Origin of the sequence: Streptomyces niveiscabiei (assembly GCF_033794345.1) — a bacterium.
Classification (GTDB): Bacteria; Actinomycetota; Actinomycetes; order Streptomycetales; family Streptomycetaceae; genus Streptomyces; species Streptomyces niveiscabiei.
In genome coordinates this window covers 1-92,016 of record NZ_JARAYJ010000037.1, presented here as the reverse complement: position 1 = coordinate 92,016, position 92,016 = coordinate 1, and the positions used below count along the sequence as shown (strand labels likewise).

At 70.7% G+C, this 92,016-nt stretch carries 77 protein-coding genes, 1 tRNA gene and 3 pseudogenes; 48 read left to right on the top strand and 33 right to left on the bottom strand.

Going from position 1 to position 92,016, the window contains the following annotated elements; translation table 11 throughout:
- Positions 1-95 precede the first annotated feature (95 nt).
- The 5 genes from PV682_RS35685 to PV682_RS35665 form a co-directional block, all read right to left on the bottom strand.
- Positions 96-1,127 carry a C40 family peptidase gene (locus PV682_RS35685; RefSeq protein ID WP_319735903.1) on the bottom strand — a complete coding sequence of 344 codons (1,032 nt, stop codon included), beginning with the start codon at positions 1,125-1,127 and terminating at the stop codon, positions 96-98.
- Between the two features lie 187 nt (positions 1,128-1,314).
- The gene (locus PV682_RS35680) at positions 1,315-1,749 is read right to left on the bottom strand and encodes a VOC family protein (RefSeq protein WP_319735902.1); all 435 of its coding nucleotides are present in this window, start codon (positions 1,747-1,749) and stop codon (positions 1,315-1,317) included.
- Between the two features lie 60 nt (positions 1,750-1,809).
- Complete coding sequence (locus tag PV682_RS35675; protein WP_109363181.1) at positions 1,810-2,115, bottom strand: hypothetical protein; 306 nt, start codon at positions 2,113-2,115, stop codon at positions 1,810-1,812.
- A 49-nt stretch (positions 2,116-2,164) separates the two neighbouring features.
- The gene (locus PV682_RS35670; RefSeq protein WP_319735901.1) at positions 2,165-2,815 is read right to left on the bottom strand and encodes a TetR/AcrR family transcriptional regulator; all 651 of its coding nucleotides are present in this window, start codon (positions 2,813-2,815) and stop codon (positions 2,165-2,167) included.
- Between the two features lie 69 nt (positions 2,816-2,884).
- Positions 2,885-3,823 carry an AurF N-oxygenase family protein gene (locus PV682_RS35665; protein WP_319735900.1) on the bottom strand — a complete coding sequence of 313 codons (939 nt, stop codon included), beginning with the start codon at positions 3,821-3,823 and terminating at the stop codon, positions 2,885-2,887.
- Between the two features lie 135 nt (positions 3,824-3,958).
- Between PV682_RS35665 and PV682_RS35660 the strand changes: the two genes are divergently transcribed.
- Complete coding sequence (locus tag PV682_RS35660) at positions 3,959-4,834, top strand: hypothetical protein (RefSeq protein ID WP_319735899.1); 876 nt, start codon at positions 3,959-3,961, stop codon at positions 4,832-4,834.
- Between the two features lie 65 nt (positions 4,835-4,899).
- Here PV682_RS35660 and PV682_RS35655 read toward each other — a convergent pair whose 3' ends face one another.
- The 7 genes from PV682_RS35655 to PV682_RS35625 all read right to left on the bottom strand — a co-directional run bounded on the left by PV682_RS35655 (position 4,900) and on the right by PV682_RS35625 (position 11,630).
- Positions 4,900-5,397, bottom strand: coding sequence for a DUF3291 domain-containing protein (locus tag PV682_RS35655; RefSeq protein ID WP_319735898.1), 498 nt, complete (start codon positions 5,395-5,397; stop codon positions 4,900-4,902).
- Between the two features lie 45 nt (positions 5,398-5,442).
- Complete coding sequence (locus PV682_RS35650; RefSeq protein ID WP_319735905.1) at positions 5,443-6,900, bottom strand: peptidoglycan D,D-transpeptidase FtsI family protein; 1,458 nt, start codon at positions 6,898-6,900, stop codon at positions 5,443-5,445.
- 14 nt (positions 6,901-6,914) lie between these two features.
- Positions 6,915-8,264, bottom strand: coding sequence for an FtsW/RodA/SpoVE family cell cycle protein (locus tag PV682_RS35645; protein WP_319735897.1), 1,350 nt, complete (start codon positions 8,262-8,264; stop codon positions 6,915-6,917).
- Between the two features lie 41 nt (positions 8,265-8,305).
- Entirely contained in the window at positions 8,306-8,671 is a 366-nt protein-coding gene (locus PV682_RS35640) for an SH3 domain-containing protein (RefSeq protein WP_319735896.1), read from the bottom strand.
- A 92-nt stretch (positions 8,672-8,763) separates the two neighbouring features.
- Complete coding sequence (locus tag PV682_RS35635; RefSeq protein WP_319735895.1) at positions 8,764-10,050, bottom strand: HAMP domain-containing sensor histidine kinase; 1,287 nt, start codon at positions 10,048-10,050, stop codon at positions 8,764-8,766.
- Complete coding sequence (locus PV682_RS35630) at positions 10,047-10,925, bottom strand: hypothetical protein (RefSeq protein ID WP_319735894.1); 879 nt, start codon at positions 10,923-10,925, stop codon at positions 10,047-10,049. The genes PV682_RS35635 and PV682_RS35630 overlap by 4 nt, the downstream gene beginning before the upstream one ends.
- 198 nt (positions 10,926-11,123) lie before the next feature.
- Positions 11,124-11,630, bottom strand: coding sequence for a protein-tyrosine phosphatase family protein (locus PV682_RS35625; protein ID WP_055719135.1), 507 nt, complete (start codon positions 11,628-11,630; stop codon positions 11,124-11,126).
- 161 nt (positions 11,631-11,791) lie between these two features.
- On the opposite strand from PV682_RS35625, the gene PV682_RS35620 reads away from it, so the two are divergent.
- A complete protein-coding gene (locus tag PV682_RS35620; RefSeq protein ID WP_319735893.1) occupies positions 11,792-12,595 on the top strand; it encodes a nuclease-related domain-containing protein in 804 nt (267 codons plus the stop codon).
- 123 nt (positions 12,596-12,718) lie between these two features.
- Here the strand turns inward: PV682_RS35620 and ligD are convergent, their stop codons facing one another.
- The gene (gene ligD, locus PV682_RS35615) at positions 12,719-13,600 is read right to left on the bottom strand and encodes a non-homologous end-joining DNA ligase (protein WP_319735892.1); all 882 of its coding nucleotides are present in this window, start codon (positions 13,598-13,600) and stop codon (positions 12,719-12,721) included.
- A gap of 52 nt (positions 13,601-13,652) precedes the next feature.
- Between ligD and ku the strand changes: the two genes are divergently transcribed.
- Positions 13,653-14,543 (top strand): non-homologous end joining protein Ku, encoded by an 891-nt coding sequence (gene ku / locus PV682_RS35610; protein WP_456154982.1) that lies wholly within the window; start codon positions 13,653-13,655, stop codon positions 14,541-14,543.
- A 5-nt stretch (positions 14,544-14,548) separates the two neighbouring features.
- On the opposite strand, the gene PV682_RS35605 is transcribed toward ku, so the two are convergent.
- Both PV682_RS35605 and PV682_RS35600 read right to left on the bottom strand, forming a co-directional pair.
- On the bottom strand, positions 14,549-14,770 hold the full coding sequence (locus PV682_RS35605; RefSeq protein WP_319735890.1) for a hypothetical protein: 222 nt from the start codon (positions 14,768-14,770) through the stop codon (positions 14,549-14,551).
- A gap of 340 nt (positions 14,771-15,110) precedes the next feature.
- A complete protein-coding gene (locus PV682_RS35600; protein WP_319735889.1) occupies positions 15,111-18,218 on the bottom strand; it encodes a DNRLRE domain-containing protein in 3,108 nt (1,035 codons plus the stop codon).
- Positions 18,219-18,557: 339 nt separating this feature from the next.
- On the opposite strand from PV682_RS35600, the gene PV682_RS35595 reads away from it, so the two are divergent.
- The 5 genes and pseudogenes from PV682_RS35595 (at position 18,558) to PV682_RS35575 (ending at position 28,422) form a co-directional block, all read left to right on the top strand.
- On the top strand, positions 18,558-26,606 hold the full coding sequence (locus PV682_RS35595) for a polymorphic toxin-type HINT domain-containing protein (protein WP_319735888.1): 8,049 nt from the start codon (positions 18,558-18,560) through the stop codon (positions 26,604-26,606).
- Positions 26,607-26,685: 79 nt separating this feature from the next.
- Positions 26,686-27,249 carry a hypothetical protein gene (locus PV682_RS35590; protein WP_319735887.1) on the top strand — a complete coding sequence of 188 codons (564 nt, stop codon included), beginning with the start codon at positions 26,686-26,688 and terminating at the stop codon, positions 27,247-27,249.
- Positions 27,250-27,451: 202 nt separating this feature from the next.
- Positions 27,452-27,836 (top strand): annotated as a pseudogene (locus PV682_RS35585) (type II toxin-antitoxin system RelE/ParE family toxin).
- Entirely contained in the window at positions 27,833-28,171 is a 339-nt protein-coding gene (locus PV682_RS35580) for a helix-turn-helix domain-containing protein (protein WP_319735885.1), read from the top strand. The pseudogene PV682_RS35585 and the gene PV682_RS35580 overlap by 4 nt, the downstream one beginning before the upstream one ends.
- Positions 28,172-28,185: 14 nt before the next feature.
- Positions 28,186-28,422 (top strand): helix-turn-helix domain-containing protein, encoded by a 237-nt coding sequence (locus PV682_RS35575; protein WP_407705797.1) that lies wholly within the window; start codon positions 28,186-28,188, stop codon positions 28,420-28,422.
- Between the two features lie 122 nt (positions 28,423-28,544).
- On the opposite strand, the gene PV682_RS35570 is transcribed toward PV682_RS35575, so the two are convergent.
- The 3 genes from PV682_RS35570 to PV682_RS35560 form a co-directional block, all read right to left on the bottom strand.
- Positions 28,545-29,108: a Uma2 family endonuclease gene (locus PV682_RS35570; RefSeq protein WP_319735884.1), complete on the bottom strand. Its 564-nt coding sequence runs from the start codon at positions 29,106-29,108 to the stop codon at positions 28,545-28,547.
- 67 nt (positions 29,109-29,175) lie between these two features.
- Positions 29,176-29,382: a DUF397 domain-containing protein gene (locus PV682_RS35565; protein ID WP_319735882.1), complete on the bottom strand. Its 207-nt coding sequence runs from the start codon at positions 29,380-29,382 to the stop codon at positions 29,176-29,178.
- Entirely contained in the window at positions 29,379-30,251 is an 873-nt protein-coding gene (locus PV682_RS35560; RefSeq protein WP_319735881.1) for a helix-turn-helix domain-containing protein, read from the bottom strand. Before PV682_RS35560 ends, PV682_RS35565 begins: the two co-directional genes overlap by 4 nt.
- A 242-nt stretch (positions 30,252-30,493) precedes the next feature.
- Between PV682_RS35560 and PV682_RS35555 the strand changes: the two genes are divergently transcribed.
- The 7 genes from PV682_RS35555 (at position 30,494) to PV682_RS35525 (ending at position 38,268) form a co-directional block, all read left to right on the top strand.
- Entirely contained in the window at positions 30,494-30,910 is a 417-nt protein-coding gene (locus PV682_RS35555; RefSeq protein WP_319735880.1) for an ATP-binding protein, read from the top strand.
- The gene (locus tag PV682_RS35550) at positions 30,907-31,551 is read left to right on the top strand and encodes a hypothetical protein (protein ID WP_319735879.1); all 645 of its coding nucleotides are present in this window, start codon (positions 30,907-30,909) and stop codon (positions 31,549-31,551) included. Before PV682_RS35555 ends, PV682_RS35550 begins: the two co-directional genes overlap by 4 nt.
- A 299-nt stretch (positions 31,552-31,850) precedes the next feature.
- The gene (locus PV682_RS35545; protein WP_319735878.1) at positions 31,851-33,614 is read left to right on the top strand and encodes a beta-galactosidase; all 1,764 of its coding nucleotides are present in this window, start codon (positions 31,851-31,853) and stop codon (positions 33,612-33,614) included.
- Positions 33,615-33,657: 43 nt separating this feature from the next.
- Positions 33,658-35,982 (top strand): beta-galactosidase, encoded by a 2,325-nt coding sequence (locus PV682_RS35540; protein ID WP_319735877.1) that lies wholly within the window; start codon positions 33,658-33,660, stop codon positions 35,980-35,982.
- Between the two features lie 307 nt (positions 35,983-36,289).
- Entirely contained in the window at positions 36,290-37,360 is a 1,071-nt protein-coding gene (locus tag PV682_RS35535) for a LacI family DNA-binding transcriptional regulator (protein ID WP_407705796.1), read from the top strand.
- A 126-nt stretch (positions 37,361-37,486) separates the two neighbouring features.
- Positions 37,487-37,978 (top strand): DUF4430 domain-containing protein, encoded by a 492-nt coding sequence (locus tag PV682_RS35530; RefSeq protein ID WP_319735876.1) that lies wholly within the window; start codon positions 37,487-37,489, stop codon positions 37,976-37,978.
- A gap of 104 nt (positions 37,979-38,082) precedes the next feature.
- Positions 38,083-38,268, top strand: a complete 186-nt coding sequence (locus PV682_RS35525; protein WP_319735875.1) for a hypothetical protein — start codon at positions 38,083-38,085, stop codon at positions 38,266-38,268.
- 94 nt (positions 38,269-38,362) lie between these two features.
- Here the strand turns inward: PV682_RS35525 and PV682_RS35520 are convergent, their stop codons facing one another.
- From PV682_RS35520 to PV682_RS35480, 9 genes are all read right to left on the bottom strand, one after another.
- Entirely contained in the window at positions 38,363-41,455 is a 3,093-nt protein-coding gene (locus tag PV682_RS35520) for an AfsR/SARP family transcriptional regulator (protein ID WP_319735874.1), read from the bottom strand.
- Positions 41,456-41,700: 245 nt separating this feature from the next.
- A complete protein-coding gene (locus PV682_RS35515; RefSeq protein ID WP_319735872.1) occupies positions 41,701-42,657 on the bottom strand; it encodes a formylglycine-generating enzyme family protein in 957 nt (318 codons plus the stop codon).
- The gene (locus PV682_RS35510) at positions 42,654-44,342 is read right to left on the bottom strand and encodes a WD40 repeat domain-containing protein (protein WP_319735871.1); all 1,689 of its coding nucleotides are present in this window, start codon (positions 44,340-44,342) and stop codon (positions 42,654-42,656) included. The genes PV682_RS35515 and PV682_RS35510 overlap by 4 nt, the downstream gene beginning before the upstream one ends.
- The gene (locus PV682_RS35505; RefSeq protein WP_319735870.1) at positions 44,339-45,010 is read right to left on the bottom strand and encodes a GTP cyclohydrolase II; all 672 of its coding nucleotides are present in this window, start codon (positions 45,008-45,010) and stop codon (positions 44,339-44,341) included. The genes PV682_RS35510 and PV682_RS35505 overlap by 4 nt, the downstream gene beginning before the upstream one ends.
- The gene (locus PV682_RS35500) at positions 45,007-46,371 is read right to left on the bottom strand and encodes an MFS transporter (RefSeq protein ID WP_319735869.1); all 1,365 of its coding nucleotides are present in this window, start codon (positions 46,369-46,371) and stop codon (positions 45,007-45,009) included. The genes PV682_RS35505 and PV682_RS35500 overlap by 4 nt, the downstream gene beginning before the upstream one ends.
- Before the next feature lie 28 nt (positions 46,372-46,399).
- Positions 46,400-48,289 carry a WD40 repeat domain-containing protein gene (locus PV682_RS35495; RefSeq protein WP_319735868.1) on the bottom strand — a complete coding sequence of 630 codons (1,890 nt, stop codon included), beginning with the start codon at positions 48,287-48,289 and terminating at the stop codon, positions 46,400-46,402.
- Positions 48,290-48,897: 608 nt separating this feature from the next.
- On the bottom strand, positions 48,898-49,680 hold the full coding sequence (locus PV682_RS35490; protein ID WP_319735867.1) for a hypothetical protein: 783 nt from the start codon (positions 49,678-49,680) through the stop codon (positions 48,898-48,900).
- Between the two features lie 160 nt (positions 49,681-49,840).
- Complete coding sequence (locus PV682_RS35485) at positions 49,841-50,413, bottom strand: NADPH-dependent FMN reductase (RefSeq protein ID WP_319735866.1); 573 nt, start codon at positions 50,411-50,413, stop codon at positions 49,841-49,843.
- A gap of 193 nt (positions 50,414-50,606) precedes the next feature.
- Positions 50,607-50,678 (bottom strand) — tRNA-Arg (locus PV682_RS35480).
- Between the two features lie 151 nt (positions 50,679-50,829).
- On the opposite strand from PV682_RS35480, the pseudogene PV682_RS35475 reads away from it, so the two are divergent.
- The 25 genes and pseudogenes from PV682_RS35475 to PV682_RS35355 form a co-directional block, all read left to right on the top strand.
- Positions 50,830-51,279: pseudogene (locus tag PV682_RS35475) on the top strand (response regulator); the annotation flags it as partial.
- Positions 51,280-52,117: 838 nt separating this feature from the next.
- Positions 52,118-53,326 carry an ArgS-related anticodon-binding protein NrtL gene (gene nrtL, locus PV682_RS35470; protein WP_319735865.1) on the top strand — a complete coding sequence of 403 codons (1,209 nt, stop codon included), beginning with the start codon at positions 52,118-52,120 and terminating at the stop codon, positions 53,324-53,326.
- Between the two features lie 58 nt (positions 53,327-53,384).
- On the top strand, positions 53,385-54,776 hold the full coding sequence (gene lysA, locus PV682_RS35465; protein WP_319735864.1) for a diaminopimelate decarboxylase: 1,392 nt from the start codon (positions 53,385-53,387) through the stop codon (positions 54,774-54,776).
- 136 nt (positions 54,777-54,912) lie between these two features.
- A complete protein-coding gene (locus PV682_RS35460; protein WP_319735863.1) occupies positions 54,913-56,205 on the top strand; it encodes a homoserine dehydrogenase in 1,293 nt (430 codons plus the stop codon).
- Positions 56,206-56,211: 6 nt separating this feature from the next.
- Positions 56,212-57,270 (top strand): threonine synthase, encoded by a 1,059-nt coding sequence (gene thrC / locus PV682_RS35455; RefSeq protein WP_055720578.1) that lies wholly within the window; start codon positions 56,212-56,214, stop codon positions 57,268-57,270.
- Between the two features lie 247 nt (positions 57,271-57,517).
- The gene (gene thrB, locus PV682_RS35450) at positions 57,518-58,453 is read left to right on the top strand and encodes a homoserine kinase (RefSeq protein ID WP_319735862.1); all 936 of its coding nucleotides are present in this window, start codon (positions 57,518-57,520) and stop codon (positions 58,451-58,453) included.
- Positions 58,454-58,846: 393 nt separating this feature from the next.
- Positions 58,847-60,859 (top strand): transcription termination factor Rho, encoded by a 2,013-nt coding sequence (gene rho / locus PV682_RS35445; RefSeq protein WP_319735861.1) that lies wholly within the window; start codon positions 58,847-58,849, stop codon positions 60,857-60,859.
- Between the two features lie 168 nt (positions 60,860-61,027).
- Positions 61,028-62,119, top strand: coding sequence for an LCP family protein (locus PV682_RS35440; protein WP_319735860.1), 1,092 nt, complete (start codon positions 61,028-61,030; stop codon positions 62,117-62,119).
- A 368-nt stretch (positions 62,120-62,487) separates the two neighbouring features.
- Positions 62,488-62,712, top strand: coding sequence for a 50S ribosomal protein L31 (gene rpmE / locus PV682_RS35435; RefSeq protein ID WP_055720582.1), 225 nt, complete (start codon positions 62,488-62,490; stop codon positions 62,710-62,712).
- A 110-nt stretch (positions 62,713-62,822) separates the two neighbouring features.
- Positions 62,823-63,899 (top strand): peptide chain release factor 1, encoded by a 1,077-nt coding sequence (gene prfA, locus PV682_RS35430; RefSeq protein ID WP_055720583.1) that lies wholly within the window; start codon positions 62,823-62,825, stop codon positions 63,897-63,899.
- Positions 63,900-63,926: 27 nt separating this feature from the next.
- Positions 63,927-64,772, top strand: coding sequence for a peptide chain release factor N(5)-glutamine methyltransferase (prmC, locus tag PV682_RS35425; protein ID WP_055720584.1), 846 nt, complete (start codon positions 63,927-63,929; stop codon positions 64,770-64,772).
- Between the two features lie 40 nt (positions 64,773-64,812).
- Positions 64,813-65,460, top strand: a complete 648-nt coding sequence (locus PV682_RS35420) for an L-threonylcarbamoyladenylate synthase (protein ID WP_319735859.1) — start codon at positions 64,813-64,815, stop codon at positions 65,458-65,460.
- A gap of 46 nt (positions 65,461-65,506) precedes the next feature.
- Positions 65,507-66,166 carry an arsenate reductase/protein-tyrosine-phosphatase family protein gene (locus PV682_RS35415; protein ID WP_319735858.1) on the top strand — a complete coding sequence of 220 codons (660 nt, stop codon included), beginning with the start codon at positions 65,507-65,509 and terminating at the stop codon, positions 66,164-66,166.
- A gap of 57 nt (positions 66,167-66,223) precedes the next feature.
- Positions 66,224-67,465 (top strand): serine hydroxymethyltransferase, encoded by a 1,242-nt coding sequence (locus PV682_RS35410; RefSeq protein WP_319735857.1) that lies wholly within the window; start codon positions 66,224-66,226, stop codon positions 67,463-67,465.
- A 314-nt stretch (positions 67,466-67,779) separates the two neighbouring features.
- Positions 67,780-69,066 carry an MraY family glycosyltransferase gene (locus PV682_RS35405; RefSeq protein ID WP_319735856.1) on the top strand — a complete coding sequence of 429 codons (1,287 nt, stop codon included), beginning with the start codon at positions 67,780-67,782 and terminating at the stop codon, positions 69,064-69,066.
- A gap of 334 nt (positions 69,067-69,400) precedes the next feature.
- Positions 69,401-69,814: a hypothetical protein gene (locus tag PV682_RS35400; RefSeq protein ID WP_319735855.1), complete on the top strand. Its 414-nt coding sequence runs from the start codon at positions 69,401-69,403 to the stop codon at positions 69,812-69,814.
- A 225-nt stretch (positions 69,815-70,039) separates the two neighbouring features.
- Positions 70,040-70,867, top strand: a complete 828-nt coding sequence (atpB, locus tag PV682_RS35395; protein ID WP_055720590.1) for a F0F1 ATP synthase subunit A — start codon at positions 70,040-70,042, stop codon at positions 70,865-70,867.
- Between the two features lie 78 nt (positions 70,868-70,945).
- Positions 70,946-71,191 (top strand): ATP synthase subunit c family protein, encoded by a 246-nt coding sequence (locus tag PV682_RS35390; protein ID WP_055720591.1) that lies wholly within the window; start codon positions 70,946-70,948, stop codon positions 71,189-71,191.
- A gap of 41 nt (positions 71,192-71,232) precedes the next feature.
- Complete coding sequence (locus PV682_RS35385) at positions 71,233-71,778, top strand: F0F1 ATP synthase subunit B (protein ID WP_319735854.1); 546 nt, start codon at positions 71,233-71,235, stop codon at positions 71,776-71,778.
- Positions 71,775-72,590, top strand: coding sequence for a F0F1 ATP synthase subunit delta (locus PV682_RS35380; protein WP_319735853.1), 816 nt, complete (start codon positions 71,775-71,777; stop codon positions 72,588-72,590). The genes PV682_RS35385 and PV682_RS35380 overlap by 4 nt, the downstream gene beginning before the upstream one ends.
- Positions 72,591-72,723: 133 nt before the next feature.
- Positions 72,724-74,307, top strand: coding sequence for a F0F1 ATP synthase subunit alpha (gene atpA, locus PV682_RS35375; protein WP_319735852.1), 1,584 nt, complete (start codon positions 72,724-72,726; stop codon positions 74,305-74,307).
- A gap of 21 nt (positions 74,308-74,328) precedes the next feature.
- Positions 74,329-75,249 (top strand): F0F1 ATP synthase subunit gamma, encoded by a 921-nt coding sequence (locus tag PV682_RS35370; protein ID WP_319735851.1) that lies wholly within the window; start codon positions 74,329-74,331, stop codon positions 75,247-75,249.
- Positions 75,249-76,685 carry a F0F1 ATP synthase subunit beta gene (gene atpD / locus PV682_RS35365; protein WP_319735850.1) on the top strand — a complete coding sequence of 479 codons (1,437 nt, stop codon included), beginning with the start codon at positions 75,249-75,251 and terminating at the stop codon, positions 76,683-76,685. The genes PV682_RS35370 and atpD overlap by 1 nt, the downstream gene beginning before the upstream one ends.
- 116 nt (positions 76,686-76,801) lie before the next feature.
- The gene (locus tag PV682_RS35360; protein WP_055720597.1) at positions 76,802-77,176 is read left to right on the top strand and encodes a F0F1 ATP synthase subunit epsilon; all 375 of its coding nucleotides are present in this window, start codon (positions 76,802-76,804) and stop codon (positions 77,174-77,176) included.
- 154 nt (positions 77,177-77,330) lie between these two features.
- A complete protein-coding gene (locus PV682_RS35355) occupies positions 77,331-77,777 on the top strand; it encodes a DUF2550 domain-containing protein (RefSeq protein WP_319735849.1) in 447 nt (148 codons plus the stop codon).
- Positions 77,778-77,780: 3 nt separating this feature from the next.
- On the opposite strand, the gene PV682_RS35350 is transcribed toward PV682_RS35355, so the two are convergent.
- The 4 genes and pseudogenes from PV682_RS35350 to PV682_RS35335 form a co-directional block, all read right to left on the bottom strand.
- A complete protein-coding gene (locus PV682_RS35350) occupies positions 77,781-77,975 on the bottom strand; it encodes a hypothetical protein (RefSeq protein ID WP_319735848.1) in 195 nt (64 codons plus the stop codon).
- A gap of 119 nt (positions 77,976-78,094) precedes the next feature.
- Positions 78,095-79,204, bottom strand: a pseudogene (locus tag PV682_RS35345) (glycoside hydrolase family 18 protein); the annotation flags it as partial.
- Between the two features lie 254 nt (positions 79,205-79,458).
- The gene (locus PV682_RS35340) at positions 79,459-80,100 is read right to left on the bottom strand and encodes a response regulator transcription factor (protein WP_319735847.1); all 642 of its coding nucleotides are present in this window, start codon (positions 80,098-80,100) and stop codon (positions 79,459-79,461) included.
- Entirely contained in the window at positions 80,097-81,260 is a 1,164-nt protein-coding gene (locus tag PV682_RS35335) for a sensor histidine kinase (protein ID WP_319735846.1), read from the bottom strand. The genes PV682_RS35340 and PV682_RS35335 overlap by 4 nt, the downstream gene beginning before the upstream one ends.
- Before the next feature lie 159 nt (positions 81,261-81,419).
- Here PV682_RS35335 and PV682_RS35330 point away from each other — a divergent pair, with 159 nt between their 5' ends.
- Complete coding sequence (locus tag PV682_RS35330; RefSeq protein ID WP_319735845.1) at positions 81,420-81,995, top strand: hypothetical protein; 576 nt, start codon at positions 81,420-81,422, stop codon at positions 81,993-81,995.
- Between the two features lie 36 nt (positions 81,996-82,031).
- Here the strand turns inward: PV682_RS35330 and PV682_RS35325 are convergent, their stop codons facing one another.
- Complete coding sequence (locus PV682_RS35325; RefSeq protein WP_319735844.1) at positions 82,032-82,604, bottom strand: cob(I)yrinic acid a,c-diamide adenosyltransferase; 573 nt, start codon at positions 82,602-82,604, stop codon at positions 82,032-82,034.
- Positions 82,605-82,964: 360 nt separating this feature from the next.
- Here PV682_RS35325 and PV682_RS35320 point away from each other — a divergent pair, with 360 nt between their 5' ends.
- The 6 genes from PV682_RS35320 (at position 82,965) to PV682_RS35295 (ending at position 90,222) form a co-directional block, all read left to right on the top strand.
- Positions 82,965-83,288 (top strand): STAS domain-containing protein, encoded by a 324-nt coding sequence (locus tag PV682_RS35320; RefSeq protein WP_319735843.1) that lies wholly within the window; start codon positions 82,965-82,967, stop codon positions 83,286-83,288.
- A 210-nt stretch (positions 83,289-83,498) separates the two neighbouring features.
- Entirely contained in the window at positions 83,499-86,066 is a 2,568-nt protein-coding gene (locus PV682_RS35315; protein ID WP_319735842.1) for a P-loop NTPase family protein, read from the top strand.
- A gap of 150 nt (positions 86,067-86,216) precedes the next feature.
- Positions 86,217-87,167, top strand: coding sequence for an ABC transporter ATP-binding protein (locus tag PV682_RS35310; RefSeq protein WP_319735841.1), 951 nt, complete (start codon positions 86,217-86,219; stop codon positions 87,165-87,167).
- 1 nt (position 87,168) lies between these two features.
- Positions 87,169-87,948 (top strand): ABC transporter permease, encoded by a 780-nt coding sequence (locus PV682_RS35305; protein ID WP_319735840.1) that lies wholly within the window; start codon positions 87,169-87,171, stop codon positions 87,946-87,948.
- 103 nt (positions 87,949-88,051) lie between these two features.
- Positions 88,052-89,380: an ABC transporter ATP-binding protein gene (locus PV682_RS35300; RefSeq protein WP_319735839.1), complete on the top strand. Its 1,329-nt coding sequence runs from the start codon at positions 88,052-88,054 to the stop codon at positions 89,378-89,380.
- On the top strand, positions 89,377-90,222 hold the full coding sequence (locus PV682_RS35295; RefSeq protein ID WP_319735838.1) for an ABC transporter permease: 846 nt from the start codon (positions 89,377-89,379) through the stop codon (positions 90,220-90,222). The genes PV682_RS35300 and PV682_RS35295 overlap by 4 nt, the downstream gene beginning before the upstream one ends.
- Here PV682_RS35295 and PV682_RS35290 read toward each other — a convergent pair whose 3' ends face one another.
- Positions 90,223-90,555, bottom strand: coding sequence for a hypothetical protein (locus tag PV682_RS35290; RefSeq protein WP_055724751.1), 333 nt, complete (start codon positions 90,553-90,555; stop codon positions 90,223-90,225).
- Between the two features lie 244 nt (positions 90,556-90,799).
- Here PV682_RS35290 and PV682_RS35285 point away from each other — a divergent pair, with 244 nt between their 5' ends.
- Complete coding sequence (locus PV682_RS35285; RefSeq protein ID WP_319735837.1) at positions 90,800-91,825, top strand: LLM class flavin-dependent oxidoreductase; 1,026 nt, start codon at positions 90,800-90,802, stop codon at positions 91,823-91,825.
- Positions 91,826-92,016 lie beyond the last annotated feature (191 nt).

Genomic DNA, 92,016 nt, shown 5'->3' with positions numbered 1-92,016 from the left:
CGCCGCGATCTGGCACAACGACCACACCGGCCAGCCCGTCCTTCGCTCACTGACCGCTTACGACCACTGATCACAGACCCCTTGGAATCGATCATCTAGACCGGCCGTACCGCTCCCAGCACGGGAGCCGTGGCGATGGGGGTGACCTTCACCTCTCCGCCCGGGCCGGGTGCCTGGACGACCTTGCCCTTCCCCACGTACACCGCCACGTGCGTCGCCTCCGGGTGGTACAACACCAGGTCCCCCGGGCGGAGTTGCTTCAGCGGGACCCTCGGCAGCCGCGCCCACTGCTCCTTCGCCGTACGGGGGATCCGTGCGCCCGCGTGGCCCCAGGAGGTCGCCGCCAGGCCCGAGTTGTCGTACGCGGCCGGGCCCGCCGCGCCGGTCTCGTACGGCTTGCCCACCTGGTCCATCGCGTAGCGCACCGCCTGTTCGCCCTCCGGCGAGGTGGGGGAGTCGGGACCGGCGAGGTCGTTGTCCGCCAGGAACTTCCGCTGGCGGTCGTCGACTTGGGCGCGTTCGAGGCGGGCGAGGCGGGTGAGCTGGTCCGGGGTGAGGGTCGCGAGGAGTCTCTGGACGGCGTCGAGGCGGCTGCGGACGTCGTCCCTGGCCTTCTTCTTGCGCGCGGTGAGGGCGAGTTGGGCGTCCAGGGCGGTGCGGGCGGTGCGGGTCACGGTGTCCCGGCGGTGCTCGTCCTGGGCCAGCCGGGTCGTCGCGGACGCGCGGTCGCGGGCCAGCTGGCCGATGATGTGGCCCTCGTCCAGGGCGCGTTGGGGGTCCTTGGCGAGCAACAGCCGTACGTACGGGGAGATGTCGCTGCGGGACTGGTACTGCTGCCGGGCCAGCCGGCCCGCGAGGTCCCGGCTGCCGTCGAGGGCGAGGCGCGCGCGGACGAGTTCCGCGTCCAGCTTCGCGACCTCCGCCCTCTTCTTCTTGAGCCGTTCCTCGGTCGCGTTGTACGCCTCGGTCGCCGACTCGGCCTCGCGGTACACCCGCTGAAGCTCCGTCAGCAGCTCGGCGACCGTGCGCTCGGGGGGCTCGGGCGCGCCCACGGCGACGGCCGGCACCAGCGCGACCTGCGCCACGAGTGCCGCCGTACAGGCCAACCGCAGCAACCGCCCTGACATACCGTCACCTCCAGCGGGCCGGCATCTCCGCCCCGCAGGGCGAGCATGGGTGCCGGGGCCCGGCGGCGCGCGCTGGAGGTGAGCGGTTCGGCGCAATGGCGTCACCCGTGGGCGTCATGGGGGAGCGGGGGCGGCGTGGCGGGTGGGCGCGTGCGGGTCCGTCGTGGCCGGTCGTGCCCGTGGCGTCTCAGTCCAGGCAGAACTCGTTGCCCTCGATGTCCTGCATCCCGATGCAGGACTCGTTGAACTCGTCGGCGAGCAGGACGCGTTCGCAGACCGCGCCGAGGGCGATCAGGCGGTCGCGTTCGGCCTCCAGCGCCGCCAGGCGTTCCGCGCCGACCAGGCCCGTGCCCACGCGGACGTCCAGGTGGACGCGGTTCTTGACGACCTTGCCCTCGGGGACGCGCTGGAAGTACAGGCGGGGCCCGGCGCCCGCGGGGTCCATGGCGACGAAGCTCGCGCCCCGGCGCTCGGGCGGGAGGGTGTGCTCGTAGTCGGCCCAGGTGGCGTAACCCTCAGGTGGGGGCGGTACGACATACCCCAGTACCTCGCACCAGAAGCGGGCGACCCGCTCGGGCTCGTGGCAGTCGAAAGTGACCTGGACTTGTCTGATCGTAGGCATCGGCCGCACCCTAGCAAGGCCGTGAGCTGCGCCGGGAACGATTTTCCCCGGCTCACCCCGTCACCCCGTGGGTCCCTCCCCGGCCCCCTTCTCCGGCTTCTCCGGCTTCGACCAGGGCCACCGAGGCTTCGGCGACCCGCCCTTGCCGTCGGGGTCGTACGTGTACTTCCACCCGGTGGGCACCCCCAGCCGCTTGCTGTGCCCCCGGGGCACCCGCCGGTAGACGAGCACGGTCGGCGGCCCGCCCGCACTGTCGGGGACGGGGATGCGGTACGTCTTCGGCGGATGACCGGTGGGCCCGAGGAGGACGGGGAGGGAACGCCCGTCCATGGGCCCGCCCTCGAAGGGGGTGTTCTGGCTCTTCACGGCACCAGTCTCGGCCACCCGCGGACCGAGGGCATCCGGCGCGGCGCGGTCACTCCCGCTCCGCGACTGCCTCCAGGACCGCCGCCGTCTGCGCGTCCCGCCCCGCCGTCACCGTGAGCACCGCCACGAACTGCTCCACCAGCCAGTCCCGCAGCTCCGGCGCGGGGGGCTCCTTCCCCTCGTCCAGCCAGATCAGCGACGCCGCCTCCACGGCCGTGATCCACATCCGCACCGTCATCCGCAGCCGGGGCCCGGGATCGACGACGTCCAGGTGCCGGTAGATGTGCTCGGCGGCGGCCCGGCGCACCTCGTCCACGGTCGCCGTCGTCCGCGAGGTCTCCACCACGCTCCCGCCCTGCAACAAGGCGCTGAACCCGGCGTCGTGCCCGTCGACGAACCCGAGATACCGGTCGAGCGCCCGCCCGAGCCGCGCGAGGACCGGGCCCTGGCGGGGTTCGTCGAAGCACTGCTGGAGCTCCTCGGCGGCGGAGCGCAGAGCCGCTTCGTACAGTTGCTGCTTCCCGCCGGGGAAGTACCGGTAGACGAGCGGCCGTGACACCCCCGCCGCCTCGGCGACGTCGTCGAGGGAGACGTCCTCGGGAGCCCGGTGCGCGAAGAGCGTGAGCGCGGAGTCGAGCAGCTGACTGCGCCGCTCCTCGACACTGAGGCGACGGTAGGCGGGTTCGGCGGGGGGCGGCATGACGTGCAGCGTAACCGTTTGTCCCCCTTGGGTATTAGACGGTGAAGCCCCGGGTACCACGGCGAACCCTCAGGCCAGCAGCCCGGAGGACCGCCACAGCCGCCGCCCGACACCCCGCAGTACGCCGATGTCGTCGAGGAACTCGGTCAGCCGCCCGGCGCCCTTCTGCATGACCTCACGCCGGTGCCCGCTGGCCCGTACCTGCCGGACGGCCTCCCGTCGGTCGAGCCCGACGTTGGTGTACACCTCGGGGTTGACGAAGGCGACGGAGAACACCCGCGCGAACTCCCCGGACGTCACGCGCGTGAACTCCCGCGACCAGCGCGGAGTGGTGAGCATCTGCCGCCGCAACTCCTCGCGGGCGTACCGCACATGGCGGGCCTCCTCGACGACGTGGATCCGCGTCACCCCCCGGATCAGCGGCTGCACGCGCTCGTCGGGGAACGTGAGGCGCTGCATCCAGTCGAGCACCTCCTCCCCGAGGAGCGTCGCGGTGAACGAACCCGGCGTCGTGGAGATGGTCTTGAAGACCCGCCCGAGGGTGTGGTGCGCGCGGCTCACGGGGTACCAGGGGGTGTCACCCCGGGTGACGAGGCGCGCGAACATCTTGGAGTGCCGGCACTCGTCCTCGATCTCGGTGAGCGCGTACCGCACGTGCGCGCTCGTCGCCGCCTTGTCGTAGATGTGCCGCACCAGCAGCTGCATCAGGATCAGCTCGAACCAGATGCCGAGCGAGGCGAGCGCGGCGGCCTCGTGCCGGGAGAGCAGGATGCGCTGCTCCTCGCTCATCCGCCGCCACATCGGGGTGTCGTACAGCGACACCAGCTCCGGCGGCCAGAACCACTTGCCGTCCTCGAAGGGCGCGTCCCAGTCGAGTTCCTTGTCCGGGTCGAACGAGTGCTTCGCGGAAGAGGCGAGGAGGCGCTCGGCCACCTGCTCGCGGTCCTTGAGCAGCCCGAGGGCGTCCCGCAGACTGTCGACGGCGTCGGTCTCTGTGAGGGTCGTCATGGCACTTATGAGATTGCTTGTCAGCAAGGCCGTCAATCCCCCGTGCAGTACTTGTTGACTACCCGTCTACATCCCAGGGGGTACCCGTACCTCCCCGGTCCGGGGGCATCCCCCAGGTGGAGTACGGTTTCTGGCGTGTCCACGCCTCCGCCGCCCCAGGGCCCGTACGGCCCGCAGCAGCCGAACCCGTACGGTCAGCAGCCGCCCGCCGCGCCGGGCCCCTACGGGCAGCCCGCGTACGGGACCCCCTACGGGCAGCCGCAGCAGACCCCCTACCCGGGTACCCCCTACCCCGGTACCCCGTACGGCCAACAGCCCGGCACGCCCCCCTACGGCCAGCAGCCCTGGGGCGCCCCCGGCTCGATGCCGCCGCCCCCGCGCAGGCGCCGCACCGGCATCGTCCTCGGCATCATCGGCTCCGTCCTCGTCCTGCTCGCGGTCGCCGTCGTCTCCCTGATCGTCGTCGGCGGCTCCGACAAGGGGTTCCCGCAGGCCAAGTACCAGCTGACGCTGCCGAAGACACTCCTCGACGGGAAGTACCGGTTCGCCCAGGACATGTCCGGCACGCTGGGCCGGCAGATCGAGCGCGAGAGCGGCGCCTGGAACGCGCGCGACGTGAAGGCGAAGGTCGGCCAGTACGACGCCGGCGGCGACCAGACCAAGGGCAGCCTGGTCATCTCCGGCATGTACGGACGCTTCAAGGACACCGCCGCCTCCCGCGCCGCCATGATGAAGGGCGTCGGCGAGGCCGACAACGCGACCGTCGTCGTCCGGCCCCAGGACTTCGACCTCCCCGGCGCCGACACGACGATCACCTGCGAGGTCGTCGCCCAGGAACAGCTCGGGACGAAGCTGACGTACCCCGTCTGCGCGTGGGTCGACGGCAACACGGGCGCCACCGTCGCGGAGGTCTCACCCCAGACCCTCACCCAGAAGGCCGAGGACATCGACATGGAGGCGGCGGCGAAGACGACGCTGAAGGTCCGCGAGGAGGCACGGCAGCCGCTCTGAGGTACGGGGGCGGCACGGGCCTACCCGGGTAGTACCGGGTACCTGCACCGCACCACCCGCCACCCTCACACCCCGCACCCCGACTCCTCCGGCACCTCCCGCGCCACCGACTCGTGCGCCCCCGCCGCGAACGACGTCCGCAGCGTGAACGCGTACGGCGTCGGCCCGTTCGCCCGCAGGTGCAGCAGCCGCGCCTCCGCCTCGGCGACCGTCGGCCGGTGGCCCGCCGGCACCCACCACAGCACCGTCATCGCCTCCACGACCTTCTCGAACCACTCACGTCGTCGCTGGAGCAACTCCCGGTGCCGCCCTTGGTACATGAACGCCGTCAGCGCGTCCGTGTCCTGCCACACCGACATGTTGACGATGAGCCACTCGTCCCCGAAGACCTGGATGTCGGTAGCGTCCCCGCCGTCCGACTGGAGCCGCCACACGAACCCCCGCGCCGCGTCGGCGTCCGCGTTGACGGGTTCGAGCGCGTCGACGAAGTCCTTCAACTCCGGTGAGTCCAAAGGGAACTTGAGCCGGGAGATGTTCACCTGGGCGAGTTCGTGGGAGGTCATGACCGAACGGTAGGTCGGGAGCCGTACCCCGGAACACCCCCCGTCTCACGAAGTGAGCACGGCCTCCATCACGGCCCGTGCGATCGGTGCCGCGACGTCTCCGCCGCTGATGTCGCCCCGGTCGGCCGACCCGTCCTCGACGACGACGGCGACCGCCACCCGGGGCTCGATGTCCCGCTCACCCCGCGCCCACGACACGAACCAGGCATACGGCGTACCGGAGTTGCCGACGCCGTGCTGCGCGGTGCCGGTCTTGCCGCCGACGACCGCGCCGGGGATCGCCGCGTTGGTCCCGGTCCCCTCGCGCACGACGTCCTCCATGAGTTCCCGCAGCCGCAAGGCCGTTGAGGGATACATGGCCTGACGGGCCGGACGGGAACCGGCGGCCGAGACGGTCGCGCCCCCCTTCCGCGTCGTCCGCTCGACGAGGTACGGCGCGCGCACCTGCCCCCCGTTGGCGACGGCCGCCGCGACCGTCGCCATCTGGAGCGGCGTGGCCCGCGTGTTGTACTGCCCGATGGACGACAGCGCCAGCTGCGCCTGGTCCACGGTCCGGTCGAAGGTGGACGCCGCGACCGCGAACGGGATGCGCACACCGGGGTCGTTGAACCCGAACGCCTCCGCCGTCGCCACCATGTCCCGCACCCCCACCCGCACCCCGAGCTTCGCGAACACGGTGTTGCAGGACCACTGGAAGGCGGCCCGCAGCGGCGCGTCCTCGCACCCCGAACCCTCGTTGGTGAGACTCGTCGTCGTCCCCGGCAGCGTGTAGGGCGCGGGCGAATCGGTCGCCGCGTCAAGGTCGTTGACGATCCCCGCGTCCAACGCGGCAGCAGCGGTGACCACTTTGAAGGTCGACCCCGGCGGATACGTCTGCCGCACCGCCCTGTTGAGCATCGGCTGATCGGGATCGGCGTTCAGCCGTGCCCAGGCCCGGCGCACGGCGGCCCCGTTCCCGGAGAGCGCGGCAGGGTCGTACGACGGGGTCGACACCAGCGCCAACACCCGCCCCGTGGACGGCTCGACGGCCGCGACCGCGCCCTTCCGGCCGCCGAGACCCTCGTAAGCCGCCCGCTGCGCACGGCGGTTGAGGGTCGTCACGACCTGGCCCCCGGCCGGGCGGGCCCGGGTGACGCCGTCGATGAGGGGGAACGACGACAACGACGGGTCGGCGCCCGAGAGTACGGGGTCCTCGCTGTGCTCCAGGAGCGTCGTCCCGTACCGCTGCGAGGAGAACCCCGTCACCGGCGCGTACAACGGGCCGTCCCGGTACGTGCGTTCGTAGCGGAGCTGCTCCCCGGTGTCCCGGGAGCCGGTGACCGGGGAGCCGTCGACCAGGATGTCGCCGCGCGGTTTCGCGTAACGGGCGATGTCCGCGCGGCGGTTGGCCGGGTTGCCGTCGTACGCGGGGGACTGGACGACCTGGACGCGGGCCGCGTTGACCAGGAGGGCGAGCAGGAGGAGGCAGGAGAAGACGGCGGCGTGCCGGATGTGCCGGGTCATGCGGAGGTCGCTCTTCACCGGTCGCCCTTCCTTGCCGCGTGGCTCAGCCGGATCAGCAGCGCGACGATCGCCCAGTTGGTGACGACCGAGGAGCCGCCCTGCGCGAGGAACGGCATCGCCATGCCCGTGAGCGGGATCAGCCCGGTCACGCCGCCCGCGATGACGAACACCTGGAGCGCGACGATCGAGGCGAGCCCGACGGCCAGCAGGCGGCCGAACGGGTCGCGCAGCGCGAGGCCCGCGCGGTAACCCCGCTCCACCAGCAGGCCGTAGAGGACGAACAGTGCCGACAGGCCCGCGAGCCCCAGCTCCTCGCCGGCCGTCGCGAGGATGAAGTCGGACTTCGCGGCGAAGCCGATCAGGACGGAGTGGCCGAGCCCGAGGCCGGTGCCGAGGACACCGCCCGCCGAGAACGCGAAGAGGGACTGGGCGAGTTGGCCGGGTCCGAGGCCCGCGTCGATCGACGCGAACGGATGCAGCCAGTCCTCGACGCGGCTGTGCACATGGGGTTCGAGCGCGCTGACGGCGACCGCCCCGAACGCCGCGAGCAGCAGGCCGACGGCGATCCAGCCGGTGCGGCCGGTCGCGACGTACAGCATCACCACGAACAGGCCGAAGAACAACAGCGAGGTGCCCAGGTCGCGTTCGAGGATCAGGACGCCGACGCTGATGAGCCAGATCGCCACGATCGGCCCCAGAACACGGCCTGTTGGAAGCTGCATGAACCAGATCCGGCGGCCCGCGTACGCGAGCGCCGTGCGGTTGTCCGCGAGGTAGGCCGCGAAGAACACGGCGAGCAGCACCTTCGCGAACTCCCCCGGCTGGATGGAGAATCCGGCGATCCTGAGCCAGATCCGGGCCCCGTTGACGGCCGGGAACAGCACCGGCAGCGTCAGCAGCGCGAGGGCGGCGGCGACACTGACGTACGCGTACCGCTTCAGGACCCGGTGGTCGCGCAGCGCCAGGACCACGAGGGTGAAGAGGGCGACTCCCGAGGCGGACCAGACGAGTTGGGCCGGAGCCGCGTGTTCGCCCGGGGTCTCCAGGTCGAGGCGGTGGATGAGGACCAGGCCGATGCCGTTGAGCAGGACGCCGATCGGCAGCAGCAGCGGGTCGGCGTACGGGGCGCGCAGCCGTACCGCGAGGTGCGCGCACAGGGCGAGCGCGCCGAGCCCGGCGCCGTGCGTGGCGGCGCCGGGCGGGATCGAGCCGGTCCTGGCCAGCCCCACGGCGCAGTAGCCCGACACGCAGAGCAGGACGGCGACGACGAGCAGGCAGAGTTCGACGCCACGGCGCCGGGGGAGCCGTCCGGCCGCGTCGGCGGCGGCCGTGCCGGCCCGGATACCGATACCGGCGCTCGTCATGTCCGGAACCTACCCAAATGGTGCTCCTCGTGAGCCCGGGGCTAGCACCAGCGCGGCGCCGGGCCGATGTTGTCGATGTAGCGTGCGGCGCCCCAGGCCCAGGTGCCGTCGGTGAGCAGGTACCACAGGGGGTTGCCCTGGATCGGCTGGCCCGGGGTCTTGCAGAAGATCGTCACCACCTCACCCTGGGGAGCTACGCGGATGACCGCGCTGCCCCGGTTCGGCGCGCTGCGCAGGACGAGTCCGCCGTTCGCGGTCACGACGCCCTTGTACAGGCGCGGGTTGTCGTGGTGGTGGTGACCACCGTGTCCCCAGTCGTCGTTCGCGGCGGCCGGTACGGCAGCGGCGGCGAGCGCGAGGGCGGCGGTGGCACCGGCTATACCGAGGCGGGTGAGGGTGGAGCGCATGGCGGTTCCTCCGGGAGAGGGGCGGGTCCGGCCCAGGCCGGGTATTAGACGGACTAACGCCACGGTAGGGGGCAAAAGGGGTGGACTGCCCTTCAGATTGCGCCAGCCGGGGACGGCCCCGGCGACCCCGACAGCCCCGACGGCAGCGTCAGCGTCGCGACGGCCCCGCCGTCCGGCGCGTTCCCGAACGCGAGCCGCGCGCCCAGCGCCCCCGCCTGCCCCACCGCGATCGTCAGCCCCAGCCCGTGCCCGCGCGCCCCGCCCTCCGTACGGAACCGCTGGGGCCCGTGCAGCACCAGGTACTCCGGGTAGCCCCCGCCGTGGTCCCGGACCGTCACCACCGGCCCGTCCACCGTCACCACCACCGGCTCCGAACCGTGCCGGTGCGCGTTCGACACGAGGTTGCCGAGCACCCGCTCCAGGCGCCGCCGGTCCGTCTCGACGACCCGGTCCTCGACGACGACCACCTCGGCCGCCCCGCCCGACGCCGCCACGACCCGGTGCGCCAGCGCCCCCAACTCGACCGCGCCGACGTCCAGTCGCTCCTTGCCGGTGTCCAGCCGGGAGATCTCCAGCAGGTCCTCGGTGAGCGTCCGCAGCGCGGCGACCCGGTCGCGGACCAGCTCCGTAGGGCGGCCCGGCGGCAGCAGTTCCGCCGCCGCGTGCAGACCCGTCAGCGGGGTGCGCAGCTCGTGCGCGACGTCCGCCGTGAAGCGCTGCTCGCTCAGCAGCTTGCCCTGGAGCGAGGCCGCCATCCGGTCCAGCGCGGCGGCCACCGCGGCGACCTCGTCCTGCCGCGTCTCCTTCGCCAGCGGGTCGCCGACCCGGGCGTCCAGGTCGCCCGCGCTGATCCGGCGCGCGACCTGCGCGGTCGCCTGGAGGCGCCGGGTCACCCGCGCCACCGCCACCGCGCCGACCAGCAGCGTCACGCCGATCGCCAGGCCCGACGACCACAGGATCGCGTTGTCCAACGCCTCGATCGTGCGCGCCTGTTGGCCGTACTCGACGGCCACCGCCAGCGCCCGGCCGCCGGCCGCCGGGCCCGCCGCCCACATCAGCGGGCGGCCCCGGTAGTCGGCGACCATCGTGCCGCGCTCACCCGCCGCCGCCAGCGCCTTCAGCTCCTTGGGCAGCCCCTCGGGGTCCACGCCCGCGTTCGGCGCCAGCGCGTCGCCCGCCTCGTACGCGTCCGTCGCGTCCGCGAGCTTCGACAGCGCGACGTCCCTCGACTGGCCGACGGTCTGGTTCGTCACCTGGACGTGCACGAGGACGCCGAGCATCGTCGCCAGCGCGCAGCACATCACCGTGATGAACGCCGCGGCCTTGAAGGCGAGGGTGCGGGTCCAGCGGGGGTTGCGGATGAGGCGCGGGGGGCTCATGCGGGGCTCGTGGGACTGGAGGGGTACGGGGGGTACGGGACCGGCGACAAGGTCGGGAGGGGAGCTCCGTACTCGTCCTCTCCGTACGTCCCGGGTACTACGTACGCGGCCCCCGAACCCGAACCCGAACCCGTGCCCGTCGCCGTTGCCGAGGGCAGGGGCTGCGGGGTCGCGGCGGGCATGCCGTGCCGCTTCCCGCTCGGCTGGCGTCTGCCGTCCGTGCGGAGCATCTCGTCGTGCGTGAGGAGCATCGCCTTCTGCTCCGCGTCCCAGGTCCACTGGAGGCGGTACTCGTAGTCCGCGAGGTCCGAGGGCGACCGGATGATCACCGACCGCCCGGCCAGCTCCACCGCGCTGACCGCGTCCTCCCAGGCCATCACCTGGACCAGGCGGTGCGACTCGACGGTGTAGACGCGTACGGCGGTGAGGTCGCCTGGGCTCAGCCGGAACCCGAGCGTGAGGTCGGGCTTCCCGTCGCCGGTGAGGTCCCGGTAGTAGGGCTGTAGTACGGGGCACTTGCCCTTGCCGGCCGTCCCGCACGCCTTCATCAGCCGGTTGGTGTCACGGTAGGGGGCCTGCGCTCCCGCGTAGTCGCTCGGGTCGGACGCGATCTCCGCCCGGACGACCGCGACCGGGTTCACGCGCCGGATGTCGTCCCCCGGTACGGTCACCCCCTGGACCACGTGGGTCTCCGCCTCGTCCAGGTCCCATGCCGGGCTCGACGCGGGCTTGATCTGCGGCCACAGCCGCTCCGGACTGTTCGCCGTCGCGGTCGGCCCCGCCCCACGCAGCCCACCGGCATCACCGCACCCCACCGCCGCCGCCCCCACCAGGGCGACGACGAGCACGAGACGAAGACGCCGGGCGAGACTCAAGGGACTCCTGCATGCCGCACTGAACACTGATCCCGTTCACCTTATTCGTGCGGAAGTCCTTTTTGCGTACTGGACTGGACCAAGGGTTGGGCAAGAGGGGGCGTACCACGGGGCCGCCCCCGGCCTTGAGGCGACCCCAGCCTTGAGACGCCGCCCGGGCCTTGAAGCGACCGCCGGGCCTTCAGGCGAAACGATTGCTCACTCGGCCAGTTCCTCCAGCAGCCGGGCGGTCGACAGCCCCGCCCGCAGATACTCGACGAACAGTTCGTTGTGCAGGGCCCACGGCGAGCGGCGGGAGCGGATCAGGCGGATGGCCTCCTCCGCGCCGTAGCCCCGGCGTTCCAGGGCGTGGGCGACGACCAGGCCGGAGCGGTTGTAGCCGTGGTAGCACCGCACTAATACCCGGCGCCCTTCGTCGAGTGCCTCGCTCGCCGCCCGGGCCAGGCGGATGACACCGGCGAGCTGGGTGCCGTCGAGGGGGCCGTCGGGGATGTCCCAGATGTGGTGCTCGACGCCCGCGTCGGGGCCGTACCCCGGTAACCGCAGCAACGTCTGCACCAGGTCGAACTGATCGCGTACGACGGCCCGTTCCACATGCCCGGAACGGCCCCGGAACTCGTGTCCGCCCATCCACAGCCCGGGCACGATCTCGTTCCACGGACTGTCGGGGGCGGGTACATCGGGCTGCTTCCTGCGGGTCCGCAACAACGCCTCCCCAAACGCGCGCTCGCCTGGAGTACCTCGTAGGTATTACGGGACGTGTGCATAGGGATCTGCCAGTGGCCTGCCCAACTCGCGCCAAAGGTAACCGCCTTCTTGCCCCTGGCGTACCGGTCCTGTTCCCATGGTCCCTGGGGTGATGGTGCATGACCGCACTGCGCGTCGTACCGGCCTGGCGCCACGGCCAGGAACGGCTCTACGTCTGTCTGGCCGACGGAAGGAACATCGCCTGGTACGACCGTGAGGCCGCCAGGGTCAACCTGCTGAGCGACGACCGCAGAACCGACGTACTGGACGCGCTGGCCCCCTTCCTCACCGGCCCGGTGACCGTCGGCCCGCCCCCCGTACCCACCCCCGCCGAACTGGCCCTCCTCGCCCTCCACCCCGACGACGACCTCGCCCCCAACCGCCCCGGCGAGGCCCTGCTGATCGCCCTCGACCGCACCCCGCCGGCCGGCTCACGCCTGCGCCCCGACCCCCGCCGCCGGGCCCTCGCCGCCGAGCAGGCGGTCGGCGACGCGCTCGACGCCCTCGACGGCGCCGGCTGGCACACCCTCCACTCGGTCCCCCTGCCCGGCGGCGACCGCCTCCACCACCTCGCGATCGGCCCCGGCGGGCTGTACGCGGTGCACTCCGTGTACGCCCGCAGACAGCGCGTCCTCGTCGCCGACCCGCACGTCACCCTGGGCCGCCGCGACGCCCAGCCCCTCCTGCGCCGGGTCCGCGCGGACGCGGCGCGCGCGTCGTACGCCCTGACCGCGGAGGTACGCCCCGTCCTCGCCCTCGTCGGCGCGACCGAGGTCCGGGTCACGGCTCCCCTGCGAGAGGTACGGGTCCTACGGGACGACGCGCTGCCCGGGCTGGGGCGGCAGGGCGGGGTGCTGAAGCCGGCGGATGTGGAGGCGCTGCACGCGATGGCCCGGGACCGGGGGACGTGGGGGAGGGTGTGAGGGACCTGAGGGGTACGCCTCGGGTAGGGGATACGCGAGGGGTACGCCTCGGGTAGGGGATACCTGGGAGGTACCTCCTGGGTACTACCCCCTGGGTGCTGCCCCGGGCCTGCCTCCCCGGTACTACCCCTCAGGTACGCCCCCCGCCCGCCCCGCCTCGAACAGCGGTGCCAGCAGATCCCCGTACTCCTCCACCCTCCGTACGACGTCCCCGGCGCGGAAGACCAGACCGCCCCGGCACTGAGCCACCTCCTCCCAGCTCACCGGCGTCGAGGCCGTGGCCTCCGGGCGGGCGCGGAGGGTGTAGGGGGTGGCCGTCGTCTTGCGGGCCGCGTTCTGGCTCCAGTCGACGAAGACCTTGCCGGGGCGCAGGGCGCGGGTCATGCGGTGGACGGCGAGGCCGGGGAGGGCGGCCTCGGCCTCGACGGCGAGCCGCTTGGCGTACGTACTCACCTGATCGGGGGACGCGTCGCGGACCGGCGCGAGGAGGTGCAGGCCCTTCGCGCCGGACGTCTTCGCGTACGCCTCGATGCCGTCCGCCGCGAGCCGTTCCCGCAGCCACAGGGCGACCCGGCAGCACTCGGCGACGCCCGCGGGCGCGCCCGGGTCGAGGTCGAGGACCAGGCGGTCGGCGAGGCCGGGGCGGGTCACCGTCCACTGGTGCGTGTGGAACTCGGCGACCAGGTTCGCCGCCCAGATCAGGCTCGGCAGATCCTGCACGACGACCATCCGCGCGGCCCCGTCCGACCGTGTGACCTGCGCTTTCGTGACCCAGTCGGGGGTGCCGGGCGGGACGTTCTTCGTGAAGAAGACCTGGCCGGCCGCGCCGTCCGGGTAGCGCAGGAAGGAGACGGCGCGGTCCCGCAGGTGCGGCAGCAGGACGTCCGCGATCGTCGCGTAGTAGTGCAGCACCTCGCCCTTCGTGAAGCCGTCCGCCGGGTACAGCACCTTCTCCAGATTGCCGATCGCGAGCCGCCGCCCGGCCACGGAGGTGATAGGCGTCATACGATAAGAATCACGCAAAACGGTGGTTAATGGGACGGAAAGGATGTCAACCGTGCGATCCATATGGAACGGCGCCATCTCCTTCGGCCTGGTCAGCATCCCGATCAAGCTGGTCAACGCGACCGAGAGCCACTCCGTCTCCTTCCGGCAGATCCACACCGAGGACGGCGGCCGGATCCGCTACCGCAAGGTCTGCGAGCTGGAGGACCGCGAGGTCGCGGGCGCCGAGATCGGCAAGGGGTACGAGGAGGCCGACGGCACGATCGTCCCCATCACCGACGACGACCTCGCCCACCTGCCCCTCCCCACCGCCCGCACCATCGAGATCGTCGCCTTCGTCCCGGCCGACCGCATCGACCCCCTTCAGATGGACACGGCGTACTACCTCGCCGCGTCCGGCATCCCCGCCGCCAAGCCGTACACGCTGCTGCGGGAGGCCCTGAAACGCAGCAACAAGGTCGCCGTCGCCAAGTACGCGCTCCGGGGCCGCGAACGCCTCGGCATGCTCCGCGTCGTCGGCGACGCCATCGCCATGCACGGGCTGCTGTGGCCGGACGAGGTCCGCGTCCCCGAAGGCGTCGCACCCGAGACCGAAGTCGCCATCCGCAAAGAGGAGTTGGACCTCGCGGACGTCCTCATGGACACCCTCGGCGAGGTCGACCTGGACGACCTCCACGACGAATACCGTGAAGCGCTCCAGGAGTTGATCGCCGCGAAGTCCTCCGGCGAGACACCGTCCGAGCCCGCCTCTCCTCCCTCCTCCGCCAAGGTCCTCGACCTCATGGCGGCCCTGGAGAAGAGCGTCAACGCGGCGAAGGCGTCACGCGGCGAGGACGCGGAGGTCAAACAACTCCCGCCCCGCAAGAAGGCGACGGCGAAGAAGACGGCGCCGAAGAAGAGAACGGCGGCGAAGAAGACGGCTGCCCGGAAGCGGACGGCGTGATCACCTCACGGACGCCTGCACTCCGGACCGGAAACCTTCTTGCGCCCCCACACGAGGCACCCCCACCGGACCAGACCCCCCACTCCCAGCGAGACGATCACGGCACCCCAGTCGATGACGTGCGGCAGTCCCGGAAAGAACGCGAAGAACGCCAGCCCCGCCACAACTCCCCCGACAAACCCACCCACTCCGACCCGCCGCAGCCACGCGCCCTGCCGCTCGCTCACAACACCCCTCATTTCGTCACGTGGTGACACTGACTCACCCGCCGCACTCCACCGACATACAGATGCGCACACGCCCTGCCGCACTTCTCCGGCGGCTGCCCGGAACAACCCCCGCACCCCGAGCCGGTTACTCGAAGAACGACGACGTCACCGGACCGAGCGAGCGCGGGGCGGCCAACCAAGCGCCCCTGGAGGGGAGTTCATCGGCAGCTGCCTCCGGCCGGCCGTGCGCGGGACGCTGAGAGGGCTTCGTGACAGGTGCCTTCACGGCCTGGTCCTCCGTGTGAATATGAGAAGGGGCCACCTGGGATTCCGCCCGGGTGGCCCCTTCTCGTGTAAGTCAGCCGATGGATCTCACCGATCTCCAGTCCGCCGACAGCACGACCTTCACCGCCGCGTTGGTGTTCGTACGGCTCGGGTGGTACAGCCGGATCTGCCCGTCCGTCGCGGACCGCGCCCAGATGTCGGGGATGCCGTCGCCGCTGACGTCGGGGATGCCGATGGCGGTGGAGACGGCGGACTCGGCCCAGCCGGTGCCGTACGCGACGTCCTGGCCGCTGAGGGAAGTGGAGCCGAGCTTCAGGGAATCGAGGTCGGCGCTGCCGGTGACGGGGCCGGGCTTGCCGTGGCGTACGGACATGGCGCCGTTGTCGAGGTTGCGGAAGAGCATGTCGGGCGTCGTGTCGCCGTTGATGTCGGCGACGTTGACGATGTCGCGGCGGGCCCACGCGTCGGGGTTCATCATCGTGGCCGTCTGGAACTTCCCGCCGGTGTAGCCGGAGAGGACCCAGAAGGAGCCGCCGGAGCGCAGGAAGAGGTCGGGCAGCCGGTCGCCGGTGATGTCGCCGACGGCCCTGATCTGCGTCCAGGTCGAGGGCGCGGGTACGTCGGACGGCAGGATGATCCGGACGCGCCGGGTGACGTCGAAGCTGCCGTACCCGTCCCCGGGGTAGAGCCAGAAGGTCCCGTCGGGAGAGACGGCGAAGAGGTCGGTGATGCCGTCGCCGGGGTACGCGTCGGAGAAGTGGGTGATCAGCGCGGCCCTGTTCGTCGCCGCGTCGTACCAGTGCCCGGCGGGGTGCAGCGCTCCGCCGGTGGTGTACGAGGCGGGCATGCAGCCCTGGAGTTCACCGGCCGGCAGCCCGACGCAGGTGAAGAGCTGGCCGTTGCCGTTCACGTGGAGGATGTCGGGCAGCTTGTCGCCGCTGACGTCGCCGGGCTCGTCGCCCGTGTCACGGGGCGGGACGTAGAAGCCGTGGTTGGTGACCGCGCTCTGATTGCCCGCCGCGTCGAAGGCGTACACGTTCAGCCAGTTGGGGCCGGTGTGCTGGGGTTTGAGCGCCGGGTCGGTGAAGGCGCCGCCGACCGCGTCCACGGTCTTCCACCACAACCCCTCGATCCCGTACCGGAACTTGGTCGCACCCGGAGAGGCGAAGGTGACCGCTCCGGTGCCGCCGAACGCGACCTTCGCCCAGGTCTGCCCATCGCTGGTCAGCTCGGGGAACACATCGCTGTCGACCGTCGGCGGCGACGGGGCCGACGCGTCGATGGTCACCGCGCACCGGTTGCCGGTGGTCGGGAAGTACGAGGACACCCGCCCGCCGGAGTCCTCCGCGCGGACGTCCCAGAAGTAGACCCCCTTGTCCGCGAGGTTGGCCGCCGCGATGGTGATCGACGCCTTGCCGCTGGACAGGCTGGTGACGAGGGTCCCCGCCGGGACGGCGGCACCGGACTTCCACATCCGGAAGCGCAGGCCCTTGAGGTTGCCGTCCGGGTCGGTGGACTTGGCGGACAGGACCACGTTGGTCTTGCCGATCGTCGCCCCGGCCGCAGCGGTGTTGCAGGTGCCGCCGGGAGCGCTGGTCACGCCGCTGGGGGTGGCCGGCGGGCGGTTGTACTCGACCGTCAGCTGCGCCGTGGCCGCCTGGAACTTGCGCCAGGTCTGGGTGTCGCGCTCGCTGGTCGCGCGCATCCCGAGGGTGAGGCTCGACCAGCCGGCGTCCGCGCCTTTCTGCGCGGCGGCCTTGATGTCGAACACCTCGAATTCGTCAGGGCAGTTGCCGGACTTCCAGCCGTGTGCGAACGACTTCCGGTCGAGTTCGGTCGTCCAGGCCGGCTGCTTCTTCCACGTGGTGCCCGACGAGATCGCTCCCGTCATCCAGAGCTGGAACTCCCGCTTCTCGCACGACCAGGAGTGGTTGTTCAGAACCTTGAAGGTCGCCTTGCTGACCGTCGCGCCCTTCAGCGAGCTGTTGTAGTTCATCCGCCAGAACGAACGGGCGGTGCCTCCGGTGTCGTTCTCGTGGCCCACCCGCGCCTCGGGCGTGCCGTCGTTGTAGTTGACGCCGTTCCAGAAGCTGGAGTTGGGGTGGGGCTGGTAGGCCACGGTCCAACCCGTCGTGCGCGGGTAGATCGCCGGGTCGACGAACACCGGGAAGCGGGCCTCAGGGTCGCTGAGCAGCCCGGTCTGACCGGCCTTCACCTCAAGCCGCGCCGTCCCCGTCCCCTCCCCGGTCAGCGCCATCGGCGCCGGTGCCTGCCGTGAGCCCGGCTCGATGCCGTTCAGCCCGGACAGGGCCAGCACTTCCTCCGGCGTCGCGACGGAGTCGCCCGGCGCGTCCGGGTCCTGCGGCAGTTCCGGGTCGCGTCCGCCGGAGTCCCACGCGAACGGCGTCGGCACGGACCCGATCTCCGCGCCGGAGGCGTCCGTGATCAGCACGCGCTGCGCCGACGGGTCGGACCGGAAGACGGCCGTGGACGACTTCAGCCCGTACGACAGCGACGCCAGCGCCGGATTCGCCGCGGCCTCACGGGTCTTGACGATGAGGAGCTGAGCGAAACCGCCCTCCGCGCGGGCGACCATCAGGAGGTCGACGCCGGGCAGCACCTCGGAGTAGAGGGCGCGCTGACCGCTCAGCACCGGCTCCGGCAGCTCGCCGGGCCAGGTGTAGGAGATGGCGTGACCGCCGATGACCGTCTGCGCCAGCACGGTGTCCTGACCGGCCGTCAGGGCGCGTCGCGCGTACGACCGGTCCGCCCTGTCCTGCCGCGTCCCGGCCGAGAACAGCAGCGGCACCACCGGGTTGGCGGGGCGTATGCCGTCGTCGGTGCGCCGGAGCCGGTTGTCGACCGGCGCCCAGCGGCCCTCGGCGTTCTTCGCACGCCGGGGGAGCGCCGCGACCTCCGTGCGCATCCGGCCGTCGGGCAGGGCCCAGGTCAACTCGGTGGCGGTGGTCGCGGTGTCGACGGCCACGGCCTTGCCGGTACGCCGGGACTCGGCCACGGCAGCGGCCTCGTCCCGTGGGCCGACCTCGGCCTTGCGGGCGTCAACGGGCCCCCGGGCGGCGGGAGTCGGCGGATCGTCGGGGTGCCACCAGGGCAGCAGGGCGACAGTCAGGGCGGCCAGAACCAGGCCGATGGCGAGGGTCAGCCGGGTGCGTGTACGCACGGACCACTCCCGTGTGAACCAGGACGGATGAAGACAGAGCGCCGACACGATCACACGGTTCTCACCGTTCGTCCACGGATGAAAATTTTATGAATCCGTGATGGAGGCTTGGTGAGCGCTTTACTGGGGGTTTTGTGTCCGGTTCAGCACGCTCGGTGACGGATTGGCCTGTGGTGCAAGTCTCAAACGTACGGTTCTGCTCCACTTCAAAGCCCTTGAACTCTGCGGTGCTCATGCCAGAAGGTCCTGATCAGCTCTGTTGTCTGCATCGCCTGGGTGGGGTCGACGCGTATGCGTGTGCGATTGCGTTCTCAAGGTCCAAGACGGCGCCGCGTCCGCGTGGCGACGGTTCTGCTGCTGTCCTCGGTCCTGACCGTGACGAGCCTCAACTCCGAGGCGTGGTCGGTGCCGGCGCCCGGCATGACCAGGGCGATCGAGCTGCCGAAGCTGCCGGAGACCGATCCCCTCGACGGCGACGAGGAGGCGGACAAGAACCTCCAGACCGCGCCCGAGGTCCCCGTCGAGCCGTACACACCGACCGCCGTCACCCCGTGGACCGAGGACAGCGGCACCGCGACGATCGCGGCGGACACCGCGCCCGGCACCACCGTCCCCGTCGAGGACCTCCCGATCGCGGTCGGCGTCCCCGAGGGCGGCGACCCGGCGACGCTCGTCGGCGACTGGAAGGTCGACCTCGCCTCACCGGCCACCTCCCAGGACGCCGGCGTCTCGGGCCTGATCATGCGGGTCACCCCGCCCGCCACCGCCGACCCGGCCGCCCAGGTCGCCCTCGCCGTCGACACCACCGCGTTCGCCGACCTGTACGGCCCCCAGGCCGCCGAGCGCTTCGGCCTCACCCTGCTCCCGGACTGCGTCCTGGACGCCCCCGGCACCGGTGACTGCGCCCCCGAGGACGGCGTCACGACCATGTCGGGCACGGCCGAGGCGCAGCCCGAGCGGCTGTCCAGCGAGGTCGAGGAGGTCCCGGCGGCGAAGGCCCCGGCCACGATCACCGCCGCTCGGCAGGAGAAGACCCGCACGATCCTGACGGGGTCGGTGCCGGTCGCCGAGCTGCTGGCGGGCGCGGAGACCTCGACCACGACCGGCGCGTCGATCCGGACCGCCGGTACAGCCGACTCGTACGGCTCCGACGCCGCCCCCGCGTACAGCTCCCGCGCTCTGGCCGGCACCGCCGGCGCGGCTCTCACGTACAGCTCCGCCGCTCCGGCCGACATCGCCGGTGCGGCTGCGCGGGACACGTCCGCCACCGCGTCCCGCACGGCCGGGAAAGCGACTCCGTCAGCCGGGAAAGCGACCTCGGCCGCCGGGAAAGCCACCCAGGCCACCGCGTCCCGCGCGGTCGGGAAGGCCACCCCCGCCACCACCGCCCTCCCCGCCGTAGACGCCGCAGGCCCCCGCGTAGTCGGCGCCCTCGACACCGGCTCCTCCACCTCCGGCGACTTCTCCGCCACCCCCCTCCTCTCCTCCGGCTCCTGGTCGGCGGGCTCCTCCTCGGGCGCCTTCACGTACGGCTACCAGCTCCAGGTCCCGGAGTCGGCGGGCGGCCTCACGCCGAAGGTCAGCTTCGGCTACTCCTCCCAGACGGTCGACGGCCGCACCTCGGCCACCAACAACCAGGCGTCCTGGATAGGCGACGGCTGGGACTACAACCCCGGCTCCATCACCCGCAGTTACGCCACCTGCCGCGAGGACTCCAAGAAGGCGGGCTCGAACAACAAGACCCACCGCACCTCGGACCTGTGCTGGGGCTCGGACAACGCGACCCTCTCCCTCGGCGGCACGACCACGGAACTGGTGTGGGCGGACGGCAAGTGGACGACGGCGAACGGTGACGGAGCCGTCGTCCAGCAGATCCGCGACGAATCCACCGGCAACGGCGCCTACAAGGGCGAGTACTGGATCGTCACCACCCGCGACGGCACCAAGTACCACTTCGGCAAGCACAGGTTGCCCGGCTGGTCGAGCGGAAAGCCGGTCACCGACTCGGTGTTGACGGTCCCGGTGTACGGCAACCACAGCGGCGAGGACTGCTACCAGTCCGAGTGGAAGAACTCCGCCTGCACCCAGGGCTGGCGCTGGAACCTCGACTACGTCGAGGACGTCCACGGCAACGCCATGTCCCTGTGGTGGCAGAAGGAGGAGAACCACTACGCCCGCAACTTCAACTTCAAGGCCCCCGTCAAGTACGACCGGGGCGCCTGGCTCGACCACATCGACTACGGCCAGCGCAAGGACGCCGACGGCAGCGTCCTGGACACCCCCGCGACCTCCCGCGTCACCTTCTCCGTCGCGGAACGCTGCCTGCCGAAGGACGGCGTCTGCTCCGAGGCCAACTTCACCGACAAGGACCCGGGCAAGTACCGCATCTGGTACGACACCCCGGCCGACCTGCGCTGCGCCGCCTCCGGAAAGAAGTGCTGGAACGCGGGCCCGTCCTTCTGGACCCGCAAGCGCCTGACGGCCGTCACCACCGAGACCCAGCGCGTCGCCGGTTCCACGGCACGTCAGCCGGTCGACAAGTACACCCTCACCCACGACTTCCCGGTCCTGAGGACGGGCCCGAACACGGCGTTGTGGCTGGAGTCGGTCCAGCGCACCGGCTACGACCGCGCAGGCGCGAGCACCACCCTCAACGCGGTCCGCTTCGAGTCCAATGCCGAGGACATGCCGAACCGCGTGAAGGACGACGCGCGCCCCGGCTTCTCCCGCCTGCGCGTCGGCCGCGTGATCAACGAGTACGGCGGCGAGACCGTCGTCACCTACAAGACCCCCGAGGGCGACTGCAAGACCGGCACGGGCCTGCCCGGCAAGAAGGACACCGCCGAGCTGAAGGCCAACACCCGTCTGTGCTACCCGGCTTACTGGCACCCCGACCCCGAGGTCGAGGACATCGACTGGTTCCACAAGTACGTCGTGGACACCATCGAGGAACTCCCCAACATCGCCGGCGCGTTCGCCACGCAGACCGCCTACCGGTACAAGAACGCGGGTTGGCGGCTCGCCGAGGCCGAGTTCACCAAGAAGGCCACCCGTACGTACTCCCAGTTCGCGGGGTTCGAGCAGACCACCGTCATCACCGGCAGCGATGAGCCGTCCATCGGCAGCAAGCGCTCCAAGGCGGTCACCCGCTTCTTCCGGGGCATGGGCGACGACGTCCCGGTGAAGGACATCACCGGCGCGGAGATCGCCAAGGACCGCGAGCCGTTCGCGGGCCGCATAGCCGAGGAGCTGACGTACTCCGAGGCCACGGACGCGGACACGGACTGGCTCTCGCGCAGCGTCACCGTCCCCGAGGCGACGGTCCTGGCCACCCGCACCCGAGACGACGGCCTGACCCCGTTGAGGGCCTGGCGTGTCACCGAACCCGAGGAGATCGCGTACACCCGCTCCTCCGGCACCGGCGACGACACCCGCACGCTGCGGACCGTCAAGTCGACGACGACGTACGAGCCGACGCACGGCCTCCCCACCCAGGTCGAGTCGCTCGGCGACACCGGCAGGACGGGCGACGAGTCCTGCACGCGCCTCGAATACCTCCACCAGACGGCAAAGAACCTGATCGGCCTGTCCAAACAGGTCCTGGTCTCCCCAACCACCTGTGCGGCAGCGGACTTCACGGACCTCTCCACCCTGAGTGGCGCCACCCGCACCGCATATGACGGCCAGTCATACGGCGCCGCCCTCCTCGCCGGCACCCTCGGCGAGGCGTCGCAGACCTGGTCCCTCAAGGGCGACGCCTCCGGCTTCCAGTCCAACGGCCGGACCGAGTTCGACGAGACCGGCCGCGTCGTCAAGCAGACCGACCCGGACGGCAATTCGGGCACGATCGCCTACACCCCGCCCACCGGCCAGGTCTTCAAGGTCACCGAGACCAACGCGGCCGGCCACACCCAGATCCAGGACCTGGAGCCGGGCCGGGGCACCTCGCTGCGGACCACCGACGCCAACGGCCATACCAGCGAGGCGAAGTACGATGCGCTCGGCCGCCTCGTCGAGGCCTGGGGCGCGGGCCGCACCCCGTCCGCCTCGGCCGTACCGGACTTCAGGGCCGTCTACACGATCCCGGCGCACAACGCGACACGGGAGGAGGTCAAGCCGCCGTACGTCACGACGTACGCGCGCGGCCACGAGAACCGGATCGAGACCTCCGTAACTCTCTACGACGGCCTGGGCCGTGAGCGCCAGACGCAGGAACAGGCCGACGGCGGCGGCCACTTGATCACCGACACCCTCTACAACACCTCCGGCGAGATCTGGCAGACCAACAACGCCTACTTCACCCTCGACGCGAAGCCCGGCGAACTCTTCTCCCCGCTCGCCGACACCGTCGTCCCCAACATCACCCGCTACAGCTACGACGGCCTCGGCCGCGTCCTCACCGAGACCCCGGTCCTGAAGGTCAAGGACCCGCAGTCCGGCGAGGCCACCTCACAGCCGGTCGAGGAGCGCGCCACCCGCTACGAGTACGGCCAGGACTGGTCGAAGGTCATCAACCCGGCCGGCACCTCGTCCTACCGCGTCTACACCGACGCGCTGGGCCGCACCGCCCGCCTCGACACCTTCAACCCGCAGGCCCCGAACGGCTTCACGTCCACGCGCTACACGTACGACCGCCACGGCCGTCTGACGAAGGCGGCCAACTCGGCCCAGCCGAACAGCCCGTGGAGCTGGACGTACGACAACCGGGGCCGCCAGGTCACGGCGACGGACCCCGACACGGGCACGACGCGCACCGAGTACGACCACCGCGACCGCACGCTGAAGACCATCACCCAGCGCGCCACCGTCTGGAACGGCTACGACGCCCTCTCCCGCCCGACCGAGCAGCGCCTTGGGGATGACAAGGGCACCCTGCTCGCGTCCCTGGACTACGACAAGGCGCCCGGCGGCAAGGGGATGCCGTACAGCGCGACCCGCTACACCAGCGGCGAGGCGTACACGCAGAAGGTCGACGGCTACACGAAGGACTACCAGCCGACGTCCACGACGCTGACCCTCCCGCAGTCCCTGAAGGACGCGTGGGGTTTGGACACCACGTACAAGTACGGCTACACGTACACCGACACCGGCAGCCTCCAGGAGGCGACCCTCCCCAAGGCGGGCCGCTTCGACGCCGAGAACCTGGTCGTCCGCTACAACGAGAACGGCAAGCCGCTCTCCATCAGCGGCAAGGACTGGTACGGCGCCGAGACCGTCTACGACGTCCACGGCCAGGTCCTGCGCTCGACGCTGGGCGCGCAGCCGTACCGCGTCTGGACCAGCGCCCTGTACGACGAGTCGAGCGGGGAGTTGACCGAGCAGTCGGTCCACCGGGAGGGCAAGACCGACACGGCGGTCGTCCCCGGCAACCTGGTCTCCCGCCGCACCTACGCCTACGACCCCTCCGGCAACGTCACCTCCATCCGCGAGAACGCCGAGGGCAAGGCCGCCGAACGCCAGTGCTTCACGTACGACCCGCTGGGCCAGCTGAAGACGGCGTGGACCTCTGGTGATCATTCTTCGTGCGTCGGCCCGAAGAAGTCCGACGGGTCCCTGAACGTCTCGGCGGGCGCGGACAGTTCGGGCTACTGGCAGGAGTACGAGTACGACCTCGTCGGCAACCGCACGAAGCTGACGGAGAAGAACCTCGCGGGTTCCGCCGAGCTGGACGCGGTCACGTCGTACGCGTACGGCAAGGCGGACGGCAGCCAGCCGCACACCCTCACGAAGGTGTCGAAGAAGTACCGGGCCGCTGCCGGCGGCCCGGAGGTGACGGCCGAGGCCGAGCGCCTGTACGAACTCACCGGTGAGACCAAGTCGATCACCTCGGTCCAGAACGGCGACAAGCAGGAGCTGGCCTGGACGTACGACGGCAAGGTCGAGCGGATCACGGGTGCGGGGACGGGCGGGAAGACGCCGTACGTCGGTCTCGCCGACAAGTGCGTAGACCTGAAGAGCAGCGTCACGGCCGCCGGTCAGCCGATCCAGCTGTACTCCTGCAACGGGACGCCGGCTCAGCGCTGGAGCTTCTCCGTCGCTCCGGGGCAGGCGGACCGGAACCGGGGGACGTTCAGGATCTACGACGACTGGTGTGCTCAGCCTGCGGGCAGTACGGCTGGTTCGGCGGTGCAGCTCCAGAAGTGTGTGACGGGGGCGGCCGGTCAGGAGGTCAAGCGGACGACCGCCGGTCAGCTCGTCCATGCTGCCTCGGGGTTGTGCTTCGCGGTGAAGGACGCTTCGTCGGCGAACTCCACGCTGATCGTGCTGGCGGCGTGTGACGCGTCCCGGGCCGAGCAGCAGTGGGCTGCGCAGAACGACACGCGGTACGTGTACGGGCCCGACGGTTCGCAGCTGCTGGCCGTCAAGGGGAAGCAGGCCACGCTGTATCTCGGTGACACCGAGGTGACGGTGGCTGCGGGTGGTGCGCTGGTCAACTCTCAGCGGACGTACTCGGCGCCGGGTGGTGCGGTGATGCGGTACGCGCAGGGTGGAGGGATGGAGTACCTCGTCGCGCTCGCCGGGGACCATCAGGGCAGTACGTACGTCGAGGTGGGTCTCGACGGGTCGATGCCGGTGCGGGTGCGTAAGCAGGACCCGTTCGGGAACCAGCGGGGCACCGGGACGGTCGGGGTCGACTTCCAGTCCAACAAGGGCTTCCTGGGGGCGAACCGGGACGATGCGTCCGGGTTCCAGCCGCTGGGGGCGCGGCTGTACGACCCTGTCGTGGGCCGCTTCCTCTCCGCGGACCCGGTCCTGGACCTCAACGACGTGTTGCAGTCCAACGGGTACTCGTACGCGCACAACAACCCGGTGACGATGTCGGACCCGACGGGGTTGTCGATCAGCCTCACGGCGTCGGAGCGGGCGGCTGCGCTTGCGGGGGCGGGGTTGTCACCGGCTCAGGTCGCGCAGGCCCAGGCGATGATGGGGAAGTCCCTGACGTCGGTCATCCTGGCGGTGGCGTGGGAGACGCTGAAGGACTTCATCGGCATCAACGATGCGATGGCGTGCTTCGGCGGGGACATGTGGTCCTGCGCGGGGCTGATCGTGGACGCGATCCCCTGGACGAAGTTCGGGAAGATCCCGTCGGTGTTGAAGGCCGTCAAACGCACGATCAACGCGATCGAGTCGTTCAAGGCGGCGAAGAAGGCGGCGGAGCTGGTCCTGAAGGCGGCCAAGGCCGCCGAGACGGCCGCGTTGAACGCCAAGAAGGCGGCGATCGAGAAGGCGAAACGCGAAGCCGCGCAGAGAGCGAAGAAGAAGGCGGCGGAACAGGCGAAACGCACGGCCGACGCGGCTGCTGCGCGGGCGAAGAAGACCGGCAACGGGGCACAGAAACAGGCCCAGGCGAAGGCGGCGCCCAAGGTCTCCACGGCGAAGAGTGCCGGCGGGGGGAGTAAGAGCACGACGAAGGCGACCGGGTCGAAACCGGGCGGGAACTCCGGGGGGTCGTCCCGGGGGAGTGGCGGGTCCAGCGGGAGCGGAGGCTCCGGCAAGGCCGAGGGCGGAGGCGGTTCTTGCTCGATCAGCAACAGCTTCGTCCCCGGTACCAAGGTCCTGATGGCCGACGGCTCGACCAAGCCGATCGAGAAGGTCAAGGCCGGCGACAAGGTCATCGCCACCGACCCGAAGACGGGCGAGACCAGTGCTCAAACGGTCACTGCCGAGATCAAGGGAGCGGGTCTCAAGCACCTCGTCAAGATCACGATCGACACCGACGGCGACAAGGGCACCAAGACAGCCTCCGTCACCGCGACCGACGGACACCCCTTCTGGGTACCCGAACTCCGGAAGTGGGTCGACGCCAATGACCTGCGGGCTGGAGAGTGGCTGCGTACCGGGGCCGGGAGCCTCGTACGAGTCACGGCTGTGCAACGGTGGGCCGGTTCGGAGACAACGGTTCACAACCTCACCATTGGTGATACTCACACGTACTACGTGCTGGCGGGCGAGGCTCCGGTTCTCGTCCACAACTGCGGCACTGGTGGCGCTGACCCTGATCACCTTCAGGACATCGTCGATGACATGACCGACTTGGCTGGTGGGGGTGCCAACTGGCGGACCATGGGTGCGCTGCATGCCGATACCTCCGCCGGTGGGTTGGACCTTGTCGCTGTCGGAGCACGCGCAGACCTGACGCAGAGGCAGTGGTCGGCACTTCCCTCACTCGGGTCGGGCACACTCGCCATCCGCGTTCCGCAGCCGGCCAGTACAGTGGCCAGGGACGATCTATGGCATGCCGAAGTAAAGTTGTGGACCGAAGCGGCGGGCATCCTCCAAATCCAGCCGCAGCTGCTGATAGTCAGCAGGCCGATCTGTCCCCAGTGTCAGAACTTCCTGACGCGCCGAGGGGCAACAATTACGTCGGCCACAACAGCCGAGTGGTAGCCGACGTATGACAGCCGCAGGGGAGCGCATGTGTCCGCTCCCCTGCGCTCGTAGCGATTGTCCAGGATGGAGCACACGAATGCAGGAGCTGGCCCGCGCTACGGCCCTGGCCTACAACGCGTCAGTGGTCCTTCGGATCGGAAGCGCGGTTTTTGCTGTATGTCCCGACGACCGTCTCCAGTCCTTGTACTACCGCGTGGATGGGGGGATCAGGCCAGTGTGGCGCTATCTGCGTGGTTCGGAGATCCCTTCTTCCTTTGCCGAGGAAGCTGAAGATGCGAACCGCAGGCTGTGGGAACAGGCTTCCGTGCTACCACTGCCCAGAGATTTCCTTTCCGGTTACCGAGATCTCGCTGCGATCGCTATTGCATATTTTTATCGAAATGAGGGAGTTTCCCGAGACGAGATGTCCGCGCGCGCAGTGGAGGCGGTCGGCTTTCTGGAAGCAGGGGTGGGCAGCGCAGCGGGCGCTATAGAATTCGAGAGGTTGTGCCAGGCGACTACGGAGTCCCTGCTCCAAGGCTGGGCTGAGGACCCGCTGGCCACGATGAGACGAGTACGCCGTGAGACCGACGTGTGGGCTCTGGCCTATCAGCGGTTCGTACGGCCGGAGCTTGGTCTCGGCCACGGTATCTCGGGCTGACCGCCCAACGTCGTTTGCCAGACCCAATGAGCTGTTCTGCTGGGCGCATGATCGGTGTAGTGGGGCGGGCTTTACGGCGAGACCGCGTTGGTGAGTTCGTCCAAGCTTGCGATGCGGAAGTGCTTGAGTCTTCGTACCATGTGTGACGCGAGGTACCAGGGCGGTCATGCTCTTGTACCTCGTGCCATATGTCATCGGCGTTATGGAGGGCGGGCGGTACTCGATCGAGATCGAGCCGGAGGTGCGGCTGTGGCTGGAGAAACATTTCCGCTCAGCACTACACGCAGGTCGAACGTGTCGCGGATCTGCTGGCCGAGCAGCCCACCACGCTCGACGAACCGCACTCCCGCCCCCTGGGCGGCAAGCTCCGCGAGCTGCGCTTCCGCCTGGACGATGCCCATCAGCGGATCACCTACTGGCTGGCGCCCGGCCGACGTGTCGTACTGCTCACCGTGTTCCGCAAGACCAAGATGCGCGAGCAGGCCGAAGTGGACCGCGCCCACGCCGCACAGCGATTGTGTGAGGCGGAGCATGAAGCCGCCGCCGAGCACGATCTCTACAGCCGTGACCTGAAGGAGAACCGATGAACCACAGCGAATGGAGGACCCGCCGCCACCGCCGGCTGCTGGGCGAACACCTGGACGCCGACCCCGAGTACGACCGGGTCTACGAAGAGGCCGGCCTCGCCATGACGTTGGGCAAGGCCGTCTACGACCGGCGTAGGCAGCTGGGTCTGAGCGAGGCCGACCTCGCCGAGCGTATGCACGTCGACGTCGAGGACATCGAAGGCATCGAGACGGCCACCGAGCTGCCGTCCATCGCGGTCATCATGCGCCTGGCCCGCGCACTGGACCTCACGGTGGACGTGCACCTCGCCGGCGGAGACGAGCCCACCGTCACTGTCATCGCCCCAGCGGCCTGAGGCGGGGAGGAACCATGCAGGACCCGCCTTCCGCGCTCGCCCGTGAGCTCGGGCGACTCGTTCACGCCCGGCGCGTCGAACTCGGGTTGTCCCAGGCCGAGCTGGCCGAGCGGTGCGGGATGAAGCAGCCGCAGATCTCCCGGTTCGAAGGCGGCGGGACCGTGCCCACGCTTCCCCTTCTGCGCCGACTGGCTCATGCGCTCGGCGCCGACCTGACCATCAGCCTCACTCCGCATGACGAAGCCGCTTGATACGGACTCGGAGTTTCTGAGGCGGTGCGGACCGCTGACGGCAGGCTCCTGACGCAGGGCTTCTGCTTCGGTTCGGTGCTGCCCGGTTATGACGACGGCCCCGACCTCGGCCGACTTCAGCTCTACTGCCGGGAGAGTGTGGCCGGGTCGATCTCGATGGGGAACGGGGTGTCCAGGCGGGTTGTCGCGCCTGCGAGGGCCGTCGTCCGCTCCGTGTACCGGCCGCCTTCCAGCTCGTGGACGACAAGCATGGGGGCTGGATCGAATTCGAGTCGCCAGAAGTGTGGGATGGCCGCCTCGGCGTAGAGCATCGGTTTGAATGTGCGGTCCATCATGCGATTGCCGGGGGAGACCAGTTCGATCACGAGCTGTATGCCCTCGGCGTCGACACTGACGCAGTCTTTGACGGTCGCACCGGCGTCGGTCACGACCAGGTCGGGTACTACCAGGCCCGACGGCAGGGTGACGTTGATGGCTTCCAGCACCTCGACCGGCGCCTTGGCGGCCTGGGCCGCAGCGTGCAGGATCATGGCCAGCCGGAACGAGGCCCGCTGGTGGCGGACGCCGGGCGCGGGGGAGATCACGAGGGATTCCCCCAGTAGCTCGTAACGGAGGGTGCGATCTTCAGGCAGAGCCAGGACGTCGGCAACGGTCCAGGGTCCGGTGTGGCCGCCGGCAACGGCCATTCCCTTTCACCTCCTCGTCCCGACCGGGAGTACTGGGTGCGACACCGGGTTCGTCAGTGCGGGCGAGTTACCGGACGTGCTCCGACTTGACGGCGTTCACGAAGGCCAGCCAGGAGGGGACGGGGAAGACGAAGGCCCCGTGGGAGGGGGCCTTCGAGTCGCGGACCGCGACCTCGTCGGCGGGGAGGGGGAGGTACTCGACGCAGTCGGCGTCGGCTCCGTCGCTGTAGCTGCTCTTGTGCCAGCCGTCTGCCGGGAGGTTCTTGCGGATCATCGGCTCTCGTCAGCTCCCTCGAAGTCCTTCATCACCCGCCTGATCAAGTCGGCGGTCTGTCGTGACGATAGGGCGGACGCTCGAATGTCGTCAAAGAGCTTCCGGTAGACCTCCACATCGGCGGCGTCCTGCATGTACAGGGCCTTGGCTCTGGTGCTGACCTCCACGACGTCGAGAGTGGTGGCGTCATCGTTGATGATCGTCCGGAAGGCTCCGTGGAGGCCGGCGTAGACCGCCTGCTCGAACGGGACGACCTGGATGGTGAGGTAGGACTCGTTCGTCAGCTCAAGCAGGTGACCGAGTTGCTTCCTCATGACGGCGGGACCGCCGACCGGCCTGCGGATAGCGCCTTCGTCGAGGACACACACCACCTGCGGCGGCCTCTCCCGCTTGAAGATCTCCTGCCGGGCCATTCGGAGGTCGACGTAGTGCTGTACATCCTCCGGGGTACGCCATGGATCGAACCCGTAGATCATGGCGTAGGCGTACTCCGGTATCTGGAGCAGCCCCGTCAGGTGCATGGCCGAGAACGCCTCGATGCGCGTGCACTCGGCTTCCAGCTCCACGATCTCGCGCAGGTTCACACCGAGGTTGTACTCGGGGAAGTACTGCCGCTGCCCACTCTCCCGTAGCAGTGTGATCAGGTCCGCGCGAACCTGTTCGTCCTTCACGCCGTACAGGTCGAGCAGTGCCTGGAGCTCCAGTCGGCGGAGACGGAGTCTGCCAGTCTCGATCTTGGACATCTTGCTCTGCTGGGCGTCGAGTGCGCCGGCGGCTTCTTTCTGTCCGATGCCCGCAGCCTCGCGCAGCCGCTTGAGATCGGCTCCGAGTTTGCGCTGCCTGAGCGTGGGACCTTGCCGACTTGCCACTTTCCCTCCTTGATCGGGGCCAAGTCTGTCGTACGGCGCAAGCCGTTGGGAGCCTTTCTCTTGTCTCGGCATATGTCACAGTCTCATGGGACTTCACTCGTTGGGACTTATTCCGCGAAGTATGTTGCGAAGCAGCTTCAGACTGCCCCACTCTGGTGCCTCGGCAGCCCGGCCCGACCCGGCGGCATCAACTGCCCTGGCCTGGGCCGACCTTGGCTGCCATCTCCCCAACTGGAGGCGGCATGGCCCAACAAGCCCAACAGGTGCACCACGAGTTCCGGTTGCCCCTGCTCGTCGAACCGGAGGAACTCCGCTGGGTCCGCCGCATCGTCGGAACCCACGTTCGAGCATGGGGACTTGACGCCGTTCTGGACGACGCGCTGGAGGTCGTCACCGAGCTGCTGACCAACGTCCACCGATACGCCGGCGGCCTCGCCCTCCTCGTACTGCACGGCACCGCCCACGAGTTGCGCATCACCGTCAGCGACCGCTCCCGCGCGCTCCCCGTCGTGAGGGACCCGGACTGGGAGGCGCAGTCCGGCCGGGGCATGCTGCTCGTCGCGGCGTTGACGGACTGGTGGCGGGCAGAGCTGACGGCGACCGGCAAGGACGTGTGCTGCGGGCTGCGTCTCCTGGACGCCGGAAGGAACCCGGCGTGATCGTCCCGTACATCACGCGCCGTGCGGGCGAGGAACCCGTCAAGAACAAGGCGCTGTACGGAAGTTGGGGACCGGACGGCCGCCCCCGACTCGGCTACCGAACCGAACTCCCGGGCGACCGCGACCTGTACGACGTCCTCTGGGCCCGCTGCCCGCAGAAACGCGGACCCGACGGCCTCCCCACCGGCGACCCCCAATGGCGAGACGTCCACCCGACCCGCCAACACGAGTGCATGCAACGCCTGTTGTGCCAGATCTGCGCCCAACCCGCCCGCACCCCACAGGGGTTCATCTTCCTCACAGCCCCAGGCGAACTACGCCCGAACGAAACCACCCTCCTGACCACCCAACCCCCGGTCTGCCGCAGACACGCCCGCACCGCCGCCACCCTCTGCCCGTACCTCCACGGCGACTCGACCGTCCTCCTCGTCCCCGCGCCCCGCCTCCACGGAGTGGTCGGCGCCCTCTACGAACACACCGGCCACCGCGTCCGCCCCGCCCCGGCCGACATCGGCTCCCTCCCGTACGGCCACTCCTGCCTGCGCTGGTACCTCGCGTCACAGATGGTCCGCAGGCTCCATTCCTTCGAGGTCGCCGACCTGAAGGGAATCGCCGACAGTCGAGGGAACGACGAGGCGTAAGCCTCTGCCCGTACAGGAAAAACCACGTCGAGTGAGCGCCGTGATGGCGGCAAGCACGCCGGGATCACCATCGACCTGCGTGACGCCATCCGCCCCCTCCCCTCTGTCCAGCCCTTTCGCAAACCCTCGTACAAACCCTGTTGACGCCGTTGATGTTACCGGTAACATCATCGGCCGTCGGAGGTTTTGAGAGCCGCTCACGATGATGTGGGCCGACCCCTGGAGGCTGTGTGCCCGATCCGCCCCTTCAAGGTTCTGCCTGCTCTCCGTCCCGTACCCCCCTCTCCGGAAGGACCCGCATGTCCGCCCTGACCACTACCCCCACCTCGTTCGAGCTCAACGGCGAGCCCTTCCGGATCATCTCGGGGGCGCTGCACTACTTCCGGGTGCACCCGGACCAGTGGGCGGACCGCCTGCGCAAGGCGAGGCTGATGGGGCTCAACACCGTTGAGACGTACGTGCCTTGGAACCTGCACCAGCCCGAGCCGGGGACGCTGGTGCTGGACGGCCTGCTGGACCTGCCACGGTTCCTGCGGCTGGCCCAGACCGAAGGGCTGAAGGTGCTGCTCCGCCCAGGCCCCTACATCTGCGCGGAGTGGGACGGCGGCGGCCTCCCGCACTGGCTCATGTCGGAGCCGGACGTCCAACTCCGCAGCAGCGACCCGAAGTTCACGGCGATCATCGACCGCTACCTCGACCTCCTGCTGCCCCCGCTGCTCCCGCACATGGCCGAGTCCGGCGGCCCGGTCATCGCGGTCCAGGTGGAGAACGAGTACGGCGCGTACGGCAACGACGCCGAGTACCTCAAGTACCTTGTGGAAGCGTTCCGTTCACGCGGCATCGAGGAACTCCTGTTCACCTGCGACCAGGTGAACCCGGAACACCAGCAGGCCGGCAGCATCCCCGGCGTCCTGTCCACCGGCACGTTCGGCGGGAAGATCGACACCGCGCTGGCGACCCTGCGGGAGCACCAGCCCGAAGGCCCGTTGATGTGCGCCGAGTTCTGGATCGGCTGGTTCGACCACTGGGGCGGCCCGCACCACACACGCGACACCGCGGACGTCGCCGCCGACCTGGACAAGCTCCTCGCGGCCGGCGCCTCCGTGAACATCTACATGTTCCACGGCGGCACCAACTTCGGCCTCACCAACGGCGCCAACCACCACCACACGTACGCCCCCACGGTCACCTCGTACGACTACGACGCCCCCCTCACCGAGAACGGCGACCCCGGCCCGAAGTACCACGCGTTCCGCGAGGTCATCGCCAAGTACGCGCCGGTCCCGGAGGAGTTGCCCGCACTGTCGGTCAAACTGCCCGTCACCGAGGTCGAGTTGACCGAACGGGCCCCGCTGCTGCCGTACCTCTCCGAACTGTCGGGCCGGACGGTTCGCACCGAAACCCCCATCACCGCCGACGAGTTGGGGATGCGGGCCGGGTACGTCCTGTACCGCAGCAGCCTGCCGAAGAACGGCCTCGGCGTGCTGCGCTTCGAGGGCGGCGTGGGGGACCGGGCTCAGGTGTACGTCGACGGCGCGCCGGTCGGCGTGCTGGAGAACGAGCGCCGCGAGACCAGCCTCCCGGTCCAAGTGCACCGCAGGGGCGCCGTGTTGGAGGTCCTCGTGGAGAACATGGGCCGCGTCAACTACGGCCCCAAGATCGGCACGCCCAAGGGCCTGCTCGGCCCGGTCACGTTCGACGGCATGCCGGTCACCGGCTGGGAGTGCCGCCCGCTCCCGATGGACGCCCCCCTCGGCGCCGCGCTGTACGCCGAGGCGGAGACCGAGGCGTGCGCCGAACCCGCCTTCCACCGGGGGGTGTTCGAGGTTGCCGACCCTGCCGATACCTTCCTTTCGCTGCCGGGGTGGACGAAGGGGCAGGCGTGGATCAACGGCTTCTCGCTCGGCCGGTACTGGAACCGGGGGCCGCAGCAGACCCTGTACGTCCCGGCCCTCGTCCTGCGCCCCGGCGCCAACACGCTGATCGTCCTGGAGCTCCAGGCGAACACGACACGCCACGCACGCCTCGTCGACACGCCCGATCTCGGCCCGAAGGGCCAGTGAAACCGTGCGGCCCGAAAACCCAGCGAGGCAAGTGAGTTCAGTCATGTACCACCTGCGCATCCCCGCCCCGTCCGCCCCACCCCGCACCAACCACCTCCCCTTCTCCGACGCCCCCGGCGTCCCCGACCCCATCGAAGTCACCAGCCGCTGGCTCACCCGGGGCGGCGACCCCTGGTTCCCGGTCTCGGGCGAGTTCCACTACTCCCGCTACCCGAACGCCGGCTGGGAGGAGGAGCTCCTCAAGATGAAGGCGGCCGGAGTCACCGCCGTCGCCTCGTACGTCATCTGGATCCACCACCAGCCGACCGAAGCCCCACCCCGCTTCGACGGCGACCTCGACCTCCGCCGCTTCGCCGAACTCTGCGCCCGCCACGGCCTCGACTTCATCCCCCGTATCGGCCCCTGGTCCCACGCGGAGGTACGAGGCGGCGGCCTCCCCGACTGGGTCCTGGCCCGCACCGACGCCACCCGCACGGACGACCCGGCGTATCTCGCCGCCGTACAGCCCTGGTTCGAGTCGATCGCGGCCCAACTCGACGGCCTGCAAAGGGCGTCGGGCGGCCCGATCGTCGCGGTGCAGATCGAGAACGAGCTGTACGACCAGCCGGGCCACCTGCTCACTCTCAAGCGGATGGCTCAACAGGCGGGCATGGACGCGCCGTTGTGGACGTCCACCGCGTGGGGTGGAGTCCAGCTCCCGGGCGATGAGCTGATGCCGCTGTACGGCGGCTACCCCGAGACCTTCTGGACCGAGGCCGACGGCGGCTGGCCCGACACCTGCCGCAAGCACTTCTTCTTCACGCACCAGCGCGACGACGAAGGCATCGGCGCGGACCTCAGGCCGACCACCGTACGGGGCGTCGACTCGGCCGTGTACGCCGAGCGATTCCCGTGGGCCACCTGCGAGTTGGGCGGCGGGATGGCCGTCGCCTACCACCGCCGCCCACGCGTCGACGCCGCCGACATCGGGTCCCTCGGGCTCACGAAGATCGGCTGCGGTTCGGTCTGGCAGGGCTACTACATGTTCCACGGCGGCACCAACCCGGGGCCGGGCCTCCAGGAGTCCCACGCCACCGGCTACCCCAACGACCTCCCGGTCCTGACATACGACTTCCAGGCGCCGCTGGGGGAGTACGGCCAGTACCGCGACTCGTACGACGAACTCAGGCTCCAGCACCTGCTGTTGGCGGAGTTCGGGAAGCGCGTCGCGCCGATGGAGTCGGTGCTTCCCCTGGAGGTGCCGACGGGGCAGCACGACACGCGGACGCTGCGGTGGGCCGTACGCACCGACGGCGAGTCCGGGTTGCTGTTCGTCAACAACCACCAGCCGCACGGGCAGTTGGCCGAGCATCCCGGCACGTCGTTCACCGTCGGCGGGCTCACCTTCCCCAGTGAGCCGTTCACGGTTCCCCAAGGAGCCTATTTCTGCTGGCCGTTCAGGATGGAGTTCGGCGGGCTGCGTGTCGAATGGGCCACCGCGCAGCCCGTGTGCACGGTCCAGGACGGCGACCGTACGGTCCTGGTCCTGGCCGCGACCGAGGGTGTGCCGGTCGAAGTCGCGCTCGGCGGTGGCGTCAGGGTGGACGCCCTGCCGGAAGGCGCCGAGGCCGGACCGGCGTTCGACGACGGGAGCGGCGTACTGATCACCGGTATCCGTCCCGGTACCGGCGCCCGGATCGACACCGGGACCGGGACCGACCTCCTCGTCCTCGACGCCGCCACCGCCCGCACCGCCTACAAGGGCTACGCCTGGGGCGCCGAGCGGCTGATCCTCTGCGCCGAGGGCGTCGTCTTCGACCGGCACCGCGCCGAGGTCCGCCTGCACGGCCGCACCCCGCACAGCACGGACACCGTCTCCTTCGCCGTCCTCCCCGCACCGGAAGGGCTGCCCAAGGCGGAAGGGCTGAGCGAGACGCGGGACGGGGTACTCACGCGGTACACCCTGAGAGCAGCCGAGGCCCCGGCCCCCGTGCCGGCCGTAGACCTCGTACGCCCTGCGGGTGACCCGCCCCCACCCGCGACCGGCGTCCTCCAGCGCGCCAGCGCCCCCGCCGACGAGTGGTACGAGCGGTCCGCCGCCGAGTACCGCGTACGCGTCCCCGCGTACGACCGGCCCGGCGTCCTGCGGCTCCACTGGTACGGCGACGTGGCCCGGGCGTACGTGGGGGAGCGGCTCGTCGCCGACCAGTTCTTCTCCGGCAGGCCCTGGGACATCGGCCTGGGGCTGATACCCGAGGGTGAGGAGCTGACGGTACGGGTACTGGCGTCCGACCCGTCCGCGCGGGTGTACCTGCCGGTGGAGCGGGAGGAGGGCGCCGGGATCCGGGGCGCGGAGATCGTCACGGCGCGGGTCTGGACGGTCGGCTGAGCGGCCGGCGCCGTCTCCGGGAGACCCGAGGTGTACCCGCGTACCACTCCAGAGCTACTCCCGGCAGACCCGTACGGCCCGTAGTACCTGAGAGCTACGGGCCGTACACCCCCTGCACCCCCCTGAACCCCCTACACCTCCTGCACCCCCTACAACCCGTACACCCCCTACAACCCGTAGTACTCCGGAGCCACCCCTCCACCCACCCCCGTCCTATCCTGTGAATCCGTCGGCCACCCCAGTGCCGGCGACCTCGGGCCCCGGAAGAGAGCGGGCCGGGGGACGGCCGAGGGAAGAAGTACCCACCATGACGAGAGGCGCTGCCGGGAACCCGGGGACGAAGGGAGGCGGGCGCAGCAGGCGCAACTTCGCGGGGAACCGGCCGGTGATGGAGGACGTCGCGCGGCTCGCCGGGGTCAGCAAGCAGACCGTGTCGCGGGTGCTGAACGAGAACCCGGCGGTCAGGGCGGAGACCCGGGAGGCGGTGCGCGCGGCGATGCGGACCCTCGGCTACCGGCCCAGCCGCAGCGCCCGCTCGCTCGCCAGCGGCCGTACCCGCATGCTCGGCGTGATCTCCTTCGACGCCGCCCGGTACGGCCCCGCCTCCACCCTCACCGCCGTCAACACCGCGGCGCAGGAAGCCGGTTACCTCGTCAGCTCCATCGCGCTCGACACCGCCGACCCCGACACGGTCGTCGAGGCGGTCGAGCGGCTCTCGGCCGAGGGCGCGGACGGCGTGATCGCGATCGCCCCCCAGCTGTGGATGGCCGCCGCCCTCGCGGAGGCGCACCTCGACATGCCGCTCGTCATCATGGACAACGACCTCGGTGACGGCACCCCCATGATCACCGCCGACGCGCACACCGGCGCCCGCAAGGCCACCGAGCACCTCCTGTCCCTCGGCCACCCGACCGTCCACCACGTCGCCGGCCCCACCGGCTGGACCTCCGCGAGCCGCCGCGCGGAGAGCTGGGAGGCCGCCCTCAAGGCGGCCGGCGCCCCCGCCCCCGAGCCGCTCGTCGGCGACTGGAGCGCGGACTCCGGGTACGACCTCGGCCGGCAGCTCGCCAAGAACCCCGAGGTCACGGCCGTCTTCGCGTCCAACGACCAGATGGCGCTCGGTATCCTGCGCGCCCTGCACGAGGCGGGCCGCCGGGTCCCCGAGGACGTCAGCATCGTGGGGTACGACGACGTCCCCGAGGCCGCGCACTACCTCCCGCCGCTCACCACGATCCGGACGGACTTCCAGGAGATCGGCACCCGCTCCCTGCACGCCCTCCTCCACCGCATCGAGGCGGGCCCTACCCCAGAGGTACCCCCGTCCGTAGTACCGGTGGAGCTGATCGTCCGCGCGAGCACGGCACCGTACCGGCCGTGAGGGGTGGCGTGCCGCGATCCGGCGAGTAGTACTCCAGGGTTAACCGGGTACGCCCCGCGTAGGACCCGAACAACCCATAGACTCCTTACGGCCGTTGATCCGTACTCCGCACCGGAAGGCACCGACATGCGCCGCACCGCGATCAGCACGACCGTCCTCGCTCTCACCTTCCTCGCCGTTCCGGCGACCGCACAGGCCAACACGGAGTGGCCGAGTGCCGCCTCCACGGGCACGAACGTCCCGATCAAGGTGACGCTGACCGTGGAAGGCCCCGACGGCCTCCTCTTCAAGGGCAAGGTCAGGACGAAGGGCCACGACGTCACCCCCGCCACGGGCGGCACCCACAAGTGCGACGGCACGAACGCGGGCGCCAACCCCTCCCCGGTGCCCACCCCGACGGCCGCCCTGGACGACGCGGCCCGCGTCAACGGGTTCACCTGGGACGGCACGTGGTACGCCTCGTTCGACGACTACTTCGTGGAGACCATCAAGGGCGTCAAGGGCGACGCCACCGCCTACTGGAACATCTCCGTCAACGGCACCTCGACCCCCGTCGGCGGCTGCCAGTTCAAGCTGAACGCCGGCGACGCGGTGGCGTTCACCTGGACCGCTCTCTGAACTCCCGCACCGGGAACGACTCGGGAAGCCACGGGGAACGCCCCGAGGCACCATCGGTGACATCCCGGCGACGGGACGAACACCGACGACACAGGGGGACAGCGATGCGCACGAGCACTCCGCGGAACAAGGCCGCCACGATGACGGTGACCGGCCCGGCGGCCCTCGCCGGCGGAGCGCTCGCCGTCACGCACCCCGCCCACACCGTCCGCGCGGACGACCGGGGGCCGGGCTTCACCGGCCCGGCCGCCCGCGCCGGCCACCGGGGCCCCGGCAACGCGCGGTACTGACCCGAACGGTCGCTCCAGGACCGCGAGTCGCCGGTAGCAGAGAGGGGGCGGGCTGTCCGAGAGGGACGGCCCGCCTTCGTCGTCCGTACGCCCCTCACATCCCCCGCCCCGCCTCCGACACCCCCATCGCGTCGAACAACTCCCCGGCCGCGGCCCGGTGTCGCGCCGCCGCCTCCGGATCCCCGAGCACCGCCAGCACCTCACCCATCCCCGCCGAGGCCCGGGCCGCCTCGATCCGGTACCCCAGCGTCGACGCGAGCTGATGCGCCCGCCGATGCAGCTCCAACGCCCGCTCGGGCTCCCCCTGGAGCCGCCGCACCACCCCCACCACGTTGGCAACAGCCGCCTGCCGCAAGGACGTTCCCCGAGCCGACACCAACTCCACGGCCTGGTCGGCGAATTCACGGGCCTCCCGCTCCTGCCCCCGCCGCTGGCACAGCAACGCCCAGTGCGCGTGCACCAGCGCGACGTTCCCCGGCTGGAGACTCTCGTCGCACAGGTCGAGCGCCTGCGCGAGGCACGCCCGCCCCCGCGCCTCCTCCCCGAGCCCGAGCCGGGCCAGCGCCAGCCAGGTCAACGAGGTGATCTCGTTGCCCCGTTCACCGAGCCGCCGGTTCAACTCCGTGGCCCGCGCGGCGAGTACGGCGGCCTCCGCGTACCGTCCGCTCCAGGTCAGCACGGAACTCAGGTTGGCCAGCGCCTCCGCCTCCATCCGCTGCGACCCCAACTCCCGGTGCAGGGCGATCCCTTGCTCCAGATAGGTGCGCGCCTGCCCGAAGTTCCCGAGCGCGCCGTGCAGCAGCCCGAGCACGTCGAGGCAGAACGCCTCGGTCGCCCGGTCCTCCACGACGAGCCCCAGTGCCTCCCCGGCGGCCTCGATCCCGTCCTGGAACGCCCCCAGCCACCAGTGCGCGATCCCCAGATTCCCCAGGCTCACCCGCAGCAGCAACGGATCCCCGAGCTCCCGCGCCGACGCCACCGCCACCCGTGCGGCAGCCCCGAACTCCTCGTGCCGGCCAAGGAGGTTGAGGCAGAACATGAGGTTGCGGCTCAGGACGACGGTGTCCCGGTGCAGCCCCGCGACCCCCGCCCGCTCCACCACCGCCCGCAACGCGTCGTGCTCCCGCCGGAACCAGCCGAGTGCCTGCTCGGCCGTCGCGAACTCCGGCACACGCCAGGCCAGTTGACCGGCGCCGGTCTCGTACCGCGTCCGCCCCGGGAACAGCGCGTCGCAGGCCGCCTCGGTCGCGGCGACGTAGTACGACACGAGCCGCCGCAGCGCCCCGGCGGTGTCGTCCTCGTCGCCGCGCAGCCCCAACGCGTAGGTGCGCACGAGGTCGTGGAAGCTGTAGAGCCCCATCTCCGGCTGGTCCAGGAGGTGGATGTCGAGAAGGTGCTCCAGGGTGTCCTCGGCCGTACGGACGCAGCCGCCGAGGAGCGCGGCGACGGAGTGCACGTCGAGCGTGGACCCGGGATGCTCGGCGAGCAGCCGGAACGCGGCCCGCCGGGGCTCCTCCATCGCCTGGTACGACAGCCGGAGCGTGGCCTCCACACTCCGCTCGCCGGCGCTGAGTTCGGACAGCCGGCGCGTCTCGTCCGCGAGCCGGTCGACGAGGTACTGGAGGGTCCAGCGGGGCCGGTTGCGCAGCCGGGCGGCGGTGATCCGCAGCGCCAACGGCAGCCCCCCGCACAGCTTGACGAGCTGCTCGGCGGCCTCGGGTTCGGCGGCGACGCGGTCCGCGCCGAGCGTGCGCTCCAGGAGGGCGGTGCTGTCGGCGGGGGAGAGGAGTTCGAGGGAGAGCCACTCGGCGCCGTCCAGGTCGAGCATCCGCATCCGGCTGGTGAGCAGGACCAGGCACCCTTCGGACGCGGGCAGCAGCGGGCGGATCTGCGCGGCGTCCACCGCGTTGTCGAGGACCAGCAACAGGCGCCGCCTCGCGGAGAGTTGCCGCCACAGGGAGAGCCTGCGCTCGACGCCCTCGGGCATCCGGTCGTCCGGTACGCCCAGGCTGCGCAGCAGCGAGTCGACGACCGGACCGGCCTCCTGCGGCTTCTCGCCGGGACTGAACCCCCGGAGATCGACGAAGAGTTGGCCGTCCGGGTAGTCCTCGGCGAGCCGGTGCGCGGTGTGCACGGCGAGCGCCGTCTTGCCGCTGCCGCCCATGCCGTCCACCCCGACGAGCCGGGCCGCTCCCCGGCCCGGGGTCCGTCCGGCGGTGACGATCCGCTCCAACTCGGCCTGCCTGCCGGTGAAGTCGGGCAGGTCGTACGGCAACGTCCTCGGCGGCTCGGCCGGTTTGGGGTCCGGAGCCGGACCGGCGTCCACCGCACCGGGCGGCGACGGCTCGGGCGCCACGCCGAACGCCGTCGGAGCGGCCGTCGCCGTACCGTTCAACGCCCTGCGGACCGCCGGTGAACGCGGCGCCACCTCCGGACTGTCGCGCAGGATCGCCTCGTACAGCCGCGTCAGTTCCGCCCCCGGATCGATCCCGAGCTCGTCGACGAGCAGCTGCCGCACCCGCGCGAACTCCTCCAACGCCTCGGCCTGGCGGCCCGACCGGTACAGGGCCAGCATCAACTGGCCGCGCAGCGCCTCCCGCAGGGGATGCGCGGCGATCAACTCGCGTAGAGAACCGACCAGTTCACCCGCCTCGCCGAGTTCGAGCCGCAGCTCGTGGTACTGCTCGGCGACCGCCATGTGCCGCTCCTCCAGGGCGGCGGAGGCGGCGGCCAGCAGTGACCCGCCCGCACCCGCGAGGACCGGACCCCGCCACAGCTCGACGGCGGCCCGCAACTCCTCGATCGCCTCGGTGAGTTGTCCGGCCGCCGAGGCCTCACGGGCGCGGCGCGTCCGGTGGTTGAACTCGTGCAGGTCCAACTGGTCGTCGGCGAGGACCGCCCGGTAGCCGGTGCCGTCGGTGACGATCAGGTCCGCGCCGCCCGGGATCCGGGTGCGCAGCGCCGCAACCGCCTTGCGGACCTGGTGAGATGCGGTCTGCGGCGGTTCGTCGTCCCAGGCGGCGGCCACCAGCCGGGAGACCGGGACCATCCGGTCCGGTTCGAGCAGCAGGGTGACCAGCACCCGTTCCTGGGTGGGGCTGCCGAGTTTCAGCCGCCGGTCGCCGTGCCAACCCTCAAGTGAACCAAGGATGTTGAAGCGGACGTCTGCTGGTTTCCCATACGCCACGTACCTCTCCCAGCCCCCGTGCTCCGCCCCGCGTCCGAGCGGAGAAGAACGGATTCGTCGTAGTCCCGCGCCGGTGTTCCGTGCGATTGTCGGGCAGCGGGAGGCTGGTGTGGTTCAACTGGGTGGATACTTTGGGAGGTTCGGTTCCGAACCGGCATCCCCGGGCGCGCCGTCCCGCGGCCCGGGTGCCGGCTCCGGCACGGCGCCTCGGCCGGCCGGAGTCAGGGCGTCTCGGCCGACTGGGGTCAGGGCGTCTCGGCCAGCCGGAACCCGATCGCGTAGATGGGCTTGTCGTACCACCCGTGCCGCCGGGTGCACCGCGTGAGATCCCCGTACCGCGTGAAACTCCCGCCCCGGGCAACCCGGTAGGACCCCCGCGTCAGCAGCAGGTCGTCCGGCTCCGCGACGCCCCCGGGATACCCCGCGTAGTCGTCCGCGACGAACTCCTCGACGTTCCCGGCGACATCGTCGAGCCCGAACGGGCTGCGCCCCGCCGGATAGATTCCCACCGGCGTCGTCCTGAGCGGCCCCGCCTCCACGGTGTTGGCGCACTCCGCCCGGAACCCCTCGCCCCACGGGTACTCCCGCCCGTCCCCGCCGGACGCCGCGTACTCCCACTCGGCCTCCGACGGCAGCCGGAACCGCCGCCCGGTACGCCGCGACAGCCACGCCGCGTACGCGTCCCCGGCCTCGGCCGGCACCCCCCACACGGGATGGTTGGCCAACTCCCGGGGAAACACCCCGAATTGCCAGGACCCCGGCAGCCACTCGGCGTGCGTCTCCGCCAGGAACACCCGGTACTCGCCGTTCGTCACCGGATACCGGCCGATCCTGAACTCGGCGATGTCGACGTCGTGTTGGGGCGCCTCCTTCGCGATCCACTCCTCCAGCACGCCCACATGGGACCACCGCCGGGCCACCCCGGCGACCCGCTCCTCCGCCAGCCCGATGGTCACCTTCGCGGCCGGCACCTCCACCAACTCCGGCTCGAACACCCGCAGTCGGGGATCACCGAGGAGGGCCAGCAGCGTGCCGGCCGCGTACCGCCGCTCGTACGGCTCGTGCGCGGACCCCGCGACGACGGCGAGCGTCCGCGGCGACGCCGCCAGCAGCTCGCCGTCGAACTCCGGCTCGGGACCGCGCCGTACGAAGGACTCCGGGAGCCCCATCGCGGCGCGGTCGGCGAGTTCGTTGGGGTTCACGCCTCGGTCCCCGGAACCTCGTACACCTGCCCGTCGTACGAACCGGCGAGGAACACACCCGAGTCGGCGTCGTAGGTCAGCGACGAGATGCCCGCCGTCGTGGGGCGGCGGACGGCCGACCAGTCACGTGAGGTGGTGTCGAAGACCGCGACCAGCCCGTTGTACGACCCCGTCGCCACGTACCGGCCGTCCGGCGAGGCCGTCACGCACTTGATGGAGTGGTCGTGCGGCGTGGAGTGGGCGGTCGCCGAGGCGCCGTCCCACAGGCGCAGCACCAAGTCCCGGCTCACGCTGGCGAATCGGCCCCCGGGCAGCCCGGCGCAGCCGTTGGCGATCCGGTCGTGCGCCGCGTCGGCCCGCGCGAGCTCGGCGAAGTCGGCGGTGGAGAACCAGGACGCGGCGGCGTCGGCGCACACCGAGAAGATCTGCCCGTCGGAGACGGCGACCCCCTTGACCGCGCCGGTGTGCAGCGCGAGCGTCGCCTCGTGCTTGACGGCGCCGTCCGGCCCCACGGAGAACACCAGCCCCTCACCCGTGTACGCCCCGAGGACGACGTGCGGCACGCCGTCCCGCTCGAAGGCGGCGCCGCAGTTGAGCGGCGAGCGGTGCTGGTGGAGGACCTCACCCGTCAACGCGTCGAAGACCGTGCCCATTTGGCCGCCGCTGAACACCCGCCCGGCGACCGGCGTGAGGAAGTTGCACAGGCTGCCCGTCTCGGCGACCGGGACGCCGTCCCGGCGCAGGATTCCCGCGTCCCCGATGGTGAGCCGGGCCCCCTCGTGCACGGCGACCGCGTTCACGCCGTGCGTCGGCTCGACGTGGTCGAGGTCCCAACTCCCGCTGCCGATGTGGTGGATGGCGTACGAGGAGCCGAACGTCGCGAAGACCAGGGTGTCTTCGTCGAGGAAGGCGCACGAGCGGGGCCACACGTCGGCCGGGAACGTCGACGCGGCGACCGGCCGCAGCCCGTCCGTCACGTCCCACACCCGCATCGTCCGGTCGTAACTCAGGCTCACCATACGGCCGTGCGCGGCGTCCAGGACGAGCCGCTTGATGCCGGCCTCGTGCGCGTGGTGCGTCGCCGTGCCCTCGCCGCGCAGCTCGACGATCTCGCCCTCGTCGTTGCCCGCGAACACCGTGCCGTCCGGCGTCACCGCGAGCGTGTCCGTCTCGACGTCGCCGAGGTCCGTGTCCGAGACCAGGCCACCGGTCTCGATCGACCAGCGCTTGATCGTGCCGTCGTCGCTGGACGACACCAACTCGTCGCTGCCGTACGCCCATTCGACCGAGATGACATCGGCCGTGTGCCCGGTGAACGTGTGCAGGAGGACGCCCGAGAAGTCGTACACGCGCACCCGGTGGTCCCGCGACGCCGTCGCGATCAGCGGCTTGGCCGGGTGGAACGCCGACATCTCGACGTCGTCCTCCTGATCGGAGAGGACCGCGAGCAGCTTCAGGTCCGGCACCGACCACAGCCGGGCCGTGTAGTCGCTGGAGGAGGAGACCAGATGCCTGCCGTCGGGGCTGAACGACACCTGGTTGGCGAGGTGGTCGTGGAGCGCGCGGGCCAGCGCCCGCCGGGTCGCCACATCCCACAGGACGAGCTGGTTGTCGTAGCCGGCGGTCGCCACGAACCTGCCGTCGTGGGCCGCGATTCCGCTGATCGGACCGTTGTGACGGATCACAGGACAGACACCTCCAGGGGGTCGGGGTTCGGTACGGGCAGGGTGTGGCCGGCGTGCCGGGCCTTCGCGTCGAGATAGCGGCCGTTCTCCCCGGTCACATAGACACCGGTGGGCACCCGCTCGACGACCTCGATGCCCAGCTCCGTCAACTGCTCAGCCTTGTCAGGGTTGTTGGAGAGCAGCCGGATACGCGTCAGGCCCAGGGCGCGCAGCATCTCGGCCGCCGCCGTGTAGTCGCGCTCGTCCTCGCCCCGGCCCAGCAGCCGGTTCGCCTCGAAGGTGTCGCTGCCGCGGTCCTGGAGGACGTACGCGTCGAGCTTGTTGTACAGGCCGATCCCGCGCCCCTCTTGGCGCAGGTACAGCACCGCTCCCCCTTCCGCGGCGACGAGTTGGAGCGCCTCCTCCAGCTGCGGGCCGCAGTCACAGCGCGCCGAGCCGAAGACGTCACCGGTCAGGCACTCGCTGTGCAGCCGCACCAGCGGGACCGTGCCGTGCGGCACGGGGACCACCACGGCCATGTGCTCCTGGTGGTCGGCGAGTTCGGTGAACGTCACCAACTCGGCCGTGGTGCCTGCCCTGTTGAGGGTCACGGAGACCCGGGCGCGGACGCCCGGCGCGGTGTCGGGGCCGGCTTCGCCGCCGGGGCCCTTGTCGTTGCCGTCGCTCATGCCGGGACGGCCTCCTCTCGGGACGGGGTGTGCGGGGAGGGCGCCCACTGCCGCCAGGTCCGCCACAGCCAGAGCAGACCGGCGAGCTGTACGGCGCCGAAGGCGAGGAACACGGCGGAGGAGCCGAGGAGTTCGGCCAGCGCGGGCACCACGAGGGGACCGGCGAGGATCGGCAGCCCCAGCACCAGGTCGACGATCCCGCCGACCCGGCCCAGCGCGTCCGCCGGCACGAACTTGAACACCATCAGGTCGCTCGCCACGCTGAGCGCCGCCTGGAAACCGAACATCACGACCATCGCCGCGACGAACACGTGCACCGACCCCGACGCCATCAGCAGCAGCGCCGCGCCCATGCCGACCGTCCCGACCAGCGTGATCGCCCGGAACGGGAACGTCTTGCGCTCGGAGACGATGATCGTCCCGAGCACCCCGGCGATCCGCACGCCGACCAGCACGAGCCCCACCGCGCGCGGCGACAGGTCCCAGTCGTGCTGGAGCCGGAACAGCGACAGCGTCATGGTGCCGGTGGTGCCGACCACCAGCATCGGGACGAAGACGAGGATCGCGTGCAGCAGGACGGGCGCCCGCCGCATCACCTGAACGCCGTCCAACAGGCCCTTGACCAGACCGACTTGGGCCGGGCCGCCGGGCTCGACGCGCGGCGGGTGCACGCCGATGAGCCACACCACGATCGGCGCGAAGAACGTCAGGACGTTGAACCAGAGCAGCCCCTTGTACCCGACGACCAGCAGCGCGGCGCTGACCAGCAGCGGGCCGACCACGTTCGTCACCGTGTACAGGCTGCCGAGGCTCGCCCGGGAACGCACCGGATTCTCCGGGAACATGTGCGCGACGCCGGTCATCCAGCCCATCCGGTACCCGGCGCCGCCGATCTGCACCAGCGCCCCGAACACGAACAGCGGCCAGACGGGGGCGTGTTCGGCAAGTCCCGTCAGATTCAGGGCGATTGCCGCGGCGGCCTGCACGAGCAGCCCCGGCACGACCAACACCCGTGCCCCGTAACGGTCCACGACCGCGCCGAGCACCGGCGCCAGCAGCAGCGTCGCCGGAGTCAGCACCGCCAGCAGCGACATGATCGCGAGGGACCCGGTGCGTTCGTACACGAACAGGGGGAGGGCGACGGTGTAGACGGCCTCCCCGATGTTGTTGACGACATTGCCGGTCGCGAAGATCTGGAACCGCCGGTCCCGCCAGGGGGAGGGCTTCGCCTCGTCGAGGCCGGGAGCCGGCAACGGGCTCTGGACGGCGGCGGGTTCGGGCCCGTCCGCCGGGCCGGGGGCGTTCTTGGGTCCATCGGTCCCGCGCACGCCCTCACCCCTTTCCGCATCGCTCTTGCTCACGGCCTCGCCTCCTGTGGGTGCGGTTCGCTCACGGCATCGTCTTCTGCCGGGGCACGATCAGGTCGCGTACGCGCGTCAGCGGGGCCTTGCGGTCCTCGGTGGCCGTCAGGAAGACCCGGATCCAGCCGCCCCGGCCGCCGGCCAGCAGCACCTGCTGTCCCCCGTCCCCGAACGGCACCGCCGCGAGCGCCTTCGCGAAGTCCGGAAGATCCTCCACCAGAGCGACGATCTCCGTCGACTCCCGCTCGTACACGGAGAGTTGGGCGCCGTACGACACCGCGTACACCATGTCGCCCTGGAACGCGCCGTTCTCGACGGTGTTGTCGAGCAACTCCGTCCAGCGGTGCGTCACTTCACCCGTCAGCAGTGAGAGGCGCTTCACGCCGTTCTCGCCGGTGATGATCAGGTGGTCGGCGTCCTCGGCCCACATCCGCTTCGGGTACTCCTCGGTGTCGAACTCCCGCAGCACCGCGTCCCCTTCGGCCGCGTACACGCTCACGAGGCCGGTGCTGGAGGCGATCACCCGCTCGCCGTTCGGCAGATAGCAGCCCGCCCACGCGGAGGCCCGGCCGATGTCGATGCGGGCGATCAACTCGCCGGTGCGCGCGTCGAGTTCGTCCACGCCGTCGTTGTGGCAGGCCAGCAGCCGGGAGTGGTCCGCCGACCCCGACACGGTGTGCGCGAGCGCGGCGACCTGATGCCGCCACAGCTGCGTGCCGTCGCGGTCGGTGCGGAACACCCACTGGTCGCGGGTGACACCGGCGTACCCGCCGGGGAGCGGGACGACGCGGCGCGTGAAGCCCATGCCGTGCACGTGGTGCGCGCGGGTCGCGAGGTACGGCTCGCCCAGGTTGTCGGCGAGGACGGCCAGCACGGCGACACCGTCGTCCGTCGCGACGTACAACTCGTCCGAATCCAGGGCCGGTTGGATGTCCCACACGCACTGCCGGCGGAACGGGGCGCGGGCCAGCGTCGTCGTGCCGTCCGCGGTGAGCCGGCGCAGGTCGCCGTCCTGGGTCAGCGTGTAGATCGAGCCGTCGTCGTGCACCGCGAAGTCCGTGAGCTGGTGCGTGAATCCGGCGACCGTCGAGCCGACCTTCAACTCCGGCGTGCTGTTGTCCAGCAGGTGCAGGACGCCGTCGAAGCCGCCGACGTACACGGTCCGGTGGTCCGGCGAGAACGCCAGGAACTCCACATCGTCGCGGGCCAGCAGGAGTTGACCGGTCACGTTGCCCTGCGCGTCCAGCGTCAGGACGCCGTTGGCGATGTTGTTGTTCTCGTCGACGCCGTCGTCCTGCGTCGCCCAGAAGCGGTCGTGCAGCGGGTCGTACAGGATGCGGTGGATGTTCCCGCCGTCCGCCTGCACGACGGTGGGGAAGTCCAGGGTCTCCAGGTCGCCGAGGAACACGCGCCCGGCCTTGTCCGAGGCCGCGTCGATGCTCGGGTGGTCCTGGCAGAACCACTCCAGCGGCACGTGGCCCGCGAAGTTCGGCTCGATGCGCTCGACCGCGAACGTCTCCAGGTCCAACACCGCCATCTGGCGGTACCCGTTGTTCATGTAGACCTTGCCCTTGTGCACCGTGATGCCCCGGCTCATCACCGGCGACGGCTCCTCGCCGTCCAGCAACTCCCCACGATTGGCGGTCCGGTCGGCATCGAGCACGTCGACGAGCTCCAACGTGTCAAGTCGCCACCGCAGCAAGGTCCCTCGCTTGTCGCGGCCCACCACCCAGCCGTCGGCCTCGGTGATCGTGTACACGGGCGCGTGCCCGGCGACGACGCTGCCGGTCGGCGCGGGCGAGGAACGCAGAATGCGCAGGTCGTCGTCCAACAGGTGGATGCGGCCGGTGACATCGGCGGCCAGCAGCCCGGCTCCCGGTACGTGCACGATCCGTACGACGCGGTCGGTCAACTCCATCTCAGGCTCCTTCAAAGGATGTTCGGCAGTACGGGAGACGGCTGTCACAGCCGGCAAACACAGTGGCGGGCACCGCGCCAAGCGCCGTGCCCGCCACGGAGAAGGGGCCTCGCCTTAGGCGGCGACGGCCTTGCGGGAGCTGACGCCCCGGCGAACCGGCTTGCGGATCATGGCAGTACCTCCTTCACGCATCTCGTAGGGACGGGGGAGTACGACCGTCAGGCGGACACGGCCTTACGGGCGCTGACACCACGGCGAACCGGCTTGCGGATCATGGCTGTTCCTCCTTCCCTGCCCTCGAAGAAACGGAGGACGGTCCTCAGACCGCGGACTTCCGGGCGCTGACGCCCCGACGAACGGGCTTGCGGATCATGGCAGTACCTCCTCCCACCACTCGTCCTCGCCGCCGTCACCCGGCGACACCCCAAAGGTGCCGCCCGCCCTTACCGAACGGATCCCGATGCGTTCCCCGCCGGGGGAGGGGGGCTGGTAGGGGGACCTGAGAGTTACGCCGTGAGGACTACCCCCTGGGTACGACGACCCCGGTACGACGATGAGGCGGCCACCGCCGGTCCGCGGAGCCGCCCCTTCCCCCCACCCCACCCCGATCAGCCCCGCGACTCCCGTACCCGCCCCGCGAGTTCCAGCGCCCCCTCCACCGACTCCGCCCCCAGCACCACCTGCCCCCACCCCCCTGACACCGCGACCGCGAACCGCCCCGCCCGTACCGGCGCCACCTCCCGCCCGGCGAGCACCTCGAACGCGTCCCGCACCGGATCCCGCCCCGCGGCCACCCGCACCAACCCCGCCACCACCCCCTCCGCGACGACGGTCCGGCACCCCGTGGTGACGGGCCCCCGCGGCGTGAGCACGACGAACGTGTGCGCGGGCCCGTACTGATACCCGGCGAGATCGAGCAACGCCCCCACGGCGGACCGTAAGGTCGCCGCGACACCCCCACCGACCGGCGCGGGAAACAACACCCCGTACGGCGTCTCGACGCTGATCCCGACGACGTGATGCATCCCGTGCACGCTCAACGTGTCGACCCGGAACCGCTCCCCACCCCCCGAACCCCCCACCCCCGCAAGTCCGTTGACAGCCCCCACCCGCCGCACCGCCCCCGCGTCCCCCAACAACCGCACCGCACCAGCCGGATTGACACACAGCCCCGCCTCCGCGGCCACCCCGACCGCCTCCGCCAACGCGCCCTCGTCCCGGAAGTCGACGACCATCAACCGCTCGGAGAGATCCCCGAGTTGACCCCCCGAGGGGCATCCCTCCGCATCGCACAACGACCACACCCGGAACCCCGCCGCGCCCGCCGCCCGCACGACCTCCACGGACGGTCCGACGAGCAGGATCCGGGACTGCCGGGACGGTTCACTCATGACGACGGCTTTCGCGAGAAGAAGGGAGGAGGAAGAGGAGGAAAGGGAGGAGGAGAAGGGGCGCGCAACGACGCCAAAAGCCGGGCCCGGACGCCGGCTTGCCGTCCGTGCCCGGCCACAGACCGGTGAAGGGATCGAGCGATGAAAGAGACGAAACGGGTCAGACAGTGATCGAGGCGGCACCCCGCCCGGCCGCCTCCAACGCGGTCCGCACCAGACTCTCCAACTCGGCCAGCACCCCAGGGTCCTCGAACTCCCCCTCGATGGTGACCAGTTCCTCCGCATGGGCGACAGCCACCGGCGGATGCTCCACGACAAGAGCCCCCGCATGCCCGAGCACCTCGACCAGCCCGGCCTGAGCGTCGACAGCCCCGCGCGGCCCGGGCGAAGCACTGGCGACAGCCACGACCCGCCCGTCGAGGCAGCTCTCCCCGTAGGGCCGCGACAACCAGTCCACAGCGTTCTTCAACACCCCCGAAGCCGCCCCGTTGTAGGACGGCGTGCTCATCAACACCACATCCGCACCAGCCACTTGCTCCCGCATCCGCACCACCGCCTCGGACCCGTCCACCGCATCCAAGTCCTCGTCGTAGAACGGCAGTTCCCCCGGCCGCACCACCACAGCCCGCACCCCACCGAACCGCTCCGCCACAATCCGCCGCACCGTCGCCACGACAGCCGAGTTGTACGACCCACCCCGAACACTCCCGGACATAAGCACAATCTCGGTCACTTCACCCTCCCTCTCAGCCCGAACGATTCCCCCGCACCCTAAAAACCCCGGATTCCGATCCGTTCCCGGTCCGGTACCGCCCCTGCTCCTCCGTGCTCCCGGCGCACAACCAGCCATGAACAACGCAAGAGGGCGGGAGCCAGTAAGACTGACTCCCGCCCTCTTCGTATCGGCATCCGCTGCAATCAGCGAGTGCCCCCGGCAGGATTCGAACCTGCGCACACGGCTCCGGAGGCCGTTGCTCTATCCCCTGAGCTACGGGGGCTTTGTCGGCGAGGTGTTGCTCGCGGCGACGGACAGAACACTACCAGCTCGGGTGGGGTGGTCCCGAACGGGTTTGGGGGAGGGGGCGCACGTAGGGGGTGGAAGTGGGGAAAAGCCGGACGCGGTGGCCGGTGCGGACCTACTCTCAAGGGGTGCCAGGCGCGTCGGGGCGGGTGCTTGTTGTGGACGACAACAAGGTCATCCGGCAGCTGATCAGGGTCAATCTCGAACTGGAGGGGTTCGAGGTCGTGACCGCGTGCGACGGTGCCGAGTGTCTGGAAGTCGTGCACGAGGTACGGCCGGACGCGGTCACCCTCGATGTCGTCATGCCCCGGCTGGACGGGCTGCGTACGGCCGCGCAGCTCCGTGCGGATCCCCGTACCCGTGATCTTCCGCTGGCCATCGTCAGCGCGTGCACCCCCGACGAGGTCGACGCCGGGCTCGATGCCGGGGTCGACGTGTTCCTGCCGAAGCCGTTCGAGCCGGCCGACCTCGTCGACGTCGTACGCAAGCTCGTACGCCAGGGGCGGGGGCAGGGTCAGGGGTACGTCGGTCCCGGCGCGGCCCCCGTACCCGCCGCCGGGCCGGACGCGTCCGGCGAGATCACCGGTACGACGGGCTCCGGCGACCCCGACGACTCCCCCGACCACGGCACGGCCACCCCCGACGGCGCCGGCGACCTGGGCACCCTCGACAACCGCGGCCGGCACAGCCGCCCCGACGCCTCCGCCCAGCCGACCGCTCTCGACAGCCCCCGCGACCCGGCCACCCCCAGCAACTCCGGCGAGCCGGGCTCCCTCAGCGACCCCGGCGACTTCGCCACTTCCCACACCGTCGGCGACCTCGCCGTCCTCGACGCCCCCGGCGATCCAGCCACCACCGCCCCCCAGAACCTGACCACCCCCCACCACGGCGACGAAAAACGCCCCGCCCAGAGCGGCAGTTGACCCCCGCTCCCGCCCGAACCCGGCGACGAAAACACGCTGCACAGCGCACACGCCGCCCGCAGAAGACAATGCCCTTCGCCGAACCCGGCGACGACAACCAGGCCGCGCACTGCACGCGAACCAGGCCGCTCACTGCACGCGTCACCCCCAACCTTCCGGCGACCCCGGCGACCCCGGCGACCCCGGCGACCCCGGCGACAACAATCCCGCTGCCACCGAGCCCCGTCCCGGCCGCGCCCCTCCTCTCCCCGGCCCCCGCCTCGCCCCCGTCCCCGCACCCACCCCGATCAGCTCCCCATCCCCGTCCCTCACCCCCCCCGCGCCGACCCTGGCAACGAAACCCCGCCCCCACCGAAGACACCACCCCCCGCCGCCCAGGCAACGAAACCCCGCCCACCCCCGAATCCCACCCCCGACCCACCCCCTGTCCACATCCCGGAACCCCGCCCAACCGACTCGCCTCCCCACCCCCCTCCTCGCCTACGCTTGCCCCGTGACCCCCCTGGAGCTCTCCGACACCGTCCTGCGCGCCGTCCGGCACGCGGTGGACGCCGGTGAGTTGTGGGTCGAGATTCCGGCGCGGGCCCCTGTGACACCCCCCGGCCCAGGCGGCTGCGGCGACTACGCGACGCCGATCGCCCTGAAGCTGGCCCGCCCCGCAGGCCACCCCCCACTGAAGGTCGCCGAGATCCTCCGCCCCCACCTCGCGCAGGAGGAGGGCATCAGGGATGTGGTCGTCACACCCCCCGGCTTCCTGAACATCACCCTCAGGGAAACGTCCTTGGTCGAGGAGATCCTGGCGAGGGGCCCGAGATACGGGTACGCGGACACCCCCAGCACCTCCGGCACCCTCAGCACCTCCGACGCCCCCAGCACCCCCACCGTCCACCTCCACGCCCCCGACGAACCCCGAGCCCTGGTCGTACTGGACACCCTGGCCCGAGTACTCCGCTCCCAGGCCACCCCGGTCCACACCTCGTGCGCCACCCGCCCCACCCCGGACCTGACCTCGACCCTGGGCATCGAGATCGACACGTACGGCCCCCCGCCGCCGAACGCGGTGACCATCCGCCCGGTCCCCGCCCCCCTCCCGGACACCCCGCCCTTCTTCCCCCTGGGCAGGGACGCCACCCGCTGGGCCCTCCTCCACCCGGCACTGCACGACCACCCCCACCTCACGGGCGACCACCTGGCCCAACGCGAGACGAACCCCCTGTTCCGGGTCCGCTACGCGTACGCCCGCACCCGAGCCCTGACCCGCAACGCCGCGGCACTGGGCTTCACGTCGAAGCCCCCGACACTCGAACCGGAACCCGGCGTGAGGGCAAGACCCACGGACGGCCCCGCCGAAACCCACCGGACAGCCACCCCCGCCCCCCGGGACACCCCCGCCCCCCGGGACACCCCCGCCCCCCGGGACACCTCCACCCCCCGGGACACCCCAACTCCCCTCCACCTCCTCCTCGCAGACCACCCCCGCATCCTCACCACCACAGCCACCCACCACACCCCCCACCGCCTCACCCACCACCTCCTGGCGATCGCGGACGCCCTCCTCCCCCTCCTCCCCGCTGTCCTCCCCACCGGCGAGGAGAAACCCGAGGCCGCCCACTGTGCCCGGCTGGCGCTCGCCGAAGCCGCCGGGGCGGTGCTGGCCGGTGGCCTGTCCCTGCTCGGCATCGACGCTCCAGAGCATCTCTAGAACGCCCCGCCCAGAACGCCCCGCCAAGAACGCCCCGATAAGAAAGCCCAGAACGAAGATGAGCCGTTCCGCACACCCCGCCGGGCCCCGGCACGCCGACGTCCTGCCGGAGGGGCATTACAGCGCCCCGCCCGCCGACCTGAACACGCTGGACAGGAAGGTGTGGGCGGAGACGGTCGAGAGGGACGAGGACGGAGTCCTCACCGTCGGAGGCATCCCGGCGACGCGCATCGCCGAGGAGTTCGGCACCCCGGTGTACGTCCTGGACGAGACGGACTTCCGGGCCAGGGCAAGGGCCTGGCGCACGGCGTTCGGCCCGGACGCGGACGTCTTCTACGCCGGCAAGGCGTTCCTGTCGAGGGCGGTCGTGCGCTGGCTGCACGAGGAGGGCCTGAACCTCGACGTCTGCTCGGGCGGCGAACTCGCGACGGCCCTGTCCGCGGGGATGCCCGCTGAGCGCATCGCGCTGCACGGCAACAACAAGTCCGTGCAGGAGATCCGCAGGGCGATCGAGGCCGGGGTGGGCCGGATCGTGCTGGACTCCTTCCAGGAGATCGTCCGCGTCGCGCACATCGCGAGGGACCTCGGCAGGCGCCAGAAGGTGCAGATCCGGATCACGGTCGGCGTCGAGGCCCACACGCACGAGTTCATCGCGACGGCCCACGAGGACCAGAAGTTCGGCATCCCGCTGGCCGGCGGCCAGGCCGCCGAGGCCGTACGCCGCGCGCTCCAGCTCGACAGCCTGGAGCTGATCGGCGTGCACAGCCACATCGGCTCGCAGATCTTCGACATGTCCGGCTTCGAGGTCGCCGCGCGCCGCGTCGTCGGCCTGCTGAAGGAGATCCGCGACGAGCACGGCGTCGAGCTCCCGGAGATCGACCTCGGCGGCGGCCTCGGTATCGCGTACACCAGCGACGACGACCCCCGCGAGCCCCACGAGATCGCGAAGGCGCTCAACGAGATCGTCACCCGCGAGTGCGAGGCCGCCCAGCTGCGCACCCCGCGCATCTCCGTCGAGCCGGGCCGCGCGATCGTCGGCCCGACCGCGTTCACGCTGTACGAGGTCGGCACCCTGAAGCCGCTGGACGGCCTGCGGACGTACGTCTCCGTGGACGGCGGCATGTCGGACAACATCCGCACCGCGCTGTACGACGCCGAGTACAGCGTGGCCCTCGTCTCGCGGACGTCCGACGCCGAGCCGATGCTGTCGCGCGTGGTCGGCAAGCACTGCGAGAGCGGGGACATCGTCGTGCGGGACGCGTTCCTGCCGGCCGACCTGGCGCCGGGCGACCTGCTCGCCGTACCGGCGACGGGCGCGTACTGCCGGTCGATGGCGAGCAACTACAACCACGTGCCGAGGCCCCCGGTGGTGGCGGTCGGGGACGGGCGGGCGAGGGTCATCGTGCGCCGGGAGACAGAGGAAGATCTTCTGAGGCTCGACGTCGGCTGACGATCACGGGAGAATCTCCTGTCGGAACCGCTCAGGGAAATGAAATAGACGTCTCACGATCCGGACCCGGGGCAAAAACCGCGGTCCGGTGGGTGAGACTGGTCGAACCGTAGACCGTATGAGGAAACGAGGTCGCATGATGCGTACGCGTCCGCTGAAGGTGGCGCTGCTGGGCTGTGGAGTCGTCGGCTCAGAGGTGGCCCGCATCATGACGACGCACGCCGACGACCTCGCCGCGAGGATCGGCGCCCCCGTGGAGCTGGCCGGGGTCGCCGTGCGCCGCCCGAGCAGGGTCCGCGACGGCATCGACCCGGCGCTGGTCACGACGGACGCGACCGCGCTCGTCAAACGCGGTGACATCGACGTCGTCGTCGAGGTCATCGGCGGCATCGAGCCGGCCCGCACCCTCATCACGACCGCCTTCGAGCACGGCGCCTCGGTCGTCTCGGCGAACAAGGCGCTCCTCGCGCAGGACGGCGCGGCGCTGCACGCGGCGGCGCAGGAGCACGGCCGTGACCTGTACTACGAGGCGGCCGTCGCCGGCGCGATCCCGCTGATCCGCCCGCTGCGCGAGTCGCTGGCCGGCGACAAGGTCAACCGCGTGCTCGGCATCGTCAACGGCACGACGAACTTCATCCTCGACAAGATGGACTCGACCGGCGCCGGCTACCAGGAAGCGCTCGACGAGGCCACCGCCCTCGGGTACGCGGAAGCCGACCCGACCGCCGACGTCGAGGGCTTCGACGCCGCCGCCAAGGCCGCGATCCTCGCCGGGATCGCCTTCCACACCCGCGTGCGCCTCGACGACGTCTACCGCGAGGGCATGTCCGAGGTGACCGCGGCGGACTTCGCCTCCGCGAAGAACATGAACTGCACGATCAAGCTGCTGGCGATCTGCGAGCGCGCCGCCGACGGCGGTTCGGTCACCGCGCGCGTCCACCCCGCGATGATCCCGCTCTCCCACCCGCTCGCCTCCGTGCGCGGCGCCTACAACGCCGTCTTCGTCGAGTCCGACGCGGCCGGCCAGCTCATGTTCTACGGCCCCGGCGCGGGCGGCGCGCCCACCGCCTCGGCCGTGCTCGGCGACCTCGTCGCCGTGTGCCGCAACCGGCTCAGCGGGGCGACGGGGCCCGGCGAGTCGGCGTACGCGGCCCTGCCGGTGTCGCCCATGGGCGATGTCGTGACGCGGTACCACATCAGCCTCGACGTGGCGGACAAACCGGGTGTACTCGCCCAGGTCGCGACCGTGTTCGCCGAGCACGGGGTGTCGATCGATACCGTTCGTCAGCAGGGCAAGGACGGCGAGGCGTCTCTCGTCGTCGTCACCCACCGCGCGTCCGACGCCGCCCTCAGCGGGACCGTCGAGGCGCTGCGCAAGCTCGACACTGTCCGCGGTGTCGCCAGCATCATGCGGGTTGAAGGAGAGTAACCAGCAATGACCCACCAGTGGCGCGGAATCATCGAGGAGTACCGGGACCGGCTGCCCGTCTCCGCCGGCACGCCGGTCGTGACGCTCCGCGAGGGCGGCACGCCTCTCGTCCCCGCGCAGGTGCTCTCCGAGCGCACCGGCTGCGAGGTCCACCTCAAGGTCGAGGGCGCGAACCCGACGGGGTCCTTCAAGGACCGCGGCATGACCATGGCCATCTCCAAGGCCAAGGAGGAGGGCGCGCAGGCCGTCATCTGCGCCTCCACCGGCAACACGTCGGCCTCCGCCGCCGCGTACGGCGTGCGCGCGGGCATGGTCTCCGCCGTCCTCGTGCCGCGCGGCAAGATCGCGCTCGGCAAGATGGGCCAGGCCCTCGTGCACGGCGCGAAGATCCTCCAGGTCGACGGCAACTTCGACGACTGCCTCACCCTGGCCCGCGACCTGAGCGACAACTACCCTGTCGCGCTGGTCAATTCGGTCAACCCGGTGCGCATCGAGGGCCAGAAGACCGCCGCCTTCGAGATCGTCGACATGCTCGGCGACGCCCCCGACATCCACGTCCTCCCGGTCGGCAACGCGGGCAACATCACCGCGTACTGGAAGGGCTACAAGGAGTACGCCGCCGACGGCGTCGCCTCCCGCACGCCCCGCATGTGGGGGTTCCAGGCGTCCGGCTCGGCGCCGATCGTGCGCGGCGAGGTCGTCAAGGACCCCTCGACGATCGCGACGGCGATCCGCATCGGCAACCCGGCCTCCTGGGAGTACGCGCTCGCCGCGCGCGAGGAGTCCGGCGGGTTCATCGACGAGGTGACGGACCGCGAGATCCTGCGCGCCTACCGGCTGCTGGCCGCGCAGGAGGGCGTCTTCGTCGAGCCCGCCTCCGCCGCCTCCGTCGCCGGCCTCCTCAAGGCCGCCGAGCAGGGCAAGGTCGACCCCGGCCAGCGCATCGTCTGCACCGTCACCGGCAACGGCCTCAAGGACCCCGACTGGGCGGTCGCGGGCGCCCCGCAGCCGCTGACGGTCCCCGTCGACGCCGCCGCGGCGGCGCAGAACCTCGGTCTCGTCTAGGGGTTCCCCCGTCAGGGGTGCACAGGGGGCTTACGACACGCATCGTGCGCCTCCTGTGCGCCCTATGTCGCCGCAGAACCTTCCTTCGATAGGCTGTAGTGAACCCGCCCGCTGCATATGCACCGCGGATGCCGGGCTGCCGCGCCGTCGCCGCAGCCCCGGGGGGTCTCACCGCACGTCAGTCCCCGAACGTCGACGTCGCCGCATGACAATCGACAGTTCCGCAGCTCAAGGAGTTCATCGAGCGATGGCCGGTCCCGCCTTCCGCGCCGCCGCCGTCCGGGTGCGCGTCCCCGCCACCAGCGCCAACCTCGGGCCCGGCTTCGACGCCTTCGGCCTCGCGCTGGGGCTCTACGACGACGTCGTCGTCCGGGTGGCCGACTCCGGGCTGCACATCGACATCGCCGGAGAGGGCGGTGAAACCCTCCCGCGCGACGAGAGTCACCTCCTCGTCCGGGCCATGCGCACCGCCTTCGACGCCCTCGGCGGACAGCCGCGCGGCCTGGAGATCGTCTGCGCCAACCGCATCCCGCACGGCCGCGGCCTCGGCTCCTCCTCCGCCGCGATCTGCGCCGGCATCGTCGCCGCCCGCGCCGTGACCATAGGCGGCGAAGCCCGCCTCGACAGCGCCGCGCTCCTCGAACTCGCCACCGAGATCGAGGGCCACCCCGACAACGTCGCGGCCTGCCTGCTCGGCGGATTCACCCTTTCCTGGATGGACGGCGGCGCGGCCCGCGCGATCCGTACCGAGCCCGCCGATTCCATCGTTCCGGTGGTTTTCGTGCCCGCGAAGCCGCTCCTCACCGAGACCGCGCGCGGACTGCTCCCGCGCACCGTCCCGCACGTCGACGCCGCCGCCAACGCGGGCCGTGCCGCCCTGCTCGTCGAGGCCCTCACCCGGCGCCCCGAGCTGCTGCTGCCCGCCACCGAGGACCGCCTCCACCAGGAGTACCGCGCCCCCGCGATGCCGGAGAGCGCCGCCCTCGTGGAGCGGCTGCGCGCCGACGGCATCCCCGCCGTGATCTCCGGCGCGGGACCCACCGTGATGGCGCTGGCCGACGCGGAATCGGCCGACAAGGTCGAGGCGTCGGCGGGCGCGGACTGGGCCGCCAACCGGCTGGGCCTGGACCTTCAGGGTGCGAGCGTATTGCCGCTCGCACCGGCCGGCGACCTCCACGCATAAGACATCGCGTGAATCGTCGCCGGATTTCGAGAGGGGGAATGTTTGTTGGATCCGGTAGTGTTAACCTCAAGTCTGCACCCGACCCCACCATGGCGAGGTGCTTCACGTCCCCGTCCGGGACAGACATTCTTCCGGGAGCTCCCCAAGCCGCATTGCGTTCCGTACCACGCACCTGGGCAGTGCGCTGTACATCGACGCTGAGTGGCCCACAGGGCACGCTCCGGAACAGGTGCGACCCCTGATCTGTCGGGGGAGCGCCATCACCAGAAACCTCATCCGCCGCTCCGGCGGATTACCGCCCCGGCTCCGTCCACACCAATGGGACAGGAACCGGACAGCACAACCGGTCGCCGAGCCAGACAGGCCGACGTCCGCTCCAGGGAAGGACCCTTCGTGAGCGACACCACCGATCTGATGGGCGCACGTGTCGAGGAGACCGCTGCCGCGCCCGCCACGGACGCCTCCGCGCCTGCCGCCGGTGCCGGCTCCCGGCGGCGCCGCGGTACCGGCCTCGAAGGCATGGTGCTGGCAGAGCTTCAGCAGGTCGCATCCGGCCTCGGTATCAAGGGCACCGCGCGGATGCGCAAGAGCCAGCTGATCGACGTCATCAAGGAGGCGCAGGCCGGCTCGGGCGCCGCCGCCCCGCAGGCCGAGGCGCCTGCCGAGAAGCCCAAGCGCCGCGCCACCTCCCGCGCCCGTACGGCCGAGGAGGCGCCGGCCGTCAAGGCCGAGGCGCCCGCCGCCGAGCCGGCCCAGCAGCAGATCGACATCCCCGGCCAGCCGGCCGGTGACGCGCCCGTCGAGCGCCGTGGCCGCCGCCGCGCCACCGCCGAGGCCGGCGCCCCCGTGGCCGCCGCGTCCGTCGAGACGGTCGCCGTCGAGGCGAAGACCGAGCCCCGGGCCGAGACGCCCGTCGCCGAGCGCCCGCAGGCCGACGCGGGTGACGGCGAGGGCCGTCGCCAGGGCCGCCGCGAGCGCGGTCGCGACCGCGGTGAGCGGGGCGAGCGCGGGGACCGCGGCGACCGCGCCGACCGGCGCGGCAAGAGCGACGACCAGCAGGGCCAGGGCCGCCAGGAGCGCCAGCCGCGCCAGGACCGGCAGGAGCAGGGCGGCCGTCAGGACCGCCAGCAGCGCGACAACGGCCCGCGCCTCGACGAGGACGACGACTTCGACGGTGGCCGCCGGGGCCGCCGGGGCCGCTACCGGGACCGCCGCGGGCGTCGCGGGCGCGACGAACTCGGCGCCCCCGAGCCGCAGTTGGCCGACGACGACGTCCTGATCCCGGTCGCGGGCATCCTCGACATCCTCGACAACTACGCCTTCATCCGCACCTCGGGCTACCTGCCCGGCCCCAACGACGTGTACGTCTCCCTCGCCCAGGTCCGCAAGAACGGCCTGCGCAAGGGCGATCACGTCACGGGCGCGGTCCGCCAGCCCAAGGACGGCGAGCGGCGCGAGAAGTTCAACGCGCTCGTGCGCCTCGACTCCACCAACGGCATGGCGCCCGAACACGGCCGTGGCCGCCCGGAGTTCAACAAGCTGACGCCGCTGTACCCGCAGGACCGGCTCCGCCTGGAGACCGACCCGGGTGTGCTGACCACGCGGATCATCGACCTCGTGTCGCCGATCGGCAAGGGCCAGCGCGGGCTGATCGTGGCCCCGCCGAAGACCGGCAAGACCATGATCATGCAGGCCATCGCCAACGCGATCACGCACAACAACCCCGAGTGCCACCTGATGGTCGTCCTCGTCGACGAGCGTCCCGAAGAGGTCACCGACATGCAGCGGTCGGTGAAGGGCGAGGTCATCTCCTCGACCTTCGACCGGCCCGCCGAGGACCACACGACCGTCGCCGAGCTCGCCATCGAGCGCGCCAAGCGGCTGGTCGAGCTGGGCCACGACGTCGTCGTCCTGCTCGACTCCATCACGCGTCTGGGCCGTGCCTACAACCTCGCGGCGCCGGCCTCCGGGCGCATCCTGTCCGGTGGTGTCGACTCGACCGCCCTCTACCCCCCGAAGCGCTTCTTCGGCGCCGCGCGCAACATCGAGGACGGCGGCTCGCTGACCATCCTCGCGACCGCGCTCGTCGACACCGGGTCCCGCATGGACGAGGTGATCTTCGAGGAGTTCAAGGGCACCGGCAACATGGAGCTCAAGCTCGACCGGAAGCTCGCCGACAAGCGGATCTTCCCGGCCGTCGACGTCGACGCGTCCGGTACCCGCAAGGAAGAGATCCTGCTCGGCAACGAGGAGCTGGCGGTCGTCTGGAAGCTGCGCCGGGTGCTGCACGCGCTCGACCAGCAGCAGGCGATCGAACTGCTCCTCGACAAGATGAAGCAGACGAAGTCGAACGCCGAGTTCCTGATGCAGATCCAGAAGACGACGCCGGGCAACGGCAGCGACTGACGGCAGGTCTCCGAGAACGGTCACCCCTCGTGTGCGAGGGGTGACCGTTTTTCTGTCTTTTTCCTGTGTTTTTGATCGGCTCTGGCGACTTGTGCAACCCTGTCCGGAGTTTCCCCGTCTGATCTGGCGGAGTGATGATGAGACGAGGCAGAAGAGAGCCGAGGAGACATGCCCGCCGAGAGCACGCCTGACATACTGGGGAACAGCCACCGCAAGCCCAAGAGGCGGCGGGGGCTGGTGGTCGCGGCGTGGGTCGCCGGGGGGATCCTCGTCCTCGGGGGGACCGGGGCGGGATTCCTCTACGTCAAGCTCAACGGCAACATCAAGAGCGTCGACATCGACCAGGCGCTCGGTACGGACCGGCCCGCCAAGACCGACAACGGGTCCGAGAACATCCTCGTCCTCGGGTCCGACTCGCGGTCCGGGGCCAACAAGAAGCTCGGCGGGGGCACCGACGACGGCAGCGCACGCTCGGACACGGCGATGATCGTCCACGTCTACGAGGGGCACAAGAAGGCGAGCGTCGTCTCCATCCCCCGCGACACCCTCGTCGACCGGCCCGCCTGCGCGGACGCCCGCGGGGTCACCCACGATGCCGCGCGCGGGGTGATGTTCAACACCGCGTACACCACCGGCGGGGCGGCCTGCGCGGTCAAGACCGTCGAGTCGATCACGAACCTGCGCATGGACCACTACCTCGAAGTCGACTTCTCCGGGTTCGAGAAGCTGATCGACGAACTGGGCGGGGTGCGGGTCACGACCACCAAGGCGATCAGCGACAAGGACAGCCACCTGAACCTGGCGGCGGGCACGCACCGCCTGAACGGCGAGCAGGCCCTCGGTCTCGTCCGTACCCGCCACGGCGTCGGCGACGGCTCCGACCTCGGCCGCATCCAGCTCCAGCAGGCGTTCATCAAGGCCCTGGTCAACCAGGTCGGCTCGATCGGCCTCTTCACGAGCCCCACGAAGCTGTACGACCTCGCGGACACGGCCACGAAGGCGGTCACGACCGACTCCGACCTCGGCTCGGTCAACTCCCTGATGTCCTTCGCCAACAGTCTGAAGGGCATCAGCTCCTCCAACATGACGATGGTCACGATGCCGGTCCAGTACGACCCGGCGAACCCGAACAGGGTGATCATCGCCGAGACCAAGGCGGCCCAGGTCTGGACAGCCCTGAAGACGGACCAGCCGACCCCGAAGACGGCCACGGAGGGGACGGCGACGGGGGAGGCGAACGGGGTGGTGACTTCCTCGTGAGTGGCGACTGCGGGCCGGATGTGGTTGCTCGCGCAGTTCCCCGCGCCCCTGAAAAACTCGCAGTCGGCCGTCTGACAACGAACCCGCACCCGCCTGTCTTTTAGGGGCGCGGGGCTGTTTCTGATCTGCGGCTACCGCCGCGTGGGCGCGATCAGCCACAGCGAGCCCGCAGCCGCCCGTCTTTTAGGGGCGCGGGGAACTGCGCGAACGGCCACAGCGAACCTGCACCCGCCCCCCGGGAATAGTTCACCACCACCCCCGGTTTGGGCGTATGGCACCAGTCCTGGCAGACTGGTACGTCGGCCCCGGTTCACGCCCCGCAGCCGCGGAAGCGACCCGGTGCCCTCCCGTAAATCTAGGAGAATCCCTTGAAGCGCGACATCCACCCCGCGTACGTCGAGACGCAGGTCAGCTGCACCTGCGGCGCGTCGTTCACGACTCGCAGCACCATCGAGTCCGGCACCATCCGTGCGGACGTCTGCTCCGAGTGCCACCCGTTCTACACGGGCAAGCAGAAGATCCTCGACACCGGTGGCCGTGTGGCCCGCTTCGAGGCCCGCTTCGGCAAGGCCGCCGCAGGCTCCAAGAAGTAGCGAGCCCCTCTTCGCCGGTCCACGGCAGCGCTCCCGCCAGGGGGTGCTCCCGGGACCGGCGTTTTTGGTCGCCGCCCACTTCACCGTCGTAGGAATCACAGGAGCCCAAGATGTTCGAGGCCGTCGAGGAACTGGTCACGGAACACGCCGAGCTGGAGACGACGCTCGCCGACCCGGCGGTCTTCGCCGACCAGGCGAACGCGCGCAAGCTGAACAAGCGCTACGCCGAGCTGACCCCGATCGTCGCGACGTACCGCTCCTGGAAGCAGACCGGCGACGACATCGGGACGGCGAAGGAACTCGCCGCCGACGACCCGGACTTCGCGGCCGAGGTCAAGGAGCTGGAGAAGCAGCGCGAGGAGCTGACGGAGAAGCTGCGCCTGCTGCTGGTCCCGAGGGACCCCTCGGACGACAAGGACGTGATCCTGGAGATCAAGGCGGGCGCGGGCGGCGACGAGTCGGCGCTGTTCGCCGGCGACCTGCTGCGCATGTACCTGCGGTACGCGGAGCGCGTCGGCTGGAAGACCGAGATCATCGACGCCACCGAGTCGGAGCTGGGCGGCTACAAGGACGTCCAGGTCGCCGTGAAGACCAAGGGCGGCAACGGCGCCACCGAGCCCGGACAGGGCGTGTGGGCGCGGCTGAAGTACGAGGGCGGCGTGCACCGCGTCCAGCGCGTCCCGGCCACCGAGTCGCAGGGCCGTATCCACACCTCCGCCGCCGGTGTCCTCGTGACGCCCGAGGCCGAGGAGGTCGACGTCGAGATCAACCCGAACGACCTGCGCATCGACGTCTACCGCTCCTCGGGCCCCGGCGGGCAGTCCGTCAACACCACCGACTCCGCCGTACGCATCACGCACATCCCCACCGGCGTCGTAGCCTCCTGTCAGAACGAGAAGAGCCAGTTGCAGAACAAGGAGCAGGCGATGCGTATCCTGCGCTCCAGGCTGCTCGCCGCCGCTCAGGAGGAGGCGGAGCGGGAGGCCGCGGACGCCCGGCGCAGCCAGGTGCGGACCGTCGACCGCTCCGAGAAGATCCGTACGTACAACTTCCCGGAGAACCGCATCTCCGACCACCGCGTCGGCTTCAAGTCGTACAACCTGGACCAGGTCCTGGACGGCGACCTCGACGCGGTCATCCAGGCCTGCGTCGACGCGGACTCGGCGGCGAAGCTCGCGGCCGCGTAAGACCCTGACGAAAACCGGAGGACTCGCGTGAACCTGCTGCTCGCCGAGGTGGCCCAGGCCACCCAGCGGCTGGCCGACGCCGGTGTGCCCTCGCCGCGCACCGACGCGGAGGAGCTCGCCGCGTTCGTGCACGCGGTGAAGCGCGGCGAACTGCACTCCGTGAAGGACTCCGACTTCGACGCCCGCTACTGGGAGGCCATCGCCCGGCGCGAGCAGCGCGAGCCGCTCCAGCACATCACCGGGCGCGCCTACTTCCGGTACCTGGAACTCCAGGTCGGGCCCGGGGTGTTCGTGCCCCGGCCCGAGACCGAGTCCGTCGTCGGCTGGGCCATAGACGCCGTGCGCGCGATGGACGTCGTCGAGCCGACCATCGTCGACCTGTGCACCGGCTCCGGCGCGATCGCCCTCGCCCTCGCCCAGGAGGTGCCGCGCTCCAAGGTGCACGCCGTGGAGCTGTCCGAGGACGCGCTCGTGTGGACCCGCAAGAACATGGCCGGCTCGCGCGTCGACCTGCGCCAGGGCAACGCGCTCGACGCGTTCCCCGACCTCGACGGCCAGGTCGACCTCGTCATCACCAACCCGCCGTACATCCCGCTCACCGAGTGGGAGTACGTCGCCCCCGAGGCCCGCGACTACGACCCCGAGCTGGCGCTCTTCTCCGGCGAGGACGGCCTCGACCTCATCCGGGGCCTGGAGCGCACCGCGCACCGGCTGCTGCGGCCCGGCGGCGTCGTCGTCGTCGAGCACGCGGACACGCAGGGCGGGCAGGTGCCGTGGATCTTCACCGAGGAACTCGGCTGGGCCGACGCCGCCGACCACCCCGACCTCAACAACCGCCCCCGCTTCGCGACGGCCCGCAGGGCGATGCCGTGATGGGCGCTTCTTTCGTTTCCGAGCAGGAGGACCGCTAGACATGGCACGGCGATACGACACCAACGACGCGACCGACCGCACGACCGGTCTGCGCGAGGCCGCGTCCGCCGTCCGCCGGGGCGAGCTGGTCGTGCTGCCCACCGACACGGTGTACGGGATCGGCGCCGACGCGTTCTCCTCCGAGGCCGTGGCGGAACTCCTCGACGCGAAGGGGCGGGGCCGCAACATGCCCACGCCCGTGCTCATCGGCTCGCCCAACACCCTGCACGGGCTCGTCACCGACTTCTCCGAGCTCGCCTGGGAACTCGTCGACGCGTTCTGGCCCGGCGCGCTGACGCTCGTCGCCCGGCATCAGCCGTCCCTCCAGTGGGACCTCGGGGACACCCGGGGGACCGTCGCCGTGCGGATGCCGCTGCACCCGGTCGCCATCGAGCTGCTCACCGAGGTCGGGCCGATGGCCGTGTCCTCCGCCAACCTCACCGGGCATCCCGCGCCGGAGAACTGCGACGAGGCCCAGGGGATGCTCGGCGACTCCGTCTCCGTCTACCTCGACGGCGGGCCCACGCCCGGGAACGTGCCCTCCTCCATCGTGGACGTCACCCGTGAGGTGCCCGTCCTGCTGCGCGAGGGGGCCATCACCGCGGAGGAGCTGCGGAAGGTCGTACCCGATCTTGAGGTGGCGAATTGACGGGGCCCGGGTGCGGCGTCCTCCCGGCCGGGCTGGGGGGCACCCCATGCCGGGCATAGGCGGTGGGGAGTCGGCCGCCGAGATCACGACGACGTTCGGGTTCCCCCGGGACAGTTTCCGGATCCTGCACGTCAGCACCGGGAACGTGTGCCGCTCGCCCATCACCGAGCGCCTCACCCGGCACTTCGTCGCCGAGCGGCTCGGGATCCTCGGGGGCGGGCTCATCGTCGAGAGCGCCGGGACGTGGGGGCACGAAGGGGCGCCCATGGAGGCCAACGCGGAGGCCGTGCTCGCGGAGTTCGGGGCGGACGCCTCCGGGTTCACCGGGCGGGAGCTGCTCGACGAGCACGTCATCCGGGCCGACCTGGTGCTGACCGCCACCCGGGACCACCGGGCCCAGGTCATCTCCATGGGCCACTCCGCCGGGCTGCGCACCTTCACGCTGAAGGAGTTCACCCGGCTCGTGCGGGCCATAGACCCGGCGACGCTGCCCTCCCTGGACGAGGGCGTCGTCATGCGCGCCCGCGCGCTCGTACGGGCCGCGGCGGCCCTGCGCGGGTGGCTCCTCGCGCCCACCGCCGAGGCGGACGAGGTGCACGATCCGTACGGGGCTCCGCTGCCGTTCTTCCGGTCCATCGGGGACGAGATACACCAGGCGCTCGACCCTGTGGTGACCGCGCTCACGGGGGTGGCGGCGCGGATGTAGGCGCGGGGGTTTCGGCCTACATTGGGGATACGTCCGCTTCGAGGCTCGGAGCCTGCCATGGCCGTTTCCCTGTCGGGACCGCAGAGCGATGTCCTGCTGCGGCAGGACCCCGAGATCGCCGAGGTCCTGATGGGGGAGCGGCGCAGGCAGGCTTCCGGGCTGCAACTCGTCGCCGCCGAGAACTTCTGTTCGCCCGCCGTGCTGGCCGCGCTGGGTTCCGTGCTCGCCAACAAGTACGCCGAGGGCTATCCGGGGGCCCGGCACCACGGCGGGTGCGAGATCGTCGACGTCGCCGAGCGGGTCGCCGTGGAGCGGGCGAAGGCGCTGTTCGGCGCGGGCCACGCGAACGTGCAGCCCCATTCGGGCTCCTCGGCCGTCCTGGCCGCGTACGCCGCCCTGCTGCGGCCCGGGGACACCGTGCTCGCGCTCGGGCTGCGGGACGGCGGGCACCTGACGCACGGGTCGCCCGTCAACTTCTCGGGGCGCTGGTTCTCTTTCGTGTCGTACGGGGTCGACGCCTCGACGGGGTTCGTCGACCACGACGCCGTACGGGAGCTGGCCCGGGCGCACCGGCCCAAAGCGATCGTGTGCGGTTCCATCGCCTATCCGCGCCACCTCGACTACGGGTTCTTCCGGGGGGTCGCCGATGAGGTGGGGGCCTATCTGATCGCCGACGCCGCCCATCCCATCGGGCTCGTCGCGGGAGGGGCCGCGCCGAGTCCTGTGCCGTACGCCGATGTGGTGTGCGCGACCACGCACAAGGTGCTGCGGGGGCCCCGGGGCGGGATGGTGCTGTGCGGGCAGGAGCTGGCGGAACGGGTCGACCGGGCTGTTTTCCCGTTCACGCAGGGCGGGGCCCAGATGCACACGGTCGCCGCCAAGGCGGTGGCGTTCGGGGAGGCCGCGGGGCCCGGGTTCGCCGGGTACGCGCGGCAGGTGGTCGCCAACGCGCGGGTGCTGGCGGCGGGGCTGGCCGCCGAGGGGATGCGGGTCGTCACCGGGGGCACCGACACCCACCTGGTCGTCGTCGACCCGTCGCCGCTGGGGGTCGACGCGAAGGCCGCCAGGGGGCGGCTGGCGGCTGCCCGGGTGATTCTGGACTGCTGTGTTCTGCCGGGGGGCGGTGGGCGCGGGCTGAGGCTGGGGAGTGCCGCCGTGACCACGCAGGGGATGGGGGAGGCCGAGATGGCCCGGGTCGCCGCGCTGCTCGCGGGGGTGGTGCGCGGTGAGGTGACCGCGCGGAGAGGACGTGAGGAAGTGGAGGAGCTGGTCCGGGAACGGCCGCCGTATCCGGACTGAACGGACGGTCCGGGGCACACGTACAGAGGGGCACACAGCCGGACGTGCAACCATCGTGGCTACCCGGATGTCCTTACCCGTATGCGCTCGTCGTCAAGACCCTGTCGTCGGATTCCCGCCTGCCGGGAGGGGCCCGGTACGCGCATCTGCGGCGTTGTCGTCGGTTGCCGACGCTCCGCGTCGACGCCCTCCTCCGCCTTGCAGCTGCACGCACCGGGCCCCTCCCGGCCCGCCCTCCGGGCGGACGACGGGAATCCGACGACAGGGTCTAGGGTGTGGGGCTGAGATGGCCAGCGAGACCTGTGGGGAAGCCCGTGCGTGAATACCTGCTGACGCTCTGCATCACGGCCGCGGTGACGTATCTGCTGACCGGGCCGGTGCGGAAGTTCGCGATCGTGGCCGGGGCGATGCCGGAGATCCGGGCGCGTGACGTGCACCGGGAACCGACTCCGCGGCTCGGTGGGATCGCGATGTTCTTCGGGCTGTGCGCGGGGCTGCTGGTCGCGGACCATCTGACCAACCTCAACGAGGTGTTCGAGAAGTCGAGCGAGCCCCGGGCCCTGCTGTCGGGGGCCGCGCTGATCTGGCTGATCGGGGTGCTCGACGACAAGTTCGAGATCGACGCGCTGATCAAGCTCGGCGCGCAGATGATCGCCGCCGGTGTCATGGTCGTCCAGGGCCTCACGATCCTCTGGCTGCCGATCCCGTTCGTGGGAACCGTCGCGTTGACGCAGTGGCAGGGCACCCTGCTGACGGTCGCGCTGGTCGTCATCACGATCAACGCCGTGAACTTCGTGGACGGCCTCGACGGCCTCGCGGCCGGCATGGTGTGCATCGCCGCCGCCGCGTTCTTCATGTACGCCTACCGGATCTGGTACTCGTACGGCATCGAGGCCGCCGCCCCGGCGACGCTGTTCTCGGCGATCCTGATGGGCATGTGCCTGGGCTTCCTGCCGCACAACATGCACCCGGCGCGGATCTTCATGGGCGACTCGGGGTCGATGCTGATCGGGCTGATCCTGGCGGCGGGCGCGATCTCGATCACGGGCCAGGTGGACCCGGACGCGATGAAGCTGTACGTCGGGTCCGAGCGCGACGCCGTCCACCAGATGGTGCCGGTGTACATCCCGCTGCTGATGCCGCTGACGATCATCGCGATCCCCGCGGCCGACCTGATCCTCGCGATCGTCCGCCGCACCTGGCGCGGCCAGTCCCCGTTCGCGGCGGACCGGGGGCACCTGCACCACCGCCTCCTTGAGGTCGGCCACTCGCACAGCCGGGCCGTGCTGATCATGTACTTCTGGTCGGCGCTGATCGCGTTCGGGGCGCTGGCCTACTCCGTCAACTCGGCGTCGATGTGGATCGTCCTCGGCGTCGCGGCGCTGAGCGCGGTCGGCCTGGTCCTGTTGCTGCTGCCCCGCTTCACGCCGCGCGCCCCGCTGTGGGCCCAGGCGTTCGTGCCGCCCCGCTACCGGCGCCGCAGGGTCGTGGCGGAGCCGCTGCCGGTGGCGCCGGAGGAGGAGCGCACGCCGGTGGGCGCGGGGGCCGGCGTCAACGGGGCTACCGCTGTGGGGGGCCGTACCCGGCTCCCCCGAAGGTGAGAACGTTCCGAGCGGGGTCGCGCTCAAAGTAAGAATCTGACTAGAGCATTGCCAAGTCGTGGGGGAAGCTAGAGGGTGCGAAGGGTGCAATACCAGACAAGCTCCCCCGGTTTTCGCTCAGACGCGCGCTTTCACTCTCATGTGTGACGCCGAGCACCCCTTCGAGGTAAAGACCTCATCAAATAGTTTGTGATACGGTTCACGAGAACCCCGGACAGAGCCGACGGACCGCAGTACGACGGTCCGCAGGTCTGAGGTCTCACCCCCTCGAACCGGGTCTACGCTCGTCCATGACGACAGCCCTTCCCCTCCCTTGAACCGCGGAGTTGCCGCCATGCCGTCCAACGACGTCCGGATTTTGGCCCAGGCCGCTGTGCCCACAGCCGCCGCCGGTGCGATCGCCGCCGTGGTGAGCGGCGTGGTCGCGGGCGGCAAGGGTGCCATCGGGGCGGTCGTCGCGACGGTCGTGGTGGTCCTCTTCATGGGGATCGGGCTGTACGTGCTCCAGCGCACGGCCAAAACGCTTCCGCATCTCTTCCAGTCCATGGGCCTGATGCTCTACGCGGCGCAGATCCTGCTGCTCTTCGTCTTCATGGCCGTGTTCAAGAACACCACCCTGTTCAACCCCCGGGCCTTCGCCATCACGCTCGTCGTCGCCACCCTCGCGTGGATCGCGGCTCAGACGCGTGCCCACATGAAAGCCAAGATCCTCTACGTCGAGCCCGAAAAATCGGGGCACTCGTCGTGAGAGGTAGGGGTGGGATAAAGACGTACGACAGATCCTGCTATCGTCCGGTGCCAACTGCGGCATCGCGGGCGCGGGCATTCGAGCTGACGCCTGTTCATTCGCGAGGCGAGATGCCCCTGAGCCGCCCCCACATCCGTAACACCAGTCCCGTGCCGAACGGCGGCCCCGTGCCGCGCCGACACAACGAGGTTGCCGTACCTATGCGCCACGACGAAGGAGCCCGCGGTGAGTGCTGACCCGACGCAGACGCTCGCTTTCGACACGAGCTGTCACCTGTTCGACGGGTGTGGTTTCGACACGGTCGCTCCGGGCCTTCACTCGTTCCTGTTCAAGCCGCTCTTCGGCGACGCGGACAGCAACCTGTACTTCAACAAGACGATGCTGCTGGCGCTGCTCGGCTCGATCATCATCGTCGGCTTCTTCTGGGCCGCCTTCGCGAAGCCGAAGGTCGTCCCGGGCAAGCTCCAGATGGTCGCCGAGGCCGGTTACGACTTCATCCGGCGCGGCGTCGTCTACGAGACGATCGGCAAGAAGGAGGGCGAGAAGTACGTACCTCTCATCGTCTCCCTCTTCTTCTTCATCTGGATCATGAACCTGTGGTCGATCATCCCGGTCGCCCAGTTCCCGGTCACCGCGATCATCTCCTACCCCGCGGTCCTCGCCGGACTCGTCTACATCCTCTGGGTCTCGCTGACCTTCAAGCGGCACGGCTTCGTCGGTGCCTTCAAGAACTTCAGCGGCTACGACAAGTCCCTCGGCGCGGTCCTGCCGCTGTCGATGTCCATCGAGCTCCTCTCGAACCTGATCGTGCGCCCCTTCACGCACGCGGTCCGGCTCTTCGCGAACATGTTCGCGGGCCACACCCTGCTGCTGCTCTTCACGATCGCCAGCTGGTACATGCTCAACGGCATCGGCATCGCCTACTCCGGCGTGTCGTTCGTGATGGTCATCGTGATGACGGCCTTCGAGCTCTTCATCCAGGCCGTCCAGGCGTACGTCTTCGTCCTGCTGACCTGCACCTTCATCCAGGGCGCGCTCGCCGAGCACCACTGAGCACAGCCCGCTTCGAACCCCCCAAAGCACCCGGTGGCCAACCCCCACCGGACCTTGAAAGAGAAGGAAGAACCGGACATGTCCGCTCTCCAGACCCTCGCCGAAGTCAAGATCCAGGGCAACCTCGGCTCCATCGGTTACGGTCTCGCCGCAATCGGCCCGGGCGTCGGCGTCGGCATCATCTTCGGTAACGGCACCCAGGCGCTCGCCCGCCAGCCCGAAGCGGCCGGCCTGATCCGCGCCAACCAGATCCTCGGCTTCGCCTTCTGTGAGGCGCTCGCGCTGATCGGTCTGGTCATGCCGTTCGTTTACCCGGCCTCCTGACCTGATCCGTCGGACCGCCCCTTTCGACGAAAGGCACTGATATGAGCCCTCTGGTTCTCATGGCGGCTGAGGAGGCGGAAAACCCCCTCATCCCGCCGGTCCCCGAGCTCGTCATCGGCCTCATCGCCTTCGTCATCGTCTTCGGCTTCCTCGCCAAGAAGCTCCTCCCGAACATCAACAAGGTTCTGGAAGAGCGTCGCGAGGCCATCGAGGGCGGTATCGAAGACGCGCAGGCCATGCAGCAGGAGGCCCAGAGCGTCCTGGAGCAGTACAAGGCCCAGCTCGCCGAGGCCCGTCACGAGGCCGCCCGGCTGCGCCAGGAGGCGCAGGAGCAGGGCGCCACGCTGATCGCCGAGATGCGCGCCGAGGGCCAGCGCCAGCGCGAGGAGATCGTCGCCGCCGGCCACGCGCAGATCGCGGCCGACCGCAAGGCGGCTTCCTCCGCGCTGCGCCAGGACGTCGGCAAGCTCGCCACCGAACTGGCCGGCAAGCTCGTCGGCGAGTCCCTCGAGGACCACGCCCGGCAGAGCCGCGTCATCGACCGCTTCCTCGACGATCTCGAGGAGAAGGCCGAGGCATCGCGATGAACGGAGCCAGCCGCGAGGCCCTGGCCGCCGCACGGGAGCGCCTCGACGCGCTGACCGACGCCACGTCGGTCGACGCGAGCGCGCTCGCCGGTGAGCTGGCGTCCGTGACCGCACTGCTCGACCGCGAGGTCGGCTTGCGTCGGGTCCTCACCGACCCGGCGCAGTCCGGCGAGGCCAAGGCCGCGCTCGCCGCGCGCCTGCTCGGTGACCGGATCAGCGGCCCCGCCGCCGACCTGGTGGCCGGACTGGTCCGCGCCCGCTGGTCGCAGTCCCGTGACCTGGTGGACGCGCTGGAGGAGCTGGCGAACATCGCCGACCTCACCGCAGCGCAGAAGGCGGGCAGGCTCGACAGCGTCGAGGACGAACTGTTCCGCTTCGGACGGATCGTCTCCTCCTCCACCGAGCTGCGCGCCGCGCTGACCGATCGGAAGGCCACCGCCGCGGCCAAGAGCGAGCTGCTCGGCAGCCTGCTCGCCCGCCGTGCGGACGCGGCCACCGAACGGCTGGTGACGCGCCTGGTGACCGCGCCGCGTGGCCGTAGCCTGGAATCGGGCCTGGAGGCCCTCTCCAAGCTCGCCGCCGAGCGCCGGGACCGGATCGTCGCCGTCGTCACCTCGGCGGTCCCGCTGAGCGACGGCCAGAAGCAGCGCCTCGGCGCCGCCCTCGCCAAGCTCTACGGCCGCCAGATGCACCTCAACCTCGACGTCGACCCCGGGGTCGTCGGCGGGATCCGGGTGCAGGTCGGTGACGAGGTCATCAACGGCTCGGTCGCGGACCGCATCGAGGACGCCGCCCGCCGCATGGCGAGCTAAGAAGTAACAGACGTTGAAATACGGCCCGCGTTGGGCCGTGCAAGAGGATTCACCTCGTTCAGGGGGGAGTCCGAAGTCGAGACATCCCCCCAAAGTGAAACTTCGGGCCCAACAAGGAGAGCAGGGAACCCAGATGTCGGAGCTCACGATCCGGCCGGAGGAGATCCGGGACGCGCTGGAGACCTTCGTCCAGTCGTACCAGCCGGACGCGGCCTCGCGCGAGGAGGTCGGTACGGTCACCCTTGCCGGCGACGGCATCGCGAAGGTCGAAGGCCTCCCCTCGGCCATGGCCAACGAACTGCTGAAGTTCGAGGACGGCACCCTCGGCCTCGCGCTGAACCTCGAAGAGCGCGAGATCGGCGCCATCGTCCTCGGCGAGTTCAGCGGCGTCGAGGAGGGCCAGCCGGTGCACCGCACCGGAGAGGTCCTGTCCGTCGCGGTCGGCGAGGGCTACCTCGGCCGCGTCGTCGACCCGCTCGGCAACCCGATCGACGGCCTCGGCGAGATCGAGACCACCGGCCGCCGCGCCCTGGAGCTCCAGGCTCCCGGCGTCATGGCCCGTAAGTCGGTCCACGAGCCGATGGAGACCGGCTACAAGGCCGTCGACGCGATGACCCCGATCGGCCGCGGCCAGCGCCAGCTGATCATCGGCGACCGCCAGACCGGCAAGACCGCCCTGGCCGTCGACACGATCATCAACCAGCGCGACAACTGGCGCTCCGGCGACCCGAAGAAGCAGGTCCGCTGCGTCTACGTCGCCATCGGCCAGAAGGGCTCGACCATCGCCTCCGTGCGTGGCGCCCTCGAAGAGGCCGGCGCGCTGGAGTACACGACCATCGTCGCCGCCCCCGCGTCCGACCCGGCCGGCTTCAAGTACCTGGCGCCGTACACCGGTTCCGCCATCGGCCAGCAGTGGATGTACGAGGGCAAGCACGTCCTCATCATCTTCGACGACCTGTCGAAGCAGGCCGACGCCTACCGCGCCGTCTCCCTGCTGCTGCGCCGCCCGCCGGGCCGCGAGGCCTACCCGGGTGACGTCTTCTACCTGCACTCCCGTCTCCTGGAGCGCTGCGCGAAGCTCTCCGACGACCTGGGCGCCGGCTCGATGACCGGTCTGCCGATCGTCGAGACCAAGGCGAACGACGTCTCGGCGTTCATCCCGACCAACGTCATCTCCATCACCGACGGCCAGTGCTTCCTGGAGTCGGACCTGTTCAACGCCGGTCAGCGCCCCGCGCTGAACGTCGGTATCTCCGTCTCCCGAGTCGGCGGTTCCGCGCAGCACAAGGCGATGCGCCAGGTCTCCGGCCGACTGCGCCTCGACCTCGCCCAGTACCGCGAGCTGGAGGCGTTCGCCGCCTTCGGTTCCGACCTGGACGCCGCGTCGAAGGCCCAGCTGGAGCGTGGTTCGCGCCTGGTCGAGCTGCTGAAGCAGGCCCAGTACCAGCCGATGGCCACCGAGGACCAGGTCGTCTCCATCTGGGCCGGCACCAACGGCAAGATGGACGAGGTCCCGGTCGCCGACATCCGCCGCTTCGAGAAGGAGCTGCTGGAGTACCTGCACCGCAAGGAGCAGGGCCTCATGACCTCCATCAAGGAGGGCGCCAAGATGTCGGACGACACCATCCAGGCGATCGATGACGCCATCGCGGAGTTCAAGAAGCAGTTCGAGACCGCGGACGGCAAGCTGCTCGGCGAAGACTCCGCCGCCAAGTGACGTAAGGAAGGGACCTGACTCATGGGAGCCCAGCTCCGGGTCTACAAGCGTCGCATCCGATCCGTCACCGCGACCAAGAAGATCACCAAGGCGATGGAGATGATCGCCGCCTCGCGCGTCGTCAAGGCGCAGCGCAAGGTGGCGGCCTCCGCGCCGTACGCGACCGAGCTGACGCGCGCGGTCACGGCGGTCGGGACCGGTTCGAACACGAAGCACCCGCTGACCACGCAGGCCGAGACCGTCGTACGGTCCGCGGTCCTGCTGCTGACCAGCGACCGCGGACTGGCCGGCGCCTTCAACTCCAACGCCATCAAGGCGGCGGAGCAGCTCACGGCGAAGCTCCAGGCCGAGGGCAAGGAGGTCGACACGTACATCGTCGGCCGCCGAGGTGTCGCGCACTACAACTTCCGTGAGCGGAAGATCGCGGACTCGTGGTCGGGCTTCACGGACGAACCGACGTACGCGGACGCCAAGAACGTCGCGGCGCCGCTGATCGAGGCGATCGAGAAGGACACGGCGGACGGCGGGGTGGACGAGATCCACATCGTGTTCACCGAGTTCGTCTCGATGATGACGCAGACCGCGCTCGACGACCGTCTGCTGCCGCTCAGCCTCGACGAGACGGCGGGCTCGGGCGAGTCCAAGCAGGGCGAGATCCTTCCCCTGTACGACTTCGAGCCCTCGGCGGAGGACGTCCTCGACGCCCTGCTGCCGCGCTATGTGGAGAGCCGCGTCTACAACGCGCTGCTCCAGTCGGCGGCTTCGAAGCACGCGGCGACGCGGCGTGCGATGAAGTCGGCCACCGACAACGCGGGTGAGCTGATCGAGACGCTCTCCCGCCTTGCCAACGCGGCCCGCCAGGCCGAAATCACCCAGGAAATCAGCGAGATCGTCGGTGGCACCGCAGCCCTCGCCGACGCGACCGCGGGGAGTGACCGCTAATGACCACCACTGTTGAGACCGCGACGGCCACGGGCCGCGTCGCCCGGGTCATCGGCCCGGTCGTCGACGTGGAGTTCCCCGTCGACGCCATGCCGGAGATCTACAACGCCCTGCACGTCGAGGTCGCAGACCCGGCGCTGGACGGCGCGAAGAAGACGCTGACCCTGGAGGTCGCCCAGCACCTGGGTGACGGCCTGGTCCGCACCATCTCGATGCAGCCCACCGACGGCCTGGTCCGCCAGGCCCCGGTGACCGACACGGGCACGGGCATCTCCGTCCCCGTCGGCGACTTCACCAAGGGCAAGGTGTTCAACACCCTCGGCGAGGTCCTCAACGCCGACGAGCAGTACGAGGGCGAGCGCTGGTCCATCCACCGCAAGGCCCCCAACTTCGACGAGCTCGAGTCGAAGACCGAGATGTTCGAGACCGGCGTCAAGGTCATCGACCTGCTGACCCCGTACGTCAAGGGCGGCAAGATCGGTCTGTTCGGCGGTGCCGGCGTCGGCAAGACGGTGCTCATCCAGGAGATGATCTACCGCGTCGCCAACAACCACGACGGTGTCTCCGTGTTCGCCGGTGTCGGTGAGCGCACCCGTGAGGGCAACGACCTCATCGAGGAGATGGCCGACTCGGGCGTCATCGACAAGACGGCCCTCGTCTTCGGCCAGATGGACGAGCCCCCGGGCACCCGTCTGCGCGTGGCCCTCGCGGGTCTGACCATGGCGGAGTACTTCCGCGATGTGCAGAAGCAGGACGTGCTGTTCTTCATCGACAACATCTTCCGCTTCACGCAGGCCGGTTCCGAGGTGTCGACCCTCCTCGGCCGCATGCCCTCCGCGGTGGGTTACCAGCCGAACCTGGCCGACGAGATGGGTCTCCTCCAGGAGCGCATCACCTCGACCCGCGGTCACTCGATCACCTCGATGCAGGCGATCTACGTCCCCGCGGACGACCTGACCGACCCGGCCCCGGCCACCACCTTCGCCCACCTCGACGCGACGACGGTTCTGTCCCGTCCGATCTCCGAGAAGGGCATCTACCCGGCCGTGGACCCGCTGGACTCCACGTCCCGGATCCTGGACCCCCGCTACATCGCGGCGGACCACTACAACACCGCGATGCGCGTCAAGACGGTCCTCCAGAAGTACAAGGACCTCCAGGACATCATCGCGATCCTCGGTATCGACGAGCTGGGCGAGGAGGACAAGCTCACCGTCCACCGCGCCCGTCGCGTGGAGCGCTTCCTGTCCCAGAACACCCACGTCGCCAAGCAGTTCACCGGCGTCGACGGGTCGGACGTGCCGCTGGACGAGTCGATCGCCGCGTTCAACGCGATCATCGACGGCGACTACGACCACTTCCCGGAGCAGGCGTTCTTCCTCTGCGGTGGCATCGAGGACCTGAAGGCCAACGCCAAGGAGCTGGGCGTCTCCTGAACTCCCTGAGAGTTCGCGCTTGAGGGGGCGGGTGCGTCCCGCCCCCTCTTTCACGCCCATTAGACTTGTAACCAACACCCGGCAGGACCGCCGGGTGGTGACCCGAGGAGCCAACCTTGGCTGCTGAGCTGCACGTCGCGCTGGTCGCGGCCGACCGAGAGGTCTGGTCGGGCGACGCGACTCTCGTCGTCGCGCGCACCACGTCCGGCGACATCGGCGTCATGCCCGGTCACCAGCCGCTGCTCGGTGTGCTGGAGTCGGGCCCGGTGACCATCCGTACGAGTGACGGCGGGACCGTCGTCGCCGCGGTGCACGGCGGATTCATCTCGTTCGCCGACAACAAGCTGTCGCTGCTGGCGGAGGTCGCCGAGCTGTCGGACGAGATCGACGTCCAGCGCGTCGAGCGGGAGCTGGAGCGCGCGAAGGCCGAGGGGGACGCCGCCGCCGAGCGGCGCGCCGAGGTCCGACTGCGCGCGGCGGCCACGCATTGATCGCAGCGCCCATGTGATGCCAGTCACTCAGCCGCGGCCGGCCCGGAGCGATCCGGTGCCGGTCGCGGCTGTGGCAGATCTGGATGTTTTTTCCGTTCCGTTACCAATCGCCGAACCGCATTTCGGTACGTAGGAGACGAGGAGGTCGGTGTCGATGGTCCTCGCTCTGACTGTGTGCGGAGTCGTCGTGGCCCTCGTGGTGCTGGGTCTGTTCGTCTTCGGCCTGCGCCGCAGACTGATCCAGCGCTCGGGCGGCACGTTCGACTGTTCGCTGCGCTGGGACGTGCCCGAGAAACCCGACCCCAGCGGAAAAGGCTGGTCCTACGGCGTGGCCCGCTACAGCGGGGACAGCGTCGAGTGGTACCGCGTCTTCTCCTACGCCTACCGGCCGCGCCGCGTCCTGGAGCGCTCGGCGATCGAGGTCGCCGGCCGCCGGCTCCCCGAGGGCGAGGAGGAGCTGGCGCTGCTGTCCGACGCGGTGGTCCTCGCCTGCACGCACCGCGGCACGCGCCTCGAACTCGCGATGAGCGAGGACGCGCTGACCGGTTTCCTCGCCTGGCTGGAGGCGGCTCCGCCCGGACAGCGCGTCAACGTGGCCTGAGTGTCAGGCTTGCAGCGGGCACACCGGCCGTACCGGCTGCTCCACCATGGCCGCCTGGTGCTGCCCCTGGGACAGGGTCACCGTCACGCTGACCTGGGAGAGTACGGCGATCAGGGCCGCCGAGGTGGCCGAGCCGAGGGCGGCGAGCTGAGCCGCCGAGGGTGTGAGACTGCGCTTGTCACTGGGCCGGCGCTTCATGGGTCCCCCTGAACTTTCCGTTCCGCTTGCTGTGCAGAGACCCACTTTCTTCCCCGTTCCCCCCGCTTCTCACGGGCCGTTCGGTCCACCGGGGTGGGCCGAACGGCCCGCTTCGCGCCCTACGCCAGCCCGTCGCTGACGGCCGTCACCAGTTCGCCGTTCGCGGTGTCGCCGCTGAACTCCCAGAAGAACGCGCCCTTCAGGCCCTGGAGCCTGGCCCAGGCCATCTTTCCGGCGATCGTCTGGGGGGTGTCGTACGACCACCAGTTGGTGCCGCAGTACGCGTACGCGGTGCCGCCGACCAGGCCGGTCGGCGGGCAGGTCGTCTTGAGGACCTTGTAGTCCTCGACACCTGCTTCGTACGTCCCTGGCGCGGCGCCCGTCGCGGTGCCGCCCGGCGCCGACTGGGTCACTCCGGTCCAGCCCCGGCCGTAGAAGCCGACGCCCACGAGGAGCTTGTTCGCGGGGACGCCCTTCGCGCGGTACTTGGCGATGGCGTCGGCCGTGGTGAAGCCCTGCTGCGGGATGCCGGGGTAGGCGTACAGGGGGGAGTGGGGGGCCGTGGGGCCCTGGGCGGTGAAGGCGCCGAAGAAGTCGTACGTCATGACGTTGTACCAGTCGACGTACCGGGCCGCGCCCGCGTAGTCGGCCGCGTCGATCTTGCCGCCGTTGGTGGCGTCGGCCGTCGTCGCGGCGGTGACCAGGTAGTTCGCGCCGAACTTGGCGCGCAGGGCCGCCATGAGGTGGGGGAACGCGGCCGGGCCCGAGGTGTCGCAGGAGTTGCCGCAGGCGTTCGGGTACTCCCAGTCGATGTCGATGCCGTCGAAGACGTCCGCCCAGCGGGGGTCCTCGACCAGGTCGTAGCAGGACTGCGCGAACGCCGCCGGGTTCTGGGCGGCCTGGCCGAAGCCGCCGGACCACGTCCAGCCGCCGAACGACCAGAGGACCTTGATGTGCGGGTACTTGGCCTTCAGCTGGCGGAGCTGGTTGAAGTTGCCGCGCAGGGGCTGGTCCCAGGTGTCGGCGGCGCCGCTGACGGACTGGTCGGCGGTGAACGCCTTGTCGTAGTCGGCCCAGGAGTCGCCGATCGCGCACTTGCCGTCGGTGACGTTGCCGAAGGCGTAGTTGATGTGGGTGATCTTCGCGGCGGAGCCGGAGGTGACGAGGTTCTTGACGTTGTAGTTCCGGCCGTAGATGCCCCACTCGGTGAAGTAGCCGAGTTTCACCGGGGATTCGGCGCGGGGGTGCGGGGCGGGGGCGTGTGCGGCGGCCGGGGTCGCGAGGGCCGTGAGGGGGAGCAGGGCGGCTGCGGCGAGTACGGCCGCCAGCCTGCGGAAGGGGTGTCTGCCGAGTGCGAAGCGCATGGGGACGCCTCCTCGTCGTGGGGGATCGTGGTTGACGTGCCGTGGCGGAGCGTAGGAGTGGTCCAGACCATGCGTCAATAGGTCTGTACCAATAAGGAGTTGATCGCTCCAGGGCCAGCCTAGATCCCCAACTCCTGCGCCAGGACGGCGGCTTGGACTCTGCTGCGGAGTTCCAGCTTGGCCAGGAGGCGGCTGACGTGGGTCTTCACCGTGGCCTCGGCCATGTCCAGGCGCCGCGCGATGTCCGCGTTGGAGAGGCCCTCGCCGAGGCAGGCCAGGACCTCGCGTTCACGCCGGGTGAGGGTGTCCAGGACCGTGGGGTCCGCCGTGGGGGTACGGGCGGTGGCCGTCGCGAACTCGGTGATCAGGCGGCGGGTGACGGCGGGGGCGATCAGGCCCTCGCCGCGCGCCACCGTCCTGACCGCGTCCAGGAGTTGGGTCGCCTCGGAGTTCTTCAGGAGGAAGCCCGCCGCGCCCGCGCGCAGCGCTCCGAAGACGTACTCGTCCAGGTCGAAGGTCGTCAGGACCAGAACGTCCGCCAGGGACTCCTCGGTGATCCGCCGCGTCGCCGACACGCCGTCCAGACGCGGCATCTGAACGTCCATCAGGACCAGGTCCGGCCGCAACTCCCGGGCCAGGGACACCGCTTGCTCACCGTCCGCCGCCTCCCCGACGACCTCGATGTCAGAGGCGCTGCCCAGGATCAGGACCAGGCCCGAGCGGACGGCCGACTGGTCCTCGGCGACCAGGACGCGGATCATGCGGGATCTCCTTCGGGGAGGGGGAGGCTGGCGCTGACCGTCCAACGGCCGTTTCGCGGGCCCGCGTCGAACGTTCCGCCGATCAGCGTGGCCCGTTCGCGCATGCCGATCAGACCGGCGCCCGAGCCCGGGGCGCGGGGAGACTCGGGGGCGGCGTACGGGCTGGTGACCGTGACCTTCAGGTGGGTGGCGTCGCTGTGCAGGCTGACCGTCACCTCGCCCGGGGACGCGTGCTTCAGGGCGTTCGTCAGGGACTCCTGGACAATGCGGTACGCCGCCAGGGCGACCGGGGCCGGGGCGCCCGTCGGCGGGGGCGTCGTCAGGGTGACGTCCAGGCCGTTGGCCCGCGCGCCGTCGATCAGGGTGGGGAGGGCCTCCAGGGTGGGGGCCGGTTCGACCCGGTCGTCGGGGTCTCTCAGGATGCCGATCAGGCGGCGCATCTCCGCGAGGCCCTCGACGCTGTTCTCCCGGATCACCGCGAGGGCCTTCTTCGAGGTGTCCGGGTCACCGATCGAGAGGGCCGCCGTCGAGTGGATCGCGATCGCCGAGAGGTGGCCCGCGACCAGGTCGTGCAACTCCCGTGCCATCCGCGCGCGTTCGGCCGTCACCGCCTGCGTCCTGTCCAACTCGGCGAGGAGCGCGGTCTGTTCGGCCCTGAGCCCGGCCGCCTCCGCCGCCGATCTGTGGTCGCGGACCAGGACTCCCGTCATCGCCGGGGTCAGGGTGACCAGGCCGACCGCGAAGCCGATCAGCAAGGCGTCCGGCTGGTGCCAGAACGCGAACGGGACGGTCGTGCCCAGCAGGGTCAGCAGCGCCGAGACGCGGGGGATCAGGCGGGCCGTCGCCGGGGTGCCGTACAGGACCGCCGCGTAGATCAGGTCCGTGTACATCAGGACCGTGACCACGCTGCCGCGCGTCACCGTGTCCAGGGCCAGGGTCGCCGTGCCGATCAGGGCGGCCGTGTTCGGGTGCGTCCGGCGCAGCAGCTCGCAGGCCGCCATCGCCGCGAGCGGGACCAGGGGCGGCCACTCGCCGTCCCACAGCACGATGCCGTTGTCGCCTCCCGGGCGGGCGAACAGGCCCAGCGCCCACAGGAGGACACCGCCGGCCAGGCCTGCGGCGGCGATGCGGAGGTCGTCGCGGTGGGGTCGTACGGCCATGGGTCCCATCCAACACGGGTCGCGGGCCCGGCGCCTGCTGCCCGAGGCGGGTCCTGGACTGCATCTTTCGATGTACCGGGATCTCGTCACGGGCGACGAGGTGAGGGGGGCCAGGCGCCGGGAGGCTGGAAGGGTCGAGTTCCGGGAGGAGTGGTTGATGTGATCGTCGGACTGATCATCGCCTGCGAGGTGGCGTTCTGGGTACTGCTGGCCCTCGGGCTGACGTTCCGGTACGCCCTGAAGATGCCGCGCACCGGCCTTGCCCTCCTCCTGTGCGAGCCCCTCCTGGAGATCGTCCTCCTCGCCGTCACGGCGATGGACCTCCGGGACGGGGCACAGCCCAGCTGGCACCACGGCATCGCCGCGGTCTACATCGGCTTCACGGTCGGCCTGGGCCACTCCACGATCAAATGGGCCGACGCCCAGGTCTCCCACCGCTTCTTCGACGGCCCCCCGCCGGTCAAGCCCCCCAAGTACGGCATGGCCCGCGCCCTGCACGAATGGAAGGTCGCCGCCCGCTGGATCCTGGCGGCGGCCGTCGCGGCGGGCCTCCTCCAGGCGGCCGTCTGGTATGTCGGCGACTCCGGCGAGACGGGCTCCCTGCGGAGCTGGCAGACCCGGATGCTGTACGTGATCGGCATCAACGTGATCATCGCGGGGGCGTACACGGTGTTCCCGAAGAAGGCACCGGCGGCCATGGAGAAGCGGCACGAAGAGGCGGGACGGCGGTACTGACGCCGAAGAAGTCCCCCCTTGGGCCCCGCCTCTCCCTCACCTCTCCCCGCCCGGCACCCACAGCACGTCCCCCGTCTCCTTGTTCGCCGTCCTCGCCAGGATGAAGAGGAGGTCGGACAGGCGGTTCAGGTAGGTCGCGGTGAGGGGGTTCATCGTGTCGCCGTGGACCTCAAGGGCCGCCCAGGTGGAGCGTTCCGCGCGGCGGACCACCGTGCAGGCCTGGTGGAGGAGGGCGGCGCCCGGGGTGCCGCCGGGGAGGATGAAGGAGCGGAGTTTCTCCAGGGCGGCGTTGTAGTGGTCGCAGTCCGTCTCCAGGCGGTCGATGTAGAACTGCTCCACTCGCAGCGGGGGGAACTCGGGGTTCTCCACCACCGGGGCCGAGAGGTCGGCGCCCACGTCGAACAGGTCGTTCTGGACCCGGGTCAGGACCTTGACCACGTCCTCCGGGAGGGCGCCGAGGGCGATCGCCGTGCCGAGGGCCGCGTTCGCCTCGTTCGTGTCCGCGTACGCGGCGATGCGGAGGTCCGTCTTGGGGACGCGGCTCAGGTCGCCGAGGTTGGTGGTGCCCTGGTCGCCGGTGCGGGTGTAGATGCGCGTCAGATTGACCATGGGATCAGGGTAGTTGTGGGGGCCGGGTGTGATGTCCGTCCACGGGGACGTGACTCGCGTTACTAAGGCGTCACAGAGCGGCTCCGGGCCGCTAAGGTCCGGGCCAGGGGAACGGCGTACCGGGGCGGGTATCGGTGCGCCGGCGCGGTCGTGTGCCGCCTCGGGGCGGATCACCGGCGTACACGAACCGCACAGACCCCACGAGCCTCACCCCTGCGAGTGAATTCGGTATCGGTTCGCTCACAGACGGCAACCTCCAGCCGTCCGGGGCAGTCAGACGATGCGATACCGGACGAGTACACACAGCACACGGACACACAGCACACGCGGAGCACGGCACGCGACGCCAGGGGAGCGCATATGCACATCAGGGGCGACCACGCCGAGGTGGTCGTCGGGGGTCGGCTGGACGTGCACAGCGCCGCGGACGCCCGTACGGTCCTGCACGCGGCGGTCGACGACGGGGCCGGCGACCTCCTGCTCGACCTGTCCGAGCTGGACTTCTGGGACGCGACCGGACTCGGCGTGATCATGGGCGTGCACCGCAGGGCCGGCCGCGCGGGCCGGCGGCTCGTCCTGCGCGGCGTACCCCCGCAGCTGCAACGCCTGCTGGTCGCCACCCGCCTGCACCGCATCCTCGCCATCGAGGGCGGCCTCGCGGCCGAATCCCTGCCCCGCGTCTGACACACCAGGTCACCCGTGCAATCCTCACCGGACCGTGACGTCTCGGGCGGCCCGGCACCCCGGGCTGTCGGAGATACTGTGCGAAGGTTTACGGTTCGTCTGCCCGCCGTCCTCAGCCCTCTGGCGGGCACCGGACCAGAAGCGACAGCGCAGTGTGCACCGCGGCCGGGAAGGGCCACCACCACACGACGCTTTTGGGGGGCTTGACCGATGGACCCGAATACCCGGGAGCCCGAGGAGACCGGCCAGGACGGCCGCGCGCAGCGCCCGCGTTCCTCCAGGGACCCCCTCGCACCGGGCCAGCACACGCCGGCCCCGGCCCGCACGGTCGACGTCGTCGCCGGGGAACACCTCCTCACCGTCAACCCGGTCGACGGCAGCGAGATAGAGCTGTGCCCGCCGACCGAGCGCCCCGACACCCCCGTACGCCGCACCGCCGAGGCCCGCGCCGAGGCGGAGCGCGCGGCCAGACCCCCGGTCCCCGCCGGACACGTCCCCGCGCCGCCGCCGCTGCTCGGCCGCCAGGAGGAGCGCGAACAGCTCGTCCGGCTCGTCGCGCGCGGGCGCTCCGTACGGCTCACCGGACCCGCCGGCTGTGGCCGCACCCGCCTCCTCGACCTCGTCGCCGAGGACTGCGCCGACCTCGCCCCCGACGGCGTCGTACGCCTCAGCGGGTACGGCCGCGGCGCGCAGGAGCTGCTCCACGAGCTGTTCCACGTGGTGTACGACGCGCCCCGGCACCGTCCGCTGCACGGCGAACTCCTCGTCCTCGTCCGGGAGATCGGCGCGGTCGTCGTCGTGGACGACCTGGAGTTCGGCGGCGCCGAGCTGGACGGGCTGCTCGCGGCGACCCCCGAGTGCGCGTTCCTGTTCGGCGCGACCGGCTCGACGCCGCTGCCCTCCGCCGGGTCCGCCGTCGAGGAGGTCACCCTCGGCGGGCTCGACCGGGCCGGCGGCATCGACCTCATCGAGCGGGCCGTCGGCCGCGTCCTCACGGAGGAGGAGGCCAACTGGGCCGGCGACCTGTGGTTCGAGTCCGAGGGGCTGCCGCTGCGGTTCGTGCAGGCCGGCGCGCTGCTCCAGCAGCGGGACCAGGTACGGGCCAGCGCCGACGCCGTCGACGAGTACGGGGTCTTCGAGGACGCGCGGCCCGTCGTACCCCAGGACGGCGAGCCGGAGGAGGAGATACCGCTGCCGTCGCTGGGCGAGGCGGCCGGTCCCGCGCCGCTGCTCGCCGCGCGGCTCAGCTCCTCGGCCCGGGCGACGCTGCGGTTCGCTGTCGCGCTCGGCGGGGAGGTGCCGCACCAGGCGCACCTGCCCGCGCTGGTCGGTGACACGCACGCCGACGCGGCTCTCGGAGAGCTGGTCGCGTGCGGGCTGGTCACTCCGGTCGGGTCCCGGTACCGGCTCGCGGCCGGGATCAAGACGCAGCTGGAGGCGGCGGGGTACGGGGGTGAGGCTCGGGGGGCTGCCGGGGGTGAGGGGGCCGGGTACGGGAGTGAGTCCGCGTACGGGAGTGAGTCTGCCGGCCTCGCTCAGGCCGCTGCCGCGCATTACGCCTGGTGGGCCGGGCATCCCTCGGTGACGCCCGAGCGGGTCTGTGCCGAGGCCGATGCGATTCTCGCCGCTCTGGCCGTCGCCTCGCCGTTGGCCGTGCCGCCTGCCGAGGGGGAGCAGTCGGTCGCCGTCCAGCTGGCCCGTACCGCTGTGCCCGCGTTCGCCGCCGGGCTGCACTTCGACGCGTGGGAGCGGGCCCTGCGGGGTGGGGCCGAGGCCGCCCGGTTGTCCGGGGAGGTCGCCGATCAGGCGTACTTCCACCATGAGCTGGGGGTTTACGCGATCCTCGCCGGGCAGCTCGACCGGGCCCGGTCGGAGCTGGAGACGTCCATCGGGCTGCGGGGGGCGCTCGCCGACAAGCGGGGGACTCTCGCCGGGCGGCGGGCGCTGGCGCTCGTCGCCGACCGGTCGGGGGAGGTGCCCGGGTTGCCGGGGGCGGGGGCTTCCGCTTCCGCCGGGGGCGCGGGGGCTGTTGGGGGCGTTGTCGCTGCCGGAGGGTTCGAGGCTCGGGGAGCGGAGGCCGGGGCGCGTCGTCCTGAGACGGCGGTGACGCAGAAGCAGCAGGTCGTTGTGGCGCCGGCGGCGCAGCATCGGCGTAGTTTGCGGGGGATCGCTCGGCGGAACCTCGTCGCCGCTGGGGCCGGGGCGTTGCTTGTCGCTGTGCTGGGGACTGTCGTGGGGCTGGGGGCCACCTCCGACAAGGGGGCGGACGGTCCCTCTCGGCAGGTCGGGCCGTCCGCGTCCACAGGGCTCGATGACGGGGAGCCGGGGGGTGGGACGCCGGGTGGGTCCGGGGGGTCGTCCAGTGGGGCCGGGGGGTCCGGGGGCGGTACGGGGGGTGTGGGTGAGCCCACGAGTCGGCCCAGTCCCACCGATCCTGGGCCCGACGGGAAGATGGGGACGCCGGATGATCCGTCTCCTTCGGCGTCCGCCGATGGGAGTACGGGGGGTACGACCGGGGGGAGCACGAGTGGAGGTACGGGGAGTACGTCGCCTACGCCTACGCCGCCGCCCACACATTCGTCGCCCAGCCCGACGCCGAAGCCCTCGGACTCGCCGAGCCCGACGGTACCGGCTTCGCCCAGCCCCACGGAGCCTTCCGGTAGCCCGACGGCTCCGGAGAGCACGCCGTCCACATCGACCTCGGCGAGTGGGCCTGCGGCGAGTGGGCCTGCGGTGTCGCCGAGCACGTCGGATTCCGCTTCGGCGGCGGTGATGTGAGGAGTGCCTATTGGGGTGCCGGGTCGGATTGTGTGGCGGTAGCCGCACATCAGATACAGCCCCGCGCCCCTAAGAGACGACACCTGCCCGGCACTCCAAAGTTCTCCTTCTCCGGTGGCATTGCCCTCCTCAACCCCCTAGCGTGGCCGCATGATCGAGCTTGAGGGGCTGACCAAGCGGTACGGCGAGAAGGTGGCGGTCAACAATCTGAGTTTCAGTGTGCGGCCGGGGATCGTGACCGGGTTTCTGGGGCCGAACGGGGCCGGGAAGTCGACCACGATGCGGATGATGCTGGGGCTGGACCGGCCTACGGCCGGGGACGTGCGGATCGATGGGCGGCATTACGACCAGCTCAAGGAGCCGTTGAAGTACATCGGGGCGCTGCTGGACGCGAAGGCGATGCATGGGGGGCGTAGTGCCTTCAACCATCTGCTGTGCCTCGCGCAGAGCAATGGGATTCCGCGGAGCCGGGTCGACGAGGTGCTCGACACCGTCGGGCTGACGGCGGTGGCGAAGAAGAAGGCGAAGGGGTTCTCGCTGGGGATGGGGCAGCGGCTCGGGATCGCCGGCGCGCTGCTCGGTGACCCGCGGATCCTGATGTTCGACGAGCCGGTGAACGGGCTCGACCCCGAGGGCATCCACTGGATCCGGAACCTGATGAAGTCGCTCGCGGCGCAGGGGCGGACGGTGTTCGTGTCGTCGCACCTGATGAGCGAGATGGCGCTGACGGCGGACCACCTGGTGGTGATCGGCCAGGGCAGGCTGCTGGCGGACACCTCGATGGCGGAGTTCATCGCGCGCAACTCGCGCTCGTACGTCCGGATCCGCACCCCGCAGCGCGAGCGGATGCTGGATGTGCTGCACCAGGCGGGGGTGACCGTCGTGGAGACGGGCGGCGGGGTGCTGGAGGTGGACGGCGAGAAGGCGGAGCAACTGGGGGAGCTGGCGGCCCAGCATCACCTCGTGCTGCACGAACTGTCGCCGCAGCGGGCGTCGTTGGAAGAGGCGTTCATGCAGTTGACGGCCGAGTCGGTCGAGTACCACGCGCACACGGACGAGGCCCCGCCGCAGGAGTGGGGCGACGGCTGGAGGAAGGACTGAGATGGCCGTCACCGAGGTTTCGCAGGTCGTGCGGTCGGAGTGGACGAAGGTCAGGTCGGTCGCGTCGACGGTGTGGACGCTGTCCCTCGCGTTCGTCGTCACGGTCGGCGTGGGGATGCTGATCGCCGTGGTCTCGAAGAACACGTTCGACGACCTGGGCCGCGACGAGAAGCTCTCCTTCGACCCGACCCTGATCAGCTTCGCCGGGATGTCCCTCGGCCAGCTCGCGATGATCGTGTTCGGGGTGCTGGTCGTGTCGAACGAGTACAGCACCGGCATGATCCGTACGTCGCTGGCGGCCGTACCGCGGCGCGGCACCTTCTACCTCAGCAAGCTCGCCGTCGCCGCCGGGCTCACGCTGGCCGTCGGGATCGTCACCAGCTTCGTCACGTTCTTCGTCGGGCAGGCCATGCTCGGCTCGCTGCGCACGGACATCGGGGAACCCGGGGTGCTGCGGGCCGTCATCGGCGGCGGGCTGTACATGGCGCTGATCGCCCTGTTCTCGATCGGCGTCGCGACCATGCTGCGCTCGCCGATGCTCTCCCTCGGCATCCTGATGCCGTTCTTCTTCCTCGTCTCCACCATCCTCGGGAACGTCTCCGCGACGAAGAAGGTCGGGCAGTACCTGCCGGACCAGGCGGGCAGCAAGATCATGCAGGTGGTGACGCCGGTCGACAACGACACCCCGTACGGGCCCTGGGGCGGATTCGCGATCATGGTCGTGTGGGTGGTGGCCGCGCTCCTCGGCGGATACCTCTTGCTCAAGCGGCGGGACGCCTGAGGCTTTGCCTCCTCTTGGTCGGAACCGTCAGCACCCCGATAAGCTCCTAACTCTTATGGGGGCGTGCGCCCTGTTGTCCTGAACCTTGCGATGGGTGCGGAGCATGATCGAGGCAGTCGGCCTGACCAAGCGCTACGGCGACAAGACCGCCGTGCACAATCTGTCCTTCCGGGTGCGGCCGGGCGCCGTCACCGGGTTCCTCGGGCCGAACGGGTCGGGCAAGTCCACGACGATGCGGATGATCCTCGGGCTGGACAACCCGACCGCCGGGTCCGTCACGATCAGCGGCTACCCGTACCGGCAGCTGCCGAACGCCGCGCGGCACGTGGGGGCGCTGCTCGACGCGAAGGCCGTGCACGGGGGGCGGCACGCGCGCAACCACCTGCTGTGCCTCGCGCAGCTCTCCGGGATCCCGGCGCGGCGCGTCGACGAGGTGCTCGGGGTCGTCGGGCTCCAGGCGGTCGCCCGCAAGCGGTCCAAGGGGTTCTCGCTGGGCATGGGGCAGCGGCTCGGGATCGCCGCCGCGCTCCTCGGCGACCCTCAGGTCCTCCTCTTCGACGAGCCCGTCAACGGGCTCGACCCCGAGGGCATCCTGTGGGTGCGGAACCTGATGAAGGCGCTGGCCGCCGAGGGCCGTACGGTGTTCGTCTCCTCCCACCTGATGAGCGAGATGGCCCTCACCGCCGACCACCTCATCGTCATCGGGCGCGGACAGCTCCTCGCCGACATGAGCGTGCGCGACTTCATCGAGGCGAACTCCGCGGGGTTCGCGCGCATCCGTACGCCGGACACGGAGCCCCACCTGCGCGAGAAGCTGACGTCCGCGCTGACGGAGGCCGGCGGGCACGTCCTCCCGGAGTCCGACGGGGCGCTGCGGGTGACGGGACTGCCGCTGCCTCGCATCAGCGACATCGCGCACGACACGGACGTACGCCTCTGGGAGCTGTCGCCGCACCAGGCGTCCCTGGAGGAGGCGTACATGCGGATGACCCAGTCGGTCGTCGACTACCGCTCCACCACCGACCAGAAGTCCGGCCTCCAACAGCCGCTGCCGCCGGGGGCGTTGCCGCCGATGCCGGTGGCGGGACAGGGCCAGCCGGGCTGGTACGCGCCCCCGCCGCCGCAGGGGGCACCGCCGAACCCGTACGCGCAGGGGCAGCCGCCGGCGCCGGGCGGGGGGTTCGGGCCCGCGCCCGTCGTTCCGCCGGCCGGGCCCGCCGCTGGCGCCGGGCAGGAGCCCGGGGCGCTGGTGATCGCGCCGGTGAAGACCGAGGCCGCTCCGGCCGGCGAGGAGCCGGGGACGCTGGTGATCGCGCCGGGCGAGGCCGGGGCCGGTTCGGCTGAGAAGGCGGCGGGCGGGGTGCCGGAGGGTGCTGCCGTCGGGGGCGCCTCCGCCGAGAAGAAGACCACTGACACCGAGGACGCACGATGAGCCAGCAGACCCCTTCGCCGCAGGTGTGGCAGCAGGCCGGTGCCGGGTACACGTCGCCGATCCCGGTCGTGCGGACGCATCTCGGGCACGCCGTCGCCTCGGAGTGGACCAAGATCCGGTCCGTGCGGTCGACGATGTGGACGCTCGGGGTGTTCGTGGTGATGGTCGTCGGCGTCGGGCTGCTGACGGCCGTGCTGATCGCCGCCAACGCCGATCCGTACGACCTCCAGGGCGACAACCCCTTGTCCTACGGCGTGTTCGGGCTGCTGCTCGGCAGCATGTGCGTGATCACGCTGGGCGTGCTGACGACCGCGTCCGAGTACGGCACCGGGATGATCCGTACGACGATGGTGGCGTGCCCCTCGCGGGGGCGGGTGCTCGCGGCCAAGGGCATCGTGTTCTTCGGCGTCGCGTTCGTGTTCACGTTCGTGTCGACGCTGATCGTGGCGCTCGCGGACGTCGCGCTGCTCGACGGGGCGCGGACGCCGTCCACCGGCGAGTGGGTCAAGGGGACCTTCGGGGTGTCCCTGTTCATCGCGCTGCTCGGGATGCTGTCGCTGGCAGTCGGGTCGGTCGTACGGCACTCGGCGGGGGCCATCACGATCATGATCGGGCTGGTGCTGGCGCCGCTCGTGCTCGCGCTGTTCATGTTCTCGGAGTCGCTGTCCGGGCTGCGGGACTTCCTCTTCGAGTACTCGATCCCGAATCTGCTGAGCACGTTCTACGCGGAGACGCTGACCGAGTCGGGGCCGTCCGCGTGGGACTCGCTGCTGATCGCCCTCGTGGTGACCGGTGCCGCCTTCGGGGCCGGGTTCGCGTTGCTGGAGAAGCGGGACGTGTGATCAGAAGCGCGGTGCGTTGCGGGACCGTCGTACCCCCGGGGTGCGGCGGTCCCGCGCGTTCCAGCAGGCCTTGTGCCAGTGGCGGCGGTCGTCGACGCCGGCGTGCTGCGGCCAGGCGACGACGTGGGGGACGCCGTCGGGGATCAGCTGGTCGCAGCCGGGGCAGCGGTACGACTTGCCCTGGCTGCTCGCGCCCGCGACATGCCGCACGCTCCACTCCTCGCCGGCCCAGTCCGTCGAGGACTGCCAGCCGCCGTAGCGGCCCGCGCGGTCGTCCTCGGCGCTGTGGCCTGACGGGTCGGTGCCCTTGGGGCGGTTGCGGCGCGGGGACACGGGACACCTCACGGGCTTGTGCAGGGAGCGTGGTTCCGGACCAGCCTACGCGGCGGAATGCGGGGTAGGCGATGAACGGCCAATCCCCACAAGTCCCCCTGGGGTGAGGGGGTTGAGTGGCTCCCCGGAGCCGTTCTCCAGACAATCCGGAAATCTCTTCGCCAGGCCGTGTCCTCGGCACGTGTCAGGCGGTTATGCCGGTGTGGGGGAGCTCCGTGTCGGAGCCAAGGAAGCAGGAAAGTCCATGCGCGTTGGAAGTTTCGTGTTGGCGGCCCAGTTCCCCGGACAGGGGCAGGGGGAGGCGCTGTACCGGGCCGTGCGGTCCGCTGAGGTCGCCGAGGAGGCCGGCCTCGACTCGGTGTGGCTGGCCGAGCATCACTTCGTGCCCTACGGCACGTGTCCCTCGGCCGTCACGCTCGCGGCGCTGCTGCTCGGGCGTACGCGGCGGATCCGGGTCGGTACGGCGGTGAGTGTGCTGCCCAACGTCCATCCCGTCGCGCTCGGGGAGCAGGCCGCGCTGCTGCACCTCACCAGCGGGGGGCGGTTCTCCCTCGGGGTCGGGCGGGGTGGGCCCTGGGTGGACCTGGAGGTGTTCGGGGGCGGGATCGAGGCGTACGAGTCCGGGTTCCCGGAGGGGCTCGATCTGCTGCTGCGGTGGTTGCGGGAGTCCTCGGTGGGGGCGGCGGGGGAGCGGTACCGGTTCCGGGACGTCGCCGTCGTTCCCCGGCCGGTGGAGTGCCTCACGGACGCGGAGGGGCCCGAGGTCGTCGTCGCCTGTACCTCGCCCGCGAGTGTCCGGCTCGCCGCCGAGCGGGGGCTCGCCATGCTCCTCGGGATGCACATCGGGGACGAGGAGAAGGCGGAGATGGTCTCCCTGTGGCGGCGGCACGCGCGCGATGCCGGGCGGTCCCGGGAGGAGGTCGCCACCGCCGGGCACGTCTCCGCGGGCGTCTGCCAGATCGCCGACCGGCGTACCGACGCGGTGGAGACGCTGGTCAAGTCCATGCCGGGGTGGCTTCGGCAGGGGCTCGGTGCGCACGTCACCGTCGACGGGCGGGAACGTGCGATGCGGGATCCCGTCGCCTACACCGAGCTGCTCTGCGGCATCCATCCCGTCGGGACACCGAGGCTGTGCGCGGACCGGCTCGCCGCGACGTCCGAGCGGACCGGGATCACACGGTTCGCGTTGCTCGTCGAGGGGTCGGGGGACCTGGCGGCGACGGAGGAGAACGTGCGGAGGCTGGGGGCGGAGGTGGTGGGGTTGCTGTGAGGGGGGTCGGTGCGGCTGGGTGGGGGGCCGGGGTGGGGGCGTTGTCGCTCACCCGCGCTGGCGGGGTGCCGCTGCGCCCACCCGTGCCGCCCCTAGGCCGTGTTTTAGGTCAGGGTCTTGGTTCACGCTTCACTCTTGTGATGATCACGGTGTGGGGCGTGGGGATCTTTCCGATGAGCAGTGGTCTGTGC

What these genes read in the sequence shown, in the direction of transcription:
- PV682_RS35645 (WP_319735897.1), bottom strand. Translation starts at nt 8,264, where the DNA reads ATGACGAGCGCCGGTATCGGTATCCGGGCCGGCACGGCCGCCGCCGAC.
- PV682_RS35420 (WP_319735859.1), top strand. Translation starts at nt 64,813, where the DNA reads ATGGCACGGCGATACGACACCAACGACGCGACCGACCGCACGACCGGT.
- PV682_RS35350 (WP_319735848.1), bottom strand. Translation starts at nt 77,975, where the DNA reads ATGAAGCGCCGGCCCAGTGACAAGCGCAGTCTCACACCCTCGGCGGCT.
- PV682_RS35540 (WP_319735877.1), top strand. Translation starts at nt 33,658, where the DNA reads ATGTACCACCTGCGCATCCCCGCCCCGTCCGCCCCACCCCGCACCAAC.
- PV682_RS35640 (WP_319735896.1), bottom strand. Translation starts at nt 8,671, where the DNA reads ATGCGCTCCACCCTCACCCGCCTCGGTATAGCCGGTGCCACCGCCGCC.
- PV682_RS35490 (WP_319735867.1), bottom strand. Translation starts at nt 49,680, where the DNA reads ATGAGTGAACCGTCCCGGCAGTCCCGGATCCTGCTCGTCGGACCGTCC.
- atpA (WP_319735852.1), top strand. Translation starts at nt 72,724, where the DNA reads ATGTCGGAGCTCACGATCCGGCCGGAGGAGATCCGGGACGCGCTGGAG.
- PV682_RS35335 (WP_319735846.1), bottom strand. Translation starts at nt 81,260, where the DNA reads ATGGCCGTACGACCCCACCGCGACGACCTCCGCATCGCCGCCGCAGGC.
- PV682_RS35580 (WP_319735885.1), top strand. Translation starts at nt 27,833, where the DNA reads ATGAACCACAGCGAATGGAGGACCCGCCGCCACCGCCGGCTGCTGGGC.
- atpD (WP_319735850.1), top strand. Translation starts at nt 75,249, where the DNA reads ATGACCACCACTGTTGAGACCGCGACGGCCACGGGCCGCGTCGCCCGG.
- lysA (WP_319735864.1), top strand. Translation starts at nt 53,385, where the DNA reads ATGAGCCGTTCCGCACACCCCGCCGGGCCCCGGCACGCCGACGTCCTG.
- PV682_RS35285 (WP_319735837.1), top strand. Translation starts at nt 90,800, where the DNA reads ATGCGCGTTGGAAGTTTCGTGTTGGCGGCCCAGTTCCCCGGACAGGGG.
- PV682_RS35570 (WP_319735884.1), bottom strand. Translation starts at nt 29,108, where the DNA reads ATGGCCGTTGCCGGCGGCCACACCGGACCCTGGACCGTTGCCGACGTC.
- PV682_RS35380 (WP_319735853.1), top strand. Translation starts at nt 71,775, where the DNA reads ATGAACGGAGCCAGCCGCGAGGCCCTGGCCGCCGCACGGGAGCGCCTC.
- PV682_RS35400 (WP_319735855.1), top strand. Translation starts at nt 69,401, where the DNA reads ATGCCGTCCAACGACGTCCGGATTTTGGCCCAGGCCGCTGTGCCCACA.
- PV682_RS35650 (WP_319735905.1), bottom strand. Translation starts at nt 6,900, where the DNA reads ATGACCCGGCACATCCGGCACGCCGCCGTCTTCTCCTGCCTCCTCCTG.
- PV682_RS35505 (WP_319735870.1), bottom strand. Translation starts at nt 45,010, where the DNA reads ATGAGCGACGGCAACGACAAGGGCCCCGGCGGCGAAGCCGGCCCCGAC.
- thrB (WP_319735862.1), top strand. Translation starts at nt 57,518, where the DNA reads ATGGCCGGTCCCGCCTTCCGCGCCGCCGCCGTCCGGGTGCGCGTCCCC.
- PV682_RS35315 (WP_319735842.1), top strand. Translation starts at nt 83,499, where the DNA reads ATGGACCCGAATACCCGGGAGCCCGAGGAGACCGGCCAGGACGGCCGC.
- PV682_RS35665 (WP_319735900.1), bottom strand. Translation starts at nt 3,823, where the DNA reads ATGACGACCCTCACAGAGACCGACGCCGTCGACAGTCTGCGGGACGCC.
- PV682_RS35305 (WP_319735840.1), top strand. Translation starts at nt 87,169, where the DNA reads ATGGCCGTCACCGAGGTTTCGCAGGTCGTGCGGTCGGAGTGGACGAAG.
- PV682_RS35535 (WP_407705796.1), top strand. Translation starts at nt 36,290, where the DNA reads ATGACGAGAGGCGCTGCCGGGAACCCGGGGACGAAGGGAGGCGGGCGC.
- PV682_RS35300 (WP_319735839.1), top strand. Translation starts at nt 88,052, where the DNA reads ATGATCGAGGCAGTCGGCCTGACCAAGCGCTACGGCGACAAGACCGCC.
- PV682_RS35620 (WP_319735893.1), top strand. Translation starts at nt 11,792, where the DNA reads ATGACCGCACTGCGCGTCGTACCGGCCTGGCGCCACGGCCAGGAACGG.
- PV682_RS35325 (WP_319735844.1), bottom strand. Translation starts at nt 82,604, where the DNA reads ATGGTCAATCTGACGCGCATCTACACCCGCACCGGCGACCAGGGCACC.
- PV682_RS35440 (WP_319735860.1), top strand. Translation starts at nt 61,028, where the DNA reads ATGCCCGCCGAGAGCACGCCTGACATACTGGGGAACAGCCACCGCAAG.
- thrC (WP_055720578.1), top strand. Translation starts at nt 56,212, where the DNA reads ATGACCCACCAGTGGCGCGGAATCATCGAGGAGTACCGGGACCGGCTG.
- PV682_RS35295 (WP_319735838.1), top strand. Translation starts at nt 89,377, where the DNA reads ATGAGCCAGCAGACCCCTTCGCCGCAGGTGTGGCAGCAGGCCGGTGCC.
- PV682_RS35655 (WP_319735898.1), bottom strand. Translation starts at nt 5,397, where the DNA reads ATGACCTCCCACGAACTCGCCCAGGTGAACATCTCCCGGCTCAAGTTC.
- PV682_RS35385 (WP_319735854.1), top strand. Translation starts at nt 71,233, where the DNA reads ATGAGCCCTCTGGTTCTCATGGCGGCTGAGGAGGCGGAAAACCCCCTC.
- PV682_RS35390 (WP_055720591.1), top strand. Translation starts at nt 70,946, where the DNA reads ATGTCCGCTCTCCAGACCCTCGCCGAAGTCAAGATCCAGGGCAACCTC.
- PV682_RS35310 (WP_319735841.1), top strand. Translation starts at nt 86,217, where the DNA reads ATGATCGAGCTTGAGGGGCTGACCAAGCGGTACGGCGAGAAGGTGGCG.
- PV682_RS35415 (WP_319735858.1), top strand. Translation starts at nt 65,507, where the DNA reads ATGCCGGGCATAGGCGGTGGGGAGTCGGCCGCCGAGATCACGACGACG.
- PV682_RS35530 (WP_319735876.1), top strand. Translation starts at nt 37,487, where the DNA reads ATGCGCCGCACCGCGATCAGCACGACCGTCCTCGCTCTCACCTTCCTC.
- PV682_RS35575 (WP_407705797.1), top strand. Translation starts at nt 28,186, where the DNA reads ATGCAGGACCCGCCTTCCGCGCTCGCCCGTGAGCTCGGGCGACTCGTT.
- PV682_RS35495 (WP_319735868.1), bottom strand. Translation starts at nt 48,289, where the DNA reads ATGGAGTTGACCGACCGCGTCGTACGGATCGTGCACGTACCGGGAGCC.
- PV682_RS35410 (WP_319735857.1), top strand. Translation starts at nt 66,224, where the DNA reads ATGGCCGTTTCCCTGTCGGGACCGCAGAGCGATGTCCTGCTGCGGCAG.
- PV682_RS35670 (WP_319735901.1), bottom strand. Translation starts at nt 2,815, where the DNA reads ATGCCGCCCCCCGCCGAACCCGCCTACCGTCGCCTCAGTGTCGAGGAG.
- PV682_RS35565 (WP_319735882.1), bottom strand. Translation starts at nt 29,382, where the DNA reads ATGATCCGCAAGAACCTCCCGGCAGACGGCTGGCACAAGAGCAGCTAC.
- PV682_RS35355 (WP_319735849.1), top strand. Translation starts at nt 77,331, where the DNA reads ATGGTCCTCGCTCTGACTGTGTGCGGAGTCGTCGTGGCCCTCGTGGTG.
- PV682_RS35545 (WP_319735878.1), top strand. Translation starts at nt 31,851, where the DNA reads ATGTCCGCCCTGACCACTACCCCCACCTCGTTCGAGCTCAACGGCGAG.
- PV682_RS35590 (WP_319735887.1), top strand. Translation starts at nt 26,686, where the DNA reads ATGCAGGAGCTGGCCCGCGCTACGGCCCTGGCCTACAACGCGTCAGTG.
- prfA (WP_055720583.1), top strand. Translation starts at nt 62,823, where the DNA reads ATGTTCGAGGCCGTCGAGGAACTGGTCACGGAACACGCCGAGCTGGAG.
- PV682_RS35320 (WP_319735843.1), top strand. Translation starts at nt 82,965, where the DNA reads ATGCACATCAGGGGCGACCACGCCGAGGTGGTCGTCGGGGGTCGGCTG.
- PV682_RS35370 (WP_319735851.1), top strand. Translation starts at nt 74,329, where the DNA reads ATGGGAGCCCAGCTCCGGGTCTACAAGCGTCGCATCCGATCCGTCACC.
- PV682_RS35460 (WP_319735863.1), top strand. Translation starts at nt 54,913, where the DNA reads ATGATGCGTACGCGTCCGCTGAAGGTGGCGCTGCTGGGCTGTGGAGTC.
- ligD (WP_319735892.1), bottom strand. Translation starts at nt 13,600, where the DNA reads ATGACGCCTATCACCTCCGTGGCCGGGCGGCGGCTCGCGATCGGCAAT.
- PV682_RS35685 (WP_319735903.1), bottom strand. Translation starts at nt 1,127, where the DNA reads ATGTCAGGGCGGTTGCTGCGGTTGGCCTGTACGGCGGCACTCGTGGCG.
- PV682_RS35555 (WP_319735880.1), top strand. Translation starts at nt 30,494, where the DNA reads ATGGCCCAACAAGCCCAACAGGTGCACCACGAGTTCCGGTTGCCCCTG.
- PV682_RS35340 (WP_319735847.1), bottom strand. Translation starts at nt 80,100, where the DNA reads ATGATCCGCGTCCTGGTCGCCGAGGACCAGTCGGCCGTCCGCTCGGGC.
- PV682_RS35525 (WP_319735875.1), top strand. Translation starts at nt 38,083, where the DNA reads ATGCGCACGAGCACTCCGCGGAACAAGGCCGCCACGATGACGGTGACC.
- PV682_RS35635 (WP_319735895.1), bottom strand. Translation starts at nt 10,050, where the DNA reads ATGAGCCCCCCGCGCCTCATCCGCAACCCCCGCTGGACCCGCACCCTC.
- PV682_RS35680 (WP_319735902.1), bottom strand. Translation starts at nt 1,749, where the DNA reads ATGCCTACGATCAGACAAGTCCAGGTCACTTTCGACTGCCACGAGCCC.